We start from the raw sequence: 113584 nt of genomic DNA, 5'->3' as shown, positions 1-113584 counted from the left end.
GTGCGACGCGGACACCGCGGCGCGAGCGACCAACAGGGTGTCTCCCACCAACCTGCGCCCCCAGAGGGCCAGCCGTGACGCGAGCCGCGGGTCGGCCTCGATGGCCTTGGAGAGTTCTCGCACCACGAGCGGTGCGTCGTCGTGGGCCTCGAGCACCGCCACGATCCGCTTGTGGTGGTCCGCCGGCAGTCCGGCCGCCAACCGCACGAAGACGTCGTTGAGCAGGCCGGCTGCGACGTAGTCCGCGACGATCGCCTCGTACCAGTCCGTGCCTCCGGTCCGGGCCCGGAACTCGTCGATGGCGGCGATGTGGGGCTCCATCGACTCGGTGGCGTCGTGGCCGGACCGTTCGATCTCGGCCACCAGGCCGCGGTGTCGGGCCAAGGTCGTCTCGGCGATGCGGCCGGTGGTTTCTTTCGCGCGCACGTCGGGGGCGAAGGCCGACGAGCGGCCCAGCGTCTCGAAGAGCGCGAGTTCGAGGTAGGCCGCGTGCCCCAGGAAGACCAACAGGTCGGGGGTGAACTGGTCGAGCTCGACCCGGGCCGCGGGGGTCGGCTTCGCCGCGGGCCGCGGCCACTGCAGGGACGGGACGCCGCGTTTCGCACCTCGACCGGGCCAGGACACCACGCCCACATCTTACGGGGTCCGAGGGGCCGCCCGTCGCGACGGGCTAAACTCGACGCATCCCCCTATATGAGACAGGGCAACACTTTGACATTCACTGACCTCGCGATCGACCCCGACATGGTCGACGCTCTGGCGTCGAAGGGGATCCTCGAACCTTTCCCCATCCAGACGCAGACCATCCCCCTCGCCCTCGCCGGGCAGGACATCATCGGCCAGGCCAAGACGGGCACCGGCAAGACCTTCGGCTTCGGCCTCCCGATCATCCAGCGCATCGGCCTCGACCCGGCCCCCGGCGTCAAGGTGCTCGTCGTCGTCCCGACCCGCGAACTCTGCGTCCAGGTGGCCGACGACCTCGAGCTCGCCACCTCGAACCGGGCGACCAAGATCGTCAGCATCTACGGCGGCAAGGCCTACGAGGGCCAGGTCGAGCAACTCAAGGCCGGCGCGCAGATCGTCGTGGGCACCCCCGGGCGCCTCCTCGACCTGGCCGGCCAGCGCCTCCTGAACCTCAAAGAGGTGCAAGAGGTCGTGCTGGACGAGGCCGACAAGATGCTCGACCTGGGCTTCCTCAGCGACATCGAGAAGATCTTCCAGCAGGTGCCGGCCACCCGTCACACCATGCTGTTCTCGGCGACCATGCCCGGCCCGATCGTGGCCCTGGCACGCCGGTTCATGTCGAAGCCGATCCACATCCGCGCGACCGACCCCGACGAGGGCCTCACGCAGGCGAACATCAAGCACGTCGTCTACCGGGCCCACTCGCTCGACAAGGACGAGGTGATCGCGCGCATCCTCCAGGCCGAGGGTCGTGGCAAGACCGTCGTCTTCACCCGGACCAAGCGCGCGGCCGCCAAGCTCGTCGAAGAGCTGAACGACCGCGGCTTCAACGCGGCGGCCGTCCACGGTGACCTCAACCAGGAGCAGCGCGAGCGCGCGATGGCCGCGTTCAAGGCGGGCAAGAAAGACATCCTGATCGCGACCGACGTCGCGGCCCGAGGCATCGACGTGAACGACGTCACGCACGTGATCAACCACACCGTGCCCGACGACCACGACACCTACCTGCACCGCGCCGGCCGTACCGGCCGCGCCGGCAAGACCGGCATCGCCGTGACGTTCGTCGACTGGGACGACCTGCACAAGTGGGCCCTGATCAACCGGGCCCTCGACATGGGCCAGCCCGAGCCGGTCGAGACCTACTCGTCGAGCCCGCACCTCTTCGCCGACCTCGACATCCCCGCCGGGACGAAGGGACGCCTGCGCGCGAGCTCCCTGTCGGCGGTCAAGGCGGGTTCGGTCGGCTCGCGCGAGCGCACCGGCGGCCCCCAGGGCGATCGTGACAGGGGTCGCGGTCGCGGTCGTGGCGACGCTCCCGTGCGGGCCTCCGGTGAGCCCTCGACCACGGGCCGCGGCGCCGCACAGGCGCCCGACGCGGCGGCTCCGGCCGGCGAGGGCACGGGTGAGGCCCCACGCAAGCGCAGCCGCAACCGTCGCCGTCGTCCCGCCGGCGACTCGTCGTCACAGCCGCAGGGCTGACGACCGATCCAGCACGAGACCCCCTCGACCGTCCGCGGCGAGGGGGTCTCGTGCGTCCGGCACGTCATCGCCCGGCACGTCGCCGTCCGGAACGCCGCCGTCCGGCACGTCATCGCCCGGCACGTCGCCGTCCAACCGAGGAGGCGCGGGCCGGTTCAGCCCCGGACGGGCACCCACCCGGTCGCCGCGTCGACGATCCGGTCGAGTTGTCCGGGAGCCGTGGTGTTCTCACCCAACCGGTTGGGCTTGCCGTCGCCGTGGTAGTCGCTCGACCCGGTCACGATGAGGTCGTACCGTCGGGCGAGCTCGAGCAGTCGCGCCTTGCCGGCCGAGGTGTTCTCGCGGTGGTCGATCTCGACGCCGAGCAGGCCGGCGTCGACGAGGGCCTCGAAACCCTCGCTGGAGACGTTCGGCTCGCGACCCCGCGTCGCCGGGTGGGCGATGACGGGGACGCCCCCGGCCTCCCGGATCAGGCGGACGCCGATCAGGGGGCTGGGTGCCTCGTGCGGCTCGTAGTACCCGGACCGCCAGTGCAGGATGCCCGCGAAGGCGGCGCTGCGGTCGGGCGCGTAGCCCTTGGCGACGAGGGCGTCGGCGATGTGCGGCCGTCCCAGGGTCGCCCCCGAGCTGGCCTGGGCGAGGACGTCGCCCCAGGTGAGGTCGTAGTCGGCGGCGATGCGTTCGACGATGCGCTCGGCCCGGTGCAGACGGCTGTCGCGCAGGCGGGCCGTCTCGGCGACGAGGCCCGGGTGGGCGGGGTCGAAGAGGTAGCCGAGCATGTGGACGCTGTTCAGTCCGAGCCGGGTGCTGAGCTCCATGCCGGGGAGGAGGGTGAGACCGGTGCCGGCGACGGCGGCCGTGGCCTCGGACCACCCGGCCGTGCTGTCGTGGTCGGTCAGGGCGACGGTGTCGAGCCCCGCGCGCACGGCCGACGCGACCAGCGCGGCGGGCGCCTCGGTGCCGTCCGACACGCTCGAGTGAGTGTGCAGGTCGACCAGGCGCGTGGGCATCCCCCCATCGTAGGCGGCGCGCATCCGAGCCGTCCGTGCGGCGCCCGACGTGCGGTCGGGGGTTCCCCTAGGCTCCAGGGGCCATGATCCGTCGTCTCGTCGCCCTCGTCTTCGTCCTCGCCGTCGCCGCCGTGCTCCTGGCCGCCCTCTGGCCCCAGGCCGTCGGGCTGCAGCGCGTCTTCCCGGTCGGTCAGGTGGTGTCGTTCCGGCTCGTCGCCGGGGCCGTCGCGATCGTCCTGGTGGTGCTGCTGCTCGTGCTCGGCCTGGTCGCGCGGCCGATCCGGTCGCTCACGGCGAGCGCGGCCGTGCTGCTGCTCGTGTTCGGCGTCCTCTCGGCGGGCGTCGTGACGGCTCGCGGCCTGGGCCGCACCGACTTCGTCGAGAAGACGCCCACCGACGTCACCGTCCTGTCGTGGAACACCCTCGGCGCGGCGACCGGGGCCGACGCCGTCGTCGCCCTCGCGACCGAGGTCGGTGCCGACGTGATCGCCCTGCCCGAGACCCGCCAGGAGGTCGGCGTCGCCGTCGCCGAGGCCATGGCCGCCGCCGGCAAGCCCATGTGGGTGAACACGGTGGCCTACGACCAGATCGCGAGCGGCCGCTCGACGACGCTCCTGATCAGTGCCGCGCTGGGCGACTACCAGGTCGCGATCGGTGACGACGGCACCACCGACGCACGGACGACGCCCGTCCTCCCGACGGTCGTCGCGACACCCGTGTCGGGCGAGGGCCCCACGATCGTCGCCGCCCATCCCGTGTCGCCGACGCCCGAGCACATGGGGCAGTGGCGTGCCGGCCTGGGGTACCTCGCCGACGTCTGCCGGTCGGGGAACGTGATCATGGCGGGTGACTTCAACGCCACCCTCGACCACATGGCCGGGCTCGGCACCGACGGTGGAGCGCTCGGCGCCTGCCGCGATGCCGCCGAGGCGACCGCGAACGCCGGCGTCGGGACCTGGCCGACCGACGTCCCTCCCCTCCTCGGTGCGCCGATCGACCACGTCATGGCCACCGAGCAGTGGCTGCCGACCGGCTTCCGGGTCGTGACCGAGCTCGACGACGCCGGCAGCGACCACCGGGCGGTCGTCGCCCAGCTCAGTCGCACGGGAGCCTGAGCCCACCGACTGGGCGTCCGGCCCGTTTGGCGGGACAATGGTGGGCATGGCAGATCAGAAGGCGCCGCGCGCGACCACCAACCGCTCCACCACCCCCGGGTCGGACACGTTCAAGGACTACATCTCGTCGCAGTGGGCCGACCGCCCCGACGTCCTCCCCGAGCCGCGTGAGCAGGCGCCGTTCGCCGCCGACCGTCGCGCGCGGCTGTCCGCGCTGCACCCGGGCACCCGCCTGGTCGTGCCGGCCGGCTCCGCCAAGGTCCGGTCCAACGACTGCGACTACCCCTTCCGTGCGCACTCGGCGTTCTCGCACCTGACGGGCTGGGGTTCCGACACCGTGCCCGGTTCGGTGCTCGTGCTCGAGCCCACGGCCGAGGGCCACGACGCCACCCTGTACCTGAGGGCGAGCGCCGGGCGTGACTCGGACGAGTTCTACGCCAACCCCGAGATCGGCGAGTTCTGGATCGGCCCGCGCCCGTCGTTGACGCAGGTCGCCGCCGACCTGGGTCTCGCCACGCGTGACCTGGCCGACTTCGAGGCCGTGGTCGGCACCATCGACGCCGGCACCCTCGTCGTCCGCGAAGCCGACCCCGACCTGACCCGCCGTCTCGACGCCGTCGTCGAGGCCGCCGCCGAGCAGTCCCCCGTCTCGGCGGGGACGACGGCCGTCGTGATCTCCGACGACGACCGCCCCGGCGAGCGGGCGACCTCCGCCGACCTGGCCCGTGACCTGAGCGAGCTGCGTCTCGTCAAGGACGCGTACGAGGTCGCGCAGATGCGTCAGGCCGTGACGGTGACGGGCAAGGGGTTCACCGACGTGATCGCCGACTTCGACGACATCGTCGCGCACCCGCGCGGCGAGCGGCTCGTCGAGGGCACCTTCAACCGTCGGGCCCGCGCCGACGGCAACACGGTCGGCTACGACACGATCGCCGCGTCGGGCGACCACGCCTGCGTCCTGCACTGGACCCGCAACGACGGCGTCGTCCGCGACGGCGACCTCATCCTCATCGATGCGGGCATCGAACTCGACAGCCTCTACACGGCCGACATCACCCGCACGCTGCCCGTCTCGGGCCGGTTCACCGACGTGCAACGTCTCGTGTACGAAGCCGTGCTCGAGGCGGCCGACGCGGCGTTCGCGATCGTGCGTCCGGGCATCGCGTTCCGCGAGATCCACGCGACGGCCATGAAGGTCATCGCCGAACGGACGGCCGAATGGGGCTTCCTGCCGGTGTCCGCCGAGGAGTCGCTGAAGCCCGACCACCAGTACCACCGTCGCTACATGGTGCACGGCACGAGCCACCACCTCGGCATCGACGTGCACGACTGCGCCGCCGCCCGCCGCGACCTCTACCTCGACGGCGTGCTCGAGCCCGGCATGGTGTTCACCATCGAACCCGGCCTGTACTTCCAGCCCGACGACCTCACCGTGCCCGAGGAGTTCCGCGGCATCGGCGTGCGCATCGAGGACGACATCCTCGTGACCGCCGACGGGGCCGAGAACCTCTCGGTGGCCATCCCCCGCACGGTCGCCGACGTCGAGGCGTGGATCTCCCGCGACTGAGGTCCGACACGAGGGGCCCCGGGTGCGACGCACCCGGGGCCCTTCGCCCGTTCACACCCCGATCAGCGAGGCAGGATCATCGACCGTCGGACGACGAGTCGCCGTCCGGGGCCGACGTGTCGTCGGCCTCGGACGGTGTCCCGTCACGTCGCCGGCCGGTGACGATGGCCACGACCACACCGGCGGCGGCCAGCACGACGATCGCGACCGCGATGCCGATGACGAGTCCGGCGTTCACCGATCCCGACTCGGGCGCAGCCGACGGCGTCGCCACGGTGTCGTCACCCGGGGTCGCCATGGTCGTCATCTCGGGCTCGGACGAGGCCGAGGGCGAGGCCGCACCGGTCTCGTCACCGGTGGGGGCGCCGGCACCGCCAGCCGCGCCTCCTGCGCTGCCGCAGCTCGGACGGGTCGGCGAGCCCGCCCCCTCCGCGGTGCCCGCGGCGGGGGCGTAGGTGAACGGGACGGCGTCCGAGACGGTGTGGCCGTCGGCCGAGACGGCCTGGTAGGTCATCGTGTAGGCGCCGGGCGACCCGAGCGCGACACCGGTCGTCAGCGTCGGTCCCGAGGTCGTCGAGCAGCCGTCCTCGTAGTGCAGACCGGCGGCGTCGGTCACCTCGAGCACGTTCGAGCTGCCGGTGCCCGAGAGGTCGAGGATCACGTCGTTGAAGGTGATCGACACGGTCGCCGGGGACGAGTCGACGGTCGAGCCCGCGGCCGGCGTGCTGCTCACGACGTAGTCGTGCGCCGCGGCCGATCCCGCCGGTACGAGGGCGAGGGCGCCGACCGCGGCACCCAGCCCGGCCGTCACGAGGACGCCGAGGAGGCGCGGTGTCCGCGAGCGCGCGGCCGTCACGCGTCCACCCCGCCGTTCGTCGAGGTGCGGGACGCGGTCGCCCGGGGCCGACGGGTCAGCGCGACGACCGAGACGACGAGCGCCAGCGCACCCAGGGCGAGGCCGCCGATGCCGAGGCCGATCGAGAGCGGTCCGACCGCGCCGTCGCCGGAGCCCGACGCCGAGTCGCCGGAGGTGCCGACACCCGCGGTCGTCGCGTCGTCGTCCGTCGCGTGGCCGGCGTGCTCGTCGGCCGGCGGCGCGTCGTTGACGTAGAGGGTCGGTGCGGGGTGCTCGGGCTCTTCTCCCGAGGCGGGAGTCGCGTCGGCCCAGTCGACGACCGTGCCGTCCGAGTAGCGCTGGTGGGCCGGCAGCGCGATCGACCCGGTGTCGGGCACCGCACCGGCCGAGATGACGAACTGCTGGAACTGTCCGGGTGCGATCTGCGTGTCGCCCTCGGCCGTCCAGGTCACCTGCGTCGGCGCCTCGGTGATCGTCGTGCCGTCGAGCTCGACCGGCTCGGGCAACGTGCTGGTGGTGACCTCGGTGGTCCACCCCGGGAGGGGCTCGTACGACACCGAGGTGAACGGGGTGTCGGTGGGCAGGTCGACGACGAGCCCGACGGTGCCCGCGGTCGCCGACTCGTTCGGCACCTTGAAGGTCAACGTCTCGTACGACCCGGCCTCGGCCTGACCGGGCTCGACGTGGACGTGGGCCGAGGCCGCGAGGGGCGCGGCCAACGCGAGCAGGGCGGCGGCGCCGAGGGCCGCTGCCGAACGGGCGACGACGGCGGACGACCGGGGACGGCGGGACGCGACGGAAATGGGGTCGGTGCTGTGGTTCATGGATCTGGTCCTCTCGATCGCGAGTGCGATCGGTCTGCGGTGCATGACGATGGGGCCCGACGGCGCGACGGGCGCGTCCGACGGGGTCACCGGCGACGGAGGTCGGCGGTGTGCGGGGTCAGGCAGGGCAGGGCGGACCGCGACGGGGTCGGGCCGTGAGGTGTCGTCGGCCGGGCGGGCGCGGACGGACGCCGACCGGAGTCGGCGGGCGCCGGACGACGGGCGCCTCGGGCCGATGTCCGGCGGTCAAGAGGCGCGCGACGGCCAGACCGCGGACGGCCAGTCGGACGAGGGCCCACGCGGCGCCCTCGCCACGCCGGAGGGCGACGATCGTGACCACGGCCGCGAGCGCGTGGGCCAGCCACATGGCGGGGCCCCCCATGACCATGGCCTGGCCGACGCCGCCACCGGACGCGGCGCCGTCGGCGATCGTCGAGATCACGAGTGCGGAGTGGTGCCCGCCCGTCGCCGAGGCACCCCCGCCGTCCGAGGCTCCGAGGGAGAACAACACGTGGAACGCGACCTGGCTGAGCGCGACCGCGACGGCGAGCCTCACGGTCGAGAGGTGCACGCCCGCCAGGGCGATCGAGACGGGCACGGCCACGGCCAGGGCGAGGACGACGCCGAGCAGTCCGGGCTCCATGCCACCGCCGGCCACGTGGGAGAAGGCCGCGACCAGGGTCGACGCACCGGCGGTCAGCCAACCACGCGCGAAGCGCTCGGCCCGGGTGGCCGTCGTGGAGGGGTCGCGGAGTGCCATGTCGACACCAGGGTACGTCAGCGGCGCGGGGCCTCGGGACGCGCGAGGATCTCGTGCGCCCGCCCGGACACCTCGGGGTCGACCACGATCTGGTAGTTCGACGCGAGCACCTGGTGCGTCGAGGTGAAGTCACGGCGGCGACGGGTGATCGCGAAGCTGACGATGCCGTAGAGCATGCCGAAACCGGCTCCGAGCAGAGCCGCCGCCCCGACGGTGGCCGCGGTGGCGGTCTCGGTCGCGAAGACGAGCATGACGAGCCCGAAGAAGACGCCGAGCCAGAGTCCGGTCACGGCCCCGGCCAGGGCGGCACGCCCGTAGCTCAGGCGACCGGTGACGCGTTCGACGGTCTTCAGGTCGTTGCCGATGATCGCCAGCCGCTTGATCGGGAACTCGGCCTGTGACAGCCGGTCGACCGCGCGCTGCGCCTCGGGATACGTGTCGTAGGTGCCGAGGACGTCGCCCCGCGGCAGGGTGGGCACCATCGGCGGGCGGCGGCCCACGGGGCCCGGGTTCGTCATCCCAGCATTAAACACGGTGCCCCTGCCGGGCACCCGTCGGCGGCGACCCCGCGAGCGACTAAATTGGACGCGTGAGTGCAACCAGAGTCTTCGTCGCCCGGCTGGCCGGTTGCTCCGTCTTCGACCCTGCGGGCGACAAGGTCGGCAAGGTGCGCGACGTGCTGGTGGTCTACCGCCGCACCGGGGCGCCGCGCGTGGTGGGCCTCGTGGTCGAGGTCCCCGGCAAGCGCCGGGTCTTCGTGGGGATCGGACGCGTCACGAGCATCGGCTCGGGCCAGATCATCACGAACGGCGTCATCACGCTCCGCCGCTTCGAGCAGCGTGGCGGCGAGACCCGGGTCATCGCCGACCTGCTCGGTCGTCGCGTGTCGTTCCGGCACGGTGGCGGCCACGCCACCATCGAGGACGTGGCGATCGACGAGGTGAGCGAGGGCGACTGGGAGGTCGGCCAGCTCTTCCTGCGCAAGCCCAAGACGTCGCCGTCGCCGTTCGTCAAGGCGCCGACGGCGTTCGCGGCGTGGGACGACGTCGTCGAGGAGGCCGGACCGGGCGAGGCGCAGAGCGCCGAGCACCTGATCGCCGCGTACTCCGACCTCGTGCCCGCGGACCTCGCGAACACCCTGCTCGACCTCACGCCCGAGCGGCGGCTCGAGGTCGCCGGCGAACTGTCCGACGACCGCCTCGCGGACGTGCTCGAAGAGCTGCCCGAGGCCGAGCAGGTCGAGATCTTCACGGGCCTCGACGACCACCGTGCGGCGAGCGTCCTCGACCAGATGCAGCCCGACGACGCGGCCGACCTCATCGCCCAGCTGCCCGACGAACGCACCGAGCAGCTGCTCACGCTGATGGAGCCCGACGAGGCCGACGACGTGCGCATGCTGCTCAGCTACGACTCCGACACCGCAGGCGGACTGATGACGACCGAGCCCGTCATCGTCTCGGCCGACGCCACGGTCGCCGAGGGCCTCGCCCTGATCCGTCGTCACGAACTGGCCCCGGCGCTCGGCGCGGCGGTCTGCGTCGTCCTGCCACCCTACGAACCGCCCACCGGCCGGTTCCTCGGCATGGTGCACTTCCAGCGGATGCTCCGTTACCCGCCGAACGAGCGCCTGGGGACGATCCTCGACCAGACCACCGAACCGGTCCGCGTCGACGCCACGGCCCTCGAGGTCACGCGGGTCATGGCGACCTACAACCTCGTCTCGGTGCCCGTCGTCGACTCGGCGCACCGCCTCGTCGGCGTCGTCACCATCGACGACGTCCTCGACCACGTCCTGCCCGACGACTGGCGCAGTCAGGACCCCGACCAACCGCTGACCCCGAGCCGACCGCGTGGCCGCGCCCGTCGCCCCGCGATCGGCCAGAGCACGAGGAGCGACGATGGCCCGCGATAACCGCAACGACGTCCGCCTCGACGCCCCCAAGGGTCTGCGCCCCCGCGTGCTGCCCGGGCGCAAGCGGGTCAGCAGCGACCGCTTCGGTCGGGCGACCGAGTCCATCGCCCGGGGCATGGGCACGCCCTACTTCCTGATCGCCCTCACCCTGTTCTGCGTCGTCTGGATGATCTACAACACGGTCGCCCCGATCGACATCCGCTTCGACAGCGCTGCCATCGGCTTCACGGCGCTGACGCTGATCCTGTCGCTGCAGGCGTCGTACGCCGCTCCCCTCATCCTGCTCGCGCAGAACCGGCAGGACGACCGCGACCGCGTGCAGTTCGAACAGGACCGTCAGCGCGCCGAACGCAACCTGGCCGACACCGAGTACCTGGCCCGCGAGGTCGTCGCGCTCCGGATCGCGATCCGCGACATGGCCAGCAAGGACTTCATCCGGGCCGAGCTCCGTTCGCTGCTCGACGAGCTCGACCGGCGCGACGACGACGAGAGCCCCGCGGTCGAGCCGACCCGCACCTCCTCGTCGTCACGACGCGACGCCCGACGTGACGGCCACCACCGTGGCTGAGCCGGTCGCCGCCACCCGCCCCGCGACGCCGGACGACGTCCGTCGCGCGCTCGCGCGGGTGCTCGACCCCGAGATCCGCAAGCCCGTCACCGAACTCGACATGATCGGTGACGTCGTCGTCGACGCAGGAGGCGCGGCGACGGTGGCCGTCAAGCTCACGATCGTGGGGTGCCCGGCAGCCGACACGATCGAACGCGACGTCCGCGAGGCCACGGCCTCGGTGACCGGCGTCACGGACGTCACGGTCGACGTGACCGTCATGACCAAGGACGAGCGACACGCCCTCACCGAGAAGCTGCGGGCGGGCCGGGCGGCGCGCGGCATGCAGTTCGGGCCCGACACGCTGACCCGGGTCTACGCCGTCACGAGCGGCAAGGGCGGGGTGGGGAAGTCCACCGTGACCGCCAACCTCGCGGTCGCCCTCGCGGCCCGTGGTCTGGCCGTCGGCATCGTCGACGCCGACGTCTACGGCTTCAGCATCCCCGGACTCCTCGGCCTCGTCGGCCCCGACGGCGCCTCGGTGAAGCCGACCCGCGTCGACGACATGATCCTGCCGCCCGTGGCCCACGGCGTGAAGGTCATCTCGATCGGCATGTTCGTCGACGACGCCTCGACCGCCGTCGCCTGGCGCGGGCCGATGCTGCACCGGACGATCCAGCAGTTCCTGACCGACGTGTACTTCGGCGACCTCGACGTGTTGTTGCTCGACCTGCCGCCCGGGACGGGCGACGTCGCCATCTCGGTGGGGCAGTTGCTGCCGCACGCCGAGGTGCTGGTCGTCACGACCCCTCAACCGGCCGCCGCCGACGTCGCCGAGCGCAGCGGGCTCGTGGCACGCCAGACGGGTCAGCGGTTGCTCGGGGTCGTCGAGAACATGGCGGGTCTGCCCCAGGCCGACGGCAGCGTCCTCGAGCTCTTCGGCTCCGGTGGTGGCGTCGAGACGGCCCGCCGACTGTCGTCCGGTCAAGAAGCCGAGGTGCCGTTGCTCGCCAGCGTCCCGCTCAGTCTGGGCCTGCGCCAGGGGGGCGACGACGGCGTACCGGTCGTGCTCGCCGCTCCCGACGATCCTGCGGCCACGGCCATCGACGAGCTGGCGGGCCGACTGGCGGTGCGGGCCCGGGGATTGGCCGGCCGGAAGCTCGGACTCAGCGTCACCTGACCGGGGTCGAGCACCCCGGACGTGCAGAAAGGGCACCTCGCGTGGCGAGGTGCCCTTTCGTCACAGCGTCTCGCCCGAGGGGCGGCGACGTGCTCGTGCCGCACCCCAGCACGAAGGCGGCACACGCGGTGACGGCACGCTCAGGAGGGAGACGCGCCGACCACCGCGAAGCGGACTAGGACCAGCGGTTGTAGGTCTTGGTCGGGATGGCGCGGAAACCGTCTCGGGCGACCGAGACGAGCGAGCCGGCGATTCCGACGACTGCGGCGATGGCGAGGACGATGATTCCGGTGAGCATGGGGGACTCTTTTCTGGCGCGGTTCGACGCGCGATTCTGCATGGTGGGATGGATTCGCCACCGAGCCCGGGACCAGGTCGACCGGAGCTCGGGAGCGCTACGACGCGCTCCGGGGACTCTTCAATGATGCGCCCGGAGAAGCGGTAGATCAATCTCACGTTTCTACCGAAACAGCGTAGATTTGCTACATGGATGTCAAGCGTCTCGAACTGCTCCGCGAACTCGCCGAACGAGGCAGCGTGGCCGCCGTCGCCCGGGCCACCCACCGCACCCCGAGTGCCGTCTCGCAGCAACTCAAGGTGCTCGAGCGCGAGGCCGGCGTGGCGTTGACCGAGCGGGTGGGACGCGGCATCGTGCTCACCGGCTCCGGGCGCGTGCTGGCCCAGACGGCCACCGACGTCGCCGTGGCACTGGAACGAGCCCAGGCGGTCTGGGACGACTTCGTCGCCACCCCCCAGGGCGAGGTCACGCTGGCCACCTTCCCCACGGGCGGGCAGATGTTGCTGCCGGGGCTGCTGCGCACGGTGGCCGAGACCCCCGGCCTGGTGGTCGTCGCGAGCGACCACGACCCGTCGATCCGCGAGTTCCCCGAGCTGGCCGCCGACCACGACGTCGTCGTCGCGCACTCGTCCGACGACAAGCCGTGGCCCGGTCGCGGACTCGTCACCGTCCCCCTGCTGACCGAGCCCCTCGACATCGCCCTGCCCGCCGACCACCGTCTCGCCGGTCGCGCCTCGCTCGCACCCGGCGACCTCGAGGGCGAGAACTGGATCGGCGTCCCGCACGACTTCCCGTTCGAGTGGGTCTACCGCGAGATCGAGCGCGTGACCGGCAGCCCCGTCCGCGTCGCTCAGCGCTTCAGCGACACCAAGGTGACCGAGTCGCTCGTCGGGGCCGGCCTCGGCATCGCCGTGCTGCCGCGCTTCACCGCCAAGGACGCCCGGGACGACATGGTGCTCGTGCCCCTCGAGAGCATCCGGGCCGTGCGCTGGGTGTCCGCCGTGATGCGGCGCGACCGGGCCGAGCGCCCCTCGGTGCGACGGGTCGTCGACGCGCTCAGGGCCGAGGCCTCACGCGTGGCGGCACTGCACGGAGGCGTCTGAGCACCACGCCGCCCACGGGCGGCGTGGAGACCGAGTGAGGGGCTCGAGGCGAGAGGCCACGAGGCGGCAGACCACGAGGCGGGCGACGAGGTCAGGAGGCGCGGTGCCGCAGGCGGGTCAGGTCGCCTCGGAGTCGTACGGCGGCACCTCGCCCGTCGCGAGCGGCACCACCTGTGCGGAGGAACGACCCCCCGGCAACCCCGCGGACACAGCCGCGGCGGCGGCACCGGCCGTCGCCATGCTCGGCGCCGAGGGCTTGGGGGCGCCATCCGTGCCGTCGAGCAAGGCGTCGCGGATGATGCGCCGCGGGTCGTACTGACGGGGGTCGAGCTTCTGCCACTCCACGTCGTCGAACTCGGGGCCCATCTCGTCGCGCATGCGCGTCTTCGCACCGTTGGCCATGTCGCGCACCGTCCGGACGAGCTGGGCGAGCTTCGCCGCGTAGCCGGGCAGTCGTTCGGGACCGAGCAGGAAGACCGCGAGCACACCGATGATGAGCAGCTTGTCGAACGTCAGACCGAACATGGACACGCAAGCAGACTAACCGGTGACGACTCGGGGAACCCCCTAGAGTTGGCCTTTCGAGGAGTGGGTGTGTCGCAGATAGAGTCAAGTTGGAAGTTCGCGGAAGAACTCGTCACCGAGAGCGACGCGATCGCCGAGGCTCGACAGCATTCGCTGGAGGTCGGGGTCGAGGCCGTCTCGCCGGCGGTCGGCGCCCAGCTCGCGGTCGTCGCCGCCGCCTCGAACGCGTCGTCGATCATCGAGGTCGGGACGGGCCTGGGCGTCAGCGGGCTCTGGTTGCTCTCGGGCGCCCCCGCGGCCGTCCTGACGACCATCGACCGCGAGATCGAGCACCAGCAGGCCGCCCGGGACGCCTACCTGCAGGCGGGGATGCCTGCCAGCCGCTTCCGCATGATCGCCGGCCGTGCCGCCGACGTGTTGCCGCGGATGAACGAGAACTCGTACGACATCGTCTTCGTCGACGCCGACCCCGGCTCGGTCATCGAGTACGTCGAGCACGGCCTGCGCCTCGCCCGCCCGGGCGGACTCGTCCTCGTCGCGCACGCACTCTGGCACGGACGGGTGGCCAATCCCGCCGTCCGCGACAGCACGACCACGGGCTTCCGCACCTTGCTGACCGAGGTGTCCACCTCACCGGCCGTGATCAGCTCGCTCTCGACGGCGGGCGACGGGCTGCTCTCGCTGATCAAGCGGTGACGCACCCCCGCCGGGCTCCCCGCCCGTGCAGCAGGCAACCGGCGCGGTAGCCCGCGCGGAGGCGGGCACGCGCACGGACGCCCCGCGCGCCGCAGGTGCGGCGGGCGGGGCGTCCGGGGCTATTAAGGAGGCGGCCGACTAGGCGCTGACGACGCCGGCGAGGGCGTCGTGCAACTCTTTGGCTTCGTCGTCGTTGACCGACACCACGAGGCGTCCCCCACCCTCGAGCGGAACACGCACGATGATGAGACGGCCCTCCTTAACGGCTTCCATAGGCCCGTCGCCGGTCCTCGGCTTCATGGCTGCCATCAGATAGTCCCCTTTCGCAAGTTGCTGGTCCCATTATCCGTGATTTCGGGCCCCCGACCTAAACGACGCCGTTCCCCGACCGATCAGGGCGGCGTCCAGTCGTACCCGTTCACCCACCAGCAGTAGTAGAGCCACACCCACTGAGCCGCCACGAACACGGCGACGAGCAGCGCCCGGTAGACCTTCGAGCGCGGCACCGCGAGGACGCCCAGCAGGGGGAAGAGCGGCATCAGGAGCCGGAAGGTGCTGGACTGCGGGAAGAACACCGCCAGCAGGTAGAGCCCGTAGGCGACGCCCCACAGCCTCAGGTCGGTGCTCGTCCGGCGTGCCCACGGCGACAGCAGCAGGGCTCCGAACGCCACGAGCGCGACCACGAGGAGGGCGATGCCGGAACCACCCGGAAACCACCAGTTCGCCCCGTCGACCCACGGGGTGAACGGCACGAGCGGTCCGTAGCCGATGTAGGGCGCCCGCCAGGCGAGTTCGGTCTCGGTGTACGCCCCCGGCACCCCCGTGACCGCGCCGGCGACGCCGAGCCAGGCGACGCCGAACACGCCCGTGGCCGCCGCCGACACCGCCACCCGGACGCGCTCGCGCACCGGGAAGGGATCGTCGTGCCGGCGCCACCAGCGCAGCAACCCGTGCAGACCGATCGCCAGGGCGAGCGGAAGGGCTCCGGGCCGCGTGAAGGACATGATCAGCACGACCGGCAGCATCGCCAGGTACTGCCGCCGCACCAGCATGAGCAGGCTCGCGCAGAGCAGCAGCAGGAACATCGACTCGGCGTAGGCCACCTGCAGCAGCGGCGACAGGGGCGCCACGCAGAACAGAACGACCGCGAACAACGAGGTCGACTCGGGCAGCGCGTGCCGCATGAGGCGGTAGAACAACAGGGCCGTCCCCGCGGCGCAGGCGACCGACACGACGACGGCCAGCGCCGCGAACGACAGGCCCGTCAGGCCCATCAGCCCACGGACGACGAACGGGTAGGCGGGCATGAACGCCCAGGCGTTCTCTCCGACGTGGCCGTCGCCGGTGATGGGGAGGTCGCGCGGGTACCCCACCACGGCGATGATGTTGTACCAGTGACCGTCCCAGATCGTGGCGAAGCTGCCGTAGTCCGGGCTCGCGAGCGTCCAGGCGTTGGCCTGCTGGGCACCGGCGAAGGTGAGCAGCGCGATCGTGCTGACGACGCGCGACAGGACGAACACCACGAGCACCCGGGCCCACCACGGCGTGAGCCGGTAGCGCAGCAAGAGGGGCCTCGACGCCGAGGTCGGTCGTCGGGGATCGTGCCGCGTCGACGGGGACGAGGAGGCGCGACTCGCGTCGTCGACGGTCAGGCCGTCAGCCACGCCCGCAGTCCGCGCTCGTTGTCGAGGATCTGCTGCACGGGCACCCGCTCGTCGTCGTGGTGGGCCAGCATCGGGTCACCGGGACCGTAGTTGACCGCGGGGACGCCGAGCGCGGAGAACCGCGCGACGTCCGTCCACCCGTACTTGGGCTTGGCCTCGCCGCCCACGGCACGCAGGAACTGCTGTGCCAGCGGGGCGTCCAGACCGGGCCGGGCCCCGGGGGCGAGGTCGACGATCGTGACGTCGAAGCCCTCGAAGAGCTCGCGGACGTGGGCGACGGCCTCGTCGCCGCTGCGGCTCGGGGCGAACCGGTAGTTGACGTGCACCATGCACTCGTCGGGGATGACGTTGCCGGCCACGCCGCCCGTGATGCCCACGGCGTTGAGGCCCTCGCGATAGACGAGCCCGTCGACCTCGACCTCTCGCGCCTCGTAGGCCGCCAGCACGTCGAGGATCGGCGCGGCCTTGTGGATGGCGTTGTCGCCGACCCACGAGCGGGCGCTGTGCGAGCGGGCGCCGAAGGTGCGGATCTCGGCGCGCAGGTTGCCGTTGCAGCCCCCCTCGACCCCGCTGTTGCTCGGTTCGCCCAGGACGGCGAAGTCGCCGGCCAACAGGTCGGGTCGGACGCGCGCGAGGCGGCCCAGGCCGTTCAGGGCGTCGGAGACCTCTTCGTGGTCGTACCAGACCCAGGTGACGTCGACGCCGGGCTCGGTCAACTCGACCGCGAGCCTCAGGTGGACGGCACAGCCGGCCTTCATGTCGACGGTGCCGCGACCCCAGAGGTAGTCGACCCCGTCCTCGGTCTCGTAGCGCGTGGGCACGTTGTCGTTGATCGGCACCGTGTCGATGTGACCGGCGATGACGACCCGCGAGGCCCGGCCGAGCCGGGTCCGGGCGACGATCGCGTCGCCGTCGCGGAACAACTCGAGGTGGTCGCAACCGTCGAGCGTGGCCCAGATCTCGTCGGCGACGAGCCGTTCGTCACCCGACTCCGACCGGATGTCGCAGAGCTGCCTGGTGACGTCGACGGGCGAGACGGAGAGGTCGATCGGTGCCATGCGGGCGAGTTTACGGGGCCAGGGCACGGGTCACCTCCGAAGCGGTCCGTCGGCGGCTGCCGATACGCTCGGGTCCATGACTTCCGACGCCACCGCCACCGCCCCGACCCACGCCTACGGGTACGGCCTCGCGACCGTCTCGCACGACGGCACCACGCTCGACACCTGGTTCCCCTCCCCCCGGCTCGGCACCCTCCCGGCCGACCGTGACCCCGAGATCGTCCCGGCCGAGCTGGCCGACGCGGCCGGACCCGACGAGCGCCGCGCGGTCGACCTCGTCCCGGTGACCGTCGAGATCGACCTGAGCGCGCCTCCTGCGTCCACGCCCGACGCGTACCTGCGACTGCACCTGCTGAGCCACCTCCTCGTCGAGCCCAACACGGTCAACCTCGACGGCGTGTTCGCGCACCTGCCCATCGTCACCTGGACGAACGCGGGGCCGGTCCATCCCGACGACTTCGCACGGCTCCGTCCGAGGCTGCAGCGTGCCGGCATCGTCGCGACCGGCATCGACAAGTTCCCCCGCATGCTCGACTACGTCTCGCCCGACCGCGTCCGCATCGCCGACGCGTCGCGGGTGAGGCTCGGTGCCCACCTGGCCCCCGGCACCACGGTCATGCACGAGGGGTTCGTGAACTTCAACGCGGGCACGCTCGGGTCGTCCATGGTCGAGGGCCGCATCTCCCAGGGCGTCGTCGTGGGTGACGGGTCCGACATCGGCGGCGGAGCCTCGATCATGGGCACGCTGTCGGGCGGCGGCACCCAGCGGGTGACGATCGGCGCCCGCGCCCTGCTCGGCGCCAACGCCGGCATCGGCATCGCGATCGGCGACGACACCGTCGTCGAGGCCGGGCTCTACGTGACGGCGGGCACCAAGGTCGTCGTCGTGGGCGGCACCCCGACCAACGACGGTTCGCCGCAGACGGTCAAGGCCGTCGAGCTCTCGGGCCAGCCGGGCTTGCTCTTCCGCCGCAACTCGCTGACCGGCGCCGTCGAGGTGCTGCCCCGCAAGGGCCACGGCATCACGCTGAACTCGCAGCTGCACGCGTAGGTCTTCGAGGAGCACCACGACCGAAAGGGGTGGGCACGACCCCAGGTCTGAACCCGGCGTCGTGCCCACCCCCTCGCGTCGTGCCGATCGTTCCTGCGGACTAGCGCTGCGGCCAATCGCGTTCGGTCGCGCCCAGGTACAACTGCTGGGGGCGGCCGATCTTGGTCGTCGGGTCGGTGTTCATCTCGCGCCAGTGGGCGATCCAGCCGGGGAGGCGACCGATGGCGAAGAGCACCGTGAACATGCGGGGCGGGAACCCCATCGCCTTGTAGATGACGCCCGTGTAGAAGTCGACGTTCGGGTAGAGCTTGCGCTCGACGAAGTAGTCGTCGGCCAGGGCGATGCCCTCGAGCTCCATCGCGATGTCGAGCAGGTCGTCCTTCACGCCGAGCGACTCGAGCACCTCGGTGGCGCTCTCCTTGACGAGCTTGGCGCGCGGGTCGTAGTTCTTGTAGACCCGGTGGCCGAAGCCCATCAACTTGACGCCGGCCTCTTTGTTCTTGACCCGCTCGACGAAGCGCTCGACACCCTGGCCGCTGTCGCGGATCTCGGCGAGCATCTTGAGGACGGCCTCGTTGGCCCCGCCGTGCAGCGGCCCGTAGAGGGCGCTGATGCCGGCCGAGATCGACGAGAACATGTTGGCCTGCGTCGAGCCGACGAGACGCACGGTCGAGGTCGACGCGTTCTGTTCGTGGTCCTCGTGGAGGATGAGCAGGCGTTCGAGCGCCTTCGACAGGACGGGGTTCACCTCGTACGGCTCGGCCATCGTGCCGAAGTTCAGCTTGAGGAAGTTGTCGACGAAGCTGAGGGAGTTGTCGGGGTAGAGGAACGCCTGGCCGAGGCTCTTCTTGTGCGCGTACGCCGCGATGACCGGCAGCTTCGCCAGCAGTCGGACGGTCTGGAGCTCGACCTGCTCGGGATCGTGCACGCTCATGCTGTCTTCGTAGAACGTCGACAGTGCACCGACCGCGCTCGACAGCACCGACATCGGGTGGGCGTTGTGCGGCAGGGCGTCGAAGAAGCGGCGCAGGTCTTCGTGCAGCAGCGTGTGCCGCCGGATGCGCGCGTCGAAGTCGGCGAGCTGGTCGGGGGTGGGCAGTTCGCCGTAGATCAACAGCCAGGCCGTCTCGAGGTAGGTCGAGTTCTCGGCGACTTGTTCGATCGGATAGCCCCGGTAGCGCAGGATGCCCTGATCACCGTCGATGTAGGTGATCGTGCTTCGGGCGTTGGAGGTGTTCACGAAACCCGTGTCGAGGGTCGTGTAACCGGTCTGCTTGGTGAACGTCGAGATGTCGATCGCCGAGGCACCCTCGGTGCTCGCGACGATCGGGAACTCGGCTGTTCCCCCCGGGAACTGCAGCGTGGCCTTCTGGGCGTCGTTGGCAGTGTCAGTCACCCGGTCAGCCTAGCGGTCAGCCGCCGAGTCGCCCCACGGCGGCGTCGATGCGCTCGTCGGTCGTCGTGAGCGCCACTCGGACGTGGCGATCACCGGCGGGCCCGTAGAACGACCCCGGGGCGACGAGCACGCCACGCTCGGCGAGCCAGGACACCGAGGCCCAGGCGTCCTCGTCCCGCGTGGCCCAGAGGTACAGGCCGGCCTCGCTGCGATCGATGCGGAACCCCGCTGCCTCGAGAGCGGGCAGGAGGCGCGCTCTGCGGGCCGCGTACCGCGCCTTCTGCTCGACCACGTGGGCCTCGTCGGCCAAGGCGACGACCATGGCCTGCTGCACCGGGGCCGGCGGCATGAGGCCCGCGTGCTTGCGCACGGCGAGGAGCTGCCCGAGCACGTGGTCGCAGCCCGCGACGAAGCCCGCGCGGTACCCGGCGAGGTTCGACTGCTTGCTGAGCGAGTAGACCGAGACGACGCCGCGGAGGTCGTCGCCGACCACGCGTGGGTCGAGGATGCAGGGCGTGGGGCGGTCGGCCCACTCGCCCGTCCACCCGAGTTCGGCGTAGCACTCGTCGCCGGCGATCACGGCACCGAGTTCGCGCGCACGGGCCACGGCGGCGCGGAGGGCTTCGAAGCCGAGCACGGCCCCGTCGGGGTTGCCCGGGCTGTTCAACCAGACCAGCTTCGTCGAGACGGGCCACTCGGCGGGGTCGTCGGAGGCGAGGGCCGTCGCGCCGACGAGGGCGGCGCCGAGCGCGTAGGTCGGGTAGGCGTTCGTCGGGTAGACCACCGTGTCGCCCGGGCCGATGCCCAGCCAGAGGGCCATGCCGGCGATGAGTTCTTTCGAGCCGATGGTCGGCAGGACGTTCGCGTCGCCGAGTCCGGCCACCCCTCGGCGACGCGCGTACCACTCCGAGATGGCCGACCGCAGGGCCGGGGTGCCGGCGACCTGCGGGTACGAGTGGGCGTCGGTCGCGACCGCGAGGGCCTCACGGACGACCTCGGGCGTCGGATCGACGGGCGAACCGACGCTGAGGTCGACGATGCCTCCGGGGTGGCGCCGGGCGGTGGCCGCGTACGGCACCAGGGCGTCCCAGGGGAACTCGGGCAGGTCGAGCGCCACGGGGGCCGTCCTAGGCGCCGGCGCCCTGAGGGGGCAACGCCGAGATCACGGGGTGGTCCTTGGCGATGACGCCGACCTTGGCCGCGCCGCCGGGGGAACCGATCTCGTCGAAGAACTCGACGTTGGCCTTGTAGTACTCGGCCCACTTGTCGGGCAGGTCGTCTTCGTAGTAGATGGCCTCGACCGGGCAGACGGGCTCGCACGCACCGCAGTCGACGCATTCGTCGGGGTGGATGTAGAGCGAGCGTTCGCCCTCGTAGATGCAGTCGACGGGGCACTCGTCGATGCAGGCACGGTCTTTGACATCGACACAGGGAAGTGCGATCACGTACGTCACGTCTGGGGGGTTCCCTTCGCGTCGGGCAGGGCGTCCAGCTTATCGTCTGCCGGCTGTGCCTCGACCGAGGAGGCGCGGGCCGCGTCGCGGGGCGGCGTCGCTCCCCCGGCGGCCGGGCCCCGCAATCGCGGCCACCCCAGCACCACGAGGCAGATCAGGAACACTCCGCCGAGCCAGACCAGGGCGGGCGTGTTGTCGGGCACGAGGATCGACCCCCCGGGACTCGCCTGCCACAGGACGACGAGCGCCCCGATGAGACCGACGGCGGCAGCCCCGGCCATCGCCCGCGAGCCGAAGACCGAGCGGAGACCGGCGAGGAGCGTGAGGCTCATGAGCAACGCGAGCACGAGCCCGGACCAGAACGGCGAGCCGGCGACGGTGATCGTCGACTGGTGCATGACGGTGCCGATGGTGCCGAACACGGCCCCGGCGGCGAGCGCCAGGACGAGCGCGACGACGCGTCCGCCCGTCGTCATCCGGGCCATCTCGGAATCGCCCTCGTCCACCGTCGGCTCGGGCACGAAGCGGAACGACTCGCGGACCGTCACGGGCTCGACGGCGCCGTGCGGGAACCGGATGCCGGCCTGGCCACCCGGGAGGTCGACGACCTCGACCTGACTGCGGTGGTCGCGGAGTGCGGCGAGCTTGCGAGGAGCCACGTGACGCGTGTCGGTCGTCAGCACGGTGTCGTCGGTGGCGAGGGCCTCGGCCTCCGCCCCCACGGCCGACTCGGCACCGGCCACGATCGCGAAGAACGGCACGCCGACGAGGCGGGCGGCACGCACGGCGACCCGGTTGGCCCGGACGTGGTCGGGGTGGTGGTACCCGCCGTCCTCGTCGTAGCTGATGATCGCGGTCGGGCGCACGGACTGGACGACGGCCGACAGGTCGCTCACGACCTCGCCGAACTCGGCGGCGCAGAACGCCGCGGGGTGCAGGTCGGGCGTCGGCCCGGCCACGCCGTCCGACCGCCAGACCATGCCGCTGTCGCGATAGACCCGTTCGGGGAGCCCCGGCGTGCGGGCACCGGCCGAACCGAGGAACCGGTGGTCGTCGACGCCGAGGTCTCGCATGGCGGCGGCGATCTCGCCCTCGCGGTGGACGGCGAGGGCGGCCTGGTCGGCCCGGAGGGCGGCGAGGTCGTCGGGGATCACCTCGCCCAGTTCGCCCCGGGTGCAGGTCACGACGGTGACCGCGGCACCGGCCTCGACCATCGCGGCGATGGTGCCACCCGTGGTGATGGTCTCGTCGTCGGGGTGGGCGTGGACGAAGAGCACGCGCTCGAGCCGAGGGTCGCCGGCGGTCGAGGGCGACGCGGGCGTCGGCGAGGCGGAGGAGTTCATCACTGGACAGGATATGCCGCGCCGCACTACTGTCGGTCTGGCTCAGGGTGCCCTTAGTGAGGTTAGCCTAACCATACCAGCCCGTTCGGTCCCTCTGCGGTCCGACCGGTCGACCGCGTCCCTGATCCTCATCCTGCTCGACGACGAGCTCCACTCCCCCGAGAAAGCCGTCCCCGTGCTCGCCAACTACCTCATCGGACTCCGAGAGGGCCTCGAGGCCGCTCTCGTGGTCGGCATCCTCATCGCCTACGTGGTCAAGGTCGCCCGACGCGACGTCCTCCCCCGCCTCTGGCTGGGCGTGGGCGCCGCGGTCGTCCTCTCGCTCGGCCTCGGCGCCGTGCTCACCTTCGGCACCTACGGGCTGACCTTCCGAGCCCAGGAGATCATCGGCGGCGGTCTCTCGATCGTGGCCGTGGGCTTCGTGACCTGGATGGTCTTCTGGATGGCCCGCACCGCGCGCGGCCTGCGCGGCGAACTCGAGTCGGGCCTCGAGCGAGCCCTCGGGGGCGGCGCCTGGGCGGTCGTCGCGCTGGCCTTCCTCTCGGTCGGTCGCGAGGGCATCGAGACCGCTCTCTTCGTCTGGGCCACCGTGCAGTCGACCGGCGGCGGCGCGACGCCGCTGGTGGGTGCGCTCCTCGGCATCGTCACGGCGGTCGCCGTCCAGGTGGCGATCTACCGTGGCGTGGTCCGCCTCGACGTCGCCCGGTTCTTCCGGGTGACCGGCTACTTCCTCGTCGTCGTCGCGGCGGGCGTCCTCGCCTACGGGGTGGGCGACCTGCAGGAGGCGTCCGTGCTGCCGGGCCGCGCCTCCCTGGCCTTCGACGTGAGCGCTGCCGTTCCGCCGACCAGCTGGTACGGCACCCTGCTCCAGGGGCTCGTGAACTTCACCCCGACGCCGAGCTGGCTGCAGGTCGTCGTCTGGCTCGCCTACCTCGCCGTCGTCGTCCCCCTCTTCGTGCGGGCGACCCGCCGACGTCGACCCGGTACCACGACCCCGTCCGGCTCGTCCGCGACCCTCGGCACGTCCGTCCCCTCGACCACCCCGTCACCCCGCACCGCAGGAGCATCACGATGATCGCCAGCCCCCTCCGCCCCCTCGCCGTCGCCTCGGGCGTCGCCGCCCTCGCGCTGGCCCTGACCGGCTGCGTCGCGAACGCTCCCGCCGGCTCCTCCGCGGCCACCGCCGTGACCGTCGACGGCTCCGACGACACGTGTTCGCTCTCGACCACCTCGGTCCCGAGCGGCCCCGTCACGTTCACCATGACGAACACCGGCAGCGACAACAGCGAGTTCGAACTGCTCGCCGACGACGGTCTCCGCATCATCAGTGAGAAGGAGAACATCGGCCCCGGCACGACGGGCTCGATGACGGTCTCGGTGCCGGCCGGCGACTACTACACCGCCTGCGTCCCGGGACTCGTCGGAGAAGGCGTCCGCGCCTCCTTCACGGTGACCGACTCGGGCACGGCCGTCGAGGCGACGGGCAGCGAGAAGCAGCAGATCGACGCCGCGGCGACGGCGTACGTGGGCTACGTGAAGGACCAGACCGGGCAGCTCGTCACGGCGACCGACGAGTTCCTCGCCGCGTACACCGCCGGCGACGACGAGAAGGCCCGGTCGCTCTACCCGTCGGCGCGGGCGCACTACGAGCGCATCGAGCCGGTGGCCGAGTCGTTCGGCGACCTCGACCCGAAGATCGACTTCCGCGAGGCCGACGTCGAAGCCGGCACCGAGTGGACCGGATGGCACCGCATCGAGAAGGACCTCTGGCAGCCCGCGGCGTCCGAGAACGGAGGCGCGGCGTACGTCCCCCTGACGGCCGACGAACGTGCCCACTACGCCGGCCTGCTGACGAGCGACGCGAAGGACCTCTACGACGAGGTCACCGCGGACGACTTCACGGTCGGGATCGACGCGATCGCCAACGGCGCGGTCGGCCTGATGGACGAGGTGGCCACCGGCAAGATCACCGGCGAGGAAGAGATCTGGTCGCACACCGACCTCTACGACTTCCAGGGAAACCTCGAGGGCGCCCGGGTGGCGTTCGACGGCGTGCGCGACATCGTCGACCAGAAGGACCCCGAGCTGGCGACCTCCATCGACGCCCGGCTGACGAAGGTCGAGACGCTGCTCGCGGGATACGGCAGCCTCGACACGGGGTACCCGTCGTACACCGACCTGACCGACGCCGACAAGAAGAAGCTGTCGGATGCCGTCAGCGCCCTCAGCGAGCCGCTCAGCGAGCTGACCTCCGCGCTGGTCGCCTGACGGTGACGGAGGGAGGCGGCCTCTCGCGCCGCGGTCTGCTGGGGCTCGTCGGGACGGGCGTCGGAGCCGGCGTCCTCGGCCTCGGGGTCGGAATCGGCACGGACCGAGCCGTGCAGGCCCACGCCGACGGGTCCTCCGGGGCCTCGCCGTCGTACCCGTTCTTCGGTCGGCACCAGTCGGGCATCGTCACCGCCGCGCAGGACCGCCTGCACTTCGCCTCGTTCGACGTCGCCGACGGGGTCTCCCGCGCCGAACTCGTCGAGCTGCTGAAGGACTGGAGCTACGCCGCGTCGAGGCTGACGGCCGGCCTCGACGTCAGCCCGACGGGCGCCACGGGCGGCAGCCCCCTGGCACCTCCGGACGACACGGGCGAGGCCACGGGTCTGCCCGCGGCCGGGCTGACCGTGACGATCGGGTTCGGTCCGTCGCTGTTCACCACGAGCGACGGCACCGACCGTTTCGGGCTCGCCTCGAAGCGGCCTCCAGCCCTCGTCGACCTGCCCCACTTCTCGGGCGACCAGCTCGTGGCGGCCGCGAGCGGCGGCGACCTGTGCGTACAGGCCTGCAGCGACGACCCGCAGGTCGCGGTGCACGCGATTCGCAACCTCTCGCGGATCGCCTTCGGCCGCGCCTCCCTGCGGTGGTCGCAGCTGGGATTCGGTCGGACCTCGTCGACGACCCGTGGCCAGACGACGCCCCGCAACCTCTTCGGCTTCAAGGACGGCACGGCCAACGTCAAGGCCGAGGACGTCACCGCGGTGGAGGACGGCGTCTGGGCGACCGCGTCCGACGGCGCCGGGTGGATGAGCGGCGGCTCGTACCTCGTCGCGCGCAAGATCCGCATGACGATCGAGACGTGGGACCACGCCTCGCTGGCCGAGCAGCAGACGGTCGTGGGTCGGGACAAGGGCGAGGGGGCTCCGCTCTCGGGCGGCACCGAGTTCACGGCCCCCGACTTCGCCGTCGCCGGCCCGACCGGTGACGGGCCGGCCATCGCACCCGACTCGCACGTCGCCCTGGCGCACCCCCAGAACAACGACGGGGCCACGCTGCTGCGCCGCGGCTACAACTTCGTCGACGGCAACGACGAACTCGGCCGCCTCAACGCCGGGCTGTTCTTCATCGCCTTCAACCGGGACCCGCGGCGGCAGTACGTGCCCATCCAGCAGGCGCTGTCGCGGAACGACCGGATGAACGAGTACGTGAAGCACGTCGGATCGGGCATCTTCGCCGTTCCACCGGGGGCGTCCCAGGACGGCTGGGTGGGCGAGACCCTCTTCGCCTGACGCGACCGTCGGGCCCCGGGACTCGCCGAGACCCGCGGGACCCGCGCAGTCCGTCGGGATGCGCCGCGGTCGCTCAGACGGACGTGACGACGTAGGTGGCGATCGCCTTGCCCTCGCTGTCGGTCGAGACGGTGAGCACGACGCGGTAGGCGGTACCCGTGAACGTGCCGAAGCCGCTCTCCGCGTCGGTGTCGACCCCGGAGGCCGTGAACCCGGCGGCCTCGAGCTGCTGCTGGGCGACGGTGAACTGGTCGGCACCCGAGACGGCGATCTGGGCGACCCAGCCGGTGCCGTCGGGACCGGCTCCCCCACCGCGGGTCGTCCCGGGGACGAGCGGGACCTCGGTCGGGAAACTCGCGGGCAGGGTGCCGTCGGTCGTGATGCCGGCACCGTTCAGCGCCTCCCCGGCGGCGTCCTCGACGGCCTTCTGCGCGGTGCCCTTGAGGCTCTCGATGCCGCTGTCGACCGCGCCACCCACGATGTTGTCGACGGGCGAGCCCGCGCCGCAGGCCGTGAGGCCGGTCACGAGGCCGGCCGCCAGCGCGAGCGTGGCGGCGGAGCGGGCAAGGGGCGTCTTCTGGATCAGCACCTCGCGAGGCTAACCGCGGTCGCTGAGGGCGGGCGTGGAACGTGCCGACGATGCACGAAGGAGGCGGCCCGCAGTGGTGCGGACCGCCTCCTCGATGGGTGGTGCTGTGGAGCGGTGCTGCTTACGCGTTCTGCTTCTTCAGGCGAGCGGTGCTGCGCTGGCGGGCGCTCGCGTCGAGCTCGACCTTGCGGATGCGGATCGCGTCGGGGGTGACCTCGACGCACTCGTCGTCACCGGCGAACTCGAGGGCCTCTTCGAGCGAGAGCACCTTGGAGGGCGTCATCGACTCGAAGTTGTCGGCCGTCGACTGACGCATGTTGGTCAGCTTCTTCTCTTTGGTGATGTTGACGTCCATGTCGTCGGCGCGCGAGTTCTCGCCCACGACCATGCCCTCGTAGACCTCTTCGGTCGGCTGCACGAAGAACGACATGCGCTCCTGCAGGTTGATGATCGCGAAGGGGGTGACGACGCCGGAGCGGTCGGCGATGATCGAGCCGTTGGTGCGGGTCGAGATCTCGCCGGCCCAGGGGCCGTAGCCGTGGCTGATGCCGTTGGCGATGCCGGTGCCGCGCGTGTCGGTGAGGAACTGCGTGCGGAAGCCGATCAGGCCGCGCGAGGGGACGATGAACTCCATGCGGACCCAGCCCGAGCCGTGGTTCGCCATGTTCTCCATGCGGCCCTTGCGGGCGGCCATGAGCTGCGTCACGGCGCCGAGGTACTCGTCGGGCACGTCGATGGTCATGTGCTCGAACGGCTCCTGGAGCTTGCCGTTCTCGTCACGACGCGTGACGACCTGCGGCTTGCCGACGGTGAGCTCGAAGCCCTCACGGCGCATCTGCTCGACGAGGATGGCCAGTGCGAGCTCGCCGCGACCCTGGACCTCCCACGCGTCGGGACGACCGACGTCGAGGACCTTGAGCGAGACGTTGCCGACCAGTTCGCGGTCGAGGCGGTCCTTCACCATGCGGGCGGTCAGCTTGTGGCCCTTGACCTTGCCGATGATCGGCGAGGTGTTCGTGCCGATGGTCATCGAGATGGCCGGGTCGTCGACCGTGATGGTCGGCAGCGGGCGCACGTCGTCGGGGTCGGACAGCGTCTCGCCGATGGTGATGGTGTCGAAGCCGGCGACGGCGACGATGTCGCCGGGGCCCGCGCTCTCGGCGGGGTAGCGGCTGAGGGCCTTCGTGATCAGCAGCTCGGTGATGCGTGCGTTCTGGACGGAACCGTCGGACTTGACCCAGGCGACCGTCTGGCCCTTCTGCAGGGTGCCGTGGAAGACGCGGAGGAGCGCGAGACGACCGAGGAACGGCGAGGCGTCGAGGTTGGTGACGTGCGCCTGAAGGGGGTGCTCGTCGTCGTAGCGCGGTGCCGGCACGTGCGTGAGGATCGCCTCGAAGAGGGGCTCGAGGTCGGGGTTGTCGGGGAGCGAGCCGTCGTCGGGCTTGTTCGTCGACGCGGCGCCGTTGCGACCCGAGGCGTAGACCACGGGGACGTTGAGGATGGCGTCGAGGTCGAGGTCGTCGACCTCTTCGCTCAGGTCGCTGGCGAGACCGAGGAGGAGGTCCTGGCTCTCGGCGACGACCTCGTCGATGCGCGCATCGGGGCGGTCGGTCTTGTTGACCAGCAGGATGACGGGCAGCTTGGCCGCGAGGGCCTTGCGCAGCACGAAGCGCGTCTGGGGCAGAGGGCCCTCGGACGCGTCGACGAGCAGCACGACGCCGTCGACCATCGACAGGCCGCGCTCGACCTCACCGCCGAAGTCGGCGTGGCCGGGGGTGTCGATGACGTTGATGGTGATGGGGCCGTCGGTCGCGTGGGCACCGTTGTAGAGCACCGAGGTGTTCTTCGCGAGGATCGTGATGCCCTTCTCGCGCTCGAGCTCGTTGCCGTCCATCATGCGGTCTTCGGTGTCGAAGTGCGCGTCGAACGAGTTGGTCTGCTTGAGCATGGCGTCGACGAGGGTCGTCTTGCCGTGGTCGACGTGGGCCACGATCGCCACGTTGCGCAGGTCGCTGCGGATGGCAGTCGCCATGGATGTATTCCTTACGAGAAGAGAGAGGGGGAAGTGGTCGGGTCGGAGCCCGGCGAGAACAGTCTACGGCACGTGGTAAAGGGGCCCCTCCGCCGTGCTCTCGGCACGGCGGAGGGGCCCCTTCGACACCAGGAGGCGCGGGTCGACTACCGGCCGAACTCGAAGTTCGCGCCGGGGATCGCCTCGAGCAGTTCGCGGGTGTACTGCTGCGCCGGGTTCGCGAAGATGTCGTCCGTGGTGCCGGCCTCGACGACGCGACCCTTCTGCATGACGCTGACGTTGTCCGCGATGAGGCGGACGACGGCGAGGTCGTGCGTGATGAAGAGGTAGGTCAGCCCGAGTTCGGTCTGCAGGTCGGTGAGCAGGTCGAGGATCTGCCCCTGGACGAGGACGTCCAGTGCCGAGACCGCCTCGTCGAGGACGATGACGTCGGGCTTGAGGGCGAGCGCCCGAGCGACGGCGATGCGCTGGCGCTGACCACCGGAGAGCTCGTTCGGGTACCGGTTGACCGTCGACGCGGGCAGGGACACCTGGTCGAGCAACTCGCGGACGCGGGCTTGACGGCTGGCCCGGTCGCCGATGCCGTGCGTGACGAGCGGTTCGGCGATGGTGTTGCCCACGCTGTACATCGGGTCGAGAGAGCCGTAGGGGTCCTGGAAGACCGGCTGGACGCGACGACGGAAGTCGAAGAGCTCGCGGCCCTTCAGCGCCCCGACGCTCTGGCCGCCGACCGCGACGGTGCCCGAGGTGATCGACTCGAGCTGGAGCACGAGCTTGGCCACGGTCGACTTGCCCGAACCGGACTCGCCCACGAGCGCCATCGTCGTGCCCCGCGGGATCGAGAAGGACACGTCGTCGACGGCCCGGAGGTCGGTCGTCTTGAAGCCGCCCTGGCGGATCTTGTAGACCTTGGACAGGTTCGTCACCGAGATGTACTCGGAGTCCTTCTTGCCGGCCTCCTCGCGCTGACGGGCGCGAGCGATGAGCTCGGCGTCGTCGGCGCCTTCGTCGGAGATCGCGAGCCCGTGGGAGTGCGTGGGTGCGATGCTCGACTGGATGCGCTGGCTGGCCAGCGAAGGAGCGGCGGCGACGAGTCGCTGCGTGTAGGGGTGCTGAGGATTGGCGAGGATCTCTTTGGACGGCCCCGACTCGACGACGCGACCCTTGTACATGACGACGAGCTTCTCGGCCCGTTCGGCGGCGAGGCCGAGGTCGTGCGTGATGAAGAGCACCGAGGTGCCGTAGTCGCGGGTCAGGGTCTCGAGGTGGTCGAGGATGCGGCGCTGGACGGTCACGTCGAGGGCCGAGGTGGGCTCGTCGGCGATCAGGAGCTTGGGCCGCGACGACAGGCCGATGCCGATCAGAACACGCTGGCGCATGCCGCCCGAGAACTGGTGGGGGAACTGCTTGAGGCGGTCGCCCGCGTCGTTGAGCCCGGCCTCCTTCAGGACGTCGATGGCTCGCTGGCGCACGGCCTGCTTGCCGGTCGCGACGCCGTTCGCCCGGATGGCCTCCTCGACCTGGAAGCCGATGCTCCAGACGGGGTTGAGGTTCGACATGGGGTCCTGCGGCACGTAGCCGATGTCGCGACCACGGATGGCCTGCATCTCGGACGCGCTGACCTTCGTGAGGTCCTTGCCCTCGAAGAGGATCTGGCCGCCGGTGACCTCTCCCGTTCCGGGCAGCAGGTCGATGATCGACGTGGCGGTCGTCGACTTGCCCGAGCCGGACTCGCCCACGATCGCGAGGCTCTCGCCCTGGCGGATCGTCAGGTCGACCCCGCGCACGGCGTCGACGTACCCGGCCTGCGTCTTGAAGCCGATCTTCAGGCCCTTGATCTCGAGCAGGGGCGTCGAGGACGACGCGGTGCCCGCCGTCTCGGGTCGGGTTGAGGTGTCGGTCATCGACGTGCCCTCGCCTTCGGGTCGAGGGCGTCGCGCACGACGTCGCCCATGAGGAGGAACGACAGCACCGTCACGGACAACGCCGCGGCGGGCCAGAAGAGGGGCATCGGCGCGACGCGGAGCGAGTTGCGTGCGGCGTTGATGTCGTTGCCCCAGGACATGGTGCTCGGCGGCAGCCCGATGCCGAGGAACGACAGCGTCGCCTCGGCCACGATGAACGTGCCGAGTGAGACGGTCGCCACGACGATGACCGGGGTGATGGCGTTCGGCACGACGTGTCGGACCAGGATGCGGAAGCGGGACACGCCGAGCGCCGCGGAGGCCGTGACGTAGTCGGCGGCCCGGGCGCTGAGGACCGAGCCACGCATGACGCGCGCGATCTGGGGCCAGGCGAACACCGACAGCACGAGGGCCACGGTGAGGGGCGTCCTGGTCGGCAGGATGGACATCAACACGATGGCACCGAGGACGGTGGGGATCGCGAAGAAGATGTCGCCCAGGCGCGAGACGATCGCGTCGAGCCATCCGCCGTAGAACCCGGCGAGCGACCCGATGACGATGCCGACGATCGTGACGATGATCGTCGCCAGCAGTCCGACGGTCAACGAGGCACGGGTGCCCCAGACGATGCGGGCGAACACGTCGGTTCCCTGGAAGGTGAAACCGAGCAGGTGCCCGGCCGACGGGCCCTCGTTGCTGCGGGGCAGGTCGGCGGCCGTCGGCGAGACGCTGGTGAACAGCCCGGGGAAGAGCGCCACCGTGATGACGACGACGATGAGGAACGCCGCGATCCAGAACGTCGGGCGACGCTTCATGGCGTCCCACGCGTCGTTCCAGCTGCTGCGGGGTTTCTCGGACTCGTCGATCGCGTCGACGGCCTTGACGGGCGTCTCGTCGAGATCGGCGACGAAGTGGTCGGCGGACAACGCCGACGAGTCGTTACTTGGCATAGCGGATCCTCGGGTCGAGAAGGGCGTACAGCAGGTCGACGAGGAGGTTGGCGATCATGAAGATGATCACCATCACGGCGACGAACGAGACGACGGTGGGGCCCTCGCCGAGCGTGATCGCCCGGTAGACGGTTCCGCCGACGCCCTGGATGTTGAAGATTCCCTCGGTGACGATGGCACCGACCATCAGCGAACCGATGTCGACGCCGAGGTAGGTGACCACGGGGACGAGCGAGTTGCGCAGGATGTGCACCGTGACGACGCGGCCACGGGTGAGGCCCTTCGCCGACGCGGTACGCACGAAGTCCGCGCTCGAGTTCTCGGACACGGAGGCGCGGGTCAGGCGGACGATGTAAGCGAACGACACCGAGGCGAGCACGATGGCCGGCAGGACGAGTTCGTCCCAGGGCGCCTGCGAGCTGACCGTCGTGCGGAACAGGCCGAGCTGGATGCCGAAGACGTACTGCAGCAGGAAGCCGATGACGAACGTCGGCACCGAGATGAGCAGCAGGCTGACGACGAGGGCGCTCGTGTCGAAGAGCTTGCCCTTGCGGAGCCCGGCGATCAGGCCCACGACGATGCCGGCGACGGCCTCGAAGAGCAGGGCGAGCATCGCGAGCCGGAACGTGATCGGGAACGCGCGGATCAGCTCGTCGACCACGGGGCGCCCGGAGAAGGTCGTGCCGAGGTCGCCGGTGAACAGGCCGCCGATGTACAGCAGGTACTGCACGATGAACGGTTGGTCGAGGTTGTACTCGGCGCGGATGGCCTCGATGACGGCCGGCGACGGGGTCTTGTCGCCGAACAGCGCCGCCACGGGGTCACCGGGCAGCGCGAAGACCATGAAGTAGATGAGGAACGTCGCCCCGAAGAAGACGGGGATCAGTTGGAGGAGCCGGCGTCCGGTGTACCAGAGCATCAGGCTTCCTCGGACGTCTGCGCGTGCATCGTTATCGCAATCGTGTGGAGGGAGAGGTGGGTGGGCCCGCCGAAGGGGTCCGAACAGTGCGAACACTGCCCGGACCCCGTCGAGCGTCGGTCGAGCGCGTGAGCGACGACCTTACTTGGTTACTTGGTGATGTTCTCGTAGATCGGCACGGAGTCCCAGCCGTACTCGACGTTGCTCACCGTGTCGGCCCAGACGCCGTTGACGTTCGCGTACCACAGCGGGATGATCGGCAGGTCCTTGAGCAGGACCTCCTGGGCCTTCTGGTACGAGGCGTTCGCGTCGTCCACGTCGCTCGCGGCGCTGCCCTCGGCGAGCAGGTCGTCGAACTCGGGGTTCGAGTACTTGCCGTCGTTCGAGCTGCCGTCGGTGGCCATCGTCGGGTACAGGAAGTTGTAGAGCGACGGGTAGTCGGCCTGCCAACCCGAACGGAAGGCGCCGGTCATGGCACCACCCGAGGCGTCGGTGCGGAACTCGGCGAAGGTCGGGTACGGCTTGCCCTCGGCCTTGATGCCCAGCGTCTTCGAGATGTTCGCGGTGACCGCGTCCACCCACTCCTGGTGTCCACCGTCGGAGTTGTAGCCGATGGTGAACGTGGTGTCGCCGTAGGGCGAGATCGCGTCGGCCTGGTCCCAGAGGTCCTTGGCTTTGTCGGCGTCGAACGAGAGGACGCTCTCACCCTCGAGCTCGTCGGTGTAACCGGGGATGACGGGCGAGGTGAAGTCCTTGGCCGGCGTCCGCGTGCCCTGGAAGATGACCTTCGTGACGTCGTCGCGGTTGATGGACATCGAGATGGCCTGACGACGCAGGTCGCCCTCTTCGTCGTCACCGAAGTGAGCGAGGTACTGCGGGATCGTCATGCCCTGGAAGACCGCGGCGGGCTGGTTGACGTTCGTGTCGGGGAAGTCGCTCTGGTACGTCTGGAACGCCGCCGGGCCGATCTGGTCGAGCACGTCGAGGTTGCCACCCTGCACGTCGGCGTAGGCCGAGTCGAGCGAGGTGTAGAAGTTGATGTCGAGCCCGCCGTTCTTCGGCTTGCGGTTGCCGTCGTAGTCGGGGTTCGTCTTGAGCTTGATGCCCTGGTTGTGCGTCCAGGCGCCTTCACCGTCGAGCATGTACGGGCCGTTGCCGACCGGGTTCTCGCCGAACGCGGCGGGGTCGGCGTAGAACGACTCGGGCAGCGGCGAGTAGGCCGAGTAGCCGAGGCGCAGCGGGAAGTCGGCCTCGGGGGTGTTGAGCGTCACCGTGAACTCGGTCGGGCTCTCGACGGTGAGGTCGAGGTCGCTCTGCTCGGTGTCGCTGTAGCCCTTGAAGTTCTCGAAGAACGAGCTGCCGGACGAGTTCGCGACGTTGTCGAAGCTCGCCGCCCAGTTCCAGGCCTTCGTGAACGACTCGCTCGTGACGTCGGTGCCGTCGGTGAACTTCCAGCCGTCCTTGAGCGTGACGGTCCACACGGTGGCGTCGTCGCTCTCGATGCTGTCGGCCACCTCGTTCTTGGTGGTGCCGTCGGCGTTGTAGCTGACGAGACCGGCGAAGATCGAGGTGACGATGCGGCCACCACCGGTCTCGGTGGTGTTCGACGGGACGAGCGGGTTCTCGGGCTCGGTGCCGTTCGTCTTGATGATCGCGGTAGCGTCACCGGACGACGTGTCGTCGTCCCCGCTGCCGCTGGCGCAACCGGTGAGGACGAGTGCTGCCGTCCCCACGACGGCGACGGCCGACAGGCCCATGCGCGTCTTCTTCAATGTTCCTCCTGATGCGGGAAAGGACGCAGCACTGTGCCCAGGGGCCGTGCCGCGTTGGATGGTGTGAGCCTAGGCACCCCGTTCGGGCATCACCAAACCCCGGCGTCAACGGTTACACGACGGAAACCAACTCGCCGAATCGTTGCGTCGGCACCCGGTTCGTTGCGCGTGGGGCTTGAAGTTCGCATGAATCGGCTGCGAGAAATCCGCCACCTGGCAGGTATTGTTCTCCGCCACGGCAGGAGGCGCGGGTCGGCCCACCCACGCCGGTCCCGTACGATCGCCCCCGTGAGCCGCCCCCAGGACCCCGCCTCCGCCGTGACACCACGCGATGCCCTCGCACCGCGCCCGGCCCCGATGACCCGAGCGCGCCTCCGGGTCGAGATCGCGATCGTCCTCGGCCTCTCGCTCGGCGCGTCGGCCGTGTACTCGGTGCTCTCGATCGTCAACCGGCTCACCCAGCAGACCGCCCTCTCGCAGCAGACCGCCACGCTGAACTCACCACTGAGCAGTCGGGAGTTCTTCGACCTCGCCTACCAGGTGCTCGGCGTCGCGGTGGACCTCGTGCCGGTGGCGCTCGTGGCTTTCCTGCTGTGGCGCGAGGAGCGACCCCACCTGGGACGTCTCGGCGTCGACTTCTCGCGTGCCGGACGGGACACCCTCGGCGGCGTCGGGCTGGCCCTCGCCATCGGCATCCCCGGCATCGGCCTCTACCTCGTGGGCAAGGCGCTCGACCTGACGGTCACCGTCGTGCCGACGAACCTCGGCGAGCACTGGTGGACCGTCCCCGTGCTGCTGCTGTCGGCGGTGCGCGCGGGGGTGACCGAGGAGGTGATCGTCGTCGCGTACCTCTTCGCGCGCCTCCGCGACCTCGGTTGGCGCACGTGGTCGATCATCGTGACGGCGGCCCTGCTCCGCGGCAGCTACCACCTCTACCAGGGGTTCGGCGCCTTCGTCGGCAACGTGGTCATGGGCGTCGCCTTCGGCTGGCTCTACGTACGGTTCGGCCGGGTGCTGCCGCTCGTCGTCGCGCACGTCCTGATGGACGCGGCCGTCTTCGTGGGCTACCCGTGGGCCGCGACGACCTTCCCCACCCTCTTCGGGCTGCCGTCCTGACGCACCGGGACGGATCGTCCGGGGACGCTCGCGGGCGGAACTGGGTCTTGACACTCGTTCGGGGGGCGAGTCTGATGGACCCACGGGTCGGAGCACCCCGAGCTAGCCACACAGCGTGAGCTGTCCCCCGGGCGTCGATCGGGACGGTCGCCGCTACGTGAACGCCCTCCGCGACACTCGGCGGCCGACGCCCGAGGGACCCAGAGGGAACCGCCAGCACTCGACGGGATCGGGTGCTGGCGGTTTCCCGTCCGAGGCGCGGTCGGCGCCGGACGCGATCTAGGCGAACGCCTCGGCCGGCGGGCAGTTGCAGAACAGGTTGCGGTCACCGTAGGCCTGGTCGATGCGACGCACCGGCGGCCAGTACTTGCTGCGCACGAGCGAGCGGACCGGGTACACGGCCTCTTCGCGGCCGTACTCGGCGGTCCACTCGCCCACGACGACCGACTCGGCCGTGTGGGGCGCACCGCGCAACGGGCTCGACTCGGCGGTGTACCGACCGGCTGCCACGGCGTCGGCTTCGCCCTTGATCGCGATCATCGCGTCGACGAAGCGGTCGATCTCGGCGAGGTCTTCGCTCTCGGTCGGCTCGACCATGAGGGTGCCCGCGACGGGGAACGACATGGTCGGGGCGTGGAAGCCGTAGTCGATGAGGCGCTTGGCCACGTCGTCGACGGTGACCCCGGTCGCGTCGCGCAACGGCCGCAGGTCGAGGATGCACTCGTGCGCGACGAGGCCGTTCTCGCCCGCGTACAGCACGGGGAAGTGCTCGCGGAGGCGGGCGGCGACGTAGTTGGCCGCCAGGACGGCCGCCCCGGTCGCCCGGGTGAGGCCCTCGGTGCCCATCATGCGCACGTAGGCCCAGCTGATCGGCAGGATGCTCGGCGACCCGTACGGAGCACTCGAGACGGGCACGCCGGCGTGGGCGAGACGGTCCCCCTCGGCCGCGGGGGCCGAACCCGTGCGACGGTCGGCCTGCTGGGCCATCGGGTGACCGGGCAGGAAGGGCGCGAGGTGGGCCTTGGCCGCGACCGGACCCACGCCCGGACCGCCCCCACCGTGCGGGATGCAGAAGGTCTTGTGCAGGTTGAGGTGCGAGACGTCGCCGCCGAAGTCGCCGAAGCGCGCCACCCCGAGCAGGGCGTTGAGGTTCGCCCCGTCGACGTAGACCTGGCCTCCGGCCGCGTGCACGGCGTCGGTGAGGGCGACGATGTCGTGCTCGTACACGCCGTGCGTCGACGGGTAGGTGATCATGAGCGCCGCGAGCTGGGCCGCGTGCTGCTCGACCTTGGCGCGCAGGTCGTCGAGGTCGACGTTGCCGCCCTCGTCACAGGCCACCACGACGACGCGCATGCCCGCGAGCACCGCGCTGGCCGCGTTCGTGCCGTGCGCGCTCTGCGGGATCAGGCACACCGTCCGCTCGCCGTCGCCGTTCGACAGGTGGTAACCGCGGATCGCGAGGAGACCCGCGAGTTCGCCCTGGCTGCCGGCGTTGGGCTGCAGCGAGACCGTGTCGTAGCCCGTGACCTCGGCCAGCCATCCCTCGAGCTGACCGATCAGGTCGAGGTACCCCGCCACGTCGTCGGCCGGGGCGAACGGATGCACGCCGGCGAACTCGGGCCAGGTGACCGCGGCCATCTCGGTCGCCGCGTTGAGCTTCATCGTGCAGCTGCCGAGCGGGATCATCCCGCGGTCGAGCGCGTAGTCCTTGTCGGCCAGGTGCTTGAGGTAGCGCATCATGCTGGTCTCGCTGCGGTGGGTGCGGAAGACCGGGTGCGTGAGGTAGTCGCTCGTCCGCAGCAGCGCCTCCTGCAGGCCCGAGGGTGCGGCATCGTCGAGCAGCTCGACGCCGAGCACCTCGGCGACGACCCGGACGTCGTCCCGCGTCGTGGTCTCGTCGAACGAGAGACGGACGCAGTCGTCGTCGACGGCGTGCAGCAGGTAGCCCCGAGCGTGTGCCGCGGCGACGATCTCGGCCGCCCGACCCGGGACGAAGACCTGGAGGGTGTCGAAGAACGAATCCCGCTCGAGCTCGAGCTCGCTCGCCCCGATGGCGGCCGCCAGGTCGGAGGCGTGGCCGTGCACGCGCGTCGCGATGTGCCGCAGCCCCCAGGGGCCGTGGTAGACCGCGTACATCGACGCCATCACGGCGAGCAGCACCTGTGCGGTGCAGATGTTCGACGTGGCCTTCTCGCGACGGATGTGCTGCTCGCGGGTCTGCAGGCTGAGGCGGTAGGCGGGCTGCCCGACGGCGTCCTGCGAGACCCCGACCAGGCGCCCGGGCAGCTGACGCTCGAGCCCCGTGCGGACGGCCATGTAGCCCGCGTGCGGACCGCCGAAGCCCATCGGCACGCCGAAGCGCTGGCTGGTGCCCACGGCGACGTCGGCCCCGAACTCGCCGGGTGCCTCGATCAGCGTGAGCGCGAGCAGGTCGGCGGCGACGACGGCCAGACCGCCCTGGGCGTGGGCCGCCTCGACGACGGCACGCGGGCTCCAGACGGACCCGGACGCCGCGGGGTACTGGACGAAGAGGCCGAACGACTCGGGCAGCTCGGCGGGGTCGAGCACCGAGAGGTCGAGCTCGACGAGTTCGATCCCGACGGCCTCGGCGCGGCCGGCGAGCAGGGCCTTGGTCTGCGGGAAGGTGTCGCTGTCGACGACGAAGACGTCGGTCTTCGCCTTGGACGCACGGCGGGCCAGCAGCATGCCCTCGACGACGGCCGTGCCCTCGTCGAGCATCGACGCGTTGGCGGTCGAGAGCCCGGTCAGCTCGGCCACCATCGTCTGGAAGTTGATGAGGGCCTCGAGTCGACCCTGCGAGATCTCGGGCTGGTACGGCGTGTAGGCGGTGTACCAGCTGGGGTTCTCGAGCACGTTGCGCTGGATGACGGCCGGGGTGACGGTGTCGTAGTACCCGAGACCGAGGAGGCTGCGCGAGACGCGGTTGCGCCCCGCGAGGGCCCGCAGCTCGGCGAGCGCCTCTTCTTCGCCGATCGGCTCGGGCAGCACGCTGCCCTCGACGGGCGCGGCGTGGATCGCGTCGGGCACGGCGGCCGCGACGAGCGACTCGAGGCTGTCGTGCCCGACAGCGGCGAGCATGGTCGCCTGGTCGTCCGGGGTGGTGCCGACGTGGCGGTCGACGAAGCCGGTGGCGACCTGGTCGGACCAGCCGCCGAAGACGGACCCGCCCGTCTGCTCGGCGCTCATTCGGCGGTCAGCGCGACGTACTCGTCGCGCGAGAGCAGGCCCTGGCCGTCGGTCGACGACAGGGTGATCTTGATGAGCCAGCCGTCGCCGAACGGGTCGCTGTTGACGAGGTCGGGGCTGTCGACGACGGCCTGGTTGGCCTCGAGGACCGTGCCGAGCGCGGGGGCGAACAGCTCGCCGACCGACTTGGTCGACTCGATCTCGCCGACGACCGTGCCGGTCTCGACCTCGGTGCCCTCGGCGGGCAGGTCGACGTAGACGACGTCGCCCAGCTTGTCGGCGGCGTAGTCGGTGATGCCCACGGTGGCGGTGTCGCCGTCGATCAGGAGCCACTCGTGCTCGGCGGTGTACTTCAGTGCGGTGAGATCGGTCATGGCCGGTCCTTTCGAGGGAGGGGGTGCCTAGGAGCGCTTGTAGAAGGGCAGCGGGACGACGGTGGCGGCGACGGCGGTGCCGCGGACGTCGACGGCCAGGGCGGGACCGCGGTCGACGACGTCGGGGTCGACGTAGGCCATGGCCACCGGGTGGCCGAGGGTGGGCGACAGCGCGCCGCTCGTGACCTCGCCGACGACGGTGCCGTCGTCGGTGACGACCGGGTAGCCCGCCCGGGCGGCCCGGCGCCCGGTGAGCGTCAGTCCGACGAGGACGCGGGCGCCGGCGGCGGGCTCGACGTTCGAGCGCCCGACGAAGTCCTTCGAGGTGTCGACGACCCGGCCGAGCCCGGCCTGGTCGGGGCGGACGTCGAGGCCGAGTTCGTGGCCGTAGAGCGGCATGCCGGCCTCGAGACGGAGCGTGTCGCGGCTGGCCAGCCCCGCGGGGACGATCCCCCGGGGTCCGCCGGCCTCGGCGATCGCGGCCCACAGCGACGGGGCGGTCTCGGGGTCGACGTAGAGCTCGAAGCCGTCCTCGCCGGTGTACCCGGTGCGCGCGATCAGCACGGGGGCGTCGTCGAAGGTGGCCTGCAGCACGCGGTAGTACCGCAGCGTGGACAGCGGGGCGTCGGGCTGGAGGCGGTCGGCCGTGACGAGTTCGTCGAGCACGCCCTCGCTCTCGGGCCCCTGGACCGCGATCAGTGCAGTGTCGTCGCTCTCGTCGTCCACGGTGACGTCGAACCCGGAGGCGCGGGTCGCCAACGCCGCGAACGCCGCCTCGCGATTGCCCGCGTTGGCCACGACCAGGAAGTCGTGCTCGTCGAGGCGGTAGACGACCAGGTCGTCGACGATCCCGCCCTCGGCGGCGAGCAGGAGCGAGTACTTCGCCCGCCCGACGGCGATGGTCGAGAGGGTGCCGGCCAGGGCGTGGTCGAGGAACGCGCCGGCGTCGGGCCCCACCACGGCGATCTCGGCCATGTGCGAGAGGTCGAAGAGCCCCGCGGCGGTGCGGACGGCGTGGTGCTCGGCGAGGTCGGAGTCGTAGCGGACCGGCATCTGCCACCCCGCGAAGTCGGTGAAGACGGCGCCGGCGGCGACGTGGACCCCGTGCAACGGACTGTAGCGCTCGTCGGGCTCGTCGGTACCGGTCAGGTCGTGGGCGTCGCCCGGCCCGGTGGCGATGCCCTCGGTGCCGTCGTCGGAGAGGACGACGTCGCCGTCGAGCGCGGCGGACGCCTCGGCACCGCCGAGGTCGTCGTCGTCGGGCCCGGGGGCGGCGGGAAGGTTCGAGGCTGCGTCGGACATCGTGCTCCTGAGAGGGACGGACCGGCCGCCTGGTGTCTCGGCCGGGAACGGTGTCGTGCGGATGGGGCACGACGGGGCAGCCCCGTCCGGCGGTCCGCCGGTCGGGGCTCCCCCTCTGTCATGGGCCTGAGAGCTTCACCGGCCGAGGCCGGTTTTCACCGTGGGCGAGGACCGGCGAGGGGGTCTGTCGACCGCCTCGCGCCTCCTGCTTTTCAGAGTGGCCAGTCCGTCGCGGTACGCGTACCTGAGAGATTGGCGGGGAGCTTGCTCCTTCGGTGCCCGGTCGGCGCAGTCTCTGCGCACCGGGGCTCTCCCGCGACGTGTTCGTGGCCCGATGTTCGATTGTGGCGCCAGCCTAGCGTCGTCGTGTGACACGCAGGTTTCGGGATCTCACGCGATCCGGGCCACCCGGACGACGACGGACGCCCCGACCGGGTGCGGTCGGGGCGTCGTGGGGTCGTGCGGGTGCGTCAGACGGCGCGGGAGGGCTGCCCGGGCTCGGGCGAACCGGCCGCCTCGTGCTCGGCGACGAGCTTGCGCACGTCGTCCGCCAGTTGGGCGACGCCCTCGGGCAGCATCTCGAAGCCCTCGCGATTGCCCGGGTTGACGACGAGGCCGGTCTCGGCCGGGATGGCCTGGACGAGTTCGGCCGCCGGGAGGGTCGCCGAGAACTCGGCGACGCCCCTGACCTGCTCGCCGATCATGTCGACGTGGGTGAAGGCGGCCAGCATGGGCACGCCCTCGCGGTCGAAGAGCACGGGCTGCAGGTCGTTCAGCGACTCCTGCGCGTCGGTGGCCGTGGCGACGACGACCTGGGCGTTGACGAACTCGGCGAGCACGCTGTTCATGTCGCCCTCACCCGCCTGGCCCTTGCTGATGGCCTGTTCGAGTGCGGTCTTTTCGCGGTTGTCCGTGTCGGTCATCCGACCAGCCTGCCGGGCGAACCTCCGTGTCGGCTCAGCGTCGCGCGTGGTGGGCGGCCCGGCCACTCGCTACCCTGTGCAACACCCCGCCGTGTCGCACCCACCTCGAGGAGCCCTCGTGCCCCGCAGCCTCCGCCCGTCCCCCCGAACCACCGCCCCGGCCCTCGCCGTCACGGGTCTGGCCCTCGTGCTGCTCGTGTCCGGGTGCGCCGGGAGCGCCGGGGGCGCGCCGGCCTCGTCGCCGAGCCCGACGGCCGCGGCGTCGCGGACGCCCACGCCCACGGCCTCGGACGACGCGACGGCCCTGCCCGACGCCACCGCGCTCCCGACGACCGAGCCGCCCGCCCCCGCCACGGCCCAGGCCCAGGAGGCGCCCCCCGCCTGGCACGCGTGCGTCACGGCGATCGGTCAGCAGTACCCCGACCTGCCGTACCTCGGCGACGTGTGGGCCTACGAGGCCGACGACGTCCGCGACAGCGCCACGGGCGCCGTGGCCACCGTCACGATGGGCCACCTCGCCGACGGCCGCCCCGCGACGGAGTGGACCTGCCAGATCTCGGGCACCCCCGACGCTCCGGTCGTCGACTCCGTCACCCCGGCCGACGTCTGAGCCCGGTCACGGACCACCACGCCGGGGGCCGACCGCCTCACCGCGCGACGGCGACGACGACCGTGCCGTCGATCTCGTCGTCGCGCACGACCCGGGCCCGCAGGCCCGCGGCGACCAGCGCCTCCTGCGTGTCGGGAGCCTGACGCTCGCTCGTCTCGAGGACGAGGGTGCCGCCCGGTGCCAGCCACTCGCCGACCTCGTCGGCGATCCGTCGGTGGAGGTCGAGCCCGTCGGCCCCGCCGTCGAGGGCGAGCGACGACTCGTGGAGGCGCGCCTCGGGCGGCAGGGACGAGATCGCCCCGGTCGGCACGTAGGGCGCATTCGCCGCGATCACCCGGAACCGGCCGCGCAGCGACGGGGGCAGCCCGTCGAACAGGTCTCCCCGGACGACGGTCCCCCTCCCGTCGAGGTTGCGACGGGCGCAGTGCACGGCGGCCGGGTCGAGGTCGGTGGCCCAGAGGTCGAGACCGGGGTGCTCGGCGGCGAGCACGGTCGCGACGGCGGCGGCGCCGCAGCAGAGCTCGAGCACGGTGGGGGAACGGGTCGCCGGACCGTCGCCCTCGTCCACGGGTGCCGCATCGTCCACGAGCGCCGCGGAGGCCTGCCCCAGGACCAACTCGGTCCGGCGGCGGGGCACGAAGACGCCCGGCTCGACGACGATCCGCCGCCCCGCGAACTCCGCCCAGCCGAGGATCTGCTCGAGCGGTCGTCCGGCGACGCGGTCGGCGACCATCGACTCGAGCGCGTCGGCGTCGGCGTCGGCGTCGGCCTCGGTTCCGGCGTCGGCGTCGGGCCGGGTTCCGGCGTCGGCGGCGGCCACCAGCAGGCGCGCCTCGTCCTCGGCGAAGACGCAGCCCGCGGCTCGGAGGCGACGCGCGACGATCAGCTCGCGGTCGGCCTCCGGGATCGTCACGCGCCCACGCTAGACCGACGCGTAGGCTGACGAGACCCGACGGCACGAGGGAGAACATGAAGCCGCTGACCGAGACCGACATCCGCGAGTCGTTCGTCAACGCCCTGCCGGGCGACCTCGACCGCCTGCCGATCCCCGGACTGCACGAGATGCTCTGGGAGGAACGCGAGTTCCTCGGCTGGCGCGATCCGCAGGCCCATCACCGCGGCTACATCGTCCACTGGATGGACGGCCGACCCGTCGGACTCGTCGTCCGGTCGTCGAGCAGTTCGCTGCGCCCCGGCATCGCCGCCATGTGCTCGCTCTGCCACTCACCCCAGCCGGCCACGCAGGTACGCCTCTTCACCGCCCCCAAGGCCGGCGAGGCCGGGCTCAACGGCAACACGCTCGGCACCTACATCTGTGAGGACCTCGCCTGCTCGCTGCTGATCCGGGTCGCTCCCCCGCACCTCAACCCGCCCGAGCAGATCGCCCGCCGCTCGGCCGGACTCGCCGAACGGGTGCAGGGCTTCACGGCCAACGTCATGAAGACCGCCTGACGCGCGGCCGTCCCGCCGACCGCACCGCGCCTCCCGTCGTCCCCCACCCGTCCCCACCGAAAGGCACCGTCGTGTCCGTCGTCAAGATCAACGCCATCCACGTTCCCGAGGGCTCCGGCTCCGAGCTCGAGAAGCGCTTCGCCGCCCGCAAGCACTCGGTCGACGGGGCGGAGGGGTTCGAGGGGTTCCAGCTGCTGCGTCCCGTCAAGGGCGAGGACCGCTACTTCGTCGTGACGACCTGGCGCAGCGAAGAGGACTTCGCGGCCTGGTCGGCCGACGGCGCCAAGGCCGCCCACGCCCGCCCCGCCGGATCCGGTGACGCCCCGCGCGGGCCCGTCGCGACGGGTGCCGACCTGCTCGAGTTCGAGGTCGTCGACCTCTGACCGGGACGGTCGCGCCGGGGCGTCCGGCCGGCGTCGGCACGGCTCGTTCGACGTCGAGCGACCGGGGGCGAGGATGACAGCGATCTCCAGGCTTCGCGCGTAGTCTCCTGCCCAATCGCCGACCCGCTCGGGGCCCGGCGTGAGAGGTCGCGATCGTCATGAAGAAGTCCACCCGCTGGGCCACCGCCGCCGCCGTCCCCGTGGCCGTCATCGCCGCGAGCATCGTGGTCCCCGCCGTCTCGGCCACGGCGGACGTCGACCTGCCCGACAAGACGCCGCAGCAGGTGCTGGCCCTCGCCGCCTCGAGTTCGGGCGCGTCCTACTCGGGCACGGTCGAGCAGACCTCCGACCTCGGGCTGCCCGACGTGTCGGCCCAGGCCACGGGCGGTGGATCGTCGTCCGACGCCGCCGGTGCCCTCGAACTGCTGAGCGGCAGCCACACGGCCAAGGTCTACGCCGACGGCGCCACGAAGCAGCGAGTCCAGGTGATCGACCAGCTCGCCGAGCGCGACGTCATCCGTGACGGGTCGAGCGTGTGGGCCTACGACTCGAAGACGAAGGAAGCGACGCACGCGACTCTGCCCGACCAGGGGAGCACCCCGATGCCGAGCGCCCTCCCCGACGGCACCGCCGTGCCGCAGACGCCCGCCGAACTGGCCGACCTCGTCCTGTCGTCGGTCGAGCCCACGACGACCGTCACGGCCGACTCCGACGTGAGGGTGGCCGGACGCGACGCGTACCAGGTGGTCCTGACCCCGAAGGACTCCTCGACGCTCGTCGCGAGCGCGACCCTCGCCGTCGACGCCGAGACCGGCGTCCCGCTCAAGGTGGTCGTCGCCGCGAAGGGGCAGAGCGATCCGGCGCTGTCGGCCGGCTTCACCTCGGTCGACTTCGGCGCCCCCGCGGCGTCCGTCTTCGCGTTCACTCCCCCGGCGGACGCGACCGTGACCGACGTGACCGTGCCGACCGGCGCCTCCGGACGGTCGCACGGTGACGCGGCGCACGCCGAGAAGACCGTCATCGGCTCCGGCTGGAGCACGATCGTCGGGGTCACCCCGGCTGCCGGATCGAGCGACGGCACCTCGTCGACCGATGCCGACGCCCAGGGCCTGCTCGACCAGCTGACCACGAAGGTCGACGGCGGACGGGTGCTCGAGACCTCGCTGGTGTCCGTCCTGCTCACCGACGACGGTCGGGTGTTCGCCGGGGCGGTCGACGCCTCGACCCTGCAGGCCGCCGTGGCCGGGCAGTGACCTCAGGCCGGTGAGCCTCGACACCCCCGCCGTCCGGGCGCCCGCCGTCGGCGACGCACCCCGAGGGGCGTTCGCCGTCGAGACGACGGGCCTGACGAAGCAGTTCGGACGCCAGCGCGCCGTCGACGGAGTCGACCTCGCGGTGCCGCACGGCAGCGTCTACGGGTTCCTCGGACCGAACGGCTCGGGCAAGACCAGCACGATCCGCATGCTGCTGGGGCTCACCTCGGCATCGAGCGGCGACATCAGGGTGCTCGGCGGGTCGATGCCCGACGACCTGCGCCGCGTGCTGCCCCGCGTCGGCGCCCTGGTCGAGGGTCCCGCGTTCTACCCGTTCCTCTCGGGCCGCGCGAACCTGCACCGCCTCGACTCGGGCGACCGCTCGGCCCCGGCCTCGACGCGACGCGCCCGGGTCGACGCCGCCCTCGACCGCGTCGGCCTCGGTCACGCGGCGTCGAAGAAGGCCCACGCCTACTCGCTCGGCATGAAGCAGCGCCTCGGCATCGCGAACGCCCTGCTGATGCCGCGGGACCTGCTGGTGCTCGACGAGCCCAGCAACGGCCTCGACCCGCAGGGCACGCGCGAGGTCCGCACCCTCATCCGTTCCCTGGCCGACGAGGGCACGACCGTCTTCGTCTCGAGCCACCTGCTCAGCGAGGTCGAGCAGATGTGCACGCACATCGGCGTGATGAGCGCCGGGCGGCTGCTGACCCAGGGCACGCTCGACGACCTGCGCGCGCTCGGCACGCACCGGGTCCGCCTGCTCACGCCCGATCCGGACGCCGCCCGCGACGTGCTCGTCCGCCTGGGGCTCTCCCCGGAGGCACGAGCACGGCCCGACGCGACGCCCGCGACCGCGGGTGGTGCGGTCGGCGTCGAGGCGGAGCTCGCGGTCGACGGGCTCTCGCCCGAGTCGATCGTCGCGGCGCTCGTCGCCGCGGACGTGCGCGTCCGCGGGTTCGAGGTGGCCGGCGCCAGCCTCGAGGACCGGTTCGTCGACCTGACCGGGGAGGGCTTCGATGTCGCCGGCTGAGTCCGCGGGCGCGCGTCCCGACGCCGCCCCCACCGTCGACCGCCCCCGGAGCGCGCTCGGCCTCGGCCTGCTGGGCAGCGAGCTGGCGGTGCTCTTCCGCCGCGTCCGCACGATCGCGCTGCTCGCCGCGCTGGCCCTCATCCCGGTGCTGCTCGCGGTCGCCGTGCGCGTCACGTCGTCCGACGGCGGCGGTGGTCGCGGGCCCGCCTTCCTCGGCGACATCACCCAGAACGGCCTCTTCGTCTCGCTCACCGCCCTCACGGTGGCGATCCCGCTCTTCCTCCCGCTGACCGTCGGCGTCGTCGCCGGCGACACGATCGCGGGCGAGGCGAGCCTCGGCACCCTGCGGTACCTGCTGGTGACGCCGGTGGGCCGGGTGCGCCTCCTGCTCGTCAAGTTTGCGGTGGCCGCGGCGTTCTGTCTCGCCGCCACGCTCGTGGTGGTCGTGTTCGGGGCGATCGCCGGGGCCGCGCTGTTCCCGGTCGGGCCGGTCACCCTGCTCTCCGGGCAGACGATCGGCCTGGGCGAGTACGCCCTGAGGCTGCTGCTGATGGCGCTCTACGTCACGATGTCGTTGCTCGGCCTGAGCGCCATCGGCCTGTTCGCCTCGACGCTGACGAGCGTGCCCGTCGGGGCCATGGCGGCCACGATCGTGCTCTCGACCGTCGCCCAGATCGTCGATGCGCTGCCGCAACTGGACGTCCTGGACCCCTGGCTGTTCACGCACCACTGGCTGGGATTCGCCGACCTCATGCGCGACCCGGTCTCGTGGGACTCGTTCGGCGCCAACGCCCTGCTGCAGGCCGGCTACGTCGTGGTCTTCGGCGCCCTGGCGCTCGGCCGGTTCACCACGAAGGACGTCCTGAGCTGAGCCGTCGGCGCACCCGTGTCGGCGGTCGCGGTTACCGTGGATCGGTGCTTTCCCCTACCCGCCGATCCCGCGTCCCCTCCCGCCCCGTCCGCCTGACCGTGGCGGCGTCGCTCGCCACCGTGGCCCTGCTCGCCGCGACCGGCTGCACGTCCACGTCGACCGACGACGCCGACGGGCGCACGGCCCTCGTCACCCACCAGCAGGAGGCGCGGGTCACGGTCGTCGGCGGCGCCACCGCCCCCGAGAGGGCCGTCGAGGCCAGCCGGGCGCTCTTCGCCTCCAGTCCGGTCGCGGTCGTCGCCGCGGACGGGAACGCGGCGGGCCAGGCGGAGGCGGCCGACGAGGCGGAGCGACTGGGCGTGCCCCTGCTGCTCGCCCCGGCGGGGGCGCCGGCGGCGTCGCCGTCCGCCGGCCCGTCGAGCGACAGCCCCACGACCGGGCCGTCCGTCCTGGCGGCCGAGCTCGACCGGCTCGGCGTCGAGACCGTGCTGGCGGTCGGTGACGTGGGGACGATCGACGGGGCGGGCGTCGAGATCGCGACCCGCGCCTCCTCGGTCGACGTGCCCGACCCGGCGACGCCCCTGGACGACGTCCTCGCCGTCGTGGCCGGAGCCGAGGACGTCGCCGCCACGGCCACCGCCCGGGCCGCGGGGGCCGAGGTCCGGGCCCTGCCCGACGGGGTCGTCGACCTGCAGGTCTCCGGTGACGCGATCGACGCGCTGCACGCCTCGACGACGACCGACACCGTCCTGATCGGCTCCTCCTTCTCGACCGTGCGCGACCCCGCGTGGTCGGTCGCGGCGGCCCGGTCCGGGGCACAGCTGCCCGGCTGCGGCCAGCGGTTCTTCCCGGACCGGCGGTTCGTGGCGCTCTACGGCGCGCCCGGCACCGGGGCGCTCGGCGTCCTCGGCGAGCAGGACGTCGCCGAGACCGTGCAGCGCGCCGCCGACGTCGCGGCGAGCTACGACGCGGCGAGCGACCGTCCCGTGGTGCCGATGCTCGAGGTCATCGCGACGGTGGCCGCCGGTGCCGCGGGGGACGACGGCGACTACTCGAACGAGCTGTCGGTCGAGAGCATCGAGCCCTACGTGGACGCGGCCGCCGCCGCGGGGCAGTACGTGGTGATCGACCTGCAGCCGGGTCGGGCGGACTTCCTCAGCCAGGCGAAGCGCTACGAGTCGCTCCTGTCGCGGCCGAACGTCGGCTTGGCCCTCGACCCCGAATGGCGCCTCGAGGCCGACCAGGTGCCGCTGCGCCAGATCGGCGGGGTCGAGGCGGGCGAGGTGAACGCCGTGTCGACCTGGCTGGCCGACCTCGTGGCCTCGAAGGGTCTGCCGCCGAAGATGTTCGTGCTGCACCAGTTCCGACTCGACATGCTGCGCGACCGGGCGTCCATCGACACGTCGCGGCCCGAGCTGGCCACGCTGATCCACGCCGACGGTCAGGGCTCGCAGCCCGACAAGCAGGCCACCTGGCGCGCGCTGCACGACGGCGCTCCGGCCGGGGTCGCCTGGGGCTGGAAGAACTTCTACGACGAGGACGTGCCCGTGCTGAGCCCCGAGCAGACCATGGCCGACGTGTCGCCGACGCCCGACCTGGTGACGTACCAGTAGCACGCCACCCGGGTCGCCCCGGCGACCCGTGCGGACGATTCACCGGCAGGTGGACGAAGATGAGGAGTCCGAAACCGACCGATGGGAACGCAGCACCGTGGCCACGAACGACGAAGTCGACCTGATCATCGACGCCTGGGCCCGCGAGCGCCCCGACATCGACTTCGCACCCCTCGACGTCTTCTCGCGCCTCCGCCGCCTGTCGCGGCGCCTCGACCGCATCCGCAGCGAGGCGTTCGCCCATGCGGGCCTCGAGATCTGGGAGTTCGACGTGCTCTCGGCCCTCCGTCGGGCCGGCGACCCCTTCCAGCTCAGCCCGAAGCACCTCGTCACGGCGACCATGGTCACGAGCGGCACCATGACGAACCGACTCGACCGTCTGGTCGAGCGCGGCCTCGTCGAACGCCACGGCGACCCGAGCGACGGCCGCGGTGTGCTGGTGCGCGTGACCGAGGACGGCATCGCGCGGGTCGACGCCGCCATGCTGAGCCTGGTCGACGCCGAGAGCGCCCGGCTGCACTCTCTCTCTCCAGCCCAGCAGGCTCAGCTCGCCGACCTGTTGCGGCTCGTCGGCGACGAGTTCAGCTAGCAGCGTCGGGCCGGTCGGGAGTCAGCTCGAGAACGCCGAGCTCGGCAGGTCCTTCTCGCCGTCGACGATCGCCCGCACGATCCGCTCGGCCACCGCGTCGGGGTCGAGGGCCGCACCGAACGCCGGCGCCTTCCCGGCGACCGCTCGCGTGGCGAGGCCGGTGTCGGTGTGCCCCGGGCGCGCGTCGAGCACGCGGATGCCGTCTCGCCGGTACTCGCGTCCGGCGGCCGACGCGAAGGACGCCAGGGCCGCCTTGGACGCCGAGTAGGCGGCCATCCCCACGGTCGCGGCCTCGGACACGACGCCGCTGATCGTCACGACGAAGGGTTCGCGACCGGCCGCCGCGGACTCCGCGAGGGCGGCGTGCGCGGCACGCACCAGACGGATGGGTCCGAGAGCGTTCGTCTCGACGAGTTCGTCGAGCGTGTCGTCGTCGAGGTCCTTCGCCGCTCCGAACGCGACGACGCCCGCGGCGACCACGACGCCGTCGAGGCGTCCGTGCTCGTCGAGCGCCGACCGGACCAGCGCCGCGCCTCCCGACCGGTCACGCAGGTCGGCGAGGTAGGCGCCGGGGCCCGAGAGCGACTCGGGTCGTCGGGCCGCGCGGACGACGACGGCCCCCTCGTCTTCGAGCATCGCCGCGAGACGCTGCCCCAGTCCGCCGGACGCACCGGCCACGAGCACCACGGCTCCGTCGAGATCGGTCATGCCGCCGACCCTACGCGCGCGTCCCGGTGGGACGCCGGGGCGAGGGACCGCAGGAGGCGCGGGTCGCGTCAGGCGGACGCGCGTACCACCAGCTCGGTCGGCAACGTCATGGCGGCCGGCTTCTCGCCGTCGATGACCTGCAGGAGCAGGCGCACCATCTCGCTGCTGATGCGGTCGAACGGCTGACGCATGGTCGTGAGGGCCGGCGAGGTCGCGGTCGCGACGCTCGAGTCGTCGAAGCCCGCGACCGCGACGTCGTCGGGCACGAGCCGCCCCGCGGCCGTCAGGGCGTCGATCGCCCCGGCGGCCATGCGGTCGTTGGCGGCGAAGACGGCGTCGAGGTCCGGCCGTTCGGCGAGCAGGGACTCCATTGCGACGCGGCCGCTCTCACGCCCGTAGTCGCCGTGGCGCACGAGCGCGTCGTCGGCGTCGTCGCCCAGCTCGGCCCGGTAGCCCTCGAGGCGGGTGATGCCGCCGGGGGTGTCGGCGGGGCCGGCGATCGTGGCGATGTGCCTGCGCCCCAGGCCGCGGAGGTACGCGACCATCTCGCGCGCGCCCTCGCGGTCGTCGGCGGCCACCCACCCCATCTTCTTCTCGTGGCCGATCGGGATGCCGCAGGCGATCGCGGGGACCCCCGACTCGACCACGTCGGCGAGCAGCCTGCCGCCGCTGTGCGCCGAGACGAGCAGGACGCCGTCGACGTGCCCGGCCCCGATGTAGGCCAACGCCCGCTGCTGTTCGGCAGGCGACCCGGCCATGATCAGCACGAGCGAGACGTCGCGCTCGGCGAGCGCCGAGGCCGCCCCCCTCAGCAGGATGGAGAAGTTCGGGTCCTCGAAGAGCTGTTCGTGGTCCTCGGTGAGCAGGAAGGCGACCGAGCCGGTGCGGTTCGTCGCGAGGCTGCGCGCGTGCGGGTTGACGCGGTACCCGGTGGCCTTGATGGCGGCGTCGACCGCGGTCTTGGCCTCGGGACTGACCCACCGGCCGCCGTTGAGGGCCCGCGACACCGTGCCCCGCGAGACGCCGGCGGCGGTCGCGACGTCGTCGATGGTCGGTCGGCCGCGGCCGGTCGTGCTGCTCACGCGGCCAGCATAGGGTGCGGCGACCGCCGGGCCGGCGGCGCGCTCCGCCCCGCCGGCACGTCCGGTCGTCGAGGCCGCACTACTTGACCGCGCCGGCCGCGAGGTCGACCTTCCAGAACCGTTGCAGCACGAGGAAGATCGCGATCAGCGGGATCACCGAGAGCAGGGCACCCGTGATGACGAGCGTGTACAACGCCGGCGCCGAGGCCCCCTGGTTGAGCAGCCCGTTGAGTCCCACCGTGAGCGGGAACAGCGAGTCGTCGCCGAGCATGATGTACGGCAGCATGAAGTTGTTCCAGATGGCGACGAACTGGAACAGGAAGATCGTCACGAGCCCGGGCAGCAGCATCGGCACGGCGATCCTCGAGAAGATGCCCATCTCGCGGGCCCCCTCGGTGCGCGCGGCCTCGATCACGTCGGTGGGCACGGCGGCCGCGGCGTAGATGCGGGCGAGGTAGATGCCGTAGGGGCTGATGATCTGCGGCAGCAGCACGCCCCAGAAGGTGTTGGTCAGGCCGACGTTCGCGAGCAGGAAGTACTGCGGGATCGCCAGGATGACGCCGGGCACGAGCACGCCCATCAGCAGCACGTTGAAGACGACCTTCTTGCCCGGGAACTCGAACTTCGCGAGCACGTAGCCCGAGAGCGCCGAGACGAAGGTCGAGGCGATCGCGCCGATGCCGGCGTAGAGGGCCGTGTTGAGCATCCATCGCCAGAACAGCCCGTCGCGGTACTGCGTCAGGGCGACGACGTTGTCGAGCAGGTGACCGCTCGGCGCCAGGGTGAAGGTGGAGAAGAGCTCGCCGCCGTCCTTGGTCGAGGCCATGACGACCCAGAGCACCGGGAACAGGCAGTAGACGGCGCCGATCAGCAGCAGCACCGTCGAGACGACGCTCGGCCGTTCGGCGTGCAGGCGCGGGGCGGCCGGGTCGCGCGGCACCCTGCCCGAGGGGCGGCGGCCCGTCGAGGAGGCGCGGGTCGGGTCGGGCACCGGGGCCGTGGCGTCTCGGGAGCCGTCGAGGTCGATGGTGGTCATGGTCAGTCCTCCTGGCCGAATGCGCGCTTCTGGACGACCCGGAGGAAGAAGAAGCTGACGATGAAGGTGGCGAGCGCGATGACGACCGAGGTCGCCGCCGCCGAGTAGATGTCGTCGCGGGTGAAGGCGTCGCGGTAGACGAGCATGAGCGGCGACCAGCTGGTCGACAGGCTGTTCGTGAGCGGACGGAGGGTGGTCGGCTCGGCGAACACCTGCAGGGTGGCCACCATCGAGAACAGCGCGGTCATGACGAGCGCCGGCGCGACCATGGGGATCTTGATGCGCAGGGCGATCTGCACCTCGCTGGCACCGTCGAGGCGGGCGGCCTCGTAGACGTCGGTCGGCACGGCCTTGAGCGAGGTGTAGATGACGATCATGTTGAAGCCGACACCACCCCAGAGGGCGATGTTGGCGATCGCGAACAGCACGGTTCCCGAGCCGAGCACCCCGTCGACGTCCCAGCCGAGCCGGTCGAACACGTAGTAGAAGGGGCTCACGGCCGGGAGGTAGAGGAAGCCCCAGAGCAGCGAGCTGATCACGGCGGGCACCGCGTAGGGCAGGAAGATGGAGACCCGCGAGAAGGCGGTGGCCCGCGTGCGCTTCGAGTCGAGCAGCAGGGCGAAGAGCAGTGCGAGGCCGAGCATGCACGGGATCAACACGACGCCGTAGAGCAGGACGCGACCGACGCTGGAGGCGAACTCGGGGTCGGTGAGCGAACCGACGTAGTTCTCGAACCCGGCGAACACCTGGCTCTCGCCGCCCGAGCCGAGCCCCAGGCCGACGACCTGTTTTTTCTGGAAGCTGAGGAACAGCGTGTAGACGATGGGCGCCGCCATGAACAGCACGAACAGCACGATGCCGGGGGCCAGCATGGCGTAGGGGGTCAGCACCCGCGTGCGGAAGCTGCCGTTGCCCTTGCGGGTCGCCGGGCGGGGCGCCTCGCGGCCGGCCGACGACGGCGGAGGGCCAGCCCCGTCGGTTCGCGGGCTGAGGGGGGTGAGGGTGTCGGCCATGCCGTGTCCTTGGGTCGAGACGGGTGTGACGGAGGGGTGACGGGGCGGGCGGGGCGACCCCGGCCGCCCCGCCCGATGTCGCTACTTGACCGAGAAGCCGCTCTTGGTCAGGTCGTCGACGGTGATCTTCTGCATGGCCGCGACCGCGTCCTCGAAGGCCGCCTGCGTCTTGGCGTCGGCCGCCTTGGCGAACTCGTCGTTGTAGGCGCTGAAGGCCACGTTGACGTTCGGGCCGTAGGTGAACGGCTGCACCGACTCGGACGCCTCGGCGGCGATGTCGTAGAAGTCGTCCTGCTGGCTGAAGAACTCGGGGCTGGTGGTCAGCGCGTCCGACGCCGCGTCGGTGGCCGCCGGGTAGACGCCGGCGATGTCGGCGAGCGCCGCCACGGCCGTGGGGTCGGTGTTGAGCCACGTCGCGAACTCGACCGCCGCCTCCTTGTGCTCGGACTGGGTCGTGACGGCCGTGGTCGAGCCGCCCCAGTTCCCGTCCGCCGGCTTCGAGGCGTCCCACTGCGGCATCGGGGCCGCGGTCCACTTGCCGGCGGTGTCCGGGGCGTTGCCGCCCAGCACGCCGGGCGCCCAGACCGAGCTGATCCAGCCGACCTGGCTGCCGTCGTTCAGACCGGCGTTCCACTCGGGCGTGTACATCGGCTTGTTGTCGATCGCTCCGCTCTCGACGAGCCCGCCCCAGTACGAGGCGACCTTCTCCGTCGGGCCGCCGTCGATGTCGACGCCCCAGCTGTCGCCGTCGATCGACCACCACGAGGCCCCGGCCTGCTGCGTGAGGCCGGCGAACCAGCCGGCGTCGTTGGCCGAGAAGGTGCCGAGGTACTTCGTCGGGTCCGCGGCGTGGAGCTTGGTGGCGACGTCGGCGTACTCGTCCCACGTGATCGGGACGCTGAGGCCGTACTGGTCGAGGACGTCGGCGCGGTAGTACGCCATCATCGGGCCGGAGTCCTGCGGGATGGCGTAGACGCCGTCACCGCCGAGGGTCACCGACGACCAGGTGCCCTCCGAGAAGTCCCCTTCGAGGTCGGCGGCACCCTGGTCGGAGATGTCGGCGAGCGCGTCCGAGGACACGAGCGTCGGGATCTTCTGGTACTCGGCCTGGATCAGGTCCGGTGCGCCGCTCCCGGCCTTGATGGCGGTGAGCAGCTTGGTGATGGCCGGGTCTCCGCCGTCCTGTTTGTTGACGGTGACCTGGATGTCGGGGTTGTCCTGGTTCCAGAGGTCGACGACCTTGTCGAGGTTCGGGGCCCAGGCCCAGTAGCTGAGCTCGACGGGACCGTCGTCGGCCGCGCCTCCCCCGGCGCCGGAGCACCCGGCGGTGAGCAGTAGGGCGGCGGTCGCGACCGTGGCGACACCGAGACGGCGGAATGAGCTGCGCATTCGTCCTCCTTGAGGAAAGCAAGAGCTGTGGTGGGGGCGGGACAGCGCGTGCTTCGGAGAACCACGTCGCTGTGCCTGTGAGCGGTTACAGTTACGCACAGCGGTTTTCGCTTGTCAACACCGTTACGGGCCCTTTCGCCGCTCGATACCGGTGTGTTACAACTGGGAGCGCACACAGTCAAAGGAGATCACCGCATGTCACTCGAGCTCGACGCCCGACCCACGCCCCAGGCCACCACGACCTGGCTGCCCGGCCGAGCCGACCTGCGCTACGGCGGCGACTACAACCCCGAACAGTGGCCGCGCGAGGTCTGGCTCGAGGACATCGCCCTGATGAAGCAGGCGGGCGTCAACCTGGTCAGCGTCGGCATCTTCTCGTGGGCCCTGCTCGAACCCCGCGAGGGCGAGTACGACTTCGGTTTCCTCGACGACATCCTGGGCCTGCTGCACGACGCCGACATCGACGTCGACCTGGCCACCCCGACGACGGTCCCGCCGGCCTGGTTCTGGAAGGCCTACCCCGATTCCCACCCGGTCACGCGGGACGGCGTCACCCTGGGCCGCGGCTCCCGCGGCATGGTCAGCCCGAGCAGCCCGGACTACCGCCGGGCGGCCCTCGCGATCACCGAGCGACTGGCCGAGCGCTACGCGAACCACCCCGCGGTCGTGCTCTGGCACGTCCACAACGAGTACGGCGCCCCGATCAGCGAGGACTACGGCCCCCACTCGGTGCTCGCCTTCCGCACCTGGCTCGAGGAGAAGTACGTCACCCTCGACGCGCTCAACGAGGCTTGGGGCACCCGCTTCTGGGGCCAGACCTACGGCGAGTGGGACGAGATCGACGCCCCACGCACCTCGGCCACTGTCGTGAACCAGACCTCGCGCCTCGACTTCGCCCGCTTCACCTCCGACGCCCTGCTGGCCTGCTTCACCGCCGAACGCGACGCGATCAAACGACACGCGCCGCACCTCCCGGTCACCACGAACTTCATGGCCACGAACTGCCCCTCCATCGACTACTGGAAGTGGGCCCGCGAGGTCGACGTCGTCGCGAACGACCACTACCTCGTGGCGGAGCGCCGCGACAACCACGTGCTGCTCGCCATGGACGCCGACCTCACCCGTTCGCTCGCCGGCGGTGCCCCGTGGATGCTGATGGAGCACTCGACCTCGGCCGTCAACTGGCAACCCCGCAACATCGCCAAGCGCCCCGGCGAGCTCGCCCGGAACGCCGCGAGCCACCTGGCCCGGGGCGCCGACGCGATCCTGTTCTTCCAGTTCCGGGCGTCGCGGTACGGCGCCGAGAAGTTCCACTCCGCGATGCTGCCGCACGCCGGCACCTCGACCCGCACCTGGCGCGAGGTCGTCGACTTCGGCGCCGACCTGGGTCGGCTCTCGGCCGTCCGCGGCAGCCGGGTGGAGGCGCGGGTCGCGATCCTCTGGGACGTCGAGTCCTTCTGGGCCCACGACCTCGAATGGCGGCCGTCGGTCGAACTCCAGCACCGCGAGCGCGTCGTCGCCTGGTACTCCGCCCTGTGGCAGCTCGGCGTGACGGTGGACTTCCGCCACCCGCACGACGACCTGTCGGGCTACGACCTCGTGCTCGCCCCCTCGCTGTACCTGGCCGACCGGCGGACGACCGACGGCCTCGGCGCGTTCGTCCGCGAGGGCGGCACCTTCGTCGCGTCGTACTTCTCGGGCGTCGTCGACGAGAACGACACCGTCCACGCCGGTGGCGCACCCGGCGCCCTGCGCGAGGTGCTCGGCCTCTCGGTGCCCGAGTTCCTGCCCCTGTACGCCGACCAGGTCGTCACCCTCGACGACGGCACGACGGGCACGGGCTGGTCCGACGACATCGTGCTCGAGGGCGCCGTGGCGGTCGCGAGCTACGTCGACGGCCCGGCGGCGGGAGGTCCGGCGGTCACCCGCCACGCCCACGGCGACGGCTCGGCCTGGTACGTCTCGACGCGCACGACCGGGGCCGACCTCGAGGGTCTCGTCCGGTCGGTGCTCGACGACGCCGGGGTGCCGCTGCCGGTGGACCACCCCGAGGGGCTCGAGGTCGTCGTGCGCCACGGGGACGACGTCGACTTCACCTTCCTGGTCAACCACGCCGAGACCGCGACCGACGTCGTGGTCGGTCAGGGCACCGAGCTGATCACCGGCGACGCCGTCGACGGCCGCGTGGGCGTCCCCGCCGGTGCGGTCCGCGTCGTGAGCCGCCCGCGCGGCTGAGCCGCGACGCGAGGCGACCGCAGGAGGCGCGGTGCCGGCGTCGAGACCGGCACCGCGCCTCCTGCGCCCCACCGTCCCGAACCCCGTACCGCCCCCGCAGCACCCCGCCACACCGATCGTCAAGGAGGACGACGCGATGACACGACCCACCACCACACCCCGGCCCCCCGTCGACCGGAGGGGCCGGCGCGGTCTCGCCGTCGGCGCCGCCCTCGCCACGGCGGCCCTGGGAGCCGGCCTGCTGTCGGGCGCCCCCGCGACCGCGGTGCCCGGCGGCCCGGCTCCTCGCCCCGTCGTCGTGCAGGACCCCGGTTTCGAGCACGGCGCGACGGGCTGGGTCTCGAAGGGGTCGGGCACCACGACGCTCGAGGCGGGTGGGCACGACTCGGCCACGCGCCTGACGCACGTGCTGCCGACGGCCGGCACGGCCACGACCAGCCAGAAGCTCAAGAAGGTGACGCCCGGGTGGTGGACCTTCTCGGCCTGGGTGAAGAGCGGTGGCGGCCTGGCCTCGAGCACGCTGTCGCTGACCGGGTGCGGCACCGGCTCGAGCAAGGACGCCGCGGCGACGACGGTGATCCCCTCGACCGAGTCCGACGACGGGTGGCTGCGCCTCTCGGTCTCGGCCGAGGTGACGCACAGCCAGTGCACTCCGACGTTCACCACGAGTGGTGCGGCCGGTGCCTGGGCGAGCATCGACGACGTCACCGTCACGCCCGGGCGGGTGACGCGCGACGTGCGGGGTGCCGACCTGTCGGGTCTGCCCCGCAACGAGGATCGCGGAGCCGTCTACCTCGACGCCGCCGGCCGCCCCACCGACCCGGTGACGCAGCTGGCGGACCACGGGGCGAACATGGTGCGGCTGAAGGTCTGGGTCGACCCGACCGACGGCTACAACGACCAGGACGACGTCGTCGCGATGGCGGCGCGGGTGAAGGCGGCGGGCATGCAGCTGCTCGTGGACTTCCACTACAGCGACCGGTGGACCGACCCGGGCGCCCAGACCATGCCGAGGGCCTGGCTCGGGCTGAGCGCCCCCGAGGTCGCCACGAGGATCCACGACCACACCCGCAGCGTGCTCGACGCCCTCGCCGCCGAGGGGATCACGGCGGACGCCGTGCAGGTCGGCAACGAGATCAACCCCGGCATGGTCTGGCCGCTGGGCCAGACCTGGGACGTCGACCCGAGCGACGGCGTCAGCGGCGCGCAGTGGAGCAACCTGGCGATGTTCCTCACGGCCGGAGCGACGGCGGTGAAGGAGGTCTCGCCCACGACGCAGGTCGTGCTGCACCTGACCGACATCAACGCCGGCGTCGACGGCCTCACCTGGTGGTTCGACGAGGCGACCTCACGCGGCGTGCCGTTCGACCTGATCGGCCTGTCGTACTACGGCTACTGGCACGGCGGGCTGTCGGGCATGCAGCAGGCGGTCACGACGCTGTCCGAGCGCTACGACCGCGACGTGCTGATCGTCGAGACGTCGTACCCCTGGACGCTCGAGGACGACCCCGACCACCTCTGGGAGAACGTCGTCGTCGACCCGTCGCAGCTCGTCGCGGGCTACCCCGCGACGCCCGAGGGGCAGGCCGCGAACTTCCGTGCGATCCAGGACGTCGTGGCCTCGGCCCCGGGCGGCCGCGGAATCGGCGTCGTGGCGTGGGAACCCGCGTGGACCGCGGTCGACGGTGCCGGATGGGACCCGGACGACCCGACCTCGGGCAACGCGTGGGAGAACCAGGCGATGTGGGACCACGACGGTCGCCCGCTGCCCGCACTCGACGAGTACGCGGCCGACTGAACCGGGCGAACGACGGGTGATCCGGCGGGCGGTGGTCGGCGCGGCACCCGGTCTCCCCCCATAGTGGGCACATGCCCCGCACGCCCGAGCCCCTGGCACGCCTCTCCCGTCGAACGGTCCTGCTCGGCGTCGGCGGCGTCGCCGTCCTCGGGACGGCCGCCGTCGCCCTCGGGTTGCGTTCCGCGCGACTGAGCGAGGAGGCGCCGGTCACCCGAGCCGCGCCTCCTCGGCCCGTCGACGCCCTCCTGGCGGCTCGGCCCTCCACCGTCGCCCACCGCGGCGGGTCCGGCGACTGGCCCGAGATGTCGATGTTCGCCTACCGGCAGTCGGTGGCCGCCGGGGTGGACGGGCTCGAGGTGTCGCTCTCCCGCACCTCGGACGGCGTCTGGTTCGGACTGCACGACGAGACCCTCGACCGCACCTCGGGCACGACCGGGTTCGTCCCCGCCGACCACACGTGGAGCGAGGTGCAGCAGTACCGCATCTCGGCGGCCGAGACGAACGACCCCGAGCAGTCCGACCAGCCGTACGCCCGCTTCGACGACATCGTGCGCGAGTTCGGCCGCGAACACGCCCTGTTCGTCGACCCGAAGTACGTCGACGCCCGCTTCTACCCCGAGCTGTTCGAGATCGCGTGGATGCAGCTCGGGACGTCCGAGGTGGCGCAGACCCTCGTCGGCAAGGGGTACTGCACGCAGACCGAGTGGGGCGACCTCGCCGCCTCCGAGGGGTGCGCGACCTGGGGGTACTACTACGCCGACGAGCTGGCGGACGACCCCGAGCTGCTCACCCGGACCTCCGCCAGCTGGAGCATGCTGGGCCTCGACTGGTCCGCCCCGGCCGCGACCTGGGCGACGATGACGGCCACCGGCAAGCCGGTCCTCGGCCACATCGTGTCCGACCTGGACGCCGCTCGCGCCGCACTCGACGGGGGCGCGTCCGGGCTCGTCGTCTCGGGCGTCGCCGAGGTCGTCCGGCAGCTGACGACCGAGGGCTGAGCCCGGTCGCACGCCGACCCGCCCCGCGCCCCGCGGCCCGCACCCGGCGCCCGGCGGCTCAGGCGGCGGTGACGACCACGCGCTCGGGACGGTCGGCGTCCGCGCCGAAGACCAGACGCCGCGTGGCGACCTTGTCGGCGAAGAACCGGTCGTGGCTGACCACGACGACCGCCCCGGGGAAATGCTGCAGCGCCCGCTCCATGACCTGGGCGCTCGGCACGTCGAGGTGGTTGGTGGGCTCGTCGAGCAGCAGCACCGAGGCCCCCGAGAGCAGGCACTGCGCCATCGCGACGCGGGCCCGCTGACCACCGGAGAGCGCGCCGATGCGCTTCTTGAGATCGGCCTCGCTGAACTGGAACATCGCGAGGAACCGCCCGACCGACTTCCGCGTCGCGGTCAGGGCGAGGCTGTCGGGCATCGCGTTGACCGAGTGCGTGACGGTGTCGTCGTCGTCCAGTTCGGCCAGCACCTGGTCGTACGAGACCACCTTGACCCCGCCCGCCCACGCGGCCCGACCGGCGTCGGCGCGTTCTTCCCCCGTCAGCACCCGCAGCAGCGTGCTCTTGCCGCTGCCGTTCGCCCCCGTGATCACCAGGCGGTCGCCGCGCCGCAGCTCGAACGTGAGGTCGTCGAAGAGCGTCCGGTCGTCGCGGGCCTTGCCGAGACCGTCGACCCGGCACAGGACGTCCTTGACGTGCAGACCCGAGTAGATCTCGGTGATGATCTGGTCGACGGGGCGGGGTGCCCGCGACTTCTTGACCTTGGCGAGCTGCTTGAGCAGGTCGCCGCCGTCCTGGCGCTTGGCGGCCTTGGCGGCGTCGCGACGGTCCGAGATGCCCTCGGCCTCGAACGCGAGCAGCTCGGACTCGTGCACGAACTGCTGCTCGAGGCTCTTCAGCCGGAACTGCTTCTGCACGACGTACTCGGCGAAGTCGCCCGGGTAGTCGTGCAGGTGGAAGTTCTCGACCTCGACGATGCGGGTCACGACCGCGTCGAGGAAGCTGCGGTCGTGCGAGACGACCACGGCCGCGCCGTGGAAGTCGCGGAACCACGACTCGAGCCACTCGACGCCGGCCACGTCGAGGAAGTTCGTGGGCTCGTCGAGCAGCAGCACGTCGGGGTCCTCGAGGACGATCTTCGCGAGGGCCGCCCGGTTGCGCCAACCACCGCTGAGGTCGTCGATCGGGCTGGTGCGGTGCGCGTCGCTGAATCCGAGCACGCTCAGTGCCGTGTCGATGCGGCGCGGGTACTCCCAGCCGTCGACCCGGTCCATCTCGGCGAACAGTTCGGACTGTCGGTGGATCAGCTCGTCGAGGGCGTCCCCGCCGTCGGGGTCCATCGCGACCACGGCGATGTCGGCGTCGATCTGCGCCAGGTCGGCCTCGATCGCCCGCTCGTGGGCGAAGAGCCCGGTCAGCACCTCGACGATGGTCTGCGTGCCGTCGAGTTCGGAGAACTGCGAGAAGTACCCCACCCGGACGCCCTGCTCGAGCGTGACCGTGCCCTCGTCGGGCTGCACCTGGTCGAGCATCAGCTTGAGCAGCGTGGACTTGCCGCTGCCGTTGCGACCGACGATCCCCACGCGCTCCTTCTCGTCGAGGCGGAAGAACGCCTCGCGCACCACCGGGGTGCCGTCGAAGCGGACGGTCACGTCGTTCAGTCGGATAAGGCTCATGCGTCGATCCTCGCAGGCCGACGGAACACCCGGCGCCGCCCGGTTGTTGTCGTGAGAGGCATCGAGGCGACCGCGGGCACCCGACCCATCCGATCGCACCGACGCCGACGAACAGGAGGCATCATGTCGGACCACTACAGGAAAGACCCCGAGGCGGTCGCCCGCCTCACCTCGACCCAGCGCCGCGTGACCCAGGGCGGTGGCACCGAACCCGCCTTCCGCAACGAGTTCTGGGACTCGAAGGACGCGGGCATCTACGTCGACGTCGTCTCGGGCGAGCCCCTGTTCGCCTCGGTCGACAAGTTCGACAGCCGCACCGGCTGGCCGAGCTTCACGCGTCCCATCGACGCCGAACACGTCGTCGAGAAGCGCGAAGGCTTGTTCTTCAAGCGCACCGAGGTGCGCTCCACCGCCGGGGACAGCCACCTCGGCCACGTCTTCCGCGACGGACCCACCGCGACCGGCGGGCTGCGGTACTGCATCAACTCGGCGGCTCTCCGCTTCGTCCCCTACGCCTCACTCGAAACCGAAGGATACGGTGCCTACATGACGCTCTTCTCCCCCGAATCCACCCCCGCCCCCAGCGGCACGACCGAGACCGCGATCCTCGCGGGCGGCTGCTTCTGGGGCGCCCAGCAGCTGCTCCGCCGCCGACCGGGCATCGTCTCGACCCGCGTCGGCTACTCGGGCGGCAGCGTGCCGAACGCGACGTACCGCAACCACCGCGGCCACGCCGAGGCCGTCGAGATCGTGTTCGACCCGGGTCTGACCTCGTACCGCGAGATCCTCGAGTTCTTCTTCCAGATCCACGACCCGTCGACGAAGGACCGCCAGGGCAACGACGTCGGCGACAGCTACCGCTCGGCGATCTTCTACGCGGACGACGAGCAGCGCGCCACGGCCCTCGACACCATCGCCGACGTCGACGCGTCCGGCCTCTGGCCCGGCAAGGTGGTCACCGAGGTCACCCCGGCCGGCGACTTCTGGGAGGCCGAGGAAGAGCACCAGGACTACCTCGAGAAGGACCCCTACGGCTACACCTGCCACTTCGTCCGTCCGGGCTGGGTGCTGCCGAAGCGCGACCAGCAGGTCGCCGCGGGCTGACGCCCGTCATGCCCCGAGGAGGCGCGGTGCCGGTTCGACCGGCACCGCGCCTCCTGGCGTCCGGTCGCTCCTCAGCCCCAGAGCCGCGTGACGATCGATCCCATGAGGTCGTCGGTCGGGAAATTCCGTTGCGACACCGTGACGACGACGTCGTCGCGCACCAGCACGGTGTCCGCCATGTCGACGCCGTACATCGGGTGGGTCGTGACGTACTGGCAGAGCGAGCCGCCGTACGCCTCGGAGCAGTCGTAGACCACGCCGTCGAGCCAGAAGACCGAGGTGGGTTCGCGTCCCTCGGCGAGCCAGGCGGGATACGCCGCGGCCGTCGCGGCGTCCACCGTGCTGACGTCGGCGAAGAGGCCCGTGACGTCGGCCCGCACGTCGGCCCAGCCACAGCGGAGCACCTGGGCGGACGCCACGACGTCCCTCAGGTCGGCGTCGGCGCCGGGTGCCGTGGGAGCGACCTGTCCCATCGGCTGACCGAAGTAGGCGGGGTCGTTGAGGGGGGCGTCGCCCATCGTGGCGGCGTAGGTCGCGGCGTCCACCAGGTCGGTGCAGTCCGTCGGGATCGACACGGGCCGCGTCGTCGGGGTCTCCGTCGGAGTCGCCGTCGGGGTCTCCGACGGGGTCGCGGTGGCCTCGGGCGAAGCGGCGACGTCGGTCGCCGGGGCGGTCGGACCGGACGTCGACGCGCCCGCTCCACCCGTCGCCGGCGTGCAACCGGCCAGCAGTCCGGCCAGCGCCAGACCGACGAGGGCGGTGTTCACGGAACGCTTCATGGTCGTCTCCCCCTAGGAGGCCGATGCCGGACCGGTCTGTCGGCTGATGTCTCCAGCCTAACGACGACGACGCGAGGAAGCCTCGGCTCCGAGGACGACATCGGATCATCCTCCGGGATGGGCCTCGCCCCGAGGACGCCGGTCGAGGGCAGGTCTAGGCTCGCGGCGTGGACGCGGGAGGCAGGGCATGACCGGGGACGCCGGGTTCGACGCCGTCCTGCTCGCCGGGGGTCGCGCCTCCCGGGTGCACGGTGCCGACAAGACCGGCTTCACGAGTGGCGACGCGACGCTCCTCGACCGGGCCGTCCAGGCGGCGACCGGAGCCCGGACCCTCGTCGTGGTCGGCCTGCGCGACGGTCGGGTGCCGCCCGCCCGAGCCCTGCTGACCCGTGAGGAGCCCGCCTGGTCCGGGCCGGTCGCCGCCCTCGCGGCCGGTCTCGCCGTCGTCGTCGACCCGGCACCGTGGGCACTCGTGCTGGCCTGCGACCTGCCGCGGGCGCCCGAGGCCGTGGCGGCCCTCCTCGCCGGCGGCGCCGAGGACGACGAACACCGGGACGGTCGGCTCGCCGTCGACTCGGGCGGGCGACGTCAGCCGCTGCTCGCTCTCTACCGGACCGACGCCCTGCGGACGCGACTCGGAGGACTGCGGGCCGACGGCCCCCTCGAGGGCCTGTCGCTCCGCCGCCTGCTCGACGGGCTCGACCTGCTCGAGGTCCCCGTGCCCGACGCGCTCTGCGCCGACGTCGACACCGTCGCCGACGCCGACCGCCTGGGTGTCGTCCGGCGCGAGGCCGACGCGACTGGTTGAGTGTCGACCATGACCGACACACCTGCCGAACTCGACGCCTGGGCCGCACGACTCGTCCGGGCCCTGGGCCTGCCCGACGACTTCGTGGTCGACGTCCCCGTGGTGCTCGACCTCGCCCGCGACGCGGCGCACGGCGTCGCCCGCCCGGCCGCCCCACTGACGACGTTCCTCGTCGGCTACGCCGCGGGGCTCGCCGGCGGCTCGCAGGCCGAGCTGGACCGGGCGACCGCGACCGCCACCGCGCTGGCCACGGCCACGGCCGACCCGGCGTGACGGTCCGGCGGGCCGACTGGCGGGTGGCCCGCGCCGAGGCGTCCGACGCCGCCCGGGCCCTGCCCCGCGACCTCGAGACCGTCGTGCTCGCCGACGCGGTCGGTCGCACGCTGGCCCGGGACGCCACGAGCCTCGCGCGCGTGCCCGGCTCCGACGTCTCGGCGATGGACGGCTGGGCGGTCGCCGGCGAGGGCCCCTGGCGACTCGGCCCGTCGATCGTCGCGGGCCGGGTCGCCGACGACGACGGGTCGCTGCCGCCCGGGGTCGCGCGACCGGTCACCACGGGCGCCGTCGTCCCGGACGGGACGGACCGGGTGCTGCGCTCGGAGTCCGGGCACGTGGCCGACGGCGTCCTGACGGCCGACGACGACCCCCGCCGCCCGCCGCACGTCCGGCGGGCCGGAGAAGAGATCGACCGCGGCGACGCCCTGATCACCGCGGGCACGCTCCTCACCCCGCCCCGCGTCGCCGTGCTGGCCCTCGGCGGACACGACGCCGTGCCCGTGGTGACCCGCCCGACGGTGGCCCTGGCCGTGCTCGGCGACGAGGTCGTGGCCGAGGGCGTGCCCGAGCGCGGCACGGTCCGCGACGTGTTCTCGGTGCCGGTGCCGCGCCTCCTCGGCTCCCTCGGCACGGCGTCCGCGACCACGACGCGGGTGGCCGACGACCTCGACGCGACGACCGCCGCCCTCGACCGCCCGGACCGTCGCCTCGTGGTGACGACCGGCGGCACCGCGCACGGCCCGACCGACCACGTCCGCGCCGCCCTCGACCGGCTGGGCGCCGAGCTCGTCGTCGACGGTCTCGCGATGCGTCCGGGGCAGCCCCTGGTCGTGGCGCGCCGCGGCGACACGGTCTACCTGTGCCTGCCCGGCAACCCGATGGCCGCCTACGTGGGGCTCGTGGTCGTGGGTACCGCGGTGGTGGACGGCCTCCTCGGGAGGCGACCCGCGCCTCCCGGGTCCGTCACGCTCGCCGTCGACGTGGCCCACCCCCGACCCGGCGCGCTCGTGCAGGCGTACCGGGCGACCCCGGACGGAGCCGTGCCGACCGAGCGCCAGTCGTCGGCGATGCTGCGCGGCCTGGCCGACGCCGACGGGCTGCTCGTCGTGCCCGAGGGCGGGGCGCGGGCGGGCGACGTCGTCCCCTCGCTCGGCCTCCCGTGGTGAGGTGCGGACCCCGCCGGCTTTCGATTCCGGGGTTCGAGGGGTAGACCTGACCCATGGCACGCATCACGTCCCGCAAACCGGTGACCCGCATCACGGTCGGCGACGGCGACGGCAGCGCCGGCGTCCGCAAGACCATGGACACCCTCGCGGTCGAGGAACCCCTCGAGATCCGCGTCGGCGGCACGTCGCTCGCCATCACCATGCGCACGCCCGGTCACGACTTCGACCTGGCCGCGGGGTTCCTCGTGTCCGAGGCCGTCATCTCGACCGGTGACGAGTTCTTCGCCGCCCGCTACTGCGCCGGGGCCACCGCCGAGGGGCTCAACACCTACAACGTGCTCGACGTCACGCTCGCGCCCGGGGTGCCGGCGCCCGACCCGAGCCTCGAGCGGGCGTTCTACACGACGAGCTCGTGCGGGCTGTGCGGCAAGGCCTCGATCGACGCCGTCCGCACGACGTCGCAGCACGACGTGCGGCACGACCCCCTCGTCGTCGACCCCGCCCTGCTCGCCACCTTCCCCGACCGCCTGCGCGAGGGCCAGGACGTGTTCGAGAAGACCGGCGGGCTCCACGCCGCGGCGCTCTTCGACGGCCGCACGGGCGAGCTGCTCGTCCTGCGCGAGGACGTCGGTCGGCACAACGCCGTCGACAAGGTCGTCGGCTGGGCCGTCAAGGAGGCGCGGCTGCCGTTGGGCGGGACCGTCCTGATGGTCTCGGGTCGCGCCTCGTTCGAGCTCACGCAGAAGGCGTCGATGGCCGGCATCCCGGTGCTCGCCGCCGTGTCGGCACCGTCGTCGCTCGCCGTCGACCTCGCGACCGAGCTGGGCGTCACGATCGTGGGGTTCCTCCGCGGCCGGTCGATGGTCGTCTACTCGCGGCCGGACCGGCTCGGCGAGCCCGACGGGACCGAGCCGTCGGCCCGCTCGCGCGACGCCGGCGACGCGACCCGCGCCTCCTCGTCCCCCGACGCTGCTCACGCCGCCGACGCCCCCGCCCTCGACTCCCCCGGCGGCGCGACGCGCGCCTCCTCGCCCGTCCCCCAGACGATCGGAACCAGACCATGACCGAGAAACCCCCCGTCTCCGACGTGACCGACGCCGACATCGAGGTCGGCCCCCCGCGCGAGTGGGCCGCCGGCGTGCCCGGCGTGCTGCACTCGATGGACCCGGCCATCAAGCAGCTCGGGCTGGCCCGCACCGTCAAGCTCATGACGTCGCTGAACCAGAAGGACGGCTTCGACTGCATGAGCTGCGCCTGGCCCGACCCGAACCACCGCAAGGTCGCCGAGTTCTGCGAGAACGGCGCCAAGGCGGTCACCTGGGAGGCCAACCCGGTGCTCGTGCCCGACACGTTCTGGGCCGAGCACTCGGTGACCGACCTGCTCGACAAGACCGAGTACTGGCTCGGCATGCAGGGCCGCCTCACCAAGCCCGTGCACAAGCCCGCCGGCAGCGACCACTACCGCGAGGTGTCGTGGGACGAGGCGTTCCGCATCGTCGGCGACAAGCTGAGGTCTCTCGACAGTCCGGACGAGGCGTCGTTCTACACCTCGGGCCGCACCTCGAACGAGGCGGCCTTCGCGTACCAGCTGTTCGTGCGCGCCTTCGGCACGAACAACCTGCCCGACTGCTCGAACATGTGCCACGAGTCGACGAGCCTCGCCATGGCCGAGGTGGTCGGCATCGGCAAGTCGACCATCGCCTACGACGACTTCGAGCAGGCCGACCTGATCGTCATCCTCGGGCAGAACCCGGGCACCAACCACCCGCGCATGCTGACGGCCCTCGAGGACGCCAAGCTCAAGGGCGCGAAGATCGTGGCGGTCAACCCGCTGCCCGAGGCCGGCCTGCGTCGCTACAAGAACCCGCAGCTGCCGCGCGGCGTCGCGGGTCGCGGCACGGAGATCGCCGACCAGTTCCTGCAGATCCGGCTCGGTGGCGACATGGCGTTGCTGCAGGCCGTCGCCAAGCGCGTCCTCGAGGCCGAGGACGCCGCCCCCGGCACGGTGCTCGACCACGAGTTCCTGGCCGAGCACACCGTCGGGCTCGAGGCCTTCCGCGAGCACATCGCGCAGGTCGACGACGACGAAGTGCTGCTCGCGACGGGGCTCGACCGGGCCGAGATCGACGAGCTGGCCGACCGCTACCTGGCCTCGGACCGCGTGATCATCACCTGGGCGATGGGCATCACGCAGCACCGCAAGGCCGTCGACACCATCAAGGAGATCATCAACCTGCTGCTGCTGCGCGGCAACATCGGCAAGCCGGGTGCCGGCGCCTCGCCGATCCGCGGGCACAGCAACGTGCAGGGCGACCGCACGATGGGCATCTGGGAGCAGGTCTCGGACGAGTTCCTCGACGCCCTGCAGAAGGAGTTCCGCTTCGACCCGCCGCGCGAGCACGGCGTCGACGCCCTCAAGGGCATCAAGGCCATGCAGGAGGGGCGGATCAAGTTCTGGATGGGCATGGGCGGCAACCTCGTGGCCGCGATCTCGGACACCCAGCTCGCCGAGGCCGCGATGCGCGGGACCGACATGACCGTCCAGGTGTCGACGAAGCTGAACCGCTCGCACGCCGTGGTCGGCGCCGAGGCGCTCATCCTGCCGACGCTCGGCCGCACCGAGATCGACGTGCAGGAGGCCGGGCCGCAGTTCGTCTCGGTCGAGGACACGGTGTGCTCGGTGCACGGCAGCCACGGCCAGGTGCCGCCGGTCGCGCCCGACCTGCTCAGCGAGGTCGCCATCGTCAGTCGCCTGGCGCGGGCGACGCTCGGCGACCGGGCCGACCTCGAGATCGACTGGAAGGGCTTCGAGGACGACTACGACACGCTGCGCGACCACATCAGCCGGGTCGTGCCGGGCTTCGAGCGCTACAGCGAGCGGGTGCGCAGCCGCGACGGCTTCGTGCTGCCGAACGGGCCGCGCGACTCGCGGACCTTCGCGACGAAGGTCGGCAAGGCGATGATCACGGTCAACGACCTCGAGCACGTCGAACGACCCGAGGGGACGCTGCTGCTGCAGACCCTGCGCTCGCACGACCAGTACAACACCACGATCTACAGCCTCAACGACCGCTACCGCGGCATCAAGAAGGGTCGGCACGTGGTCTTCGTCAACCCGCTCGACCTCGACGACCTCGGGCTCACCGACGGCCAGAAGGTCGACGTGTCGACGGTCTGGACCGACGACGTCGAGCGGGTGCTCCGCGACTACCGCATCGTCGCCTACCCCACGGCCCGCGGGTGCGCCGCCGCGTACTTCCCCGAGGCGAACGTGCTCGTGCCGCTCGACAGCGCGTCGATCGGCAGCAACACCCCGGTGTCGAAGGCCGTGCTGGTGCGGGTGACGCCGGCGGCGGTGCCGGTCGGGGTCTGACCCCGGGTCGGCCCGTCGCCGGGCGGCGCCGTCCGAGCCGGCTCGGTCGGGTCAGCGGGCGGCGGCGCGGACGGCGGTGACGGCCGCGGCCACGCCACCGTCCCAGGGGGCGCCGTGGCCCGGCAGCACCCAGGTCGCACCGGTCCCGAGCAGGGCGTCGAGCGAGGCGAGGGCCTGCTCGGGCTCGTCGGTGAACGGAGCCGGTGCGGGCCCGACGTGCCCGGTCGTCACGTGGCGCGTGGTCAGGGCGTCGCCCACGAACACGGCGTCGACGCCCGGGACGAACACGGCGATGCTGCCTTCGGAATGCCCGGGCATCGGGATGATCCGAGGCGCACCCGGCAGGTCGAGCGTCTCGCCCCCGTGCACCTCGACGACCTCGGTGAGCCACGCGGTCCTCGCCCCGCCCTTGCGCAGGCTGTAGCCGGCGAACCCCAGCAGGGGGCCGAGCTTCATCGGCGGCATGCCGTTACCCGGCTTCGGCCCGCCCTTCGCCCGCGAGGCGTCGGCGGCGTGGACGTACACGGGCACCCCGTGGTCGCGACGCAGCCGCTCGGCGAAGCCGACGTGGTCGGAGTCGCCGTGGGTGAGGACGACGCCCTTCACGTCGTCGAGGGTGCGTCCGACGGAGGCCAGCTCGGAGACGAGTTCGGACCAGAGGCCGGGCAGACCGGCGTCGATCACGGTCACGCCCTCGGGCGTGACGACGAGGTACGCGGCGACGATGTCGTTGCCGATGCGGTGGAGGGAGGGGGCGAGTTCCATGATGGCTACGGTAGTTAGCCATCATGGCTATTGTCAATAGCTATACTCGACGGATGCCCACACCCGACCGCACCTCACCCGACGCCATCCTGCTCGCCGCGCGCGAGCTGCTCGAGGCCGACGGCCCGTCCGGCCTCACGATGGCCGCGGTCGCGGCACGGGTCGGCGTGCGCGCACCCTCGCTCTACAAGAGGGTCGAGAACCGGGAGGCGCTGTTGCGGTCGGTCGCGGAGGCCACCCTCACCGACCTGGCCGCGCGGCTCGACGGGGCGGGGTCCGCCCGCGAGGTGCTCGACGCCTTCCGGGCCTTCGGGCACGAGCGCCCGGCCGCGTTCCAGCTGGTCATGACGCCCGGGCCCGGCGTCCCCCACGCGCGACGCGAGTTCGGCGCCGCGGCGAGCGCCGCCGCCCTCCGGGTCGGCGAGCAGCTCGTCGGGCCGGAGCGAGCCCTCGACGCCGCCCGCACGCTGACGGCGTGGGTGGCGGGCTTCGTCGTCATGGAGCTCAACGGCGGTTTCCAACTGGGCGGCGACGTCGACGGGGCGTGGGACTTCGGGGCCGGGCGCGTCCTCGCGGCCCTCGCCGCGCCTCCTGCGGTCTGAGCCGTCCCCGCGACCGCCCGGCCTGCGGCTCCGCTCAGTCGAGCGGTGCGTGCGGGTACGAGGAGGCGCGGTGCTGGAACTCGAGGATCGCCTCGTTCTCGACCCGCCCCTCCGCGATCTCGACGGCGCGGCGGATCGTGTCGGACGACGCCCACGAGGTCGGCCCCTCCATGACGGTGCGGAGGAACGGGAGGAGGGCTTCGCTGATCTCCCACGTCGTGGAGTTCCAGAGCAGCGACGGGCTGTGGTCGACGGCGTAGTAGTTCGTGGTGGCGCCCACGGTGACGAGCGGTTCGGCGAACGTCGTGGCGCGGGCCCAGTCGAAGCCCATGCCCTCGTCCACCGAGACGTCGACGATGAGGCTGCCGGGGCGGAAGGCGTCGAGGTCGGTCTCGCGCAGGTAGGTGAGCGGGGCGTTCGGGTCCTGGAGGGTGCAGTTGACGACGATGTCGGCGGCGGCGAGGAACGGAGCGAGGGCGACCGGCCCGTCGGGGGTGTTCACGGTGCTGGCGCCGGGCGTCTCGGGGTCGTGTTCGAACTGGAAGATGTCGACCGACGGGATCGGCGAGCCGACGGCGGCGATGTTGCGGTTCGTCAGGACGCGCACGTCGTGGATGCCGTGGGCGTTGAGGGCCGTGACGGCGCCGCGGGCGGTGGCGCCGAAGCCGATGACGACGGCGCTGAGGCGACGGCCGTAGTCGCCGGTCGAGCCGCAGAGCTGGAGGGCGTGCAGCACCGAGCAGTAGCCGGCGAGCTCGTTGTTCTTGTGGAAGACGTGCAGGCCGTAGCCGCCGTCGGACTGCCAGTGGTTCATGACCTCCCACGCGATGAGGGTGAGCCGTTTGTCGATGGCGAGCTGGGTGATCTCGCGGTCCTGGACGCAGTGCGGCCAGCCCCAGAGGGTCTGACCGTCGCGCAGGCCCTCGAGGTCGGCGGCCTGGGGCTTGGGCAGCAGGACGACGTCGCTGTCCGCAACGATCTGCTCGCGGTCGGCCATCGCCACGAAGGGCTCGAGGTCGGCGTCGGGGATGCCGAAGCGCAGGCCGTAGCCACGCTCGAGGGTCATGTTCGCGCGCAGGTCGGCGTCGATGCGGTCGAGGTGGGCGGGGTGGATCGGCAGGCGCCGCTCGTCGGGCTTGCGCGAGGTGGCCAGGACGCCGAGGCGCAGCAGTGCGGGGGCGCCGGAGATGGTTCCGGTGGGCGGGGAATCCGTTTGGCTCATGCTTGAGAGTAGATGAGTGGCGCTCGCCCCCGAGCCCGGGCGTCAGTTGTTGAAGCGGAACTCCACCACGTCGCCGTCCTGCATGACGTACTCCTTGCCCTCGATGCGGGCCTTGCCAGCCGAGCGGGCCTCGGCGATGGAGCCGGTCTCGACCAGATCGTCGAACGAGATGACCTCGGCTTTGATGAAGCCCTTCTCGAAGTCGGTGTGGATGACCCCGGCGGCCTGCGGGGCCTTCCAGCCCTTGCCGATCGTCCAGGCGCGGGTCTCTTTCGGGCCGGCCGTCAGGTAGGTCTGCAGCCCGAGCGTCTCGAAGCCGATGCGGGCGAGCTGGTCGAGACCGGACTCGTCCTGCCCGAGCGACGCGAGCAGCTCGGCGGCGTCCTCGTCGTCGAGGCCGATCAGCTCGGACTCGACCTGCGCGTCGAGGAAGATCGCCTCGGCCGGCGAGACCAGGGCCTGCAGTTCGGCCTTGCGCGCCTCGTCGGTGAGGACGGCCTCGTCGACGTTGAAGACGTAGATGAAGGGCTTCGCGGTGAGCAACCCGAGTTCGCGGATCGGCTCGAGGTCGATGCTCGTGGCCGAGAGCGCCTCGCCTCGCTCGAGCGCCTCCTTGGCGGCCACGGCCGTCTCGTGCACGATCGGCTCGACGCGCTTCAGCCGCAGCTCTTTCTCGTACCGGACGAGCGCCTTCTCGACCGTCTCGAGGTCGGCGAGGATCAGCTCGGTGTTGATCGTGCCCATGTCGCTCTCGGGGTCGACCTTGCCGTCGACGTGCACGACGTCGGGGTCGTCGAAGCCGCGCACGACCTCGGCGATGGCGTCGGCCTCGCGGATGTTCGCCAGGAACTTGTTGCCGAGCCCCTCGCCCTCGCTCGCCCCCTTGACGATGCCGGCGATGTCGACGAACGACACCGGCGCGGGCAGGATCTTCTCGCTGCCGAAGAGACCGGCCAACACCTGGAGGCGCGGGTCGGGCAGGTTGACGATGCCCACGTTGGGCTCGATGGTCGCGAACGGATAGTTCGCCGCCAGCACCTGGTTCTTGGTCAGGGCGTTGAACAGGGTGGACTTGCCGACGTTGGGCAGTCCGACGATCGCGATAGTGAGAGCCACGAGGGTCAAGCGTACCGGGCCTGCCGAGCCGTGCCGTCGGAACCGCGTCCGCTGTGGAGGGAACGGTCGCCCACCGCGCCTGTGGAGGCGGTGTCGGAGGCGCGTGAGAGCATGAGTCAATGCCCATCGACTTCACCGCGATCGACTTCGAGACCGCTAACTCGAGCAGCGCCAGTGCCTGCTCCGTCGGCCTCGTCAAGGTCCGCGACGGTGTCGTCGTCGACAAGGTCGGCTGGTTGATCCAGCCACCCACCGGGCACGACGAGTTCTCCGAGTGGAACACCCGCATCCACGGCATCGTCGCGAACGACGTCGTCGGCGCCTTCGGCTGGGCCGAACAGTTCGAGCTGCTCGCCGACTTCGCCGGCGACGACGTCTTCGTCGCCCACAACGCCGGCTTCGACATGGGCGTCATCAAGGCCGCCTGCGCGGCGACCGGGCTCACCCCTCCCCCGTGGTCGTACCTCTGCAGCCTGCAGGTCGCCCGCAAGACCTACTCGCTCGACTCGTACCGGCTGCCGGTCGCCGCGACGGCCGCCGGGTTCGACGCCTTCTCGCACCACGACGCCCTCGCCGACGCCGAGGCCTGCGCGGCCATCGTCGCCCACGCCGCACTGTTCCACGGTGCCTCAGACCTGGCCGAACTCGCGACGATCGCGTCGGTGAAGGTGAAGGTGCTGCAGCCGGCCGGGGCGCCGACGGCGCCCGCCGTGCCCCGGGCCGACCGACGCCCGATGGCCTTCGGCTAGGCGCCTCCCTCACGCCAGTCCGACGCCCCCGGGGCGCGTCGGTCTCTCCCGACCCCACCGCGTCGACTCCCGACCGGTGTCGGTGGCCGCTGCCACACTTCCGCCATGCCCCTTCCGCTCGCGCTGTTCCTCGCCCTGCTGCTCGGTCTCGTCCTCGGCGTCGCCGTCGGGGCACTCGTCGCCCGTACCCGCGCAGCGGAGGCGACGGCACGCCTGTCGTCCGACCTCGCCGCAGCCCGCGCCGTGGCCGACGCGTCGCGCGAGCGCCTCGAAGGTCAGGACGACCAGTACCGTCGACAGATCGCGCAGCAAGAAGACCGCCTCCGCGAGTTCCAGGACCGCCTCCGCGACGTCCGCATCGCCGAGGCCGAGAGGGCGCGCACCGACGGTCAGGTGCTCGTCGCGCTCAGCCCGGTGGCCGAGAGCCTGCAGGCCGTCCAGCAGAAGGTGGCCGAGCTCGAAGCCGAACGCACCCTCCAGTACGGCGCCCTCAGCGAGCAGCTCCGCACCGCCGCCGAATCGGGTGAACGGCTCCGCGGGACGGCCGAGTCGCTCGCCTCCGCGCTGAAGTCGAACAGCACCCGCGGCGTGTGGGGCGAGACCCAGTTGCGCAACGTTGTGCAGGCCGCGGGTCTCGTCGAGCGCGTCGACTTCGACGTGCAGACGTCGATCTCGTCGGACGCCGGCTCCGGTCGCCCCGACATGGTGGTGCACCTCCCCGGCGGCAAGAACATCGCGGTCGACGCCAAGGTGCCGTTCTCCGCCTACCTCGAGGCCAGCGCCATCCCCGCATCCGCCACGGGCGACGAGGGCGCACGACGCGACCAGCTGGTCCGGCAGCACGTCAAGGCACTGCGGGCCCACGTCGACGCCCTGGCGGGCAAGACGTACTGGGCCGGGCTCGAGTCCTCGCCCGAGCTGGTCATCGCGTTCATCCCGAGCGAGTCGCTCGTGTCGTCTGCCCTCGAGGCCGACCCGGCCCTGATGGACTACGCCTTCCAGAAGCGCGTCGCTCTCGCCTCACCCGTGACCCTCTGGTCCGTGCTCAAGACCGTCGCCTTCAGCTGGCAACAGGACGTCGTGACCGCCGAGGCGAAAGAGCTCTTCGACCTCAGCCGCGAACTCTACGGTCGGCTGTCGACCATGGCCGGCCACGTCGACAAGCTCGGCCGGTCGCTGCGCGCCGGCGTCACGGACTACAACCGGTTCGTCGGGTCGCTCGAGCGGACGGTCCTCCCGTCGGCCCGCCGGCTCAGCATGCTCGACGAGTCCAAGGTCCTCGCGACCCCGACGATCGTCGAGGAGTCTCCCCGAGAACTCACCGCCCCCGAGCTCGCGTCGGCCCTCGTCGAGGGCAGCACCGACCGCGACTGACCCCCCGATGCGACGAACGCCCGGCCGAGGCCGGGCGTTCGTCGTGTCAGGCGGGTGTCGCGCCGATCAGGCCTTCTCGCCGTACCACTTCGAGACGAGGTGGTCGGCCTCGACCCGGCGGATGGTGCCCGAGTGCGAGCGCAGCACGATGCTCGAGGTGCGGATCATGCCCTGCTTGCGCGTGACGCCCGCGACGAGTGCACCGTCGGTGACACCCGTGGCGACGAAGTACGCGTTGTCGCCCGTGACGAGGTCGTCCTGGTCGAGGACGCGGTCGAGGTCGTGACCGGCGTCGATCGCCTTCTGGCGCTCGGCGTCGTCCTTCGGGGCGAGGCGGGCGAGGATCAGGCCGTCGAGGGCCTTGACCGCGCAGGCCGTGATGATGCCCTCGGGCGTGCCACCGACGCCGACGCACATGTCGATGCGGGAGTCGGGACGGGCGGCGTTGATGCCACCGGCCACGTCACCGTCGAGGAGCAGGCGGGTCGATGCGCCCACGGCCCGGATCTCGGCGATGAGGTCGGCGTGACGGGGACGGTCGAGGACGGCGATCTGCATGTCCTCGACGGCGATGCCCTTGGCGGCGGCCAGGGCGGTGATGTTCTCGCCGATGGGACGGTCGAGGTCGATGATGCCGCGGCCCTCGGGGCCCGTGACGATCTTGTCCATGTAGAAGACGGCGCTGGGGTCGTACATGCTGCCGCGGTCGCTGACGGCGATCACCGAGAGGGCGTTCATGCGTCCCGCCGCGGTGAGGCTCGTGCCGTCGATCGGGTCGACGGCGATGTCGCAGGCCGGGCCGAAGCCGTTGCCGACGTGCTCGCCGTTGAAGAGCATCGGGGCTTCGTCCTTCTCGCCCTCGCCGATCACGACCACGCCGTCGAACGCCACCGTGCCCAAGAACTTGCGCATGGCGTCGACCGCGGCCTTGTCGGCGGCGTTCTTGTCGCCCTTGCCGATGAACGGCGCCGAACGGATCGCGGCCGCCTCGGTGGCCCGGACCAGTTCCATGCCGAGGTTGCGGTCGGGGTGCGAGTAGAGGGTTCCGGAATCCGTGTCAGCCATGCTCCGGATCTTACCCGCGCCGCGCCTCCCGACCGGGCTCCGACGACCAGGACGAACAGACGTGCGCTGACTAGGGTGGATGAGCCACCAGCCGTGATCGAAGGAGATTCAATGCCCGTCGCAACCCCCGAGCAGTACGCCGAGATGCTCGACAAGGCGAAGAACAAGGGCTTCGCCTACCCCGCCGTCAACGTCTCGTCGTCGCAGACGATCAACTCCGTGCTGCAGGGCCTGACCGAGGCGGGCAGCGACGGCATCATCCAGGTCACCACCGGCGGCGCCGACTACTTCGCCGGCCACACCGTCAAGAACCGCGCCGCGGGCGCCATCGCCTTCGCCAAGTTCGCGACCGAGGTCGCGAAGAACTACCCGGTGACCGTCGCCCTCCACACCGACCACTGCCCGAAGGACGCCCTCGACGGCTTCGTGCTCCCGCTCATCGCCGCCTCCGAAGAAGAGGTCCGGGCCGGTCGCAACCCGCTGTTCCAGTCGCACATGTGGGACGGCTCGGCGGTCCCGCTCGACGAGAACATCTCGATCGCGCAGGACATGCTGACGCGCACCAAGGCCATCAACGCCATCCTCGAGGTCGAGATCGGCGTGGTCGGCGGCGAAGAAGACGGCGTGCAGCACGAAGGCACCAACGACGCGCTCTACACGACGGTGGGCGACGTCACCCGCGTGGTCGAGGCGCTCGGCCTCGGCGAACACGGCCGCTACATCGCCGCCCTCACCTTCGGCAACGTGCACGGCGTGTACAAGCCGGGCAACGTCAAGCTGCGTCCCGAACTGCTCGGCGAGATCCAGCAGGGCATCCAGGAGAAGTTCGGCACCGCCGCGAAGCCCCTCGAACTCGTCTTCCACGGTGGTTCGGGGTCGTCCGACGCCGAGATCGCCGAGGCCGTCTCGAACGGCGTCGTCAAGATGAACCTCGACACCGACACGCAGTACGCCTTCAGCCGGTCCATCGCCGACACCGTGTTGAAGAACTACGACGGGTTCCTCAAGATCGACGGCGAGGTCGGCAACAAGAAGCAGTACGACCCCCGCGCCTGGGGCAAGGTCGCCGAGAGCGCCATGGCCGCCCGCGTCGTCGAGGCGACGAAGCAGCTCGGGTCGTACGGTCAGTCGGCGAGCTGACCCGCGCCTCCTGGTCGCACGACGAAGCCCCCGAGCGAGTGCTCGGGGGCTTCGTCGTCGGGGCGAGGGGTGGACGTCAGTTCGACCCCGAGAAGTAGTCGTTCGTGAAGCTCTGCATCGCCTCGGCGAAAGCCGGATCGCCCATCAAGATCGCTGCCGCCCCGAAGCCCTGCACGAGGCCGAAGACCACACCGGCGACGAGGGGCACCACGAAGCCGAGACGCCCGGCACGCAGCCGCCGGAGGGTCCACCAGGTCGAGACGGCGAACAGCGTCACGGCCAACACGGCCATGACGACCCCGAAGGTCTGCAGCGCAGCGGACGAGCCGAACCCCGAGAGGTCGAGCCCGAACGTCTCGAACTGGGCGAGCTGCGTCGTCGCGTAACCGGGCACGCGGGCGACGGCCTGGATCGCCCCGAAGGCACCCAGCCCGATCAGGGCGAACGTCGCCACCCGGTCGATGCGCCGCCCGGTCGAGAGCGCAGGAGGCGCGGTGCGGGTCTCGTCACCGGGGCGGACGTCGGTCGAGACCGCGGGCCGGGCGTCCTGACCGGCGACCCGCGCCTCCTCGGCGGCGTCGGCCTCGGCCGCGGCGGGATTGACCCAGCCCTCGGGCGCGTACTCGCCGTAGCGCGGCTTCGGTCGGTCGTCGGTCATCGGGTGCGACCGCCGAGGCCGCGGGCGTCGACCTGGCCCGTCGCGTCTTTCCGCAGCTCTTTCGGCAGTGAGAACATCAGGTCTTCCTCCGCCGTGACGACCTCGTGGACGTCGACGTAGCCGGCGTCCGACAGGTCGGCCAGCACCTCGTCGACGAGCACCTCGGGAACCGACGCGCCGGAGGTGACCCCCACCGTCTCGACGCCGTCGAGCCACTCCTGCTTGATCTCGTTCGTGTAGTCGACGCGGTAGGCGGCCTTGGCGCCGTGCTCGAGGGCGACCTCGACGAGACGCACGCTGTTGGAGCTGTTCGCCGATCCGACGACGATGACGAGGTCGGCGCCCTGGGCGACCTTCTTGATGGCGACCTGGCGGTTCTGCGTGGCGTAGCAGATGTCGTCGCTCGGGGGGTTCTGGATGTTCGGGAACCGCTCACGCAGTCGACGCACGGTCTCCATCGTCTCGTCGACGCTGAGGGTGGTCTGCGACAGCCAGACGAGGTTGTCGGGGTCGGCGACGACGAGGTCGTCGACCTCGCCCGGGTTCTGCACGAGGGTGGTGCGATCCGCCGCGTGGCCCATTGTGCCCTCGACCTCTTCGTGCCCGGCGTGGCCGATCAGGATGATGTGCCGGCCCTGGTTGCCGAAGCGCACGGCCTCGCGGTGGACCTTCGTGACGAGGGGGCAGGTCGCGTCGATGGCCTGCAGCTCGCGATCCGCCGCACCCTTCACGACGGCCGGCGAGACGCCGTGCGCGCTGAAGACGATGTGCGACCCCGGGGGGACCTCGTCTACCTCGTCGACGAAGATGGCCCCCTGGCTCTCGAGGGTCGCGACCACGTGCACGTTGTGGACGATCTGCTTGCGGACGTAGACGGGCGCGCCGTAGTGCTCGAGGGCTTTCTCGACCGCGATGACGGCGCGGTCGACGCCGGCGCAGTACCCGCGGGGTGCCGCGAGCAGCACCTGCTTGCGTCCGTTGACGGGGGTATCCTTTAGCCTGTTCCGCACCGCAGGAACACGCGGTGTCGGCAGGTCGATGGCGAGGGCGCCGTTGGAGATGTGGCTCACCCGACGAGTCTAGGTGTGCCGGACTGGTCGCGTACTGGGAGCGACCGCGCGACCGGTCGATCACCGGGGTCGCCGCTCGTCCTGCCGGTGTCGACCACCCCTCGAACGGAGCTCCATGACGATCGTTCCCCCTCCCCCCACCGCCGAGTCCCCGTGGCCCGTCGGCCTCCTCGCGAGCAAGGTGCGCGACTGGATCGACCGCCTCGGGACGGCCTGGGTCGAGGGCGAGATCACCCAGTGGAACGTCTCGGGCGGCAACGTCTACGGCAAGCTCCGCGACCTCGAACACGACGCGACCGTCTCGTTCTCGATCTGGTCCAGCGTGAAGTCACGCGTACCCGCCGACCTCAAGCAGGGCGACCGGGTCATCGCCGCCGTCAAGCCGAACTACTGGGTCAAGGGCGGCAGCCTCACGATGCAGGTCTTCGACATGCGCCACGTCGGGCTCGGCGACCTCCTCGAACGACTCGAGCGCCTCCGTCGCCAGCTCACGGCCGAGGGGCTCTTCTCCCCCGAGCGCAAGCGGGCCCTGCCGTTCCTGCCCGGCCGCATCGGCCTCGTCACCGGCAAGGACAGCGACGCCGAGAAAGACGTCCTGCGCAACGCCCAGCTGAGATGGCCCTCGGTCTCGTTCCGCGTCGTGCACGCGGCGGTGCAGGGCGACCGCATGGTCGGCGAGGTCACGGCGGCGATCCAGCGCCTCGACGCCGACGACGAGGTCGACGTCATCATCGTCGCGCGAGGCGGCGGCGATTTCCAGAACCTCCTCGGCTTCAGCGACGAAGGCCTCGTCCGCGCCGTCTCGGCGTGCACCACGCCGGTCGTCAGCGCCATCGGGCACGAGGCGGATCGGCCGCTCCTCGACGACGTCGCCGACCTGCGCGCGTCCACGCCCACCGACGCCGCGAAACGGGTCGTCCCCGACGTGACCGAAGAACTGTCGCGCGTGCAACAGGCGCGCACCCGCATCGGCGTGCGCCTGACCTCGCTGGTCGCCACCGAGATCGACCGGCTCGAACAGATCCGCAGCCGGCCGGTGCTGGCGTCGCCCCAGACCCTCGTCGACGTGCGGGCCGACGAGGTCGTCCGGGCGGTGGTCCGCGGCGAAGAACTCGTCGGCCGGGCCGTCGAGAGGGCGCACACCCGCGTCTCGGAGCTCACGGCCCAGCTGCGCGCCCTGTCGCCGCAGGGCACGCTGCGCCGCGGTTACGCGATCGTGCAGCTGCCGTCGGGCAGGGTGTTGCGGTCCCCCGCCGAGGCCCCCGCCGAGACGCGCCTCCTCGTGACCACCGACGGAGGCGCGGTGGGCGCCGTCAGCACCGGCGCCTCCTCCCCAGGCTCCGACGCTCCCGACGAGTCGTCACCCGTGGCGTCCGCCACGACCTCCGTCAGCACCCCTCGTTAGGATCGTCACGTGGACACCACCCCGACCAGCACCCCGCCCGACGTCTCGTCGCTCAGCTACGAGCAGGCCCGCGACGAGCTCGTGTCCGTCGTGTCCGAACTCGAGCAGGGCGCCTCGACCCTCGAGCGCTCGCTGGCCCTCTGGGAACGCGGCGAGGCGCTCGCCCGGCGCTGCGAAGAATGGTTGATGGGGGCGCGCGAGCGCCTCGAGGCGGCCCGCCGTCAGGTGTCGGCAGAATGACCTCCCCCTCCGACGGCGGTCCCCGGGGCTCGCGACGTCCCCGAGAGCCCCGCATCGTCGCCGAACTCGGCCGACCCGAGACCCCGGACGAGACCGCCGCGCGCAAGGCCGAGAACACCCGCAAGCACTACGCGAACCAGACGGCGATCAACCTGACCCTGTCGATCGTCGCCTCGCTCGGCATCGTGCTCTTCCTCGTGCTCGTCGTGGTCCGCCCGAGTGGCACGGTGAACCGGCAGGAGATCGACTACGTCCAGGTCGCGTCGCAGGCCCAGGCGAGCGTCGACGCCCCCCTGGCCGCGCCTCCGCTGCCCGACGGCTGGAGCTCGAACGCCGCCGAGGTCCGGTCCACGACCCGCGACGACGTGCCGACCTGGTACGTGGGGCTGATCACGCCGGCCCAGCAGTTCATCGGGCTCGAGCAGGGCATCGACGCCAATCCGACCTGGGTCAGCCTGCAGGTGCAGAACGCGGCGGCGACGTCGACCCGGTCGATCGGCGGTCTGACCTGGGACGTTTACGACCGGCGCGACGCCGACGACCCGGGCAACTACGCCTATGCCCTGACCACCACGGTCGACCGCAGCTCGTACGTGCTCTACGGCACGGCCGACGACGCCGAGTTCGACGTCCTGGCCACCTCCCTGGCCGAGCAGATCTCCAGCCAAGAAAGCGAATGACGTGACCCGACACGACCCCGCCGCCGGCGTGCCCGCCACCGCGGCCCCTTCCGCACCCGAGAACACCGCGACGTCCCGGCCCACGGACGTCTCGGCCATCGCGCCGGCGAGCGCGTCCGAGCCGGGGACGGCATGGAGCCGGATGGTGGACGGCAACCACCGCTTCGTCGAGGGGGCACCTCGTCACCCCCACCAGGACAGTGACCGGCGGTCGTCCCTCGCCGCCGGCCAAGAGCCCGTGGCAGCCCTCTTCGGATGCGCCGACTCGCGACTGGCCGCCGAGATCATCTTCGACGTCGGCCTCGGTGACCTCTTCGTCGTGCGCAACGCCGGCCAGGTGGTCGGCGACACCGTCATCGCCTCGCTCGAGTTCGCGGTCTCGGTGCTCCACGTCCCTCTCATCGTGGTGCTCGGCCACGACAGCTGCGGCGCCGTCGCCTCGGCCATCGACTCCATCGGTTCCGACGCCGCACCCGGGTCGGCCTTCCTGGGTGGGCTGATCGACATGATCATGCCGTCGGTCGAGCGTGCCCAGCTCGACCTCGAGACGGGTGCCGACCTCGACCCCCGCACGGTCGGCCAATTGCACATCGAGGCGTCGGTCCGCACGCTCGTCGACCGGTCCGCCCTCATCGCGTCCGCCGTCGCGGACGGTAAGTTGGCCGTGGTCGGCGCGAACTACGACCTCGCCAACGGGCGGGTCGACCCTTCGGTCGTCGTCGGCCGACTCTGAACCGAGTCGGGGCGAACGCTCCGACGCCCCGCGCCCTCGACGGGCGCAGCAGCCCGGCAGGGCCCGAGGAAAGGACCACGACGTCGTGACCACATCCGAGACCGAGTACCGCATCGAGCACGACACGATGGGCGAGGTGCGGGTGCCCGCATCGGCCCTGTACCGCGCCCAGACGCAGCGTGCCGTCGAGAACTTCCCCATCAGCGGGGCCGGTCTCGAGCCGGCGCAGATCGTCGCGCTCGCTCGCATCAAGCGCGCGGCCGCCCTGGTGAACGGCGAGATGGGCATCATCGACCGTCCCGTCGCCGATGCGATCGTCTCGGCCGCGGACCAGATCATCGGTGGCAGCCATCACGACCAGTTCCCGGTCGACGTCTACCAGACCGGCAGCGGCACGTCCTCGAACATGAACATGAACGAGGTGCTCGCCACCCTCGCCGGAACGGTCGACGGCGTCGCCGTCCACCCCAACGACCACGTCAACGCGTCGCAGTCGTCGAACGACGTGTTCCCGACCTCGGTGCACGTCGCCGTCACGGGCGCGCTGCTGCACGACCTGGTGCCCGCCCTCGACCACCTGGCGGTCGCCCTCGAGAAGAAGGCCACGGCCTGGTCCGACGTGGTGAAGGCGGGCCGCACCCACCTCATGGACGCCACGCCGGTCACGCTCGGGCAGGAGTTCGGCGGCTACGCCCGGCAGATCCGTCTCGCGATCGAACGGGTACAGAGCGCCCTGCCCCGCGTGGCAGAGGTCCCCCTGGGCGGAACGGCCACCGGCACCGGCATCAACACGCCCCAGGGCTTCCCGCAGCGGGTCATCGCCGCCCTCGCGGACGACAGCGGGCTGCCCGTCACCGAGGCGCTCGACCACTTCGAGGCGCAGGGGGCCCGCGACGCGCTCGTCGAGGCCTCCGGCGCCTTGCGCGTGCTCGCCGTGAGCCTCACCAAGATCAACAACGACATCCGCTGGATGGGCTCGGGGCCCAACGCGGGTCTCGGCGAGCTGCACATCCCCGACCTGCAGCCCGGCTCGTCGATCATGCCGGGCAAGGTCAACCCGGTCATCCCCGAGGCCGTGCTCATGGTCTCGGCACGGGTCATCGGCAACGACGCGACGATCGCCTGGGCCGGCGCGTCCGGAGCCTTCGAGCTCAACGTGGCGATCCCCGTGATGGGGACGGCGTTGCTCGAGTCGATCCGCCTGCTCTCGAACGCCACCCGCGCCCTGGCGGACAAGACCGTCGACGGGCTCGAGGCCAACGTCGAGCACGCCCGGGCCCTCGCCGAGTCGTCCCCGTCGATCGTGACGCCGCTCAACCGCGTCATCGGCTACGAGGCCGCGGCGAAGGTGGCCAAGCACGCGGTGGCCCAGAAGCTCACCGTTCGCGAGGCCGTCGTCGATCTCGGGTTCGTCGAGCGGGGCGAGGTCACCGAGCAGCAGCTCGACACCGCACTCGACGTGCTCAGCATGACCCACCCGGGCTGAGCCCACCGGTCGGAGTCCAGCCCCGAGCGGCCCGGGTCGAGCCCTCCGGCCTGAGCCCATCCCCGGCCGGCCGGGACCACAGCACGTCGAGGAGGCGCGCGTCCGTCGTCGACGGACACGCGCCTCCTCGCATTCCGGCTTCTCTACCCTCTCGCCTGCCTGTTCGCGTTCCCGTTCCTGTTCCCGTCGACGGTGGCACGCCGCGACGCGGACCTCACGGAACCGTCAGGACGGCATCGACGGCGACGGCCACCGGCGGACTGGCCACGACACACCAGAAGGCCGCGAGCAGGCACGGCCCGAAAGGGATGCCCCCGTTGACCGACGCCGGATCTGGCAGCTGAGCCGTGCCGGCCCGTCGCGGCCTCGAGCCCAACGTCCGAACGCCGGCCACCCCGATCGCGAACGTTCCGGCAAGAGCCCAGAGACCCAGGAGGGCCGCCGGGCTACCCGTCGCGACGAGTCCGCTCAGCACGGCGCCGAGCTTGACGTCCCCCATGCCCAGGCCGCCGGCGATGGCGGCCACCAGACCGAGCACGGCGGTGGCAAAGGCGAAGGCCAGGCTCGTGGCCGCCGTGGCGAGACCGCCCCCCGCGACGAGCAGGACGGTCGACACCCCCCATGCGCCCGCGGCCACTCCGACGAGGACGTTCGGCAGTCGGCGCTCGGCGATGTCGATCCGGACCAGGGCCGGAGTCACGGCTGCGACGCCGAGGCACCCGACGAGCGTCACCGCCCCGGCGCTCGTGCCCACGAGGGGGTCGGGACGCAGTGTGGCGGCAGCGACGGCGACCGCCGACAGTGCAGCCGCGGCGACTGCTTCGAGGGCCTGCGTGCGCTCCTGTCGCGGTCCGTCACCGCCTCGCACCGCTTCCCCGTCCGACGAGCCCGTCCCGTCCGGCGACACCGTCCCGTCCGGCGACACCGTCCCGTCCGGCGACACCGTCCCGTCCGGGGACACCGTCTCGTCCACGAGACCTTCCGGCGAGCTCACGATGCTCCTGATGACGAAGCCGTCTCCGATCCTGACCGACCCGGCTGCGGAGTACGTCCCCGAGCTGGTCGGACCAGATGCCACGGGCGTCGACCTCGCGTGCGCCGGGTTAGCGGACGGTGGGCACGGCCCGTCGTCACGACGAGTCGCCGTCGAGGTCGCCAGGCGTCGTCGAGCACCGCGTGCACGGCCTCGACGATGAGCGATCGATGGTCGCGCACCATCTCGTAGCTCGCTCGAAGGGCGGTTCGTCCCTGGACCGTGATCGCGAGGTCCTTCAGACGGTCCGCGTCGAACGTGTCGCCGTGCCACCTGCGCCCGTCGAGTTCGAGGGCGACGATACCGTCGACGACGATGTCGATGCGGCGGCGGTCCTGCGGGCCGACCCGGGTCTGGGACTCGACGCGGTGCCCCAGGTCGGCGAACGTCACCCGCATGACGCTCTCGATGAAGCTCTCGCTCCGCGGATCGGCCCAGTCGACGATGCCCCTCACATCCGCGGGAGCCTCGGCGAACGCCGCATGCAGTCCGGCGATCGAGAAGTGACCGCTCGACAGCGCCCAGTCCAGGAGGGCGACGGCCTCGTCGAGAGGAGCCGCCGTCACGGCGTCCACCAGAGCGGTGCCGACGGGAACGGCCCAGGCCGCACGCCGTGCGTCCTCCGATCCGTGTTCGTCGTCATCCGGCTGACGGGGCACCGTCCCGGGTGACGGACGAGGGGGCACGCGCCCGTCGGAGCGCCACAGCACCCTCGCACCGTGCCTGGCCCGAAGTCGTGAGGCTCCGGGGGGCACCACGACGCTGACGATCGGAGCGGTGGTCCACATCCACGCCCCGAGGAGGGCCAAGAGCGACGCCCCGGTCAACCGGCCCCCGATGCGCACGGCCTCGTGCCGTGCGTCCCCCGGCGCGAAGGTCGTGTACCACCCGCGTCGGGCACGGTGAACGTTCCCGGATCGCACTGCTGCGGTGAGCATCCGGTCGGTGGCTCCGAGGGCGACGAGATCCCGCTTGTGGAGCACGCCGCCTGCCCTCCTGACGTGGGTCGCGATCTGCTGCATGCCGACAGGCTGACGCGACCCGCACCTCCTCCGCGGCGCACGAGAGCCCGCCGGTGGAGAACGTCCGCGTCGCGCGAGGTGGGGCCGAGGCGTCCCGCAGCGCGGTTCGTCGACCCCGTGGCGCGCCCGTCGGGGCGTTCCCGACCGCGCCCCGCGCCCGTCCGGGCGTTCCCGACCGTGCTGTTAAGTCAGGAGAATGCCACCCACCGACCTCGACACGGCCTCGAACCGTGTCGGACTGCTGAGTTGCCGACCGGCAGGTGGTCCCTGGTGCCGGTCGAGCACGGCACGGGTCGCACCGAGACGCCGACTCGTCACGGACCACCGAGCACCACGCGACCCCGAGCACGGTCCGGTGGGCAACTCAGGAGAACGGCGACCAGGTGCGGCCTTAGCCTCCCCGCAACACGCAGATCTCCGGAGTTGCCGACACGACGCGTGGCGCCAGACCGCAGGACGCGCGGCGCCGGACACGCAGGAGGCGCGGGTCAGGTGACCCGCGCCTCCCGCGTCCCTGCTACACCAGGTCGTTAGACTCGAGCATCTCGGTGACGAGGGCGGCGATCGCGGACCTCTCGGAGCGGGTCAGCGTCACGTGACCGAACAGCGGGTGACCCTTGAGCGTCTCGATGACCGAGGCGACCCCGTCGTGCCGGCCGACGCGCAGGTTGTCGCGCTGCGCCACGTCGTGGGTCAACACCACCCGCGAGTTCTGGCCGATGCGACTCAGGACGGTCAGCAGCACGTTGCGCTCGAGGGACTGCGCTTCGTCGACGATCACGAAGGCGTCGTGCAACGACCGGCCCCGGATGTGCGTCAGGGGCAGGACCTCGAGGATGCCCCGCTCGACCACCTCGTCGAGGACGTTCTGGGACACGATCGCGCCCAGCGTGTCGAAGACGGCTTGCGCCCACGGGTTCATCTTCTCGCCGGCGTCGCCCGGGAGGAACCCCAGGTCTTGGCCGCCCACCGCGTAGAGCGGGCGGAACACCATGATCTTCTTGTGCTGCTGCTTCTCGAGGACGGCCTCGAGGCCGGCGCAGAGCGCGAGGGCCGATTTGCCCGTGCCGGCGCTGCCGCCCAGCGAGACGATGCCCACCTCGGGGTCGAGCAGCAGGTCGATCGCGAGGCGCTGCTCGGCCGATCGACCGTGCAGCCCGAAGACGTCGCGATCGCCGCGGACGAGACGGGCCTCGCCGCGGGCGACCACGCGCCCCAGTGCCGAGCCCCGCTCCGAGTGCACGACCACCCCGGTGTTCACGGGGACGTCCGCGAGTGCGCGGGCGGAGATCTTCTCGGACTCGTAGAACGAGGCCATCTGCTCGCTCGAGACGTCGATCGAGGTCTGCCCGGTGTACCCGCTGTCGACGACCTGTTCGGCCCGGTATTCTTCGGCGGCCAGTCCGATCGACGCGGCCTTCACCCGCAGGGGCAGGTCTTTCGAGACGACCGTGACGGCCAGCCCGTCGGCGGCGAGGTTCGACGCGACGGCGAGGATGCGCGAGTCGGCGTCGTTCAACTGCAGGCCCGAGGGCAGGACCGACATGTTCGAGTGGTTCAGCTCGACCCGCAGGGAGCCCCCGTCACCCACGGCCACCGGGAAGTCGAGACGGTCGTGCTTCACGCGGAGGTCGTCGAGCAGGCGCAGGGCTTGACGCGCGAAGTAGCCCAGCTCGGGGTCGTGACGTTTGCCCTCGAGTTCGCTGACGACGACGACGGGAAGCACCACGTCGTGCTCGGCGAAGCGGAAGAGCGCCTGCGGATCGGACAGCAACACCGAGGTGTCGAGCACGTACGTGCGTTGGGCGACCGACTGGTCACCCCCCGCCGTTGCTGCGGTGTTGCGTTCGGTTGAGGTGATGTTCGACGCGGTCACGACCACTCCGTCCTCGGGCGGCTGGGCACCCGGGTACCTTCGGCAGAGACGGCCGCGGAGCAGTTGCGAGGCGAACTTTCGTGGCCGTCTCGATCGGGCTCCTTGCCCGATGTGACGAACCTACGACGCGCCTCCGACATCCGCATCATCGACACCACCGTGTCGTGTGACGATCAGGTGAACGACCCTCATGTAACGGTCGAGGGTGCGGCGCGCGAGCCCCACCCCGCAGGGCGGTCCCGCCTAGTAGAAGACGGTCGTGCCGAACGAGGTGAACGCACCCCGCAGCATCTCGAACGAATCGTCGCCCGTGGACACGTGCACGCTCAGCCGCACGGTCGTGTCCCGCACGGTGGCCGTGACCCCGTGGTTGATCAGTGCGGCCGTCAGCGTCGTCATCTGGTCGAGGGCGGGTTCGAGCACGACGATGCCGGCGCGCTCCGCCTCGTCGCGCGGCGAGACCACCGGCACCGCGAACTCGTCGGCGAGGTCGATCACCCGCGTGGCCCGCTCGGCCACGGCCCGCGAGACCGCGGCGACGCCCACGTCGGCGAGGTCCTCGAGGGCCGTGGCGAGGCGCGCCTGGGCGATGGGGTCGGGATTCGTCAACTGGAACGCCGCAGCACCCGGGCGGGTCGGCTGCCGTCCGTGGTACGAGCCGCCGAGGGTCAGGTCGCTCCCGGCGACACCGCTGGACACCGGTGTCAGGGCCGAGAGAGCGCGGTCGCTCAGGGCCAGGAAGCCCGTCCCCCACCCGGCGCGGACCCACTTCTGACCGCCCGACGCCACGACGTCGGCCACGGCGTAGGGTGCGTCGACCACACCGAACCCCTGGATCGCGTCGACGATCAGCAACCGGTCGCCGATCACCTGGCGGATGCCCTCGAGGTCCACCAGGTACCCCGTGCGGTAGTCCACCAGGCTGACGGCCACGGCGGTGACCGAGTCGGTGAGGTGACGCTGCACCACGGCCGGCGTGACCACGTCGTGGTCGAGGTCCATCCAGACCGGCTCGAGCACGCGCAGGGCCTCGGAGGAGCGGGTCGCCGCGACGGGCATGCTCGGGTAGTCGCGCGGCGACATGAGCACCTGCCCGGTGAGACCGAACAGCGTGTGCGTGAGCCCTTCGCTCGTGTTCGGCTGGAAGACGACGTGGTCGGGGGCGAAGCCGACGAGGGACGAGATCGCCCGTCCGACGCGACCGGCCTGCTCGGTCAGGGCGATCTCGGACCCGAAGCGGGCCCTCGCCTGCACCTCGACCAACGAGCGCTGCTCGTCGGCGACGGAGCTCGAGATGGGACCCCACTTCGCGAAGTCGAAGTATCCGGGCTCGTCGGTGAACCCCGAGGCGAGGTCGTCGATGGTCTTCACGGTGTTCTCCTAGGCGGCGGTGACTGGTCCACCGTAGTGCCGTCCGCGGTCCGCCGACCCGCGCCTCCTCGTCCGGTCCTCCGCGCGGGGCCGTGCGCGGGCGGCCCGCACGCGGCCGGCAACTCAGGAGAACGACACACCAGAACCCCAGCAGGAGGCGCGACGCAGCCGGATTCCGGAGTCGCCGACACCAGCCCCGTCACCGCGCGCCCGGCCGGCAACTCAGGAGAACGACACACCAGAACCCCAGCAGGAGGCGCGGCGCAGCCGGATTCCGGAGCTGCCGACACCAGCCCCGTCACCGCGCGCACAGTCGGCAACTCAGGAGAACGACCCACCAGAACCCCAGCAGGAGGCGCGACGTAGCCGGATTCCGGAGTCGCCGACACCAGCCCGCTCACCGCGCGCACAGTCGGCAACTCAGGAAAACGACACACCAGAACCCCACCTGGAGGCGCGGCGCAGCCGGATTCCGGAGTTGCCACACCAGCCCCGTCAGTGCGCCGGCGGCCGCTCGGGCGTCAGCTGCCGTAGCGCCGGTGCCGGAGGGCGAAGTCGCGCACGGCCCGGAGGAAGTCGACCTCGCGGAGGTCGGGGTAGAAGGCCTCGACGAAGTAGAACTCGCTGTGGGCGCTCTGCCACAGCATGAAGTCACTCAACCGTTGCTCGCCCGACGTGCGGATCACGAGGTCGGGGTCGGGTTGGCCGCCGGTGTAGAGGTGGTCGGCGATGAGCTCGGGGGTGAGCACCTCGGCCAGGGCGTCGAGCGTGCCGCCTGCGGCGTCGTGCGCCCGCACGATGCTGCGCATGGCGTCGGCGATCTCACGGCGCCCGCCGTAGCCGACGGCGAGGTTCACGTGCAGCCCCGTCTTGTCGGCGGTCCGGGCCTGGGCCTCGCGCAGGGCCGAGCAGAGCGCCGGCGGCAGGTCGTCGGTCGCGCCGACGTGCTGCACGCGCCAGTCCCGCTGATGCGAGAGCTCGTCCGCGACGTCGCCGATGATGCCGAAGAGCTCGGTCAACTCGTCGGACTGTCGGTTGCCGAGGTTGTCGGCGGAGAGGAGGTACAGCGTGACCACCTTGATGCCGAGGTCGTCGCACCAGGTGAGGAACTCGCTGATCTTCGCGGCACCCGCGCGGTGCCCGTGGGCGGCGGTCTCGAGCATGCGCTGCTTGGCCCAGCGCCGGTTGCCGTCGACGATCATGGCGACGTGGTGCGGCAGCTCTTGACCGTCGAGGCTTCGGCGGATGCGGTTCTGGTAGAGGCCGTACAGGACTCCCCTGGCGAGGGGAGAGGGACGGCGCTTTTTCACAGGGCTACGGTAGCCCACGGCGGGCCGTCCACAGAGCCGAGGATTCTCAGCCCGCCTCCTCGGGCGCTCCCCTAGGCTCGGCCCCATGAGCAGCCACACCGACGGAGATCGCGCGAGCCTCCGGGCCGACGAGGTCGACGGAGCCGACCGGGCAGACGGGTCCGACGGGGCCGACATCCCGAACCTGCCGTTGCTCGACGACGCCCTCGCCTACCCCGACATCGAGCGCAAACCGAGTTGGCGCGGCTATATCCATGCCGCCACCTTCCCGGTCGCGATCGCGACCGGCGTGGTGCTCGTCGTCCTCGCGCAGGGCGTGGCGGCGACCTGGGCCTGCGCGGTCTTCATGACCACGTCGCTCCTGCTCTTCGGCATCTCGGCGACCTACCACCGCTTCCCGTGGAGCCCGAACGCGAAACGCTTCCTGAAGCGCCTCGACCACGCCAACATCTTCCTGCTGATCGCCGGCACCTACACGCCGATCGCGGTCATCGCCCTGCCGCCGTCGAAGGGCGTCACGCTGCTCGTGCTCGTCTGGACGGGCGCCGTGTTGGGCATCCTCTTCCGGGTGTTCTTCCTGAACGCGCCGCGGTGGTTGTACGTGCCGCTCTACGTCCTGCTGGGCGTCGGCGCCCTGGGGTTCATCGTCGACCTGCTCGACGCGAACGTCGCGATGATGGTGCTCGTGCTGGTCGGCGGCGCGCTCTACATCGCGGGTGCCGTGTTCTACGGCATCAAGAGGCCGAACCCCGTACCGGGGCACTTCGGATTCCACGAGCTGTTCCACACCATGACGGTGCTGGCGTACCTCTGCCACTGGACGGGCATCCTGCTCGTGGCCCTGGACCCGCCGACCTTCTAGCGCGAGGTCGCCCGAGCCGAGGAGGCGCGGGTCGCCACCCCGGCACCGGTCGCGTCGGTCACGAGTCGCGCTCGCGCCTCCTGCGGTCGCCGTCGTCGTCGAGGTCGCCCTCGACGGGGCGAGCCCGCCGATCGGCGTCTCCGGGGAGTTCTTCGTCGTCGAGAGCCGCGGCCGCCAGGGTCGCCTCGTCGCGCTCGGCCTGGATGCGCTCGCGCACCTCGCCTCGGTACCGGGTGCGTCGGACCCGACGGGTCATGTCGACGACGATCAGCACCGTCGCGACGGCGACGAACGCGATGGCGACGAAACCCCAGACGCCGGGCGTGACGGCCTCGTCGGGGATGGTCGACGGCGGCAGCGTCGGGTCGGGGGTCTGCGGCTGCGCCAGCAGACGGGTCGTGACCGCGACCACCGATTCGGAGAACACGCTCATCGCTGCACCCCCACGAGACCGGTGTCGGGGTCGACGACCCCGGCGAAGAGGTCGACCTCGGGCAGGTCGGACCCGACGTTCGACTCGACGAGCTGGAAGTCCTCGGTGGGCCAGGCGGCGACCTGGAGGTCGTGGGGCCAGAAGAAGAACGCGCTGTCGAGCGGCACCTGGCTGGCGTGCGACCGAAGGGCGGCGTCGCGCACGGGGAAGAAGTCGGAGACCGGCACGCGGGTCGTGGCCAGGTCGGGCCGGTCGCTGAAGCGGGCCAGCATCTCGGTCAACGACTCGATGAGGGGCGACTCGGGGTCGCTCTCGCGCAGGTGCGTGATCATCGCGCCGATGCGTCCGGCGCTGAACATGCGGTCGTAGTAGACCTTGTCGATCTGCCACGCGTCGCCGGTCGCCGGGTAGCGCTCGGGGTCGGAGGCGTCGCGGTAGGCCGCCATCGAGATCTCGTGCGTGCGGATGTGGTCGGGGTGCGGGTACCCGCCGTTCTCGTCGTAGGTCACCAGCACCTGCGGCTTGAACCGGCGGATGATCGCGACGAGCGGCTCGGCGCTGATCTCGAGCGGGATTGTGGAGAACGAGTTGACCGCGACCGACTCGCCCTCGGCCGGCAGGCCCGAGTCGGCGTAGCCCAGCCACAGGTGGTCGATGCCCATCGCCGCCTGGGCGGCCGCCATCTCGTGCACGCGCAGGCCCGCGATGTCGCGCTCGGCGTGAGCTCGGGCCTCGAGCTGCTCGTTGAGGATCGACCCCTGCTCGCCGCCGGTGCAGCTGACGACGAGGACGTCGACGCCGAGGCTGCGGTAGTAGGCGTAGGTCGCCGAGCCCTTGCTGGACTCGTCGTCGGGGTGGGCGTGGACCGCCAGCAGGCGCAGGGTCAATTCTTCCTCGCAATGTGTGCCGGGCAGACGTTGCTACCCTGGGGACAGCTTAATCGGACGGAGATCCGCGTGACGTCCACGCCCCGTGTCACCTCGCCCTCGTCGCGCCTCGACGCACGGTACGGGCGTTCGCCGCGGGGTCGGCGCAGGCGCCTCGTCGTGGGCCTGTCCGTCGCCGTCGCCTTCGTCGTCGTCTTCGCGGCGTGGGTCGTCTTCGCCGCCTTCGACGGGACCTCGTCCCAGCTCGAATCCGCCGACGTGGGCTACCAGGTCACCTCCGACCGAGCCGTCGAGGTGCAGTACACGGTCACCGCGGACACGGGCGAGGCGGTCGACTGTGCGGTAGAAGCGCAGAACAGCGGCTTCGCGGTCGTCGGCTGGAAGATCGTGCACCTGCCCGCCTCGGAGCGCCGTTCGGTGACCTACACGACCTCGCTCGCGACGTCGGAACGGGCGGTCACGGGCTTGATCTACCGGTGCTGGCTTCCCTAGACTGCTCGGAATCGCACGACGAGACCGGCCACTCGGCCGGTCTCCTTTTTTCGGTGGGCGACCTCGCCCCGGCTCCCGGCACCGCGCCTCCTCGGCTCGAGTCGCCCGACCGGGTTCGGCCGCCGCACGAAACGGAGACACCATGAGCACTGACAACGAGACCACCTGGCTCACGACGGACGCCCGCGACCGTCTGCAGGCCGAGCTCGACACCCTCAGCGGCGAGGGACGTCGCGAGATCGCGTCACGCATCGAAGCCGCCCGCGAAGAGGGCGACCTGAAGGAGAACGGCGGCTACCACGCCGCCAAGGACGAGCAGGGCAAGATGGAGGCGCGCATCCGCACGCTGATCAACCTGCTGAAGCACGCGACGGTCGGTGACTCGACGGCCGCCGACGGCATCGTCGGCCCCGGCACCGTCGTCACGGCGACCATCGCCGGCGACGAGAGCACCTTCCTGCTCGGCAACCGCGAGATCATCGCCGCCGGCAGTGACCTCTCGGTCTACAGCGAGACCAGCCCGCTCGGCCAGGCCATCAACGGCCTGAAGGTCGGCACGACGACCAGCTACACCGCCCCGAACGGCAAGGACATCTCGGTGTCGATCACGAACGTCGAGACCTACCAGCCGTAGGTCCGACGCCGAAGGCCCCCGCTCGAACGGAGCGGGGGCCTTCGGCGTCCCGGCCGCGGGGGCCCGGACCCTCGACGGGGGTGTCGGCAACTCCGGAATGCGGCGTCGTCCGCGGCGGTCCTGCGCCCGCGGGCGGCCGTTCTCCTGAGTTGCCGACGGGGACACGGTGCCGTCAAGAGGCGCGGGCGCGGTCGGGACGCGCAGACCCGGTCAGGAGGCGCGGGCCGCCGTCAGGAGGCGCGGGCACGTTCAGCAGGCGAACACCCGGTCAGGACGCGCAGACCTGGTCAGGAGGCGCGGACACGGTCAGGACGCGCAGACCTGGTCAGGAGGCGCGGGCGCGGTCAGGAGGCGCGGGGCACGTCTCGCGGAGTCGGCTCAGAAGTCGACGTTGGGCTCGTACCCGGCGTCGCGGAGCCGTTGCAGGACCTCTTCGACGTGGTCCGGCCCGCGCGTCTCGACGCTGAGCTCGAGTTCGACCTCGCTGATCTGGAGCCCGCGACCGTGGCGGGTGTGCAGCACCTCGACCACGTTCGCGTTGGCGTCGGACAGCACCTCGCTGACGCGGGTCAGCTGGCCGGGGCGGTCGGGCATGCCGATGCGCAGCTTGACGTAGCGGGCGGCGGCCGCGAGGCCGCGACCGATCACGCGCTCCATCATCAGCGGGTCGATGTTGCCGCCGCTGAGGATCACCACGGTCGTGCCGAGGTCACGCACCTGCTCGGTGAGGATCGCGGCGATGCCCACGGCACCCGCGGCCTCGACGACGAGCTTCGCGCGCTCGAGCAGCACGAGCATCGCCCGGGCCGTGTCGTCGTCGCTGACCGTGACGATCTCGTCGACCGTGTCGCGGATGATCTCGAAGTTGAGCACGCCGGGTTTCGCCACGGCGATGCCGTCGGCGATCGTGGGCTGGGCGTCGATGTCGGTCCGCACGCCGAGTTTCATCGAGACGGCGTACGGGGCGGCGTTGGCCGCCTGCACGCCGATGATGCGGACGTCGCGCCCGGTGCGTGCCGCGCTCTGCTTCAGGGCGCTGGCGACGCCGGCCGCCAGCCCACCTCCGCCGACGGGCACGATCACGGTGTCGACGTCGGGCACCTGTTCGAGGATCTCGAGCCCCAGCGTGCCCTGGCCCGCCACGACGTCGGCGTGGTCGAACGGGGGGATGAAGACGGCGCCGGTCGTGTCGGCGAACTCTTGTGCAGCTCGCAGCGACTGCTCGACCGTGTGCCCCCGGAGGACGACGTCGGCGCCGTAGTGCCGGGTCGCCTGCAGCTTGGGCAGGGCCACGCCGACGGGCATGAAGATCGTGGCCACGATGCCGAGTTCACGGGCCGCCAGGGCGACACCCTGAGCGTGGTTGCCGGCCGACGCGGCGACGACCCCGCGCGCCTTCTCGTCGTCGCTCAGCTGGGTCAGGCGGTTGTAGGCGCCTCGGATCTTGTACGACCCGGTGCGCTGCAGGTTCTCGCACTTGAGGTGCACCCGCGAGCCGAGCACCTCGGCGAGGTACTGCGAGGTCTCCATCGGGGTGACGCGGACGACCTGCGAGACGCGGTCGCGCGCCTCCTCGATCTCGACGAGGGTGGGACCGGCCAGGGTGCGTTCAGACATCGGTGAGGCCTCCGGGCCGCGTGACGTCGTGCTCGACGGGTCGCGGCTTCTCTCGCCACGTACCCCTCGCGACGTAGGTGATCATGACGTTCAGCACGGCCACGAACGGGACCGCGAAGAGGGCGCCGGGGATCCCGGCGACCAGGGTGCCGGCCGCGACGGCGAAGACGACGGCCAACGGGTGCACCTTGACGGCGCTGCCCATGACGAACGGCTGCAACAGGTGCCCCTCGATCTGCTGCACGAGGATCACCACGGCGAGCATGAGCAGGGCCACGACCCAGCCGTTGTAGACGAGGGCGATGACGACGGCGACGGCTCCGGTCGCGACGGCGCCCACGACGGGCACGAACGACCCGAGGAAGACCGCGATGGCGATCGGTGCCACCAGGGGCAGGCCCAGGAAGAGCGCCCCCAACCCGATGCCCACGGCGTCGACGAACGCGACGAAGATCTGCACCTTGACGAAGTTGGTCAGGGTGAGCCAGCCCGCGCGGCCCGCCCCGTCGATCGCCGGATGCGATGCCCGGGGGAAGAGCCGGACGACCCACCGCCAGATCTCGGACCCGCCGACGAGCACGAAGATCGTCGCGAAGAGCCCGAGCACGAGCCCGGCCGCGACGTGACCCGCGGTCGACCCGACCGAGAGCGCACCGCGCACGAGCGGCTGACTGTCTTGCTGGACGGCCGCCACCGCGTCGGACACGTACCCGTTGATCTGCGCCTCGGTGAGGTGCAACGGCGAGGTGAGCAGGAAGTCCTTGAAGTCGCCGTAGGAGGCGATCGAGCGATCACGCAACGAGGGCCAGCCGTCGACGATCTGGAGGACGACCAGGACGACGAGGCCCGAGACCACCACGAGGAACCCCACCAGGACGGACACGACCGCCAACCACTTGGGCCAGCGGTGCCGCTGCAGCCACGCCGAGAGCGGGACGAGCAGCGCAGAGATCAGCAGGGCCACCAAGAAGGGGATGACGATGACCCGCAGCTGGGTGATCGACCAGATGACGACGCCGGCCACGGCCACGATCACCAGGATGCGCCAGGACCAGGCCCCGGCGATGACCATGCCCCGCGGCACCGACGGATCGGCGACGACACCGGCCGCGCGACCGCTCGTGACGTCGCCCTGCACCTCGTCGCCGCGCGTGGGGCGGTTCCGCCAGATCATCGCGTCAGTTTATGGCCCTGCGGGGCCGGTCACCTACCCCTCCACATGCCGGTGCACGCATGTGTCGACGGGGACCAGCCGACACCAGGAGGCGCGGCGCGCGTCGGTGGCCGTCGCTACAGTCGTCCGCGTGCCCCGTCAGCAGCTCTCCCCCGCCCAGGCCCGTCGTGTCGCCTTGGCGGCCCAGGGCTTCGGGAGGCCCGTCGACGGCCACGCCCGCCCGGGGACGCGGCAGCTGAACGGCCTCGTCGATCGCCTCGGCCTGCTGCAGATCGACTCGGTGAACGTGTTCGAGCGCAGCCACTACCTGCCCGCGTTCGCACGACTGGGCGCGTACGACCGCTCGATCCTCGACCGCCTCACCTTCGCTCCCCGCGGGCGGTACGTCGAGTACTGGGCCCACGAGGCCGCCATCGTCCCGGTGTCGACCTGGACCCTGTTGCGGTGGCGCATGCGCGACTACGACGCGAAGTGGCGGGGGGACGCCTCCTCGTGGCTGTCGACGAGTCCGCGCATGGAACGCTGGCTGCTCGACGAGATCCGCGACAAGGGGCCCCTGCCGGCCAGCCTGGTCGAGGCCGACGCCGCCCTCTTCCCCCAGCCAGACCGGACGGGCCCGTGGTGGGGGTGGGGTGACGTGAAGCGCGGCCTCGAGTCGCTGTTCCGCACGGGTGCCCTGGTCAGTGCCGGTCGCCGTCGGTTCGAGCGCGTCTACGCGCTGCCCGAACAGGTGCTGTCGGCCGAGGTCCTGGCCGTCGACGTCGACCGTCACGAGGCCCACCGGCGCCTCGTCGCCCACGCGGCCCGCGCCTCCGGGGTCGCGACGGCCGCCGACCTCGCCGACTACTTCCGCCTCAAGGCCGCCGACGTCGTACCCGCCCTGCGCGAGCTCCACGACGACGGTGTCGTCGAACCCGTGGACGTGCCGGGTTGGGGTGCGACCGCGTGGCTGCACCGTGACGCCCGCGTACCCCGTCGGCTCGAGGCCGATGCCGTGCTGTCACCGTTCGACCCCGTCGTCTGGCACCGGCCCCGGGCGGAACGCCTCTTCGACTTCCGCTATCGCATCGAGATCTACACCCCGCGCGAGAAACGCGTGCACGGCTACTACGTCCTCCCCGTCCTGCAGGACGACCAGCTGGTGGCACGGGTCGACCTCAAGAGCGATCGTCAGGCGGGCGTCCTGCGGGTGCAGGCGGCATGGCATGAGCGCGACCTCCCCGTCGACGTCGAGCGGCTCGTGACGACGCTGCGCCGAGCGGCCGCCTGGCAGGGACTGGACGCCGTCGAGGTGGCCGATCGGGGCGACCTGGCGGGCCGACTCCGCATGGTGCTGACCGGCCGGGCCGACGCGGTCGGCCCGGCCGACCCCCTCGGTTAGAAGGTCCCGGCGTTCTGTCGCAGCCGCTGGATGCGATCGGCGAGCGGAGGGTGCGTGCTGAAGAGTCGGTCCATCACGCCGGGCTTCATCGGATCGCTGATCCAGAGATGCGACATCGAGGTGTTCTGCTGCCGCATGGGCCGCCCCTGGGCACCGAGCTTCTCGAGGGCTCGGGCGAGACCCTCGGGGTACCGCGTCGTCAACGCCCCGGTGGCATCGGCGAGGTACTCGCGCTGACGCGAGACGGCCGCCTGGACACCTGCCGCGGCGAGAGGGGCGATGATCATGGCCACCAGACCGAGCACCAGGAAGACGGGGTTCCCGCCGCCCCCACCGTTGTTGTTCGAGTTGCGGTTCCCCCCTGACAACGCGCTGAAGAACGACATGCGCAACAGGATGTCGGCCAGGAAGCCCACGGCCACGACGAGGCCGAACACCATGGTCGACACACGGATGTCGTAGTTCTTCACGTGACCGGGCTCGTGAGCCATGACGCCCTGGAGCTCGCTGTCGTCCATGATCTCGAGCAGGCCGGTCGTGGCGGCGACCACAGCGTGTTCCGGGTCGCGGCCCGTGGCGAAGGCGTTGGGGGCCGGATCGACCACGACGTAGACCTTGGGCATCGGCATGCCCATCGTGATGCTGAGGTTCTCGACCGTACGGTACAACCGCGGAGCCGTCACACCGTCGACCTGCTGGGCGTTGCTCATCGAGAGCGCCTGCCCGCTGGCCGCGAAGTACTGGATCACGGCGTACACCGCGGCACCGCCGAGAACCAGGAAACCGATCGACCCGTTGTTCCAGATGGCGCTCGCGGCGAACCCGAGGGCCCCGACGATCACCAGGAAGATGAGGACGATGAAGACGGTGTTGCGCTTGTTGCGCGAGATCGCGGAGTACACGGTGTCGAGGACGACTCGGGCTGGATCAGAACTGGACGCGCGGCGGTTCGGCGATCGCCGACGGCTCGGAGACCTCGAAGAAGTCCCGCTCGCTGAAGCCGAGCCGCTTCGCGAAGAGGGAGTTGGGGAAGACGCGGTTCTTTGTGTTGAACTCGCGGACGCCGCCGTTGTAGAAGCGGCGCGCGGCTTGGATCTTGTCCTCGGTGTCGACCAGCTCGGACTGCAACTGCAGGAAGTTCTGGCTCGCCTGGAGCTGCGGGTAGGCCTCGGCCACGGCGAAGATGCTCTTCAGGGCGGTCTGCATGTGCCCTTCGGCAGCCGACGCCTCGGCCGGTGTACCCGCCCCGATGGTCTCGGCACGGGCCGCCGTCACGTTCTGGAAGACCGACGATTCGTGCGAGGCGTATCCCTTGACCGCCTCGATGATGTTGGGGATCAGGTCGGCCCGGCGTTTGAGCTGGATCGTGATGTCGCTCCACGCCTCGTCGACGCGTACCTTCAAGGTCACCAACGAGTTGTAGGTGGCCCAGAGGTAGATGCCGATGATGACCGCGAGCAGGACGATGATCCCTGCTGCTACCAAGATGCCGATCGTGGCCGGTTGCATGACGTGTCACTCCTAGGTGGTGGACCGATGACGGCGGGCGCCGGATGGTCGCCCGCGACCGGGGTCGGGTCGTCGGGAGTCCGTTGGACACTATAAATGCGCTGCATGTGGGGTCCCTGCCCGTCCGGTGATCTCGAAGCAGACTCCCGAGGAGGGCCCGACCGGGCATCTCCCCCGCACGACTCCCCCGCACAACGGATTGACTTGTACCCCGCGAACGTGCTGAATGGGTGACAGTGTTCGAGCCGCCGACCCTGCGTCCCCCGCGTCCGTCGACCCCCGTCGACGGACGGCTCGTGGTCGAGCCGCGACACGGACGACGTGTCGCCTCGACCCTCGCGACGGTCGTGCTGGGTCTCTCGCTCGCCCTGTCGGGCGGAGTCGGCGCGCTCGCCGCGGGCAGCCCGTCGGGAACTCCCGCTCCCGGCCCGTCGCTCGGCCAGCCCACTCCCGGTCCGGTCGCACCCACGATCGGCGACGTCGGAGACCGGGACGTGAACGCCGTCGTGGTCGGCGGGACCGGCACGCCCGGAGCCATCGTGAGGGTGCTCGACCCCCGCGTCCCCAGTCGAGCCCTCTGCGAGGTCACCCTGCCCACCGGTGACCCGGCCGGCGTCCCCTGGTCGTGCCCGGTGACGGTGGAGGACGGTGCCGACCAGAACCTCACGGTCCGAGACGTGACGAACGCCGCCGTGGTCGACGACGCCGTCAGCGCTCCGTTCTCGGTGCTCGGCCCGCCCACGGTCCAGGGCGGACCCGCCGTCGGCGGCAAGGTCGCGGGCACCGCGTTCCCCGGTGCCCGCATCACCGTCGGCGGAGGCGCGGCGCCGGTCTCGGCGACGGCCGACGGCGCCGGGGCCTGGTCGGCGGTGCTCCCGTCGGCGACCTGGCCGACCGGGCGGTACACGGTCACGGCGTCCCAGTCCTCGGACTCCGTTCCCGCCGTGCCCCGGTCCTCGACCTCCACCGGCGTCACCGTCACGATCGACCGCGACCCACCCGCCCCGCCGGCCGTGCTCTCGCCCCGGGCCGGCGAACGGGTCGCCTCGCAACCGCTCACCTTCTCGGGGACGGGAGAAGACGGCGCGACCGTCACCGCCTACGTCGACAGCACCCCCGTCTGCCAGGCCACGGTCTCCGGCGGCGCATGGGCCTGCACGTCGTCCGATGCCGCCCTCGCCGACGGAGAGCACGTGGTCCAGGCCGCCCAGATCGACCCGTCGGTGAACGTCGGGGCGCCCAGCGCGGGCATCTCGATCACGGTGACGTCGTCGGCCACGCAGCCCGCGCCTCCTTCGTCCTCGGCCGCACCGGCACCGCCGGCGGCGCCCGGCGCGCCCGGGGGCGCCGTCCCCTCCGAGCCCTCTGCCGGGGCGCCCGGAGCCCCGGGGACCGGTGACGGGCCGGGAGGCGCTCCCGGTGGCGTCGGCGAGGTACCACCCGAAGCGACCACACCGGGGGCGGACTCCTGGGCGGCCGCGACGACGTTCGGTCGCGACCTGCCGTCCCTCGGCCGGACGATGACCGGGACGGGATGGTTGATCGCTCTCGGCCTCGCAGTCGCGTTCGTGCTGCTCGTCGTCGCCCCGGCACGTCTGCTGGCCACGGCGATGCGAGGTCGCCTCGCGCCTCGCGCCCCGCGGCTCACCGGCCGGAACCGTCGTCGGGAACTCCCGACCTCGTTCTCGACCGCCACCCTCGACCCGCGCCTCGCCGCCGGGTTGACCATCGCGGCCGGAGCCGCCGTGGTCGGGCTGGCGGCCGGCCTCGACGACGAGGTCCGCTACGCACGCCTGTTCGCCGGGATCGTCGTCGGAGTCGCCCTGGTCAACGTGCTCGCGGTCGTCGTCCCCACCCTGGTGATGGGGCGTTCCCCGGACCGCGAGGCGCGCATCCGCATGTCACCGCGCCTCCTCCTCGTCGCCGTCGTCGCCTGCGCGGTGACGCGGTCGCTCGGCCTGGACCCGCCCCTCGTGCTCGGGGTGGTGCTCGTCGGAAGCCTCGCCGCAGCGCCCCGGTCGGAGGCGCACCACGGCCGGACCGGCGAGGTGCGCGATCGCGAGGCAGGGCTGCTCGCGCTCGTCCAGGTCGCCGCACTGGTGGTCGTGTCGGCCGGGGCCTGGGCCGTCCACGGCGCCCTCCCCGCCACCGGTGGGTTCATCACCGAGCTGGCCCTCGAGACGAGCGCGACGGTCTGCCTGACCGGGCTCGGATCGCTCGTGCTCGCGCTCGTGCCGGTGGGCTCCTTGCCGGGTCGACGCCTCTGGGCCTGGTCGCGCCCGCTGCACGTGGCGCTCACGGTCGTCGGCGTCACGGCGGCCGCCGCCGTGCTCACGGGCGGCTCGTCGTCCTTCCCGGTCGGAGGCGCGGTCGTGGCCGCCGCCGTGACCGCAGGCCTCTGCGTCGCGGCCTGGCTCTGGACGTCGTTCGTCGAGATCGACACCGACGACGCCTGACCTGACGCGCCTCCGTCGCCGGCCGTCGCGACTGCGGCTCACTCGACGGCGGTCGGGGCGGCGGATGTCACGCGGACGACTGCCAGGCCGTCGGGCTGCCGGTGGTTCCGGGACTTGCCGCAATGCCTGCCGCAGTCGGCGTCGTCGCCGTCGTCGTCGTCGTCGTCGTCGGCAACTCAGGAAATCGACGCACGAACGGACGGGAACGGCCTGCCGATCCTCTGATCTCCTGAGTTGCCGACGCAGTAGAGCAGGGCGGAGTGGGACAGAGCAGGGCGGCGCGCGGCCGGCAGAGTGCGCCGGGTTGGCTCGGGGCGCGGCAGGGGGGTGGCGGAGCGGAACACGCGGGCGGACGGGGCGCGACAGGGGCCGAGGCGATGCGGCCATACGGCGGACGCGACCGCCGGCCGGACGCGTGAAGTCGGCAACTCAGGAGAACGACGCCGGAACGCGCGCGACGTGCCCCGGAGCACGCCGATCTCCTGAGTTGCCGACGATGCTCGCGCGGTGCGGGCAGCCGGGCGGCCGGGCGCTCTGGCTGGCAGAGCGGGCGGGGCTACGGAGTGGGAACGGACGAGCGGGCGAGGGGGCGGGGGCCTACGCGAGAACAGGAGGCGCGGGCGAGGGCGCGGGCTCGGGGCCTAGGCGAGAGCAGGAGGCGGGGGCGAGAGCAGGAGGCGCGGGCGGGGGCCCACGCGAGAACAGGAGGCGCGGGCGAGGGCCCACGCGAGAGCAGGAGGCGCGGGCGGGGTCGTCCGCGAGGCGCCTGCGTCCCGCAGGGGCCGCGATCGACACCGCGCGCCGGGGCAGATGCGACCTCGCCACCGCGGGGCGACACGGGCCCCGCGGGGGGCGGCACGTGCCCCCGCAGGGACTCGAACCCTGACTGAAGCGATTTTAAGTCGCCTGCCTCTGCCGATTGGGCTACGGGGGCCCGAGCGACCAGCCTACGAGACGCGGACGTGCTCGAGGGTTATTCGGAAGCGGGCACCGCGTCGGTCACCGCGGTCTCGCCGATGATCCCCTACTTGGCGGCGGGCTTGCGCGCGGGCGCCTTGCGAGGAGCACCGGTCGCTGCCTCGCCGACCTCGGCCGTGCCCTTCTTGGCCGTTCCGTCGTCCTCGACCGGGTTCGCGTACGCGGGCCCCGCCTCGCCGGCGGGCTGGCCGGCACCGACGGATGCGGGCACGGGAGCCTCGGCGGGCGTCTCGACGGCCGCCTTGGGACGCGAGGCGAACTCTTCGAAGGCCGCCCGGGGACGCTCACGGTTGTCGAGCGAGACGATGTCGCGTCCCAACCAGAAGTTGTTCCACCAACCGCCGACGACGCGGAACTTGCGCTCGAAGGAGGGCATCGCCATGCCGTGGTACCCGCGGTGGGCGGCCCAGGCCGGGAAGCCCTTCATGGCGAACTTGCCGCTCTGGAAGACGCCGACGTTCAGCCCCAGGCCGGCGACGGCACCGAGGTTCTCGTGCTTGTAGTCGACGAGTCCTTCTCCGCGGAGCGAGGCGACGATGTTCTTCGCGAGACGCTTGCCCATGCGGACGGCGTGCTGGGCGTTCGGCACGCAGAAGCCACCCACGCCCTTCCCGGTGAGGTCGGGGGTGGCGGCGACGTCACCACAGGCCCAGGCGTCGGGGACGACGGTCTCACCGTCGACGATGCGAAGGTCGGCCTTGACGGTGATGCGTCCGCGCTGTTCGAGCGGGAAGTCGGTGCCGCGGACCATCGGGTTGGCCATGACGCCGGCCGTCCAGACGATGAGGTCGGACTCGAACGACTCGCCCGTGGACAGTTCGATCTTCCCGCCGACCGCCGACTGCAGCTGCGTGTCGAGGTGGACCGTCGCGGCGCGTTCGGCGAGGTTCTTGAGCACCCAGTGGCTCGTCTCGAGCGAGACCTCGGGCATGATGCGGCCCATCGCCTCGACGAGGTGGAAGTTCGTGTCGTCGATGGTGAGGTCGGGGTAGTTCTTGAGCAGGTCGCTGGCGAAGCTGCGCAGCTCGGCGAAGACCTCGATGCCGGCGAAGCCACCGCCGACCACGACGACCGTGAGCAGGCGGTCGCGCTCGGGACCGGCCGGCAGGTTGGCGGCCTTCTGGAAGTTCGTGAGCACCTTGTCGCGGATCGCGGCGGCCTCTTCGATGGTCTTGAGGCCGATGGCCTCGTCGGCGACGCCCGGGATCGGGAAGGTGCGGGACACGGCGCCGGCCGTCATCACGATCTGGTCGTACTGCATCGTCCACGCGTCGCCCACCTCGGGCGTGATCGTGGCGGTCTTCGAGGCGTGGTCCACGCCGGTGACCTTGGCCGTGACGACGTTCGTCTTCTTGAGGTGGCGTCGGAGGGCGACGACCGCGTGGCGCGGCTCGATCGACCCGGCGGCGACCTCAGGCAGGAACGGCTGGTACGTCATGTAGGGCAGCGGGTCGACGATCGTGACCTCGGCCTCACCCGCGCGCAACCACTTCTCGAGCTTCCAGGCAGTGTAGAAACCGGCGTAGCCGCCGCCGACGATCAGGATTTTGGGCACGGCGAATGTCTCCTTGAGGTGGGGGTGTCGCAGACGACCTTACCCCGAGCGCCGCGCACGCCTGAACTGGCGGACCGCCCCGACGGCGACGAGGACGGCCGCTCCCCCGAAGACCGTGAGGACGATCAACGGGATGCCCGTCGACCTCATGGTCTCGACCGTGGGCAGCAGGACCGCCAACGGCTGACCCGGATCGGTCACCGGTGTCGGCACGGGGGCCTCGACGGTCGGGTTCGTCGCCTGCGCCGACGGCGCCGGCACGTCCGCCCGCCGGTGCACGCGGATCCACTCGGCCAGGTCGCCCATGGGGTTCTCGGCGACCGTCGGCACCGAGGCCGTGACGGCCGCGGCCGCGTCGACGAGGCCGTGCCCGTACAGCGGGTCGGGTGTCGTGGCGCCCTTCGGCATGGCCGTCGCGACGACGCGGTTGATGACGTCGTCGGCGTCGAGCTCGGGATGGGCACTGCGCACGAGGGCGACGATGCCCGCCACGAGGGGCGTGGCACCGCTCGTGCCGCTCCAGCTGTAGTGGACGTCACCGGGACCGACACCCACGAGGTCCTCGCTCGGGGCGGCCACACCGATCGTCATGCCCTGGCTCGACGCGTCGAAGCTCGCCGTGCCCTGGCGATCCACACCGGCGACGGTGAGGACGCCCGGCATGGTCGCGGGCGCGCCGACCTCGGTCGTGCCGCTGCCGCGGTTGCCGGCCGCCGCGACGACGACGACGTCGTGCTGCATGGCGTAGAGGAAGGCGTCGTCCCAGCTGGTCGGCCAGTCGAGCGTGTTGCGGGTCAGGGACATGTTGATGACGTCCGCCCCGGCGTCGACCGCCCAGCGCACCGCCCGGGCGATCTGGTCGTCGGAGTCCACCGCCGACGAGCCGAAGCCCACCGACACCGAGAGCAGGTCGGCCTCGGGCGCGACGCCGATCACGCCGTCGCCGGACCCGGTGCCACGGCCGGCGACCATCGATCCGACCAGCGTGCCGTGGTTCGGGTCGTCGCCGACGGGCGTCTGACCGTCGGCCGAGCCGAGCCCCGACACGTCGGTGCCGCCGACGACGACGCCCTGGAGTTCACGCACCGACGAATCGACGCCGGTGTCGATCACGGCCACGGTCGTCCCCGCCCCCCGTGTGGTCTGCCACGCCCGCTGGATGCCGTAGTCGGCGAGCCAGTACTCGGCATCGCGGACCTGGTCGGCCGATGCGGCCGACGCCGGCACGACGGCAGCGACGAGGGCCCCCAGCACGATCGCCACCACGAACCCCCCGGAACGGCGCACGCGCGTCAGGCTCCCCCACCGATCTCGGGCGATGCGGCGGCCTGCTGGTCGTCGGCCAGGAAGTCGGGGCACCGGCACACGTCGGGACTCCACGACGCCCGCTCGAGGGCGAGGTCGCCGAAGGGGTTGACCCCCGGCCCGGCGGCGAGCGAGTGACCGACGAGGGCGTGCAGGCACTTGACCCGCTCGGGCATGCCACCCGCCGTGACGTGGTCGATCTCGTCCACGTGCTCGATGCCCTCGCGGTCGGCCAGGTACGCCTCGTGCGCGGCGTGGTAACGGCCTCGCAACTCGGCGTCGGACTCGAGGAGCTCGGTGAACTCGGCCATCACCCCGGTGGCCTCGAGGGTCGACACGGCAGCCGTGGCACCGGGGTGGCACAGGTAGTAGAGCGTGGGGAAGGGCGTGCCGTCGGTCAGCCGCGGTTTCGTCGCCACGACGGTGGGTGCGCCGCAGACGCAGCGCGCGGCGATGCCGATGACGTCGCGCGCGGGCCGCCCGAGCTGGGCGGTCACGACACGGACGTCGTGGTCGGTCACGGGGTCGAAGGGGGGCGTGGTCACGGCGTGCCACCTGTCTGCTCGGAGGTCGGGGCGGGCACCTGGCTGCCGCTGATGTCGGGGGCGACGAGTTCGGTCGCGGGCTCGTCGCTCAGCCCGGCGTCGAGCACCGAGGCCGTCATCGCCGCCACCCAGTCGACCTGGGGCGTCTGGAGCGAGTCGCTGATCGTCGTGCCGGTGCCCGGAGCCGTGCCCGGCGCCTGGGCCGCGTCGTCACCCATCACGAGGTAGCTGTACTCACCCGGGTAGACGTAGAGCAGGCGGTCGCGTGCCTGGGCCTCGATGTACGCCGGATCGCTCCATCGCGCGACGTCTTCTTTCAACTCGTCGACGGACTGCTCTTGCTGCCGGACGTCGTCCTGGAGGGCCGCGATCTGCTGCTGCTGCTGCACCAGGGTGCGCAGCGAGGGCGCGAGGATGACGACGAACATGACCAGGATGACCAGCATGAGCACGCTGAACCCCGAGAACCGGATCGACCGCAGCCAGTGGCCCGTCGGCGTCTCGCCGGTCGGCAGGGTCACCGGCACACGGCGGTTCGCGGTCTCACGGGGCATGGGACGAGCCTAAAGGACGTCTCTGGGGAACGACGGAGGCCCGCCCCGCACGAGCAGGACGGGCCCCGAGGAGGCGCGGGTCGCGTCAGGCGGAGAAGCGCGGGAAAGCGCTGTACCCGGCGTACACCGCGGCGTCGCCGAGCTCTTCCTCGATGCGGAGGAGCTGGTTGTACTTCGCGACGCGCTCGCTGCGGGCGGGGGCACCGGTCTTGATCTGGCCGGCGTCGGTCGCGACGGCGAGGTCGGCGATCGTGGTGTCCTCGGTCTCACCCGAACGGTGCGAGAGGACCGTCGTGTAGCCGCTGCGCTGGGCGAGCGCGACGGCGTCGAGCGATTCGGTCAGCGTGCCGATCTGGTTGACCTTCACGAGGATCGAGTTGGCAGCGCCGGCCTTGATGCCCTTGGCGAGTCGCTCGGGGTTCGTGACGAACAGGTCGTCGCCGACGATCTGCGTCTTCGAGCCGATCTCGCTCGTCAGGTGGGCCCAGCCCTCCCAGTCGTCCTCGTCGAGCGGGTCCTCGATGGTGACGAGGGGGTACGACGCGACGAGGTCGGCGTAGTAGTTCGCGAGGAAGGCCGAGTCGCGCTTCTCGCCCTCGAAGGTGTAGCTGCCGTCCGCGTAGAACTCGCTCGAGGCCACGTCGAGACCCAGGGCGAGGTCCTTGCCCGGGGTGAAGCCGGCCTTCGTGATGGCCTCGACGAGCAGGTCGAGCGCGGCGCGGTTGCTGTCGAGGTTCGGCGCGAAGCCACCCTCGTCGCCCAGACCGGTCGAGAGGCCCTTGGCCTTGAGCTCGCTCTTCAGGGCGTGGTACGTCTCGGCACCCCACTGCAGCGCCTCGGCGAACGAGGACGCGCCGACCGGCAGGATCATGAACTCCTGGATGTCGACGTTGCTGTCGGCGTGCGAACCGCCGTTGATGACGTTGAGCATGGGGACGGGCAGCGTGTGCGCGTTCGGCCCGCCGAGGTAGCGGAAGAGGGGCAGGTCGGCCGAGTCGGCCGCCGCCCGGGCCACGGCCAGCGAGACCCCGAGGATGGCGTTCGCGCCGAGACGCTTCTTGTTGTCGGTGCCGTCGAGTTCGATCATGGCCTGGTCGATCAGGCGCTGGTCGGTGGCGTCGAGCCCCTCGACCTCGGGGCCGATCTCGTCGATCACGGCGGCGACGGCCTTGAGCACGCCCTTGCCGAGGTAACGGCTCTTGTCGCCGTCACGCAGCTCGTAGGCCTCGAAGGCCCCGGTCGATGCACCCGAGGGGACGGCCGCACGCGACACCGTGCCGTCCTCGAGCAAGACCTCGACCTCGACGGTGGGGTTGCCCCGCGAGTCGAGGATTTCGCGGGCGCCTACGGCGTCGATTGCTGCCACTGGAGAGCTCCTTAGTAGTCGTTCGTCTGGGGACGCGAGGTCCGCGGCCCAGCTTAGCCGCGCCTCCTGCCCTGGTTCGTGGCGAGGAGCCGTCGGCGACGGTCAGCCGATCGTGCGGACCTCGAGGTCGGCGGCCGTCTCGCCCCCGCGCACGGTGACGAAGCGACCGAACCCCGCCGCGGCCAGCCCGTCGAGCTGGTTGGTGAAGTTCTTGGCCTTCTTCTCGAGGCGCACGCGCCGTTCGCCGCCCGCCAGCAACGCGCGCTGCAGGGCGAGCAGCTCGACCGGTTCGACCTTCTTGTCGTAGACCACAGCGAGCCCCTCGTCGCCGTCGGTCTCGAGGGTCACGAGGTCGACGAGGCGTTCGAAGCCGAGGGAGAAACCGGCCGCGGGCACGTCGCTGCCGAGGAAGCGGCCGATCATGCCGTCGTAGCGACCGCCGCCGCCGAGGGAATAGGGCACGTCCGGGTGGGCGATCTCGAAGATCGTGCCCGTGTAGTACCCCATGCCGCGGACCAGGGTCGGATCGAACTCGAGGGTGGAGCCCGGCAGCGCCTCGCGCAGCGCGACGAGGTCGGCGAACGCCGCACGGTCGAGCCAGGGGACGTCCGTGGCCTCACCGGTGGCCCAGGAGGCGCCGGCCAGCTGGGTGAGCGCCTCGCCGAGACCCGGCGTGGTGACGCCGAGGTCGGCGAGTTCGGCGACGACGCCGTCGACGCCGATCTTGTCGAGTTTGTCGACGACGATCAGCGCCTGGTCGGTCAGCGCCTCGGGTACCGCCCAGTGGGCGAGCATCGCCAGCAGGATGCGGCGGTCGTTCACGCGGATCGTCGTGCCGGTGAGGCCGAGGGCGTCGAGCACGGCGGTCGTGGCCTGGATCAGTTCGATCTCGGCCAGCGGCCCGGCCTCGCCCAGGACGTCGATGTCGCACTGGACGAACTGGCGGTAGCGGCCCTTCTGCGGACGCTCGGCCCGCCACACCGGGGCGATCTGCACGGAGCGGAAGACCGTCGGCAGCTCGGCTCGGTGCGACGCGTAGAAGCGCGCGAGCGGCACCGTCAGGTCGAAGCGGAGTCCGAGGTCGGCGAGTCCGAGCACGCTCTCGGCCGATCGCAGGTCGTCGAGGTCGAGGCCCCGCCGGAGGACGGCGAAGACCTGCTTCTCGTTGTCGCCCCCGAGCCCGGAATGGAGGCGCGAGCTCTCTTCGACCACGGGCGTCTCGATCTCGTCGAAGCCGTAGGAGCGGTAGACGCCTCGGATGACCGAGAGCACGCCCTCGCGGCGCCTCTTGTCGGCGGGCAGGTGGTCGCGCATGCCGCGCGGCGGGTTGACGGGGGTCGGCATGAGGACATCATCCCAGAGACGCCGCACCCCTGACGTCGGCACCGACTTGCAGGCATGTCACATTCTACGTTATGGTTTTCTCGGGTGGTCGGCGCGAATCGGGTTGCGTGTCGGTCACACCACTCGGCCCTCCCTTCCCTGCGGTGAGGGCCCTGGCCGGGCCGGGCGCTGAGCGCTCGGCCCGGTTCAGCCCGACCCGACGCCCGCCGACACCATCAGGTTCCACCCACCCCGAGGCCGACGGCGAGCAGGGTCAGTGCTGAGGAACGCGCGACACGAGGGTCTCGACGGCATGCTTGTACGCTGCGGACGCACGACGCCCGTCCCCCGAGACGATGGCGTCGTACTGCAGGCCGAACAACGCATCGACGAAGACCCGCGCCGCGACCTTGGCCTCGGCCGGCGCGACCCCGTTCGCCGAGACCCAGCCCGCCACGTGGTCGACCCACCGTCCGACCGCCCCGCGAGCGGTGCCGCCGACCTCACCCGCCACGGTCTCGAGCAGGGCCGCCTCGAGCTCGAGGCGGTGCAGGTCTCGGCCCCGCTCGGTGGTGACCTCGTGCCAGACCTTCGCGAGGTGCTTGCCGAAGGCCTCGCGGTCGAGCTCGGAGACCGCGACCGACAGCAAGGCGTCGTTGCGGGCGACGACCGCGCGGACGATCTCGGCGATGAGCTCTGCCCGGTTGCCGAAGTGGTAGACGAAGACGTACGTGCTGACCCCCAGGGCCTCGGCCAGGGTGCGGAACGACACGGTGGCGAGGGAGCGACCCCGGAGGTGCTCGAGGATCTGGCCGAGGAGCTCGGGCTTGCGGGTGGGATCAGGCTTGCGAGGCATGGTGCCGCTCCTTCGTGCCGACGAGTCGTACTCGCCCTGCGCGGTCGCCGTCGTCGTAGTGGACCATAACAGACGTCTGTCGTGGCCGACCGGTCGGTCGACCGGCATCCGCGAGGCCCCCCGAGCACCCCGGGCGGGACGCCGAGTGCACCGACATGTCGGCTTTTGACATGTCAACACACATCCTCTACATTGAGGACACCACTCGGACCCCACCGGGTCGCTGCCCCTCGGGCCGACCCTCTGGTGGACGAGCGCCGGCCTCGCCGCTCATTCGGGTTGAGCGGGCGACGCCGAGGTGCCCCCTCATTCGGGTTGAGGGGGCACCTGCTCGACGGGACGGCCCTCGATCGTGCCGCCTTCGGCCTGGGCGCCCCCGGGTTGCCCGCCTTCGGGCTGCTCGTCTTCCGCCTGGCCGCCCTCGAGCTGCCCGCCTTCGGCCGGTTCGGCCTCGTCTCGCCGCAGGAGAATCTCGCGCTCGCGCACGGCGGCCCGGAGCGCGCGCTCGGCATCGATGCCCCGGTCGGTGGCCTCGTCGACCTGCGCGAGCAGCCCTCGGCCCCACGCGAGTTCGCGCGACTCGGCCAGGGCGTCCGTCGCCGCCGTGTCCACCGCCGCCGTGCCCGTCACCTCCGTGCACGTCACCTCCGTGCCCGACGTCGTGGTCGGTGCCCGATCGGGCTCGGGGCGGACGCCACCTGCGGACGCCCGTCGCGCATCGAGCTTCTGGGCGCGCGCGAGAGCGGGCTGCCCGACGGGGACGCCGTCGTAGGCACTCGTCCGCTGCGACTTCTCGTCGGCCTTCGCCGCCGACCAGAGTCGGACGATCTCGTCGACGTCGTCGGCCCGGTCGGCCCCGAAGACGTGGGGGTGACGCCGCACGGTCTTCTCGGCGACGTCACGCACGACGTCGGCGAGGTCGAACGACCCCGAGGCGCGGGCGGCCAGGGCGCCGTGCAGGACCACCTGGTACAGCACGTCCCCGAGCTCTTCCCGGACGTCGTCCGAGGTGCCGTCCTCGATCGCCTCGACGAGCTCGTAGGTCTCTTCGACGAGGTAGGTCACCAGGGACCGTGGGGTCTGCGCACGGTTCCAGGCGCACCCGCCCTCGTCGGCGAGGAGGGCGTCGACCACGCGGACGAGCTCGTCGAGCCGAGCGCCCGCCCCGGGTTCGGAGGCGCCCCGCGCCTCCTCGTCATGGGCTCCGTCCGGGCGACCCGACACGGTCAGCTCGCCGCGGCCGTGTCGGTCGCCGGACGCGCGACCGGGGCGGCGTAGATCGCCGACAGCAGCTGCTCGACCCAGACGATCAACTCGTCGTCGCTCGGTGCCTGCCCATGGGCTCGTGGCAGGGGCACGCTGACGGCGTTCGTCTGCGCGAACCACCGCGCACCCGGGTACATCCGTTGCAGGCGGACCTGCATGCTGTCGGGTAGGTCGACGCCCGAGACCCGCAGGTTGCTGCCCATGACCACGACCTCGCTGAGACCGGCCTTCTGGGCCGCCCGACGCAGGCGGGAGACCTCGATCAGCGCCAGCACAGGTGCCGGGGGCTCACCGTAACGGTCGGTGAGTTCGTCGAGCACCGAGTCGATCTGGTCGTCGGTGGACGTGGGCGAGCTGGCCGTCGAGAGCTTCTGGTAGGCCTCGAGGCGCAGCCGCTCGCTCTCGACGTACTCTTCGGGGACGTGGGCGTCGACCGGGAGTTCGAGCCGGAGTTCGGTCTGCCCCTCGGCGACGTCCCCGCGGAAGGAGCTGACGGCCTCACCGATCATGCGGAGGTAGAGATCGAAACCGACCCCGGCGATGTGCCCCGACTGTTCACCGCCGAGCAGGTTGCCCGCCCCACGGATCTCGAGGTCTTTCAAGGCGACCTGCATGCCCGCACCGAGCTCGTTGTTGGCGGCGATCGTCTCGAGGCGGTCCTGTGCGGTCTCGCTGAGCGGCTTGTCGGCGTCGTAGAGGAAGTACGCGTAGCCGCGCTCCCGGCCTCGACCCACCCGCCCACGCAGCTGGTGCAGCTGGCTCAGACCGTACTTGTCGGCCCGGTCGATGATCAACGTGTTGGCGTTGGCGATGTCGAGACCCGTCTCGATGATGGTGGTCGACACGAGGACGTCGAACTTGCGCTCCCAGAAATCGACCATCACCTGCTCGAGCGTCGACTCGGCCATCTGGCCGTGGGCGACGGCGACGCGGGCCTCGGGCACGAGCTCGGCGATCTGCGCCGCGATGCGGTTGATGCTCGACACGCGGTTGTGCACGTAGAAAACCTGGCCCTCGCGCAGCAGCTCGCGCCGGATCGCGGCGGCTTTCTGCCGGTCGCTCTCGGGGCCCACGAAGGTGAGGATCGGGTGGCGGTCCTCGGGCGGGGTGGCCAGGGTCGACATCTCGCGGATGCCCGTGACGGCCATCTCGAGCGACCGCGGGATCGGGGTCGCCGACATGGCCAGGATGTCGACGTTGGTCTTGAGCTTCTTCAGGGCGTCCTTGTGTTCGACGCCGAAACGCTGCTCTTCGTCGATGATGACGAGGCCGACGTCCTTGTACGAGATGCCCTCGCTCAACAGTCGATGGGTGCCGATGACCATGTCGACGGTGCCGTCACCGAGCCCGGCGATCGTCTCCTTGGACTCTTTCGCCGACTGGAACCGGCTGAGGCTGCGGAGGTGCACGGGGAACCCGGCGAAGCGATCGCTGAAGGTGTCGAAGTGCTGTTTCACGAGCAGGGTCGTCGGGACGAGCATGACGACCTGCTTGCCGTTCTGGATGGCCTTGAACGCCGCTCGGACGGCGACCTCGGTCTTGCCGTAGCCGACGTCGCCCGAGAGCAGGCGGTCCATCGGGATCGGGCGCTCCATGTCGGCCTTGATCTCGTCGATGGTCGTGAGCTGGTCGGGGGTCTCGGCGAACGGGAACGCCTCTTCGAGCTCGCGCTGCCACGGGGTGTCGGGCGGGAACGCGTGGCCCTTGCTCGCCATGCGGGCCGAGTAGAGCTTGACCAACTCGACCGCGATGTCGCGGACGGCCTTGCGTGCCTTGCCCTTGGCGGCCGCCCAGTCCCCGCCGCCCATCTTGCTGAGCGTCGGGGCCTCGCCACCCACGTAGCGGCTGAGCAGGTCGAGCTGGTCGGTCGGGACGTAGAGCTTGTCGCCGGGGTAACCGCGCTTCGAGGGCGCGTACTCGAGCACGAGGTACTCGCGAGAGTGCTTGACGGCGTTCTTGCCACCGCTCGACACCTCGCGGCTGGTGAGCTCGAGGAACTTGCCGATGCCGTGGGTCGAGTGCACGACGACGTCGCCCGGCTTGAGCTGGAGGGGATCGACGACGTTCTTGCGTCGGGTCGCGAGCTTCTTGACCTGACGCGAGTCGTAGTTGGCCGAACGGCCGTAGAAGTCGGACTCGCCGAGGACGGCGATCTTGGACTCCATCAGTTCGAAGCCGGCCTCGACACCACCGGCCACGAGGTGGACGACGCCGGGTTCGAGGGTCTCGGGCAGGCTCTCCTCGAGGCGGGCGGCGACCTCGCGCTCGGCGAGGACGTCTCGGGCCCGCTCGACGAGCCCCGTGCCGCGGGCCGTGACGACGACGGACCAGCCGTCGCGCACGCGCTCGACGACGTGCTCGAGCGCCCCCTCGGCGTGTCCGCTGAAACTCGGGACGACGGCCGCGTCCACGCGGACGTAGTCGCCGGCCGCGGCGACCGCCTCGTCGTCGGACAGCACCTCGCCCGAGTCGAAGCCGCTCATCGTGAACCAGGACCGGTCGCCCGCCGCGTCACGCAGGTCGCGGAGGCTGAGGAAGTCACCCGAGTCGAGGTCGATGGGTGCCTCGGCACCGGCCGTCGCGGCGTTCCAGGCGGCCGACAGGAACTCGCGGTTCGTCTCGGCCAGGCTCTGGGCGCGCGACACGACCCGCTCGGGCGAGAGGACGACGATGGAGGCGCCGGCCGGCAGGTAGTGCGTCACCGGCACCAGCCGGTGCACCAGCGCGGGTGCCAGGCTCTCCATGCCCTCGACCGGGATGCCCTCGGCGATCTTCGCGAGCATCTGCGACAGGCTGGGGAACTCGTGCTGCATCTCGCGAGCCCGTTGACGGACCGCCTCGGTGAGCAGCATCTCGCGACTCGGCGGCAGCTCGACCGACGTGACCTCGCCGTCCAGGCTTCGCTGGTCGGCCACGGAGAACCGACGGATCTGGTCGACCTCGTCGCCGAAGAAGTCGACGCGCACCGGGTGTTCGGCCGTGGGCGGGAACACGTCGAGGATGCCGCCGCGGACGGCGAACTCGCCACGGCGGGTGACCATGTCGACCCGGGCGTACGCCAGGTCG

The 113584-nt window shown here is 71.5% G+C and carries 103 protein-coding genes, 1 tRNA gene and 1 riboswitch (2 of these 105 running past the window's edge); of the genes, 44 read left to right on the top strand and 60 right to left on the bottom strand.

The annotated features are described in order from the left end of the window. On the bottom strand, positions 1 to 627 hold the 5' portion of the coding sequence (locus ACVJ1F_RS05595; protein WP_456885134.1) for a ferritin-like fold-containing protein. The gene continues 93 nt to the left of window position 1, outside the view; only the first 627 of its 720 coding nucleotides appear in the window; its start codon is at positions 625 to 627; the stop codon falls past the left edge of the window. 84 nt (positions 628 to 711) lie between these two features. On the opposite strand from ACVJ1F_RS05595, the gene ACVJ1F_RS05590 reads away from it, so the two are divergent. Next, positions 712 to 2163: a DEAD/DEAH box helicase gene (locus ACVJ1F_RS05590; protein WP_123571548.1), complete on the top strand. Its 1452-nt coding sequence runs from the start codon at positions 712 to 714 to the stop codon at positions 2161 to 2163. 155 nt (positions 2164 to 2318) lie between these two features. Here the strand turns inward: ACVJ1F_RS05590 and ACVJ1F_RS05585 are convergent, their stop codons facing one another. Beyond that, positions 2319 to 3173 (bottom strand): PHP domain-containing protein, encoded by an 855-nt coding sequence (locus ACVJ1F_RS05585; protein WP_192122736.1) that lies wholly within the window; start codon positions 3171 to 3173, stop codon positions 2319 to 2321. An 83-nt stretch (positions 3174 to 3256) separates the two neighbouring features. Here ACVJ1F_RS05585 and ACVJ1F_RS05580 point away from each other — a divergent pair, with 83 nt between their 5' ends. After that, positions 3257 to 4288 carry an endonuclease/exonuclease/phosphatase family protein gene (locus ACVJ1F_RS05580; protein WP_456885133.1) on the top strand — a complete coding sequence of 344 codons (1032 nt, stop codon included), beginning with the start codon at positions 3257 to 3259 and terminating at the stop codon, positions 4286 to 4288. Between the two features lie 46 nt (positions 4289 to 4334). Further along, on the top strand, positions 4335 to 5855 hold the full coding sequence (locus ACVJ1F_RS05575) for an aminopeptidase P family protein (RefSeq protein WP_456885132.1): 1521 nt from the start codon (positions 4335 to 4337) through the stop codon (positions 5853 to 5855). A 76-nt stretch (positions 5856 to 5931) separates the two neighbouring features. Here the strand turns inward: ACVJ1F_RS05575 and ACVJ1F_RS05570 are convergent, their stop codons facing one another. From ACVJ1F_RS05570 to ACVJ1F_RS05555, 4 genes are all read right to left on the bottom strand, one after another. Next, positions 5932 to 6711: a copper resistance CopC family protein gene (locus tag ACVJ1F_RS05570; protein WP_456885130.1), complete on the bottom strand. Its 780-nt coding sequence runs from the start codon at positions 6709 to 6711 to the stop codon at positions 5932 to 5934. After that, the gene (locus ACVJ1F_RS05565; RefSeq protein WP_402752280.1) at positions 6708 to 7535 is read right to left on the bottom strand and encodes a YcnI family copper-binding membrane protein; all 828 of its coding nucleotides are present in this window, start codon (positions 7533 to 7535) and stop codon (positions 6708 to 6710) included. Before ACVJ1F_RS05565 ends, ACVJ1F_RS05570 begins: the two co-directional genes overlap by 4 nt. A gap of 118 nt (positions 7536 to 7653) precedes the next feature. Beyond that, on the bottom strand, positions 7654 to 8295 hold the full coding sequence (locus ACVJ1F_RS05560; RefSeq protein ID WP_456885128.1) for a hypothetical protein: 642 nt from the start codon (positions 8293 to 8295) through the stop codon (positions 7654 to 7656). A 17-nt stretch (positions 8296 to 8312) separates the two neighbouring features. Beyond that, a complete protein-coding gene (locus ACVJ1F_RS05555; protein WP_456885127.1) occupies positions 8313 to 8813 on the bottom strand; it encodes a general stress protein in 501 nt (166 codons plus the stop codon). A gap of 71 nt (positions 8814 to 8884) precedes the next feature. Here ACVJ1F_RS05555 and ACVJ1F_RS05550 point away from each other — a divergent pair, with 71 nt between their 5' ends. The 3 genes from ACVJ1F_RS05550 to ACVJ1F_RS05540 are packed head-to-tail and all read left to right on the top strand — an operon-like array spanning position 8885 to position 11934. After that, positions 8885 to 10207 carry a magnesium transporter MgtE N-terminal domain-containing protein gene (locus tag ACVJ1F_RS05550; RefSeq protein ID WP_056048665.1) on the top strand — a complete coding sequence of 441 codons (1323 nt, stop codon included), beginning with the start codon at positions 8885 to 8887 and terminating at the stop codon, positions 10205 to 10207. Then, complete coding sequence (locus ACVJ1F_RS05545; protein WP_056048668.1) at positions 10194 to 10775, top strand: DUF1003 domain-containing protein; 582 nt, start codon at positions 10194 to 10196, stop codon at positions 10773 to 10775. Before ACVJ1F_RS05550 ends, ACVJ1F_RS05545 begins: the two co-directional genes overlap by 14 nt. Further along, complete coding sequence (locus ACVJ1F_RS05540) at positions 10768 to 11934, top strand: Mrp/NBP35 family ATP-binding protein (protein ID WP_285062740.1); 1167 nt, start codon at positions 10768 to 10770, stop codon at positions 11932 to 11934. The genes ACVJ1F_RS05545 and ACVJ1F_RS05540 overlap by 8 nt, the downstream gene beginning before the upstream one ends. Before the next feature lie 175 nt (positions 11935 to 12109). On the opposite strand, the gene ACVJ1F_RS05535 is transcribed toward ACVJ1F_RS05540, so the two are convergent. Continuing rightward, the gene (locus ACVJ1F_RS05535) at positions 12110 to 12232 is read right to left on the bottom strand and encodes a hypothetical protein (RefSeq protein ID WP_255350805.1); all 123 of its coding nucleotides are present in this window, start codon (positions 12230 to 12232) and stop codon (positions 12110 to 12112) included. 188 nt (positions 12233 to 12420) lie between these two features. On the opposite strand from ACVJ1F_RS05535, the gene ACVJ1F_RS05530 reads away from it, so the two are divergent. Further along, entirely contained in the window at positions 12421 to 13335 is a 915-nt protein-coding gene (locus ACVJ1F_RS05530; protein ID WP_056048675.1) for a LysR family transcriptional regulator, read from the top strand. A 117-nt stretch (positions 13336 to 13452) separates the two neighbouring features. Here the strand turns inward: ACVJ1F_RS05530 and ACVJ1F_RS05525 are convergent, their stop codons facing one another. Next, positions 13453 to 13860 (bottom strand): Sec-independent protein translocase TatB, encoded by a 408-nt coding sequence (locus tag ACVJ1F_RS05525; protein ID WP_456885253.1) that lies wholly within the window; start codon positions 13858 to 13860, stop codon positions 13453 to 13455. Positions 13861 to 13929: 69 nt separating this feature from the next. Here ACVJ1F_RS05525 and ACVJ1F_RS05520 point away from each other — a divergent pair, with 69 nt between their 5' ends. Beyond that, positions 13930 to 14556, top strand: a complete 627-nt coding sequence (locus tag ACVJ1F_RS05520; RefSeq protein ID WP_456885124.1) for an O-methyltransferase — start codon at positions 13930 to 13932, stop codon at positions 14554 to 14556. 138 nt (positions 14557 to 14694) lie between these two features. Here ACVJ1F_RS05520 and ACVJ1F_RS05515 read toward each other — a convergent pair whose 3' ends face one another. The 3 genes from ACVJ1F_RS05515 to dapE form a co-directional block, all read right to left on the bottom strand. Next, complete coding sequence (locus ACVJ1F_RS05515; protein ID WP_071256769.1) at positions 14695 to 14865, bottom strand: DUF3117 domain-containing protein; 171 nt, start codon at positions 14863 to 14865, stop codon at positions 14695 to 14697. Between the two features lie 83 nt (positions 14866 to 14948). Continuing rightward, entirely contained in the window at positions 14949 to 16220 is a 1272-nt protein-coding gene (locus tag ACVJ1F_RS05510) for a hypothetical protein (RefSeq protein ID WP_456885122.1), read from the bottom strand. Next, the gene (gene dapE, locus ACVJ1F_RS05505; protein WP_173152744.1) at positions 16205 to 17278 is read right to left on the bottom strand and encodes a succinyl-diaminopimelate desuccinylase; all 1074 of its coding nucleotides are present in this window, start codon (positions 17276 to 17278) and stop codon (positions 16205 to 16207) included. Before dapE ends, ACVJ1F_RS05510 begins: the two co-directional genes overlap by 16 nt. Positions 17279 to 17354: 76 nt before the next feature. Between dapE and dapD the strand changes: the two genes are divergently transcribed. Further along, positions 17355 to 18329: a 2,3,4,5-tetrahydropyridine-2,6-dicarboxylate N-succinyltransferase gene (gene dapD, locus ACVJ1F_RS05500; protein ID WP_056048688.1), complete on the top strand. Its 975-nt coding sequence runs from the start codon at positions 17355 to 17357 to the stop codon at positions 18327 to 18329. 100 nt (positions 18330 to 18429) lie between these two features. On the opposite strand, the gene ACVJ1F_RS05495 is transcribed toward dapD, so the two are convergent. The 4 genes from ACVJ1F_RS05495 to ACVJ1F_RS05480 are packed head-to-tail and all read right to left on the bottom strand — an operon-like array spanning position 18430 to position 22522. After that, entirely contained in the window at positions 18430 to 19725 is a 1296-nt protein-coding gene (locus tag ACVJ1F_RS05495) for a citrate synthase (RefSeq protein WP_082460573.1), read from the bottom strand. A gap of 16 nt (positions 19726 to 19741) precedes the next feature. Beyond that, entirely contained in the window at positions 19742 to 20842 is a 1101-nt protein-coding gene (gene dapC / locus ACVJ1F_RS05490) for a succinyldiaminopimelate transaminase (RefSeq protein ID WP_456885119.1), read from the bottom strand. 10 nt (positions 20843 to 20852) lie between these two features. Further along, a complete protein-coding gene (gene fdxA / locus ACVJ1F_RS05485) occupies positions 20853 to 21179 on the bottom strand; it encodes a ferredoxin (protein WP_043595461.1) in 327 nt (108 codons plus the stop codon). Continuing rightward, positions 21176 to 22522, bottom strand: a complete 1347-nt coding sequence (locus ACVJ1F_RS05480; RefSeq protein WP_056048695.1) for a PIG-L family deacetylase — start codon at positions 22520 to 22522, stop codon at positions 21176 to 21178. Before ACVJ1F_RS05480 ends, fdxA begins: the two co-directional genes overlap by 4 nt. A 175-nt stretch (positions 22523 to 22697) precedes the next feature. Here ACVJ1F_RS05480 and efeU point away from each other — a divergent pair, with 175 nt between their 5' ends. The 3 genes from efeU to efeB are packed head-to-tail and all read left to right on the top strand — an operon-like array spanning position 22698 to position 26076. Further along, entirely contained in the window at positions 22698 to 23597 is a 900-nt protein-coding gene (efeU, locus tag ACVJ1F_RS05475) for an iron uptake transporter permease EfeU (RefSeq protein WP_456885117.1), read from the top strand. Next, positions 23594 to 24790, top strand: coding sequence for an iron uptake system protein EfeO (gene efeO, locus ACVJ1F_RS05470; protein ID WP_456885115.1), 1197 nt, complete (start codon positions 23594 to 23596; stop codon positions 24788 to 24790). Before efeU ends, efeO begins: the two co-directional genes overlap by 4 nt. Further along, entirely contained in the window at positions 24787 to 26076 is a 1290-nt protein-coding gene (gene efeB / locus ACVJ1F_RS05465) for an iron uptake transporter deferrochelatase/peroxidase subunit (protein ID WP_456885252.1), read from the top strand. Before efeO ends, efeB begins: the two co-directional genes overlap by 4 nt. A 73-nt stretch (positions 26077 to 26149) precedes the next feature. Here efeB and ACVJ1F_RS05460 read toward each other — a convergent pair whose 3' ends face one another. The 6 genes from ACVJ1F_RS05460 to ACVJ1F_RS05435 all read right to left on the bottom strand — a co-directional run bounded on the left by ACVJ1F_RS05460 (position 26150) and on the right by ACVJ1F_RS05435 (position 34242). Then, positions 26150 to 26665 (bottom strand): hypothetical protein, encoded by a 516-nt coding sequence (locus ACVJ1F_RS05460; protein WP_456885114.1) that lies wholly within the window; start codon positions 26663 to 26665, stop codon positions 26150 to 26152. A 121-nt stretch (positions 26666 to 26786) separates the two neighbouring features. Continuing rightward, the gene (gene typA / locus ACVJ1F_RS05455) at positions 26787 to 28697 is read right to left on the bottom strand and encodes a translational GTPase TypA (protein WP_043595466.1); all 1911 of its coding nucleotides are present in this window, start codon (positions 28695 to 28697) and stop codon (positions 26787 to 26789) included. 146 nt (positions 28698 to 28843) lie between these two features. Beyond that, on the bottom strand, positions 28844 to 30601 hold the full coding sequence (locus ACVJ1F_RS05450; protein WP_456885112.1) for a dipeptide ABC transporter ATP-binding protein: 1758 nt from the start codon (positions 30599 to 30601) through the stop codon (positions 28844 to 28846). Further along, positions 30598 to 31551, bottom strand: a complete 954-nt coding sequence (locus ACVJ1F_RS05445; RefSeq protein ID WP_159827126.1) for an ABC transporter permease — start codon at positions 31549 to 31551, stop codon at positions 30598 to 30600. Before ACVJ1F_RS05445 ends, ACVJ1F_RS05450 begins: the two co-directional genes overlap by 4 nt. Next, positions 31541 to 32470: an ABC transporter permease gene (locus tag ACVJ1F_RS05440; protein WP_043595472.1), complete on the bottom strand. Its 930-nt coding sequence runs from the start codon at positions 32468 to 32470 to the stop codon at positions 31541 to 31543. The genes ACVJ1F_RS05445 and ACVJ1F_RS05440 overlap by 11 nt, the downstream gene beginning before the upstream one ends. Before the next feature lie 149 nt (positions 32471 to 32619). Then, positions 32620 to 34242, bottom strand: coding sequence for a peptide ABC transporter substrate-binding protein (locus ACVJ1F_RS05435; protein ID WP_056048711.1), 1623 nt, complete (start codon positions 34240 to 34242; stop codon positions 32620 to 32622). 357 nt (positions 34243 to 34599) lie between these two features. On the opposite strand from ACVJ1F_RS05435, the gene ACVJ1F_RS05430 reads away from it, so the two are divergent. Continuing rightward, the gene (locus ACVJ1F_RS05430; protein WP_456885250.1) at positions 34600 to 35358 is read left to right on the top strand and encodes a CPBP family intramembrane glutamic endopeptidase; all 759 of its coding nucleotides are present in this window, start codon (positions 34600 to 34602) and stop codon (positions 35356 to 35358) included. Between the two features lie 279 nt (positions 35359 to 35637). On the opposite strand, the gene gcvP is transcribed toward ACVJ1F_RS05430, so the two are convergent. The 4 genes from gcvP to ACVJ1F_RS05410 form a co-directional block, all read right to left on the bottom strand. Then, positions 35638 to 38457: an aminomethyl-transferring glycine dehydrogenase gene (gene gcvP / locus ACVJ1F_RS05425; protein WP_456885248.1), complete on the bottom strand. Its 2820-nt coding sequence runs from the start codon at positions 38455 to 38457 to the stop codon at positions 35638 to 35640. Positions 38458 to 38561: 104 nt separating this feature from the next. Continuing rightward, positions 38562 to 38939, bottom strand: coding sequence for a glycine cleavage system protein GcvH (gene gcvH, locus ACVJ1F_RS05420; RefSeq protein WP_056048718.1), 378 nt, complete (start codon positions 38937 to 38939; stop codon positions 38562 to 38564). A gap of 27 nt (positions 38940 to 38966) precedes the next feature. Further along, complete coding sequence (gcvT, locus tag ACVJ1F_RS05415; RefSeq protein ID WP_370274467.1) at positions 38967 to 40088, bottom strand: glycine cleavage system aminomethyltransferase GcvT; 1122 nt, start codon at positions 40086 to 40088, stop codon at positions 38967 to 38969. Positions 40089 to 40463: 375 nt separating this feature from the next. Then, a riboswitch (glycine riboswitch) is annotated at positions 40464 to 40567 on the bottom strand. Between the two features lie 144 nt (positions 40568 to 40711). Next, entirely contained in the window at positions 40712 to 41164 is a 453-nt protein-coding gene (locus ACVJ1F_RS05410) for an SseB family protein (RefSeq protein ID WP_056048721.1), read from the bottom strand. Between the two features lie 118 nt (positions 41165 to 41282). Between ACVJ1F_RS05410 and ACVJ1F_RS05405 the strand changes: the two genes are divergently transcribed. Then, the gene (locus ACVJ1F_RS05405) at positions 41283 to 41774 is read left to right on the top strand and encodes a hypothetical protein (RefSeq protein ID WP_456885110.1); all 492 of its coding nucleotides are present in this window, start codon (positions 41283 to 41285) and stop codon (positions 41772 to 41774) included. Between the two features lie 37 nt (positions 41775 to 41811). On the opposite strand, the gene ACVJ1F_RS05400 is transcribed toward ACVJ1F_RS05405, so the two are convergent. Next, the gene (locus tag ACVJ1F_RS05400) at positions 41812 to 42687 is read right to left on the bottom strand and encodes a putative protein N(5)-glutamine methyltransferase (RefSeq protein WP_456885109.1); all 876 of its coding nucleotides are present in this window, start codon (positions 42685 to 42687) and stop codon (positions 41812 to 41814) included. A 56-nt stretch (positions 42688 to 42743) separates the two neighbouring features. On the opposite strand from ACVJ1F_RS05400, the gene ACVJ1F_RS05395 reads away from it, so the two are divergent. The 7 genes from ACVJ1F_RS05395 to ACVJ1F_RS05365 all read left to right on the top strand — a co-directional run bounded on the left by ACVJ1F_RS05395 (position 42744) and on the right by ACVJ1F_RS05365 (position 48968). Beyond that, on the top strand, positions 42744 to 43226 hold the full coding sequence (locus ACVJ1F_RS05395; protein WP_056048726.1) for an FBP domain-containing protein: 483 nt from the start codon (positions 42744 to 42746) through the stop codon (positions 43224 to 43226). A gap of 71 nt (positions 43227 to 43297) precedes the next feature. Then, a complete protein-coding gene (locus ACVJ1F_RS05390; RefSeq protein ID WP_192122750.1) occupies positions 43298 to 43609 on the top strand; it encodes an antibiotic biosynthesis monooxygenase in 312 nt (103 codons plus the stop codon). Between the two features lie 158 nt (positions 43610 to 43767). After that, positions 43768 to 44862, top strand: coding sequence for a LolA family protein (locus ACVJ1F_RS05385; protein WP_456885108.1), 1095 nt, complete (start codon positions 43768 to 43770; stop codon positions 44860 to 44862). Positions 44863 to 44872: 10 nt separating this feature from the next. Beyond that, complete coding sequence (locus tag ACVJ1F_RS05380) at positions 44873 to 45895, top strand: ABC transporter ATP-binding protein (RefSeq protein ID WP_456885107.1); 1023 nt, start codon at positions 44873 to 44875, stop codon at positions 45893 to 45895. Beyond that, entirely contained in the window at positions 45882 to 46766 is an 885-nt protein-coding gene (locus ACVJ1F_RS05375) for an ABC transporter permease (RefSeq protein WP_456885106.1), read from the top strand. Before ACVJ1F_RS05380 ends, ACVJ1F_RS05375 begins: the two co-directional genes overlap by 14 nt. A gap of 44 nt (positions 46767 to 46810) precedes the next feature. Continuing rightward, positions 46811 to 48379: a hypothetical protein gene (locus tag ACVJ1F_RS05370; RefSeq protein WP_456885104.1), complete on the top strand. Its 1569-nt coding sequence runs from the start codon at positions 46811 to 46813 to the stop codon at positions 48377 to 48379. A 97-nt stretch (positions 48380 to 48476) separates the two neighbouring features. Continuing rightward, entirely contained in the window at positions 48477 to 48968 is a 492-nt protein-coding gene (locus ACVJ1F_RS05365; RefSeq protein ID WP_043596034.1) for a MarR family winged helix-turn-helix transcriptional regulator, read from the top strand. Between the two features lie 21 nt (positions 48969 to 48989). Here ACVJ1F_RS05365 and ACVJ1F_RS05360 read toward each other — a convergent pair whose 3' ends face one another. The 5 genes from ACVJ1F_RS05360 to ACVJ1F_RS05340 form a co-directional block, all read right to left on the bottom strand. Then, on the bottom strand, positions 48990 to 49676 hold the full coding sequence (locus ACVJ1F_RS05360; protein WP_159825683.1) for an SDR family NAD(P)-dependent oxidoreductase: 687 nt from the start codon (positions 49674 to 49676) through the stop codon (positions 48990 to 48992). Positions 49677 to 49744: 68 nt separating this feature from the next. Continuing rightward, positions 49745 to 50758: a LacI family DNA-binding transcriptional regulator gene (locus ACVJ1F_RS05355; RefSeq protein ID WP_159825681.1), complete on the bottom strand. Its 1014-nt coding sequence runs from the start codon at positions 50756 to 50758 to the stop codon at positions 49745 to 49747. A 79-nt stretch (positions 50759 to 50837) separates the two neighbouring features. Further along, a complete protein-coding gene (locus ACVJ1F_RS05350) occupies positions 50838 to 51794 on the bottom strand; it encodes a carbohydrate ABC transporter permease (RefSeq protein ID WP_456885103.1) in 957 nt (318 codons plus the stop codon). 2 nt (positions 51795 to 51796) lie between these two features. Beyond that, entirely contained in the window at positions 51797 to 52807 is a 1011-nt protein-coding gene (locus ACVJ1F_RS05345) for a carbohydrate ABC transporter permease (protein WP_123571571.1), read from the bottom strand. 81 nt (positions 52808 to 52888) lie between these two features. Beyond that, positions 52889 to 54196 (bottom strand): ABC transporter substrate-binding protein, encoded by a 1308-nt coding sequence (locus tag ACVJ1F_RS05340; RefSeq protein ID WP_456885101.1) that lies wholly within the window; start codon positions 54194 to 54196, stop codon positions 52889 to 52891. 195 nt (positions 54197 to 54391) lie between these two features. Here ACVJ1F_RS05340 and ACVJ1F_RS05335 point away from each other — a divergent pair, with 195 nt between their 5' ends. The 3 genes from ACVJ1F_RS05335 to ACVJ1F_RS05325 all read left to right on the top strand — a co-directional run bounded on the left by ACVJ1F_RS05335 (position 54392) and on the right by ACVJ1F_RS05325 (position 59227). Continuing rightward, positions 54392 to 56431 carry a beta-galactosidase gene (locus ACVJ1F_RS05335; RefSeq protein ID WP_456885100.1) on the top strand — a complete coding sequence of 680 codons (2040 nt, stop codon included), beginning with the start codon at positions 54392 to 54394 and terminating at the stop codon, positions 56429 to 56431. A 136-nt stretch (positions 56432 to 56567) separates the two neighbouring features. After that, positions 56568 to 58229 (top strand): glycoside hydrolase family 53 protein, encoded by a 1662-nt coding sequence (locus tag ACVJ1F_RS05330; protein WP_456885099.1) that lies wholly within the window; start codon positions 56568 to 56570, stop codon positions 58227 to 58229. Between the two features lie 71 nt (positions 58230 to 58300). Beyond that, positions 58301 to 59227 carry a glycerophosphodiester phosphodiesterase gene (locus ACVJ1F_RS05325; RefSeq protein WP_456885097.1) on the top strand — a complete coding sequence of 309 codons (927 nt, stop codon included), beginning with the start codon at positions 58301 to 58303 and terminating at the stop codon, positions 59225 to 59227. 58 nt (positions 59228 to 59285) lie between these two features. Here the strand turns inward: ACVJ1F_RS05325 and ACVJ1F_RS05320 are convergent, their stop codons facing one another. Further along, positions 59286 to 60902 (bottom strand): ABC-F family ATP-binding cassette domain-containing protein, encoded by a 1617-nt coding sequence (locus tag ACVJ1F_RS05320; RefSeq protein WP_456885096.1) that lies wholly within the window; start codon positions 60900 to 60902, stop codon positions 59286 to 59288. A gap of 123 nt (positions 60903 to 61025) precedes the next feature. On the opposite strand from ACVJ1F_RS05320, the gene ACVJ1F_RS05315 reads away from it, so the two are divergent. Continuing rightward, complete coding sequence (locus ACVJ1F_RS05315) at positions 61026 to 62006, top strand: bifunctional methionine sulfoxide reductase B/A protein (RefSeq protein ID WP_456885095.1); 981 nt, start codon at positions 61026 to 61028, stop codon at positions 62004 to 62006. 71 nt (positions 62007 to 62077) lie between these two features. Here ACVJ1F_RS05315 and ACVJ1F_RS05310 read toward each other — a convergent pair whose 3' ends face one another. Next, a complete protein-coding gene (locus ACVJ1F_RS05310; RefSeq protein WP_456885093.1) occupies positions 62078 to 62785 on the bottom strand; it encodes a hypothetical protein in 708 nt (235 codons plus the stop codon). A 187-nt stretch (positions 62786 to 62972) separates the two neighbouring features. Here ACVJ1F_RS05310 and mobA point away from each other — a divergent pair, with 187 nt between their 5' ends. The 5 genes from mobA to ACVJ1F_RS05285 are packed head-to-tail and all read left to right on the top strand — an operon-like array spanning position 62973 to position 68408. Then, entirely contained in the window at positions 62973 to 63593 is a 621-nt protein-coding gene (gene mobA / locus ACVJ1F_RS05305) for a molybdenum cofactor guanylyltransferase (protein ID WP_456885092.1), read from the top strand. 9 nt (positions 63594 to 63602) lie between these two features. After that, positions 63603 to 63866: a DUF6457 domain-containing protein gene (locus tag ACVJ1F_RS05300; RefSeq protein ID WP_056049238.1), complete on the top strand. Its 264-nt coding sequence runs from the start codon at positions 63603 to 63605 to the stop codon at positions 63864 to 63866. Next, positions 63863 to 65035: a molybdopterin molybdotransferase MoeA gene (locus ACVJ1F_RS05295; RefSeq protein WP_456885090.1), complete on the top strand. Its 1173-nt coding sequence runs from the start codon at positions 63863 to 63865 to the stop codon at positions 65033 to 65035. The genes ACVJ1F_RS05300 and ACVJ1F_RS05295 overlap by 4 nt, the downstream gene beginning before the upstream one ends. 53 nt (positions 65036 to 65088) lie before the next feature. Beyond that, positions 65089 to 66099, top strand: coding sequence for a formate dehydrogenase accessory sulfurtransferase FdhD (gene fdhD / locus ACVJ1F_RS05290; protein WP_456885088.1), 1011 nt, complete (start codon positions 65089 to 65091; stop codon positions 66097 to 66099). Beyond that, entirely contained in the window at positions 66096 to 68408 is a 2313-nt protein-coding gene (locus tag ACVJ1F_RS05285) for an FdhF/YdeP family oxidoreductase (RefSeq protein ID WP_173152821.1), read from the top strand. The genes fdhD and ACVJ1F_RS05285 overlap by 4 nt, the downstream gene beginning before the upstream one ends. 51 nt (positions 68409 to 68459) lie before the next feature. Here ACVJ1F_RS05285 and ACVJ1F_RS05280 read toward each other — a convergent pair whose 3' ends face one another. Further along, positions 68460 to 69173 carry an MBL fold metallo-hydrolase gene (locus ACVJ1F_RS05280; protein WP_456885086.1) on the bottom strand — a complete coding sequence of 238 codons (714 nt, stop codon included), beginning with the start codon at positions 69171 to 69173 and terminating at the stop codon, positions 68460 to 68462. A gap of 53 nt (positions 69174 to 69226) precedes the next feature. Between ACVJ1F_RS05280 and ACVJ1F_RS05275 the strand changes: the two genes are divergently transcribed. Further along, positions 69227 to 69775, top strand: a complete 549-nt coding sequence (locus ACVJ1F_RS05275) for a TetR/AcrR family transcriptional regulator (RefSeq protein ID WP_456885085.1) — start codon at positions 69227 to 69229, stop codon at positions 69773 to 69775. A gap of 34 nt (positions 69776 to 69809) precedes the next feature. On the opposite strand, the gene ACVJ1F_RS05270 is transcribed toward ACVJ1F_RS05275, so the two are convergent. Then, positions 69810 to 70997 carry a N(5)-(carboxyethyl)ornithine synthase gene (locus tag ACVJ1F_RS05270; protein ID WP_456885083.1) on the bottom strand — a complete coding sequence of 396 codons (1188 nt, stop codon included), beginning with the start codon at positions 70995 to 70997 and terminating at the stop codon, positions 69810 to 69812. A 42-nt stretch (positions 70998 to 71039) separates the two neighbouring features. After that, a complete protein-coding gene (ychF, locus tag ACVJ1F_RS05265) occupies positions 71040 to 72113 on the bottom strand; it encodes a redox-regulated ATPase YchF (RefSeq protein ID WP_043597911.1) in 1074 nt (357 codons plus the stop codon). A gap of 119 nt (positions 72114 to 72232) precedes the next feature. Here ychF and ACVJ1F_RS05260 point away from each other — a divergent pair, with 119 nt between their 5' ends. After that, positions 72233 to 72862 (top strand): exonuclease domain-containing protein, encoded by a 630-nt coding sequence (locus ACVJ1F_RS05260; protein ID WP_173152827.1) that lies wholly within the window; start codon positions 72233 to 72235, stop codon positions 72860 to 72862. Positions 72863 to 72967: 105 nt separating this feature from the next. Then, positions 72968 to 74236: a DNA recombination protein RmuC gene (locus ACVJ1F_RS05255; protein WP_456885081.1), complete on the top strand. Its 1269-nt coding sequence runs from the start codon at positions 72968 to 72970 to the stop codon at positions 74234 to 74236. A 66-nt stretch (positions 74237 to 74302) separates the two neighbouring features. On the opposite strand, the gene glpX is transcribed toward ACVJ1F_RS05255, so the two are convergent. Continuing rightward, complete coding sequence (glpX, locus tag ACVJ1F_RS05250) at positions 74303 to 75301, bottom strand: class II fructose-bisphosphatase (protein WP_043597850.1); 999 nt, start codon at positions 75299 to 75301, stop codon at positions 74303 to 74305. Positions 75302 to 75412: 111 nt separating this feature from the next. On the opposite strand from glpX, the gene fbaA reads away from it, so the two are divergent. Further along, complete coding sequence (gene fbaA, locus ACVJ1F_RS05245; RefSeq protein WP_456885079.1) at positions 75413 to 76441, top strand: class II fructose-bisphosphate aldolase; 1029 nt, start codon at positions 75413 to 75415, stop codon at positions 76439 to 76441. Positions 76442 to 76517: 76 nt separating this feature from the next. On the opposite strand, the gene ACVJ1F_RS05240 is transcribed toward fbaA, so the two are convergent. Beyond that, a complete protein-coding gene (locus ACVJ1F_RS05240; protein WP_456885077.1) occupies positions 76518 to 77099 on the bottom strand; it encodes a DUF6264 family protein in 582 nt (193 codons plus the stop codon). Further along, positions 77096 to 78160 carry a 4-hydroxy-3-methylbut-2-enyl diphosphate reductase gene (locus tag ACVJ1F_RS05235; RefSeq protein ID WP_233568507.1) on the bottom strand — a complete coding sequence of 355 codons (1065 nt, stop codon included), beginning with the start codon at positions 78158 to 78160 and terminating at the stop codon, positions 77096 to 77098. The genes ACVJ1F_RS05240 and ACVJ1F_RS05235 overlap by 4 nt, the downstream gene beginning before the upstream one ends. A 124-nt stretch (positions 78161 to 78284) precedes the next feature. On the opposite strand from ACVJ1F_RS05235, the gene xseA reads away from it, so the two are divergent. The 5 genes from xseA to ACVJ1F_RS05210 all read left to right on the top strand — a co-directional run bounded on the left by xseA (position 78285) and on the right by ACVJ1F_RS05210 (position 82713). Next, positions 78285 to 79574 (top strand): exodeoxyribonuclease VII large subunit, encoded by a 1290-nt coding sequence (gene xseA / locus ACVJ1F_RS05230; RefSeq protein WP_456885075.1) that lies wholly within the window; start codon positions 78285 to 78287, stop codon positions 79572 to 79574. A gap of 9 nt (positions 79575 to 79583) precedes the next feature. Further along, positions 79584 to 79814 carry an exodeoxyribonuclease VII small subunit gene (locus ACVJ1F_RS05225; protein ID WP_123571591.1) on the top strand — a complete coding sequence of 77 codons (231 nt, stop codon included), beginning with the start codon at positions 79584 to 79586 and terminating at the stop codon, positions 79812 to 79814. Continuing rightward, positions 79811 to 80494 carry a DUF4245 domain-containing protein gene (locus ACVJ1F_RS05220; protein WP_056048791.1) on the top strand — a complete coding sequence of 228 codons (684 nt, stop codon included), beginning with the start codon at positions 79811 to 79813 and terminating at the stop codon, positions 80492 to 80494. The genes ACVJ1F_RS05225 and ACVJ1F_RS05220 overlap by 4 nt, the downstream gene beginning before the upstream one ends. A 142-nt stretch (positions 80495 to 80636) precedes the next feature. Then, the gene (locus tag ACVJ1F_RS05215) at positions 80637 to 81227 is read left to right on the top strand and encodes a carbonic anhydrase (RefSeq protein ID WP_056049244.1); all 591 of its coding nucleotides are present in this window, start codon (positions 80637 to 80639) and stop codon (positions 81225 to 81227) included. 85 nt (positions 81228 to 81312) lie between these two features. Then, entirely contained in the window at positions 81313 to 82713 is a 1401-nt protein-coding gene (locus tag ACVJ1F_RS05210) for a class II fumarate hydratase (protein WP_255350807.1), read from the top strand. A gap of 214 nt (positions 82714 to 82927) precedes the next feature. Here ACVJ1F_RS05210 and ACVJ1F_RS05205 read toward each other — a convergent pair whose 3' ends face one another. The 5 genes from ACVJ1F_RS05205 to ACVJ1F_RS05185 all read right to left on the bottom strand — a co-directional run bounded on the left by ACVJ1F_RS05205 (position 82928) and on the right by ACVJ1F_RS05185 (position 89325). Next, the gene (locus tag ACVJ1F_RS05205; RefSeq protein WP_456885072.1) at positions 82928 to 83707 is read right to left on the bottom strand and encodes a hypothetical protein; all 780 of its coding nucleotides are present in this window, start codon (positions 83705 to 83707) and stop codon (positions 82928 to 82930) included. Next, a complete protein-coding gene (locus ACVJ1F_RS05200) occupies positions 83704 to 84312 on the bottom strand; it encodes a hypothetical protein (protein WP_456885071.1) in 609 nt (202 codons plus the stop codon). Before ACVJ1F_RS05200 ends, ACVJ1F_RS05205 begins: the two co-directional genes overlap by 4 nt. A gap of 973 nt (positions 84313 to 85285) precedes the next feature. Next, positions 85286 to 86629: a PhoH family protein gene (locus ACVJ1F_RS05195; protein WP_236557068.1), complete on the bottom strand. Its 1344-nt coding sequence runs from the start codon at positions 86627 to 86629 to the stop codon at positions 85286 to 85288. A 258-nt stretch (positions 86630 to 86887) separates the two neighbouring features. Then, positions 86888 to 88015, bottom strand: a complete 1128-nt coding sequence (locus ACVJ1F_RS05190; RefSeq protein ID WP_456885069.1) for an aminotransferase class V-fold PLP-dependent enzyme — start codon at positions 88013 to 88015, stop codon at positions 86888 to 86890. A gap of 521 nt (positions 88016 to 88536) precedes the next feature. Then, positions 88537 to 89325, bottom strand: coding sequence for an isoprenyl transferase (locus ACVJ1F_RS05185; RefSeq protein WP_371740476.1), 789 nt, complete (start codon positions 89323 to 89325; stop codon positions 88537 to 88539). Between the two features lie 85 nt (positions 89326 to 89410). On the opposite strand from ACVJ1F_RS05185, the gene trhA reads away from it, so the two are divergent. Continuing rightward, the gene (trhA, locus tag ACVJ1F_RS05180; RefSeq protein ID WP_456885067.1) at positions 89411 to 90187 is read left to right on the top strand and encodes a PAQR family membrane homeostasis protein TrhA; all 777 of its coding nucleotides are present in this window, start codon (positions 89411 to 89413) and stop codon (positions 90185 to 90187) included. Positions 90188 to 90245: 58 nt separating this feature from the next. On the opposite strand, the gene ACVJ1F_RS05175 is transcribed toward trhA, so the two are convergent. Then, positions 90246 to 90620, bottom strand: coding sequence for a hypothetical protein (locus ACVJ1F_RS05175; RefSeq protein ID WP_456885065.1), 375 nt, complete (start codon positions 90618 to 90620; stop codon positions 90246 to 90248). Then, positions 90617 to 91507: a mycothiol conjugate amidase Mca gene (mca, locus tag ACVJ1F_RS05170; protein ID WP_192122780.1), complete on the bottom strand. Its 891-nt coding sequence runs from the start codon at positions 91505 to 91507 to the stop codon at positions 90617 to 90619. Before mca ends, ACVJ1F_RS05175 begins: the two co-directional genes overlap by 4 nt. Positions 91508 to 91519: 12 nt before the next feature. On the opposite strand from mca, the gene ACVJ1F_RS05165 reads away from it, so the two are divergent. Together ACVJ1F_RS05165 and greA are read left to right on the top strand one after the other, a co-directional pair. Next, positions 91520 to 91999, top strand: a complete 480-nt coding sequence (locus ACVJ1F_RS05165) for a DUF4307 domain-containing protein (RefSeq protein ID WP_082460587.1) — start codon at positions 91520 to 91522, stop codon at positions 91997 to 91999. A 142-nt stretch (positions 92000 to 92141) separates the two neighbouring features. Next, on the top strand, positions 92142 to 92633 hold the full coding sequence (gene greA / locus ACVJ1F_RS05160; protein WP_056048805.1) for a transcription elongation factor GreA: 492 nt from the start codon (positions 92142 to 92144) through the stop codon (positions 92631 to 92633). 378 nt (positions 92634 to 93011) lie between these two features. Here greA and ilvA read toward each other — a convergent pair whose 3' ends face one another. Further along, positions 93012 to 94250, bottom strand: a complete 1239-nt coding sequence (gene ilvA / locus ACVJ1F_RS05155) for a threonine ammonia-lyase (RefSeq protein ID WP_056048808.1) — start codon at positions 94248 to 94250, stop codon at positions 93012 to 93014. Beyond that, positions 94243 to 95424 carry an AI-2E family transporter gene (locus ACVJ1F_RS05150; protein WP_456885062.1) on the bottom strand — a complete coding sequence of 394 codons (1182 nt, stop codon included), beginning with the start codon at positions 95422 to 95424 and terminating at the stop codon, positions 94243 to 94245. Before ACVJ1F_RS05150 ends, ilvA begins: the two co-directional genes overlap by 8 nt. A gap of 130 nt (positions 95425 to 95554) precedes the next feature. Here ACVJ1F_RS05150 and ACVJ1F_RS05145 point away from each other — a divergent pair, with 130 nt between their 5' ends. Beyond that, positions 95555 to 96805, top strand: coding sequence for a winged helix-turn-helix domain-containing protein (locus ACVJ1F_RS05145; RefSeq protein WP_456885060.1), 1251 nt, complete (start codon positions 95555 to 95557; stop codon positions 96803 to 96805). Here ACVJ1F_RS05145 and ACVJ1F_RS05140 read toward each other — a convergent pair. After that, positions 96802 to 97707 (bottom strand): M48 family metalloprotease, encoded by a 906-nt coding sequence (locus ACVJ1F_RS05140; protein WP_456885058.1) that lies wholly within the window; start codon positions 97705 to 97707, stop codon positions 96802 to 96804. The genes ACVJ1F_RS05145 and ACVJ1F_RS05140 overlap by 4 nt on opposite strands. Positions 97708 to 97732: 25 nt before the next feature. Next, the gene (locus tag ACVJ1F_RS05135; protein ID WP_043597810.1) at positions 97733 to 98314 is read right to left on the bottom strand and encodes a LemA family protein; all 582 of its coding nucleotides are present in this window, start codon (positions 98312 to 98314) and stop codon (positions 97733 to 97735) included. Positions 98315 to 98544: 230 nt separating this feature from the next. On the opposite strand from ACVJ1F_RS05135, the gene ACVJ1F_RS05130 reads away from it, so the two are divergent. After that, entirely contained in the window at positions 98545 to 100770 is a 2226-nt protein-coding gene (locus ACVJ1F_RS05130) for a hypothetical protein (RefSeq protein ID WP_456885056.1), read from the top strand. A gap of 860 nt (positions 100771 to 101630) precedes the next feature. On the opposite strand, the gene ACVJ1F_RS05125 is transcribed toward ACVJ1F_RS05130, so the two are convergent. From ACVJ1F_RS05125 to mfd, 10 genes are all read right to left on the bottom strand, one after another. Beyond that, positions 101631 to 101704 (bottom strand) — tRNA-Leu (locus ACVJ1F_RS05125). 90 nt (positions 101705 to 101794) lie between these two features. Further along, on the bottom strand, positions 101795 to 103303 hold the full coding sequence (locus ACVJ1F_RS05120) for an FAD-dependent oxidoreductase (RefSeq protein ID WP_456885054.1): 1509 nt from the start codon (positions 103301 to 103303) through the stop codon (positions 101795 to 101797). A gap of 39 nt (positions 103304 to 103342) precedes the next feature. After that, on the bottom strand, positions 103343 to 104590 hold the full coding sequence (locus tag ACVJ1F_RS05115; RefSeq protein ID WP_456885052.1) for a S8 family serine peptidase: 1248 nt from the start codon (positions 104588 to 104590) through the stop codon (positions 103343 to 103345). 5 nt (positions 104591 to 104595) lie between these two features. Beyond that, positions 104596 to 105153: a DUF501 domain-containing protein gene (locus tag ACVJ1F_RS05110; protein WP_456885050.1), complete on the bottom strand. Its 558-nt coding sequence runs from the start codon at positions 105151 to 105153 to the stop codon at positions 104596 to 104598. Beyond that, positions 105150 to 105707: an FtsB family cell division protein gene (locus tag ACVJ1F_RS05105; protein WP_056048823.1), complete on the bottom strand. Its 558-nt coding sequence runs from the start codon at positions 105705 to 105707 to the stop codon at positions 105150 to 105152. The genes ACVJ1F_RS05110 and ACVJ1F_RS05105 overlap by 4 nt, the downstream gene beginning before the upstream one ends. Positions 105708 to 105792: 85 nt before the next feature. Beyond that, on the bottom strand, positions 105793 to 107073 hold the full coding sequence (eno, locus tag ACVJ1F_RS05100) for a phosphopyruvate hydratase (protein WP_056048826.1): 1281 nt from the start codon (positions 107071 to 107073) through the stop codon (positions 105793 to 105795). A 102-nt stretch (positions 107074 to 107175) separates the two neighbouring features. Beyond that, positions 107176 to 108417 (bottom strand): histidine--tRNA ligase, encoded by a 1242-nt coding sequence (hisS, locus tag ACVJ1F_RS05095; protein WP_456885047.1) that lies wholly within the window; start codon positions 108415 to 108417, stop codon positions 107176 to 107178. A gap of 253 nt (positions 108418 to 108670) precedes the next feature. Further along, positions 108671 to 109252, bottom strand: a complete 582-nt coding sequence (locus tag ACVJ1F_RS05090; protein ID WP_056048830.1) for a TetR/AcrR family transcriptional regulator — start codon at positions 109250 to 109252, stop codon at positions 108671 to 108673. Between the two features lie 306 nt (positions 109253 to 109558). After that, on the bottom strand, positions 109559 to 110476 hold the full coding sequence (locus ACVJ1F_RS05085; protein ID WP_456885045.1) for a MazG nucleotide pyrophosphohydrolase domain-containing protein: 918 nt from the start codon (positions 110474 to 110476) through the stop codon (positions 109559 to 109561). A 2-nt stretch (positions 110477 to 110478) separates the two neighbouring features. Further along, positions 110479 to 113584: the 3' portion of a transcription-repair coupling factor gene (mfd, locus tag ACVJ1F_RS05080; RefSeq protein ID WP_456885043.1), read on the bottom strand. Its footprint extends 506 nt past the window's final position; the window shows 3106 of its 3612 coding nt (coding positions 507-3612); the start codon falls outside the window, past its right edge — the gene reads right to left on this strand; its stop codon occupies positions 110479 to 110481.

It is taken from the genome of Frigoribacterium sp. 2355, from assembly GCF_054060695.1.
The sequence above is the reverse complement of the archived record's forward strand: the minus strand, read 5'-3'. Positions and strand labels throughout refer to the sequence as shown.

Coding starts and splice junctions, on each gene's coding strand:
- ACVJ1F_RS05555 (WP_456885127.1), bottom strand. CDS start 8,813: ATGACGAACCCGGGCCCCGTGGGCCGCCGCCCGCCGATGGTGCCCACC.
- ACVJ1F_RS05560 (WP_456885128.1), bottom strand. CDS start 8,295: ATGGCACTCCGCGACCCCTCCACGACGGCCACCCGGGCCGAGCGCTTC.
- fdhD (WP_456885088.1), top strand. CDS start 65,089: ATGGCACGCATCACGTCCCGCAAACCGGTGACCCGCATCACGGTCGGC.
- xseA (WP_456885075.1), top strand. CDS start 78,285: ATGACGATCGTTCCCCCTCCCCCCACCGCCGAGTCCCCGTGGCCCGTC.
- ACVJ1F_RS05175 (WP_456885065.1), bottom strand. CDS start 90,620: ATGAGCGTGTTCTCCGAATCGGTGGTCGCGGTCACGACCCGTCTGCTG.
- dapD (WP_056048688.1), top strand. CDS start 17,355: ATGACTTCCGACGCCACCGCCACCGCCCCGACCCACGCCTACGGGTAC.
- ACVJ1F_RS05260 (WP_173152827.1), top strand. CDS start 72,233: ATGCCCATCGACTTCACCGCGATCGACTTCGAGACCGCTAACTCGAGC.
- dapE (WP_173152744.1), bottom strand. CDS start 17,278: ATGGCACCGATCGACCTCTCCGTCTCGCCCGTCGACGTCACCAGGCAG.
- gcvP (WP_456885248.1), bottom strand. CDS start 38,457: ATGCTCGCCGCTGTCGGGCACGACAGCCTCGAGTCGCTCGTCGCGGCC.
- ACVJ1F_RS05105 (WP_056048823.1), bottom strand. CDS start 105,707: ATGCCCCGTGAGACCGCGAACCGCCGTGTGCCGGTGACCCTGCCGACC.
- ACVJ1F_RS05585 (WP_192122736.1), bottom strand. CDS start 3,173: ATGCCCACGCGCCTGGTCGACCTGCACACTCACTCGAGCGTGTCGGAC.
- ACVJ1F_RS05280 (WP_456885086.1), bottom strand. CDS start 69,173: ATGGAACTCGCCCCCTCCCTCCACCGCATCGGCAACGACATCGTCGCC.
- ACVJ1F_RS05240 (WP_456885077.1), bottom strand. CDS start 77,099: ATGACCGACGACCGACCGAAGCCGCGCTACGGCGAGTACGCGCCCGAG.
- ACVJ1F_RS05530 (WP_056048675.1), top strand. CDS start 12,421: ATGGATGTCAAGCGTCTCGAACTGCTCCGCGAACTCGCCGAACGAGGC.
- ACVJ1F_RS05270 (WP_456885083.1), bottom strand. CDS start 70,997: ATGAGCCAAACGGATTCCCCGCCCACCGGAACCATCTCCGGCGCCCCC.
- gcvH (WP_056048718.1), bottom strand. CDS start 38,939: ATGACCGATCTCACCGCACTGAAGTACACCGCCGAGCACGAGTGGCTC.
- ACVJ1F_RS05385 (WP_456885108.1), top strand. CDS start 43,768: ATGAAGAAGTCCACCCGCTGGGCCACCGCCGCCGCCGTCCCCGTGGCC.
- ACVJ1F_RS05450 (WP_456885112.1), bottom strand. CDS start 30,601: ATGACCGACACCTCAACCCGACCCGAGACGGCGGGCACCGCGTCGTCC.
- fbaA (WP_456885079.1), top strand. CDS start 75,413: ATGCCCGTCGCAACCCCCGAGCAGTACGCCGAGATGCTCGACAAGGCG.
- typA (WP_043595466.1), bottom strand. CDS start 28,697: ATGGCGACTGCCATCCGCAGCGACCTGCGCAACGTGGCGATCGTGGCC.
- ACVJ1F_RS05410 (WP_056048721.1), bottom strand. CDS start 41,164: ATGACCGACACGGACAACCGCGAAAAGACCGCACTCGAACAGGCCATC.
- ACVJ1F_RS05525 (WP_456885253.1), bottom strand. CDS start 13,860: ATGTTCGGTCTGACGTTCGACAAGCTGCTCATCATCGGTGTGCTCGCG.
- ACVJ1F_RS05275 (WP_456885085.1), top strand. CDS start 69,227: ATGCCCACACCCGACCGCACCTCACCCGACGCCATCCTGCTCGCCGCG.
- glpX (WP_043597850.1), bottom strand. CDS start 75,301: ATGGCTGACACGGATTCCGGAACCCTCTACTCGCACCCCGACCGCAAC.
- trhA (WP_456885067.1), top strand. CDS start 89,411: ATGAGCAGCCACACCGACGGAGATCGCGCGAGCCTCCGGGCCGACGAG.
- ACVJ1F_RS05310 (WP_456885093.1), bottom strand. CDS start 62,785: ATGAAGCGTTCCGTGAACACCGCCCTCGTCGGTCTGGCGCTGGCCGGA.
- ACVJ1F_RS05315 (WP_456885095.1), top strand. CDS start 61,026: ATGTCGGACCACTACAGGAAAGACCCCGAGGCGGTCGCCCGCCTCACC.
- ACVJ1F_RS05350 (WP_456885103.1), bottom strand. CDS start 51,794: ATGACCACCATCGACCTCGACGGCTCCCGAGACGCCACGGCCCCGGTG.
- mobA (WP_456885092.1), top strand. CDS start 62,973: ATGACCGGGGACGCCGGGTTCGACGCCGTCCTGCTCGCCGGGGGTCGC.
- ACVJ1F_RS05565 (WP_402752280.1), bottom strand. CDS start 7,535: ATGAACCACAGCACCGACCCCATTTCCGTCGCGTCCCGCCGTCCCCGG.
- ACVJ1F_RS05165 (WP_082460587.1), top strand. CDS start 91,520: ATGTGTGCCGGGCAGACGTTGCTACCCTGGGGACAGCTTAATCGGACG.
- ACVJ1F_RS05150 (WP_456885062.1), bottom strand. CDS start 95,424: ATGATCTGGCGGAACCGCCCCACGCGCGGCGACGAGGTGCAGGGCGAC.
- ACVJ1F_RS05300 (WP_056049238.1), top strand. CDS start 63,603: ATGACCGACACACCTGCCGAACTCGACGCCTGGGCCGCACGACTCGTC.
- ACVJ1F_RS05345 (WP_123571571.1), bottom strand. CDS start 52,807: ATGGCCGACACCCTCACCCCCCTCAGCCCGCGAACCGACGGGGCTGGC.
- ACVJ1F_RS05325 (WP_456885097.1), top strand. CDS start 58,301: ATGCCCCGCACGCCCGAGCCCCTGGCACGCCTCTCCCGTCGAACGGTC.
- ACVJ1F_RS05480 (WP_056048695.1), bottom strand. CDS start 22,522: ATGAACTCCTCCGCCTCGCCGACGCCCGCGTCGCCCTCGACCGCCGGC.
- ACVJ1F_RS05545 (WP_056048668.1), top strand. CDS start 10,194: ATGGCCCGCGATAACCGCAACGACGTCCGCCTCGACGCCCCCAAGGGT.
- ACVJ1F_RS05135 (WP_043597810.1), bottom strand. CDS start 98,314: ATGCAACCGGCCACGATCGGCATCTTGGTAGCAGCAGGGATCATCGTC.
- ACVJ1F_RS05330 (WP_456885099.1), top strand. CDS start 56,568: ATGACACGACCCACCACCACACCCCGGCCCCCCGTCGACCGGAGGGGC.
- efeO (WP_456885115.1), top strand. CDS start 23,594: ATGATCGCCAGCCCCCTCCGCCCCCTCGCCGTCGCCTCGGGCGTCGCC.
- ACVJ1F_RS05215 (WP_056049244.1), top strand. CDS start 80,637: ATGGTGGACGGCAACCACCGCTTCGTCGAGGGGGCACCTCGTCACCCC.
- ACVJ1F_RS05340 (WP_456885101.1), bottom strand. CDS start 54,196: ATGCGCAGCTCATTCCGCCGTCTCGGTGTCGCCACGGTCGCGACCGCC.
- ACVJ1F_RS05580 (WP_456885133.1), top strand. CDS start 3,257: ATGATCCGTCGTCTCGTCGCCCTCGTCTTCGTCCTCGCCGTCGCCGCC.
- ACVJ1F_RS05395 (WP_056048726.1), top strand. CDS start 42,744: ATGAAGCCGCTGACCGAGACCGACATCCGCGAGTCGTTCGTCAACGCC.
- ACVJ1F_RS05575 (WP_456885132.1), top strand. CDS start 4,335: ATGGCAGATCAGAAGGCGCCGCGCGCGACCACCAACCGCTCCACCACC.
- ACVJ1F_RS05360 (WP_159825683.1), bottom strand. CDS start 49,676: ATGACCGATCTCGACGGAGCCGTGGTGCTCGTGGCCGGTGCGTCCGGC.
- ACVJ1F_RS05320 (WP_456885096.1), bottom strand. CDS start 60,902: ATGAGCCTTATCCGACTGAACGACGTGACCGTCCGCTTCGACGGCACC.
- ACVJ1F_RS05445 (WP_159827126.1), bottom strand. CDS start 31,551: ATGCCAAGTAACGACTCGTCGGCGTTGTCCGCCGACCACTTCGTCGCC.
- ACVJ1F_RS05335 (WP_456885100.1), top strand. CDS start 54,392: ATGTCACTCGAGCTCGACGCCCGACCCACGCCCCAGGCCACCACGACC.
- ACVJ1F_RS05220 (WP_056048791.1), top strand. CDS start 79,811: ATGACCTCCCCCTCCGACGGCGGTCCCCGGGGCTCGCGACGTCCCCGA.
- ACVJ1F_RS05430 (WP_456885250.1), top strand. CDS start 34,600: ATGACCCGAGCGCGCCTCCGGGTCGAGATCGCGATCGTCCTCGGCCTC.
- ACVJ1F_RS05255 (WP_456885081.1), top strand. CDS start 72,968: ATGCCCCTTCCGCTCGCGCTGTTCCTCGCCCTGCTGCTCGGTCTCGTC.
- ACVJ1F_RS05515 (WP_071256769.1), bottom strand. CDS start 14,865: ATGGCAGCCATGAAGCCGAGGACCGGCGACGGGCCTATGGAAGCCGTT.
- ACVJ1F_RS05440 (WP_043595472.1), bottom strand. CDS start 32,470: ATGCTCTGGTACACCGGACGCCGGCTCCTCCAACTGATCCCCGTCTTC.
- ACVJ1F_RS05090 (WP_056048830.1), bottom strand. CDS start 109,252: ATGCCTCGCAAGCCTGATCCCACCCGCAAGCCCGAGCTCCTCGGCCAG.
- ACVJ1F_RS05375 (WP_456885106.1), top strand. CDS start 45,882: ATGTCGCCGGCTGAGTCCGCGGGCGCGCGTCCCGACGCCGCCCCCACC.
- hisS (WP_456885047.1), bottom strand. CDS start 108,417: ATGCCGACCCCCGTCAACCCGCCGCGCGGCATGCGCGACCACCTGCCC.
- ACVJ1F_RS05285 (WP_173152821.1), top strand. CDS start 66,096: ATGACCGAGAAACCCCCCGTCTCCGACGTGACCGACGCCGACATCGAG.
- ilvA (WP_056048808.1), bottom strand. CDS start 94,250: ATGTCTGAACGCACCCTGGCCGGTCCCACCCTCGTCGAGATCGAGGAG.
- greA (WP_056048805.1), top strand. CDS start 92,142: ATGAGCACTGACAACGAGACCACCTGGCTCACGACGGACGCCCGCGAC.
- ACVJ1F_RS05535 (WP_255350805.1), bottom strand. CDS start 12,232: ATGCTCACCGGAATCATCGTCCTCGCCATCGCCGCAGTCGTCGGAATC.